This window comes from Pseudomonas sp. 382 (assembly GCF_002759075.1).
Classification (GTDB): domain Bacteria; phylum Pseudomonadota; class Gammaproteobacteria; order Pseudomonadales; family Pseudomonadaceae; genus Aquipseudomonas; species Aquipseudomonas vlassakiae.
Genome location: NZ_PEMX01000020.1, coordinates 1 through 88,047 on the forward strand (window position 1 = coordinate 1; position 88,047 = coordinate 88,047).

At 62.4% G+C, this 88,047-nt stretch carries 88 protein-coding genes and 1 pseudogene; 44 read left to right on the forward strand and 45 right to left on the reverse strand.

Features of this window, described 5'->3' with window-relative positions; genetic code table 11:
* Nucleotides 1-285: 285 nt before the first annotated feature.
* Nucleotides 286-1,263, reverse strand: coding sequence for an NADPH:quinone reductase (locus tag CQW31_RS20330; RefSeq protein ID WP_054884412.1), 978 nt, complete (start codon nt 1,261-1,263; stop codon nt 286-288).
* A 135-nt stretch (nt 1,264-1,398) separates the two neighbouring features.
* Here CQW31_RS20330 and hemF point away from each other — a divergent pair, with 135 nt between their 5' ends.
* Complete coding sequence (gene hemF / locus CQW31_RS20335; protein ID WP_054884411.1) at nt 1,399-2,310, forward strand: oxygen-dependent coproporphyrinogen oxidase; 912 nt, start codon at nt 1,399-1,401, stop codon at nt 2,308-2,310.
* A 25-nt stretch (nt 2,311-2,335) separates the two neighbouring features.
* Entirely contained in the window at nt 2,336-3,160 is an 825-nt protein-coding gene (gene aroE, locus CQW31_RS20340; protein ID WP_054884410.1) for a shikimate dehydrogenase, read from the forward strand.
* Between the two features lie 125 nt (nt 3,161-3,285).
* Here aroE and choX read toward each other — a convergent pair whose 3' ends face one another.
* Both choX and betC read right to left on the reverse strand, forming a co-directional pair.
* Nucleotides 3,286-4,221, reverse strand: coding sequence for a choline ABC transporter substrate-binding protein (gene choX / locus CQW31_RS20350; RefSeq protein ID WP_099815252.1), 936 nt, complete (start codon nt 4,219-4,221; stop codon nt 3,286-3,288).
* 14 nt (nt 4,222-4,235) lie between these two features.
* Nucleotides 4,236-5,753: a choline-sulfatase gene (gene betC, locus CQW31_RS20355; RefSeq protein WP_099815253.1), complete on the reverse strand. Its 1,518-nt coding sequence runs from the start codon at nt 5,751-5,753 to the stop codon at nt 4,236-4,238.
* A 108-nt stretch (nt 5,754-5,861) separates the two neighbouring features.
* On the opposite strand from betC, the gene CQW31_RS20360 reads away from it, so the two are divergent.
* Together CQW31_RS20360 and CQW31_RS20365 are read left to right on the forward strand one after the other, a co-directional pair.
* The gene (locus CQW31_RS20360) at nt 5,862-6,761 is read left to right on the forward strand and encodes a LysR family transcriptional regulator (protein WP_099815254.1); all 900 of its coding nucleotides are present in this window, start codon (nt 5,862-5,864) and stop codon (nt 6,759-6,761) included.
* A 97-nt stretch (nt 6,762-6,858) separates the two neighbouring features.
* Nucleotides 6,859-7,191 carry a DOPA 4,5-dioxygenase family protein gene (locus CQW31_RS20365; RefSeq protein ID WP_054884406.1) on the forward strand — a complete coding sequence of 111 codons (333 nt, stop codon included), beginning with the start codon at nt 6,859-6,861 and terminating at the stop codon, nt 7,189-7,191.
* A gap of 120 nt (nt 7,192-7,311) precedes the next feature.
* Here CQW31_RS20365 and trpA read toward each other — a convergent pair whose 3' ends face one another.
* Nucleotides 7,312-8,121, reverse strand: a complete 810-nt coding sequence (gene trpA / locus CQW31_RS20370) for a tryptophan synthase subunit alpha (protein ID WP_099815255.1) — start codon at nt 8,119-8,121, stop codon at nt 7,312-7,314.
* Nucleotides 8,118-9,335 carry a tryptophan synthase subunit beta gene (gene trpB / locus CQW31_RS20375; RefSeq protein ID WP_054884404.1) on the reverse strand — a complete coding sequence of 406 codons (1,218 nt, stop codon included), beginning with the start codon at nt 9,333-9,335 and terminating at the stop codon, nt 8,118-8,120. Before trpB ends, trpA begins: the two co-directional genes overlap by 4 nt.
* A 110-nt stretch (nt 9,336-9,445) precedes the next feature.
* Between trpB and CQW31_RS20380 the strand changes: the two genes are divergently transcribed.
* Nucleotides 9,446-10,342 carry a LysR family transcriptional regulator gene (locus tag CQW31_RS20380; protein ID WP_054884403.1) on the forward strand — a complete coding sequence of 299 codons (897 nt, stop codon included), beginning with the start codon at nt 9,446-9,448 and terminating at the stop codon, nt 10,340-10,342.
* Here CQW31_RS20380 and CQW31_RS20385 read toward each other — a convergent pair.
* A complete protein-coding gene (locus tag CQW31_RS20385) occupies nt 10,339-10,662 on the reverse strand; it encodes a YqjD family protein (protein ID WP_054884402.1) in 324 nt (107 codons plus the stop codon). The two genes, CQW31_RS20380 and CQW31_RS20385, sit on opposite strands and share 4 nt — an antisense overlap.
* A 149-nt stretch (nt 10,663-10,811) precedes the next feature.
* On the opposite strand from CQW31_RS20385, the gene CQW31_RS20390 reads away from it, so the two are divergent.
* Together CQW31_RS20390 and CQW31_RS20395 are read left to right on the forward strand one after the other, a co-directional pair.
* Nucleotides 10,812-11,027 carry a dodecin gene (locus tag CQW31_RS20390; protein ID WP_003253076.1) on the forward strand — a complete coding sequence of 72 codons (216 nt, stop codon included), beginning with the start codon at nt 10,812-10,814 and terminating at the stop codon, nt 11,025-11,027.
* 104 nt (nt 11,028-11,131) lie between these two features.
* Nucleotides 11,132-11,353, forward strand: coding sequence for a DUF1161 domain-containing protein (locus CQW31_RS20395; protein ID WP_054884401.1), 222 nt, complete (start codon nt 11,132-11,134; stop codon nt 11,351-11,353).
* A gap of 97 nt (nt 11,354-11,450) precedes the next feature.
* On the opposite strand, the gene CQW31_RS20400 is transcribed toward CQW31_RS20395, so the two are convergent.
* Nucleotides 11,451-12,455: an LLM class flavin-dependent oxidoreductase gene (locus tag CQW31_RS20400; RefSeq protein ID WP_054884400.1), complete on the reverse strand. Its 1,005-nt coding sequence runs from the start codon at nt 12,453-12,455 to the stop codon at nt 11,451-11,453.
* A 153-nt stretch (nt 12,456-12,608) separates the two neighbouring features.
* Here CQW31_RS20400 and CQW31_RS20405 point away from each other — a divergent pair, with 153 nt between their 5' ends.
* Together CQW31_RS20405 and CQW31_RS20410 are read left to right on the forward strand one after the other, a co-directional pair.
* Nucleotides 12,609-13,034: an OsmC family protein gene (locus CQW31_RS20405; RefSeq protein ID WP_054884399.1), complete on the forward strand. Its 426-nt coding sequence runs from the start codon at nt 12,609-12,611 to the stop codon at nt 13,032-13,034.
* A 73-nt stretch (nt 13,035-13,107) separates the two neighbouring features.
* Nucleotides 13,108-13,341: a DUF1161 domain-containing protein gene (locus tag CQW31_RS20410; protein WP_099815256.1), complete on the forward strand. Its 234-nt coding sequence runs from the start codon at nt 13,108-13,110 to the stop codon at nt 13,339-13,341.
* A gap of 30 nt (nt 13,342-13,371) precedes the next feature.
* On the opposite strand, the gene CQW31_RS20415 is transcribed toward CQW31_RS20410, so the two are convergent.
* Both CQW31_RS20415 and CQW31_RS20420 read right to left on the reverse strand, forming a co-directional pair.
* A complete protein-coding gene (locus tag CQW31_RS20415; RefSeq protein ID WP_054884397.1) occupies nt 13,372-13,785 on the reverse strand; it encodes a hypothetical protein in 414 nt (137 codons plus the stop codon).
* A 55-nt stretch (nt 13,786-13,840) separates the two neighbouring features.
* Complete coding sequence (locus tag CQW31_RS20420; RefSeq protein WP_099815257.1) at nt 13,841-14,254, reverse strand: hypothetical protein; 414 nt, start codon at nt 14,252-14,254, stop codon at nt 13,841-13,843.
* A gap of 67 nt (nt 14,255-14,321) precedes the next feature.
* On the opposite strand from CQW31_RS20420, the gene CQW31_RS20425 reads away from it, so the two are divergent.
* On the forward strand, nt 14,322-15,404 hold the full coding sequence (locus tag CQW31_RS20425; RefSeq protein WP_054884395.1) for an aminopeptidase: 1,083 nt from the start codon (nt 14,322-14,324) through the stop codon (nt 15,402-15,404).
* 127 nt (nt 15,405-15,531) lie between these two features.
* Here the strand turns inward: CQW31_RS20425 and CQW31_RS20430 are convergent, their stop codons facing one another.
* A complete protein-coding gene (locus tag CQW31_RS20430) occupies nt 15,532-16,182 on the reverse strand; it encodes an HAD family hydrolase (RefSeq protein WP_099815258.1) in 651 nt (216 codons plus the stop codon).
* Between the two features lie 58 nt (nt 16,183-16,240).
* On the reverse strand, nt 16,241-16,789 hold the full coding sequence (locus CQW31_RS20435; protein ID WP_054884393.1) for a gamma carbonic anhydrase family protein: 549 nt from the start codon (nt 16,787-16,789) through the stop codon (nt 16,241-16,243).
* 66 nt (nt 16,790-16,855) lie between these two features.
* Here CQW31_RS20435 and prlC point away from each other — a divergent pair, with 66 nt between their 5' ends.
* The 6 genes and pseudogenes from prlC to CQW31_RS20465 all read left to right on the forward strand — a co-directional run bounded on the left by prlC (nt 16,856) and on the right by CQW31_RS20465 (nt 23,379).
* On the forward strand, nt 16,856-18,943 hold the full coding sequence (gene prlC, locus CQW31_RS20440) for an oligopeptidase A (RefSeq protein ID WP_099815259.1): 2,088 nt from the start codon (nt 16,856-16,858) through the stop codon (nt 18,941-18,943).
* Nucleotides 18,940-19,221, forward strand: coding sequence for a YheV family putative zinc ribbon protein (locus CQW31_RS20445; RefSeq protein ID WP_054884391.1), 282 nt, complete (start codon nt 18,940-18,942; stop codon nt 19,219-19,221). Before prlC ends, CQW31_RS20445 begins: the two co-directional genes overlap by 4 nt.
* Nucleotides 19,222-19,345: 124 nt before the next feature.
* Nucleotides 19,346-19,528, forward strand: a pseudogene (locus tag CQW31_RS20450) (hypothetical protein); the annotation flags it as partial.
* Nucleotides 19,529-19,604: 76 nt separating this feature from the next.
* A complete protein-coding gene (locus tag CQW31_RS20455; protein ID WP_099815260.1) occupies nt 19,605-20,663 on the forward strand; it encodes a PA0069 family radical SAM protein in 1,059 nt (352 codons plus the stop codon).
* Nucleotides 20,664-20,946: 283 nt separating this feature from the next.
* Nucleotides 20,947-21,666 carry a carbonic anhydrase gene (locus CQW31_RS20460; protein WP_054884388.1) on the forward strand — a complete coding sequence of 240 codons (720 nt, stop codon included), beginning with the start codon at nt 20,947-20,949 and terminating at the stop codon, nt 21,664-21,666.
* A 192-nt stretch (nt 21,667-21,858) separates the two neighbouring features.
* Entirely contained in the window at nt 21,859-23,379 is a 1,521-nt protein-coding gene (locus CQW31_RS20465) for a SulP family inorganic anion transporter (RefSeq protein WP_249342225.1), read from the forward strand.
* A gap of 2 nt (nt 23,380-23,381) precedes the next feature.
* Here CQW31_RS20465 and CQW31_RS20470 read toward each other — a convergent pair whose 3' ends face one another.
* Both CQW31_RS20470 and CQW31_RS20475 read right to left on the reverse strand, forming a co-directional pair.
* The gene (locus tag CQW31_RS20470) at nt 23,382-24,548 is read right to left on the reverse strand and encodes a hypothetical protein (protein ID WP_249342226.1); all 1,167 of its coding nucleotides are present in this window, start codon (nt 24,546-24,548) and stop codon (nt 23,382-23,384) included.
* A gap of 17 nt (nt 24,549-24,565) precedes the next feature.
* The gene (locus CQW31_RS20475) at nt 24,566-25,210 is read right to left on the reverse strand and encodes a hypothetical protein (RefSeq protein ID WP_054884386.1); all 645 of its coding nucleotides are present in this window, start codon (nt 25,208-25,210) and stop codon (nt 24,566-24,568) included.
* Between the two features lie 370 nt (nt 25,211-25,580).
* Between CQW31_RS20475 and coxB the strand changes: the two genes are divergently transcribed.
* Genes coxB through CQW31_RS20495 form a run of 4 tightly spaced genes read left to right on the forward strand, consistent with a single transcriptional unit; the run spans nt 25,581 to nt 29,822 of the window.
* The gene (coxB, locus tag CQW31_RS20480; protein ID WP_054884385.1) at nt 25,581-26,708 is read left to right on the forward strand and encodes a cytochrome c oxidase subunit II; all 1,128 of its coding nucleotides are present in this window, start codon (nt 25,581-25,583) and stop codon (nt 26,706-26,708) included.
* Between the two features lie 43 nt (nt 26,709-26,751).
* Nucleotides 26,752-28,341, forward strand: a complete 1,590-nt coding sequence (ctaD, locus tag CQW31_RS20485) for a cytochrome c oxidase subunit I (RefSeq protein WP_054884384.1) — start codon at nt 26,752-26,754, stop codon at nt 28,339-28,341.
* A 10-nt stretch (nt 28,342-28,351) separates the two neighbouring features.
* A complete protein-coding gene (locus tag CQW31_RS20490; protein WP_099815262.1) occupies nt 28,352-28,918 on the forward strand; it encodes a cytochrome c oxidase assembly protein in 567 nt (188 codons plus the stop codon).
* A 16-nt stretch (nt 28,919-28,934) separates the two neighbouring features.
* Nucleotides 28,935-29,822, forward strand: coding sequence for a cytochrome c oxidase subunit 3 (locus CQW31_RS20495; RefSeq protein WP_054884382.1), 888 nt, complete (start codon nt 28,935-28,937; stop codon nt 29,820-29,822).
* 99 nt (nt 29,823-29,921) lie between these two features.
* Here CQW31_RS20495 and CQW31_RS20500 read toward each other — a convergent pair whose 3' ends face one another.
* Nucleotides 29,922-30,125: a twin transmembrane helix small protein gene (locus tag CQW31_RS20500; RefSeq protein ID WP_054884381.1), complete on the reverse strand. Its 204-nt coding sequence runs from the start codon at nt 30,123-30,125 to the stop codon at nt 29,922-29,924.
* A 63-nt stretch (nt 30,126-30,188) separates the two neighbouring features.
* Here CQW31_RS20500 and CQW31_RS20505 point away from each other — a divergent pair, with 63 nt between their 5' ends.
* From CQW31_RS20505 to CQW31_RS20525, 5 genes are read left to right on the forward strand one after another with little or no spacing between them, the layout of a single operon-like run.
* Entirely contained in the window at nt 30,189-30,926 is a 738-nt protein-coding gene (locus tag CQW31_RS20505) for an SURF1 family protein (RefSeq protein ID WP_099815263.1), read from the forward strand.
* Complete coding sequence (locus CQW31_RS20510) at nt 30,895-31,476, forward strand: hypothetical protein (RefSeq protein ID WP_099815264.1); 582 nt, start codon at nt 30,895-30,897, stop codon at nt 31,474-31,476. The genes CQW31_RS20505 and CQW31_RS20510 overlap by 32 nt, the downstream gene beginning before the upstream one ends.
* Nucleotides 31,477-31,485: 9 nt before the next feature.
* Nucleotides 31,486-32,565 carry a heme A synthase gene (locus CQW31_RS20515; RefSeq protein ID WP_099815265.1) on the forward strand — a complete coding sequence of 360 codons (1,080 nt, stop codon included), beginning with the start codon at nt 31,486-31,488 and terminating at the stop codon, nt 32,563-32,565.
* A complete protein-coding gene (cyoE, locus tag CQW31_RS20520) occupies nt 32,550-33,443 on the forward strand; it encodes a heme o synthase (RefSeq protein WP_054884377.1) in 894 nt (297 codons plus the stop codon). The genes CQW31_RS20515 and cyoE overlap by 16 nt, the downstream gene beginning before the upstream one ends.
* Complete coding sequence (locus CQW31_RS20525) at nt 33,440-34,072, forward strand: SCO family protein (protein ID WP_099815266.1); 633 nt, start codon at nt 33,440-33,442, stop codon at nt 34,070-34,072. Before cyoE ends, CQW31_RS20525 begins: the two co-directional genes overlap by 4 nt.
* A 129-nt stretch (nt 34,073-34,201) precedes the next feature.
* Here CQW31_RS20525 and CQW31_RS20530 read toward each other — a convergent pair whose 3' ends face one another.
* The 3 genes from CQW31_RS20530 to CQW31_RS20540 form a co-directional block, all read right to left on the reverse strand.
* A complete protein-coding gene (locus tag CQW31_RS20530; protein WP_054884375.1) occupies nt 34,202-34,975 on the reverse strand; it encodes a MetQ/NlpA family ABC transporter substrate-binding protein in 774 nt (257 codons plus the stop codon).
* Between the two features lie 64 nt (nt 34,976-35,039).
* Nucleotides 35,040-35,711: a methionine ABC transporter permease gene (locus CQW31_RS20535; protein WP_054884374.1), complete on the reverse strand. Its 672-nt coding sequence runs from the start codon at nt 35,709-35,711 to the stop codon at nt 35,040-35,042.
* Nucleotides 35,711-36,718 carry a methionine ABC transporter ATP-binding protein gene (locus CQW31_RS20540; protein ID WP_054884373.1) on the reverse strand — a complete coding sequence of 336 codons (1,008 nt, stop codon included), beginning with the start codon at nt 36,716-36,718 and terminating at the stop codon, nt 35,711-35,713. Before CQW31_RS20540 ends, CQW31_RS20535 begins: the two co-directional genes overlap by 1 nt.
* A 224-nt stretch (nt 36,719-36,942) precedes the next feature.
* Here CQW31_RS20540 and katE point away from each other — a divergent pair, with 224 nt between their 5' ends.
* Complete coding sequence (gene katE, locus CQW31_RS20545) at nt 36,943-39,072, forward strand: catalase HPII (RefSeq protein WP_099815267.1); 2,130 nt, start codon at nt 36,943-36,945, stop codon at nt 39,070-39,072.
* Nucleotides 39,073-39,120: 48 nt separating this feature from the next.
* Here katE and CQW31_RS20550 read toward each other — a convergent pair whose 3' ends face one another.
* The 4 genes from CQW31_RS20550 to zur all read right to left on the reverse strand — a co-directional run bounded on the left by CQW31_RS20550 (nt 39,121) and on the right by zur (nt 41,986).
* Nucleotides 39,121-39,828 carry a PA5502 family lipoprotein gene (locus tag CQW31_RS20550; RefSeq protein WP_099815268.1) on the reverse strand — a complete coding sequence of 236 codons (708 nt, stop codon included), beginning with the start codon at nt 39,826-39,828 and terminating at the stop codon, nt 39,121-39,123.
* A gap of 127 nt (nt 39,829-39,955) precedes the next feature.
* Nucleotides 39,956-40,738, reverse strand: a complete 783-nt coding sequence (znuB, locus tag CQW31_RS20555; protein WP_054884370.1) for a zinc ABC transporter permease subunit ZnuB — start codon at nt 40,736-40,738, stop codon at nt 39,956-39,958.
* On the reverse strand, nt 40,731-41,504 hold the full coding sequence (gene znuC, locus CQW31_RS20560; protein WP_054884369.1) for a zinc ABC transporter ATP-binding protein ZnuC: 774 nt from the start codon (nt 41,502-41,504) through the stop codon (nt 40,731-40,733). The genes znuB and znuC overlap by 8 nt, the downstream gene beginning before the upstream one ends.
* A complete protein-coding gene (gene zur / locus CQW31_RS20565; protein WP_099815269.1) occupies nt 41,501-41,986 on the reverse strand; it encodes a zinc uptake transcriptional repressor Zur in 486 nt (161 codons plus the stop codon). Before zur ends, znuC begins: the two co-directional genes overlap by 4 nt.
* 18 nt (nt 41,987-42,004) lie before the next feature.
* Here zur and CQW31_RS20570 point away from each other — a divergent pair, with 18 nt between their 5' ends.
* A complete protein-coding gene (locus CQW31_RS20570; RefSeq protein ID WP_082433464.1) occupies nt 42,005-42,961 on the forward strand; it encodes a zinc ABC transporter substrate-binding protein in 957 nt (318 codons plus the stop codon).
* A gap of 112 nt (nt 42,962-43,073) precedes the next feature.
* On the opposite strand, the gene CQW31_RS20575 is transcribed toward CQW31_RS20570, so the two are convergent.
* Together CQW31_RS20575 and CQW31_RS20580 are read right to left on the reverse strand one after the other, a co-directional pair.
* Nucleotides 43,074-44,024: a homoserine kinase gene (locus tag CQW31_RS20575; protein ID WP_054884366.1), complete on the reverse strand. Its 951-nt coding sequence runs from the start codon at nt 44,022-44,024 to the stop codon at nt 43,074-43,076.
* Between the two features lie 71 nt (nt 44,025-44,095).
* Nucleotides 44,096-44,383, reverse strand: coding sequence for a DUF2782 domain-containing protein (locus tag CQW31_RS20580; protein WP_027917186.1), 288 nt, complete (start codon nt 44,381-44,383; stop codon nt 44,096-44,098).
* 74 nt (nt 44,384-44,457) lie between these two features.
* Between CQW31_RS20580 and polA the strand changes: the two genes are divergently transcribed.
* Complete coding sequence (polA, locus tag CQW31_RS20585; protein WP_099815270.1) at nt 44,458-47,205, forward strand: DNA polymerase I; 2,748 nt, start codon at nt 44,458-44,460, stop codon at nt 47,203-47,205.
* A 415-nt stretch (nt 47,206-47,620) separates the two neighbouring features.
* On the opposite strand, the gene yihA is transcribed toward polA, so the two are convergent.
* Nucleotides 47,621-48,253, reverse strand: a complete 633-nt coding sequence (yihA, locus tag CQW31_RS20595) for a ribosome biogenesis GTP-binding protein YihA/YsxC (protein WP_054884364.1) — start codon at nt 48,251-48,253, stop codon at nt 47,621-47,623.
* Between the two features lie 220 nt (nt 48,254-48,473).
* Between yihA and CQW31_RS20600 the strand changes: the two genes are divergently transcribed.
* The 7 genes from CQW31_RS20600 to CQW31_RS20630 all read left to right on the forward strand — a co-directional run bounded on the left by CQW31_RS20600 (nt 48,474) and on the right by CQW31_RS20630 (nt 55,634).
* Nucleotides 48,474-48,749, forward strand: coding sequence for a cytochrome c5 family protein (locus CQW31_RS20600; RefSeq protein WP_054884363.1), 276 nt, complete (start codon nt 48,474-48,476; stop codon nt 48,747-48,749).
* Between the two features lie 31 nt (nt 48,750-48,780).
* Nucleotides 48,781-49,398 (forward strand): cytochrome c, encoded by a 618-nt coding sequence (locus CQW31_RS20605; RefSeq protein ID WP_054884362.1) that lies wholly within the window; start codon nt 48,781-48,783, stop codon nt 49,396-49,398.
* A gap of 153 nt (nt 49,399-49,551) precedes the next feature.
* Complete coding sequence (gene dsbA, locus CQW31_RS20610; RefSeq protein WP_054884361.1) at nt 49,552-50,187, forward strand: thiol:disulfide interchange protein DsbA; 636 nt, start codon at nt 49,552-49,554, stop codon at nt 50,185-50,187.
* Between the two features lie 12 nt (nt 50,188-50,199).
* Nucleotides 50,200-51,054: an endonuclease/exonuclease/phosphatase family protein gene (locus CQW31_RS20615; RefSeq protein WP_054884360.1), complete on the forward strand. Its 855-nt coding sequence runs from the start codon at nt 50,200-50,202 to the stop codon at nt 51,052-51,054.
* A gap of 98 nt (nt 51,055-51,152) precedes the next feature.
* Complete coding sequence (locus CQW31_RS20620) at nt 51,153-53,090, forward strand: GGDEF domain-containing protein (protein WP_099815271.1); 1,938 nt, start codon at nt 51,153-51,155, stop codon at nt 53,088-53,090.
* 65 nt (nt 53,091-53,155) lie between these two features.
* The gene (locus CQW31_RS20625; RefSeq protein WP_212632758.1) at nt 53,156-53,932 is read left to right on the forward strand and encodes an N-acetylmuramoyl-L-alanine amidase; all 777 of its coding nucleotides are present in this window, start codon (nt 53,156-53,158) and stop codon (nt 53,930-53,932) included.
* Nucleotides 53,933-54,014: 82 nt separating this feature from the next.
* Nucleotides 54,015-55,634: an EAL domain-containing protein gene (locus tag CQW31_RS20630; RefSeq protein ID WP_054884358.1), complete on the forward strand. Its 1,620-nt coding sequence runs from the start codon at nt 54,015-54,017 to the stop codon at nt 55,632-55,634.
* A gap of 12 nt (nt 55,635-55,646) precedes the next feature.
* Here CQW31_RS20630 and CQW31_RS20635 read toward each other — a convergent pair whose 3' ends face one another.
* Nucleotides 55,647-57,413 (reverse strand): KinB sensor domain-containing domain, encoded by a 1,767-nt coding sequence (locus CQW31_RS20635; RefSeq protein ID WP_249342227.1) that lies wholly within the window; start codon nt 57,411-57,413, stop codon nt 55,647-55,649.
* Between the two features lie 8 nt (nt 57,414-57,421).
* The gene (gene algB / locus CQW31_RS20640) at nt 57,422-58,768 is read right to left on the reverse strand and encodes a sigma-54-dependent response regulator transcription factor AlgB (RefSeq protein ID WP_054884356.1); all 1,347 of its coding nucleotides are present in this window, start codon (nt 58,766-58,768) and stop codon (nt 57,422-57,424) included.
* A 228-nt stretch (nt 58,769-58,996) separates the two neighbouring features.
* Here algB and CQW31_RS20645 point away from each other — a divergent pair, with 228 nt between their 5' ends.
* From CQW31_RS20645 to CQW31_RS20675, 6 genes are all read left to right on the forward strand, one after another.
* Nucleotides 58,997-59,800: a BON domain-containing protein gene (locus CQW31_RS20645; protein ID WP_371858388.1), complete on the forward strand. Its 804-nt coding sequence runs from the start codon at nt 58,997-58,999 to the stop codon at nt 59,798-59,800.
* A gap of 177 nt (nt 59,801-59,977) precedes the next feature.
* Nucleotides 59,978-60,271, forward strand: a complete 294-nt coding sequence (locus tag CQW31_RS20650) for a hypothetical protein (RefSeq protein ID WP_054884354.1) — start codon at nt 59,978-59,980, stop codon at nt 60,269-60,271.
* A 42-nt stretch (nt 60,272-60,313) separates the two neighbouring features.
* A complete protein-coding gene (locus CQW31_RS20655) occupies nt 60,314-60,475 on the forward strand; it encodes a DUF1328 domain-containing protein (protein ID WP_003252966.1) in 162 nt (53 codons plus the stop codon).
* A gap of 2 nt (nt 60,476-60,477) precedes the next feature.
* Nucleotides 60,478-60,951, forward strand: coding sequence for an inhibitor of vertebrate lysozyme family protein (locus CQW31_RS20660; protein WP_099815274.1), 474 nt, complete (start codon nt 60,478-60,480; stop codon nt 60,949-60,951).
* Between the two features lie 726 nt (nt 60,952-61,677).
* A complete protein-coding gene (gltP, locus tag CQW31_RS20665; RefSeq protein WP_099815275.1) occupies nt 61,678-63,006 on the forward strand; it encodes a glutamate/aspartate:proton symporter GltP in 1,329 nt (442 codons plus the stop codon).
* Nucleotides 63,007-63,254: 248 nt separating this feature from the next.
* The gene (locus tag CQW31_RS20675) at nt 63,255-64,484 is read left to right on the forward strand and encodes a nucleoside recognition domain-containing protein (protein ID WP_054884351.1); all 1,230 of its coding nucleotides are present in this window, start codon (nt 63,255-63,257) and stop codon (nt 64,482-64,484) included.
* Here the strand turns inward: CQW31_RS20675 and CQW31_RS20680 are convergent.
* The 9 genes from CQW31_RS20680 to CQW31_RS20720 all read right to left on the reverse strand — a co-directional run bounded on the left by CQW31_RS20680 (nt 64,466) and on the right by CQW31_RS20720 (nt 74,690).
* A complete protein-coding gene (locus tag CQW31_RS20680) occupies nt 64,466-65,101 on the reverse strand; it encodes an ABC-type transport auxiliary lipoprotein family protein (protein ID WP_054884350.1) in 636 nt (211 codons plus the stop codon). The genes CQW31_RS20675 and CQW31_RS20680 overlap by 19 nt on opposite strands.
* A complete protein-coding gene (locus tag CQW31_RS20685; protein ID WP_099815277.1) occupies nt 65,098-66,036 on the reverse strand; it encodes an MlaD family protein in 939 nt (312 codons plus the stop codon). Before CQW31_RS20685 ends, CQW31_RS20680 begins: the two co-directional genes overlap by 4 nt.
* A 3-nt stretch (nt 66,037-66,039) precedes the next feature.
* Entirely contained in the window at nt 66,040-66,831 is a 792-nt protein-coding gene (locus CQW31_RS20690) for an ABC transporter ATP-binding protein (RefSeq protein WP_099815278.1), read from the reverse strand.
* Complete coding sequence (locus tag CQW31_RS20695; RefSeq protein WP_099815279.1) at nt 66,828-67,961, reverse strand: ABC transporter permease; 1,134 nt, start codon at nt 67,959-67,961, stop codon at nt 66,828-66,830. Before CQW31_RS20695 ends, CQW31_RS20690 begins: the two co-directional genes overlap by 4 nt.
* 81 nt (nt 67,962-68,042) lie before the next feature.
* Nucleotides 68,043-69,065 (reverse strand): DUF5924 family protein, encoded by a 1,023-nt coding sequence (locus CQW31_RS20700; protein ID WP_099815280.1) that lies wholly within the window; start codon nt 69,063-69,065, stop codon nt 68,043-68,045.
* A gap of 153 nt (nt 69,066-69,218) precedes the next feature.
* The gene (locus CQW31_RS20705; protein WP_054884345.1) at nt 69,219-70,625 is read right to left on the reverse strand and encodes a pitrilysin family protein; all 1,407 of its coding nucleotides are present in this window, start codon (nt 70,623-70,625) and stop codon (nt 69,219-69,221) included.
* 30 nt (nt 70,626-70,655) lie between these two features.
* The gene (locus CQW31_RS20710; protein ID WP_054884344.1) at nt 70,656-72,314 is read right to left on the reverse strand and encodes a Na/Pi cotransporter family protein; all 1,659 of its coding nucleotides are present in this window, start codon (nt 72,312-72,314) and stop codon (nt 70,656-70,658) included.
* A gap of 229 nt (nt 72,315-72,543) precedes the next feature.
* Complete coding sequence (locus tag CQW31_RS20715; RefSeq protein ID WP_099815281.1) at nt 72,544-73,314, reverse strand: TerC family protein; 771 nt, start codon at nt 73,312-73,314, stop codon at nt 72,544-72,546.
* A gap of 68 nt (nt 73,315-73,382) precedes the next feature.
* A complete protein-coding gene (locus tag CQW31_RS20720) occupies nt 73,383-74,690 on the reverse strand; it encodes a CitMHS family transporter (protein WP_099815282.1) in 1,308 nt (435 codons plus the stop codon).
* Nucleotides 74,691-74,956: 266 nt separating this feature from the next.
* On the opposite strand from CQW31_RS20720, the gene CQW31_RS20725 reads away from it, so the two are divergent.
* On the forward strand, nt 74,957-75,358 hold the full coding sequence (locus CQW31_RS20725; RefSeq protein ID WP_054884341.1) for a GFA family protein: 402 nt from the start codon (nt 74,957-74,959) through the stop codon (nt 75,356-75,358).
* Nucleotides 75,359-75,463: 105 nt separating this feature from the next.
* Here the strand turns inward: CQW31_RS20725 and CQW31_RS20730 are convergent, their stop codons facing one another.
* The 10 genes from CQW31_RS20730 to CQW31_RS20775 form a co-directional block, all read right to left on the reverse strand.
* Complete coding sequence (locus CQW31_RS20730; protein ID WP_099815283.1) at nt 75,464-77,422, reverse strand: DUF4105 domain-containing protein; 1,959 nt, start codon at nt 77,420-77,422, stop codon at nt 75,464-75,466.
* Nucleotides 77,419-77,739: a DUF2388 domain-containing protein gene (locus CQW31_RS20735; RefSeq protein WP_054884339.1), complete on the reverse strand. Its 321-nt coding sequence runs from the start codon at nt 77,737-77,739 to the stop codon at nt 77,419-77,421. Before CQW31_RS20735 ends, CQW31_RS20730 begins: the two co-directional genes overlap by 4 nt.
* A gap of 36 nt (nt 77,740-77,775) precedes the next feature.
* Nucleotides 77,776-78,069, reverse strand: a complete 294-nt coding sequence (locus CQW31_RS20740; protein ID WP_054884338.1) for a DUF2388 domain-containing protein — start codon at nt 78,067-78,069, stop codon at nt 77,776-77,778.
* A gap of 89 nt (nt 78,070-78,158) precedes the next feature.
* Nucleotides 78,159-78,476: a DUF2388 domain-containing protein gene (locus CQW31_RS20745; RefSeq protein WP_099815284.1), complete on the reverse strand. Its 318-nt coding sequence runs from the start codon at nt 78,474-78,476 to the stop codon at nt 78,159-78,161.
* A 300-nt stretch (nt 78,477-78,776) separates the two neighbouring features.
* Nucleotides 78,777-78,992: a DUF1127 domain-containing protein gene (locus tag CQW31_RS20750; protein WP_054884336.1), complete on the reverse strand. Its 216-nt coding sequence runs from the start codon at nt 78,990-78,992 to the stop codon at nt 78,777-78,779.
* A gap of 353 nt (nt 78,993-79,345) precedes the next feature.
* Nucleotides 79,346-80,839 (reverse strand): acetyl-CoA hydrolase/transferase family protein, encoded by a 1,494-nt coding sequence (locus tag CQW31_RS20755; RefSeq protein ID WP_099815285.1) that lies wholly within the window; start codon nt 80,837-80,839, stop codon nt 79,346-79,348.
* Between the two features lie 186 nt (nt 80,840-81,025).
* On the reverse strand, nt 81,026-82,462 hold the full coding sequence (locus CQW31_RS20760) for an NAD(P)(+) transhydrogenase (Re/Si-specific) subunit beta (RefSeq protein WP_054884334.1): 1,437 nt from the start codon (nt 82,460-82,462) through the stop codon (nt 81,026-81,028).
* A 2-nt stretch (nt 82,463-82,464) separates the two neighbouring features.
* Nucleotides 82,465-82,779 (reverse strand): NAD(P) transhydrogenase subunit alpha, encoded by a 315-nt coding sequence (locus tag CQW31_RS20765; protein ID WP_003256966.1) that lies wholly within the window; start codon nt 82,777-82,779, stop codon nt 82,465-82,467.
* Between the two features lie 11 nt (nt 82,780-82,790).
* On the reverse strand, nt 82,791-83,912 hold the full coding sequence (locus tag CQW31_RS20770) for a Re/Si-specific NAD(P)(+) transhydrogenase subunit alpha (protein ID WP_099815286.1): 1,122 nt from the start codon (nt 83,910-83,912) through the stop codon (nt 82,791-82,793).
* 424 nt (nt 83,913-84,336) lie between these two features.
* Nucleotides 84,337-85,251, reverse strand: coding sequence for a LysR family transcriptional regulator (locus CQW31_RS20775; RefSeq protein WP_099815287.1), 915 nt, complete (start codon nt 85,249-85,251; stop codon nt 84,337-84,339).
* A 162-nt stretch (nt 85,252-85,413) separates the two neighbouring features.
* On the opposite strand from CQW31_RS20775, the gene CQW31_RS20780 reads away from it, so the two are divergent.
* Entirely contained in the window at nt 85,414-86,595 is a 1,182-nt protein-coding gene (locus CQW31_RS20780; RefSeq protein WP_099815288.1) for an acyl-CoA dehydrogenase, read from the forward strand.
* A 14-nt stretch (nt 86,596-86,609) separates the two neighbouring features.
* A complete protein-coding gene (locus CQW31_RS20785) occupies nt 86,610-87,830 on the forward strand; it encodes a CaiB/BaiF CoA-transferase family protein (protein WP_099815289.1) in 1,221 nt (406 codons plus the stop codon).
* Nucleotides 87,831-88,047: the final 217 nt, after the last annotated feature.

Sequence of the window (88,047 nt, forward strand, 5' to 3'; positions counted from 1 at the left end):
TTTCGGCTTGAAGGGGTTTCACCAAGAGGCGCTGGCTTGCTTCTATCGTCGCTTGCAAACGATGCATTCTTTATCGGCGCTTTGGTGGAAGGGGTGGGGCGATGTCTCCCACGGTCTGTACTGCTGCTAACAGTCAGAATCGGGCATTTAGTCCCACCACCCCTTCAAGTCTAACCATACAAGCGGGCTTGCCCGCGATGCGCCGCGCGGGCGGCGCTCGATCTCACAGGCGCTGCAAATCTCAAGGCAGGCACCTGTCCGCCATGACGCGATCTCCAGCCAGGCTCAAGGCAACAAAACCGTAGACCCCACCGTCCTGCGTGCCGACAACTCTTCTTGCGCCTTCGCCGCCTCACTCAGCGGGTACCGCTGCTGGATATCCACAACCAGCTTCCCACTGCCAATCATCGCAAACAGGTCATCCGCCATGGCCTGGGTGTTCTCGGCATTGTTGGCATAGGTCGCCAATGTCGGCCGGGTCACATACAGCGAGCCCTTCTGCGACAAAATCCCCAGGTTCACCCCGCTCACCGCCCCCGAGGCATTGCCGAAGCTCACCATCAACCCACGCGGCTGCAGGCAGTCCAGCGAGGTCAGCCAGGTGTCGGCACCGACGCCGTCATACACCACCGGGCACTTCTTGCCATCGGTCAGCTCCAGCACCCGCTTGGCCACGTCCTCGCGGCTGTAGTCGATGGTCGCCCACGCCCCCAGCGCCTTGGCCCGCTCGGCCTTCTCGGCGGAGCTGACGGTGCCGATCAGCTTGGCGCCCAGGGCCTTGGCCCACTGGCAAGCCAGCGAACCGACACCACCCGCTGCGGCATGGAACAGGATCACATCGCCCGGTTTCACCTCATAGGTCTGCTTCAACAGGTACTGCACGGTCAGCCCCTTGAGCATCACCGCTGCCGCCTGCTCGAAGCTGATGTTGTCCGGCAGCTTGACCAGGTTGGCCTCCGGCAGTGTATGCACTTCGCTGTAGGCGCCCAGGGGTCCGCCGGCATGGGCCACGCGGTCACCGACCTTCAGCCGGGTCACGCCCTCGCCCACCGCCTCGACCACGCCCGCCGCCTCGGTACCCAGGCCAGAGGGCAAGGACGGCGGTGCGTACAGCCCGCTGCGGAAGTACGTGTCGATGAAGTTCAGGCCGATCGCATGGTTGCGCACGCGCACCTGCTGCGGCCCCGGTGGGGCAGGGTCGAATTCCACAAGCTGCAGCACTTCCGGGCCGCCATGCTGGCTGAACTGGATACGCTTGGCCATCTCGCACTCCTGTTGTCGGGATCGGGAAAAGGCCTTCTATCGGACGCCTTTGCCTGATCGCCGTCAACTGCGGCGCGCGCGCCGGCGGTGGTATGCTACGCGGCGAATTCTTCCCTGCCCGTTCCTGGTGACCCGATGACTAGCCGCACCGAGGCCGTGAAAGCCTACCTGCTCGACCTGCAAGACCGCATCTGCTCTGCCCTCGAAGCTGAAGACGGCGGCGCCCGCTTCGTCGAGGACGCCTGGGTGCGCGAAGCCGGTGGCGGGGGCCGCACGCGGGTGATCGGGGATGGCAAGCTGATCGAGAAAGGCGGGGTCAACTTCTCCCACGTGTTCGGCGCCGGCCTGCCGCCATCGGCCAGCGCCCACCGTCCCGAACTGGCAGGCCGCGGCTTCGAGGCCCTGGGCGTGTCGCTGGTGATCCACCCGCACAACCCGCATGTGCCGACGTCCCATGCCAACGTGCGTTTCTTCATCGCCGAAAAGGAAGGTGAAGAGGCAGTCTGGTGGTTCGGCGGTGGCTTCGACCTGACCCCCTATTACGGCAACGAAGAAGATTGCATCCATTGGCACCGCGTGGCCGAGCAGGCCTGCGCGCCGTTCGGCGCTGATGTGTACCCGCGCTACAAGGCCTGGTGCGACCGCTACTTCCACATCAAACACCGCGGCGAGCCGCGTGGCATTGGCGGGCTGTTCTTCGACGACCTGAACGAGTGGGACTTCGACACCTGCTTTGCCTTCCTGCGTGCCATCGGCGATGCCTATGTCGAGGCCTACCTGCCGATCGTCCAGCGCCGCAAGCACACCCCTTTCACCTCGCAGCAGCGCGAATTCCAGGAATACCGCCGCGGCCGCTACGTGGAGTTCAACCTGGTCTATGACCGTGGCACCCTGTTCGGCCTGCAGTCCGGTGGCCGCACCGAGTCGATCCTCATGTCGCTGCCGCCACAAGTGCGCTGGGGCTACGACTGGAAGGCCGCGCCCGGCAGCGAGGAAGCTCGCCTGACCGAATACTTCCTGCAGGACCGCGACTGGCTCGGCCAGTAAGCCTGTGGATAAACAAGGAATCGCCATGGACCAGTACGTTGTTTTTGGTAACCCCATCGGCCACAGCAAATCGCCGCTGATTCATCGCCTGTTCGCCGAGCAGACCGGCCAGGACCTGGAGTATGCCACCTTGCTGGCGCCGCTGGACGAGTTCAGCGATTGCGCACGCGGCTTCTTCAAGCAAGGCAGCGGCGGCAACGTCACCGTGCCGTTCAAGGAAGAGGCCTACCGCCTGTGCGACAGCCTGACTCCGCGGGCCCAACGTGCAGGTGCGGTGAATACGCTGAGCAAGCTGGCCGACGGCACGCTGCTGGGCGACAACACCGACGGCGCTGGCCTGGTGCGCGACCTGACGGTGAACGCCGGGGTCGAACTGGGCGGCAAGCGCATTCTCATCCTTGGGGCTGGCGGTGCCGTGCGCGGGGTGCTCGAGCCGATCCTGGCGCATCAGCCGCAGTCGCTGGTGATTGCCAACCGTACCGTGGAGAAGGCCGAGCAGCTGGCGCGGGAGTTCGATGAACTGGGGCCGGTGGTGGCCAGTGGGTTTGCCTGGTTGCAGGAGCCGGTAGATGTGATCATCAACGCCACCTCGGCAAGCCTGGCCGGTGAGCTGCCACCGATTGCCGACAGCTTGGTCGAGGCGGGGCGCACGGTGTGCTACGACATGATGTATGGCAAGGAGCCTACACCGTTCTGTCAGTGGGCTGCCAAGCTGGGGGCGGCCAAGGTGCTGGATGGGCTGGGGATGCTGGCTGAGCAGGCAGCCGAAGCCTTCTTTATCTGGCGTGGGGTACGGCCTGATACGGCGCCGGTTTTGGCTGAATTGCGCCGGCAACTCGCTCGGGGCTGATCCTTCAGGATTACCCATCTCCTTTGTGGGAGCGGGCTTGCCCGCGAAGAATTCACCGCGGTGCCTGGCACCGGCTTTGCCGGTGTTCGCGGGCAAGCCCACAGAGTATTCGGATAAGCCGGGAATCAGAGCTTGGCTTTGACGGCCTCCAGGGCATTGCCATCAGCCTTGGTGGTCACCCCCGCCAACCACCCTTCCAGCCGCTCTGGATGTTGCTTCACCCACGCCTTGGCTGCCTCATCGAAGCTGATCTTCTTATCCACAACCTGTGCCATGATCGAGTTTTCCATGTCCAGGGTGAAACTCAGGTTGCTCAGCAGCTTCGCCGCATTCGGGCAAGCTTGTGGATAACCATTGCGTGTCAGGGTGAACACCTCGCCCTGGCTGCCGAACCACTTTTCGCCGCCCGTCAGGTAACGCATCTTCAGCTTCACGTTCATCGGATGCGGCGTCCAGCCGAGGAAAGTGATGAACTGTTGCTTCTTCACCGCCCGGTCGACCTGCGCCAGCATTGCCTGCTCACTGGACTCCACCAGTTTCCACTGGCCAAGGTTGAATTCGTTCTTGTCGATGATCTCCTTCAGCGACAAGTTCGCAGGCGCGCCCGAGCCGATGCCGTACAGCTTCTTGTCGAACTGGTCAGCGTGCTTCTGCAGGTCGGCAAAATCCTTGACGCCGGCATTCCACACATAATCCGGTACGGCCAGGGTGAACTCGGTGCCTTCAAGGTTGCGCGACAGCTGCTGTACCTCGCCATTGGCGATGAACTTGTCATGGAAGCCTTGCTGCGCCGGCATCCAGTTGCCAAGGAACGCATCGACCCGGCCATCCTTGAGGCCGCCGTAGATGATCGGCACCGTCAGGCTGTCGATCTTCACCTGGTAGCCCAGGCTTTCCAGGAGCAGCCGGGCGATGGCGTTGGTCGAGGCGATGTCGCTCCAGCCGGGGTCGGCCATCCTCACGGTGCTGCATTGTGCGTCGCTGTCGGCGGCGTGGGCCATGGCGGGGGCCAAGCCCAGCGGCAGAGCCAGGGCGAATACGACGGTGGAGAACTTGTGCATGTCGGACTCTCTTCTCAATCCAGGGGTGCGGGCTGTGGATAACGTGCCTTGCGCTCGAGGTCGTCGAGATCGATATGGTTGCGCATGTACTGTTGGCTGGCGTCCACCCAAGGTTGGTGGTCCCAGCTGTTCAGCTTGCCGATGGCCAGCGCCTCGGCCACCAGGCGACGGCGGCGTTGGCTGGCCAGCACTTGCTGGCGTAGGCCGGGGATATCCCAGCGCTGGCGTGCTTCATCGACAAATGCCTGCAGCAGCGCCTGGTGGTCCGGGCTGCCGGTGAGGTTCTCCCGCTCGTGCGGGTCGCGGCTCAGGTCATAGAGTAGGCAGGGGTCATCTTCGCTGTACACGAATTTGTGCGGCCCACGGCGGATCATCATCAGTGGGCCGACGGTGCCTTCGGCCATGTACTCGCCGATCACCTCGTCGTGGCCGCCCTGCCCTTGCAGGTGACCAAGCAACGAACGGCCATCCAGCTCAAGACGGTTATCCACAGCGCCACCGGCCAGTTCCACCAGGGTTGGCAGCAGGTCGCAGGTCGATACCGAGGCAGCGACCCGGTGCGGTGCAAAGCATTTGGGGGCGTGAACCAGTAGCGGGACACGCGCCGACATCTCGAACCAGTGCATCTTGTACCAGAGCCCGCGCTCGCCGAGCATGTCACCATGGTCGCCGGAGAACACGATCAGGGTGTTGTCGCTCAGGTTGCACTCCTCCAAGGTCTGCAACAGCTGGCCGATGTTGTCATCGATGTAGCTGCAGGCGCCGAAATAGGCGCGGCGGGCGTCGCGGATCTTGTCCACAGGCAACGGCTTGTTCCACAGGTCATAGACCTTGAGCAGGCGTTGTGAGTGCGGGTCAAGTTCGGCCTGACTGAATTCAGCGTGGGGCATGGGGATATCCACAGCCTCGTAGCGATCCCAGTAGCGTTTGGGGATGCTGTACGGGTCGTGCGGGTGGGTCATGGACACGGTCAGGCAGAACGGCCGGCCATCGTTCTCGCGCACATGGTCGTAGAGGTACTGGCGCGCCTTGAACAGCACTTCTTCGTCGAAATCCAGCTGATTGGTGCGCACGCACGGCCCCGCCTGCAGCACCGAGGACATGTTGTGGTACCAGCTCGGGCGCACGTCGGGTTCATCCCAGTTCACCGCCCAGCCGTAGTCGGCCGGGTAGATGTCACTGGTCAGGCGCTCCTCGTAGCCGTGCAGCTGGTCCGGGCCGCAGAAGTGCATCTTGCCCGACAGCGCGGTGCGGTAGCCCAGGCGGCGCAGGTAATGTGCATAAGTCGGCACGTCGGCGGGGAAATCGGCTGCGTTGTCGTAGGCGCCGATACGACTCGGCAATTGGCCGCTGACCAGGGTGAAGCGCGACGGTGCGCACAGCGGGCTGTTGCAGTAGGCCGAGTCGAACACGACTGCCTGCTCGGCAAGGCGGCTGAGGTGCGGCATCTTGATCGGCGAAGGGCCATAGATCGGCAGCAGGGGCGCGGCCATCTGGTCGGCCATGATGAACAGGATATTCGGGCGCGTCATGGTGGCTTCCATCGTTTGGGGTTATGCGGACCGCTTGCCTACCAAGATGCGACTGTGGATAACATGGGTAAAGCCCATGCGGGGCAATGTCTGGGATTAGCCGAGCTTATGTTTGAGTACCTTGCCGAGTTGTCGCTGGATGCCCTGCGCGTTTTCGAGGCCGCGGCGCGCTTGCGTGGCTTTACCGCAGCGGCGCTGGAACTGGGCACTACGCAACCTGCGGTGAGCCAGCAGGTAAAGCGCCTGGAAGCGCGGCTGGGCACACGCCTGTTCGATCGGATCTACCGTGGCATCGAGCTGACCGAGGCGGGCCAGCTGCTGTTCGAGCAGGTGCATCAAGGTTTGCAGGCGATGGATGACGGCATTGCCCTGGCCAGTGGGCGCGGCCAGCGGGAGGTGCTGCAAGTCGCCACCGACTTCGCCTTTGCTGCATTTTGGCTCATGCCACGGCTGCAGCGGTTTCACGAAGCGTATCCACAGGTCGACGTGAGCCTGGTGACCGGTGAGCGCAGCCAGGGGATGCTGCGCCCGGATATCGATGTGGCGGTGCTGTTTGGTGATGGGCGCTTCCATCAGGGCGAGAGCCGCTGGTTGTTCGATGAAGAGGTTTTTCCGGTCTGCAGCCCGCGGCTGATTCATGGCAAACCCTTGTCAGCCGTGGCTTTGCAACAATTGCCGTTGCTCCATTTGCGGGGTGAGCAGGCCAGCCGCTGGTTTGACTGGGCAGGGGTGTTTCGCGGCTTTGGCGTGGCCAGCCCGCCGCCGCCTGGGCAGTTGCGGTTTGATAACTACACCTTGCTGATCCAGGCGGCGATAGCTGGGCAAGGGGTAGCAATTGGCTGGAGGCACCTGGTGGACGGGCTGGTAGAGCAAGGGTTGCTGTGCCAGCCGTTGCAAGGGAGCTTGCGGTCTTCGCGGGGCTATTATGCCGTGCTGCCACCCCGTAAACGGCGGGGTGCATTGATCGAGCGATTTGTGGATTGGCTGGAGCACGAGCGCAGCCTGTGACATCCTCGGGGGCGCCCAGCACAGCGAATCGCCCACCCGCAACCCGATCACCAGGGCGTTGCCCAGGCTACTTTCAGCCCGAACAGCAGGAGTCATCGTGCAGAGGATCAAGGGTTACCACGCCCACGTTTACTACGACGCATCCACCCTCGAGCAGGCCCGTGAGCTGTGCGAAGAGGCGGCGCGGCTGTTTCCCGTGACCGTGGGGCGCATGCACCAGAAACCGGTTGGCCCGCACCCTGACTGGAGCTGCCAGCTGGCTTTCGAGCCGGAGTTCGTGGGGGTGGTGTTGCCGTGGTTGGCGCTGTATCGGAAGGGCCTGGTGGTGTTTCTGCATCCGCTGACGGGGGATGAGTTGGCGGATCACCGGGATCATGCGATCTGGATGGGGGCCGTGCGGCCGCTGGATCTGTCGATTTTTGGTGGCTAGGACTCTATCGCCTGTAAGGGCCTCTTCGCGGGCACGCCCGCTGCCACAAGGACGGCGTAGCCCTGGAGAGCGGCGCTGTACCTGTGGGAGCGGGCGTGCCCGCGAAGAAGGCGACGCGGTTTAGCGACGGGCGCCGCGCACGCCTTCAGCCAGTGCCGAGCACAGGCTCAATACATCATTCACTGCCTGAGCGGGCTCCTTGGCCTGGGCAATCTTGTCGACCAATGCCGAACCCACCACCACACCATCGGCCAGGCGTGCGATCGCAGCGGCCTGTTCCGGTGTACGAATACCGAAACCAACGCTGATCGGCAGGTCGGTATGCCGACGCAGGCGGGCAATCGCCTCGGTCACGTGTTCGGTAGTCGCCGAGCCTGCACCGGTCACACCTGCCACCGACACGTAATAGACGAACCCGGAGCTGCGCTCCAGCACACGCGGCAGGCGTGCATCGTCAGTGGTCGGGGTGGTCAGGCGGATGAAGTCGATACCTGCGGCTTGGGCCGGGGTGGCCAGTTCGGCGTCGTGCTCAGGTGGCAGGTCGACGATGATCAGGCCATCTACCCCGGCTTCCTTGGCTTCGGCGACGAACTTGTCCACACCGAAGCGGTGGATCGGGTTGTAGTAACCCATCAGCACGATCGGCGTGGTGTGGTTATCCACACGGAATTCGCGAACCATCTGCAGGGTCTTGGCCAGGGTCTGGCCGGCTTCCAGGGCCCGCAGGGTAGCAAGCTGGATGGCCACGCCGTCGGCCATCGGGTCGGTGAACGGCATGCCCAGTTCGATTACATCGGCACCCGCTGCCGGCAGGCCCTTGAGGATCTGCAGCGAAGCCTCATAGCCGGGGTCGCCAGCCGTGACGAAGGTGACCAGCGCGGAGCGGCCTTCGGCCTTCAGTTCGGCGAAGCGTTGTTCAAGACGGCTCATGCCTGTTTCTCCTGGGCTGCCATGTGGTTCATCACGGTTTGCATGTCTTTGTCGCCGCGGCCGGACAGGCAGATCACCATCAGGTGATCCTTGGGCAGTTTCGGTGCGCGCTTGATCGCTTCGGCCAAGGCATGGGAGCTTTCCAGGGCCGGAATGATGCCTTCCAGGCGGCAGGTGGCATGGAACGCATCCAGTGCTTCGTCGTCGGTGATGCTGACGTACTCGACGCGCTTCACTTCGTGCAGGTAGGCGTGCTCAGGGCCGATGCCCGGGTAGTCGAGGCCAGCGGAAATCGAGTGGGCGTCGGTGATCTGGCCGTCTTCGTCCTGCAGCAGGTAGGTGCGGTTGCCGTGCAGCACACCCGGTACGCCGCCGTTCAGGCTGGCAGCGTGCTTGTCGGTGTGCACGCCGTGGCCGCCGGCTTCGACGCCAATTATCTGCACGCTCGGTTCTTCAAGGAATTCATGGAACAGGCCCATGGCGTTGGAGCCACCGCCGACGCAGGCGATCAGGCTGTCTGGCAGGCGGCCTTCCTTCTCTTGCAGCTGGGCGCGGGTTTCCTTGCCGATGATCGATTGGAAGTCGCGGACCATCGCCGGGTACGGATGCGGGCCGGCCACGGTGCCGATCAGGTAGAAGGTGTCTTCGACGTTGGTGACCCAGTCGCGCAGGGCTTCGTTCATGGCGTCTTTCAAGGTGCCGGTGCCAGCGGTGACCGGGACGATCTCGGCGCCCAGCAGCTTCATGCGGAACACGTTGGCCTGCTGGCGCTCGATGTCGGTGGCGCCCATGTAGATCACGCAAGGCAGGCCGAAGCGCGCCGCCACGGTGGCGGTGGCCACGCCGTGCATGCCAGCGCCGGTTTCGGCGATCAGGCGCTTCTTGCCCATGCGCTTGGCCAGCAACACTTGGCCAATGCAGTTGTTCACCTTGTGCGCGCCGGTGTGGTTGAGTTCTTCACGCTTGAAGAAGATCTTCGCGCCACCACAGTGCTCGGTCAGGCGTTCGGCGAAATACAGCGGGTTCGGTCGGCCGATGTAGTCGCGTTGGAAGTAGGCCAGTTCCTCGAGGAACTTCGGGTCGGCCTTGGCTGCTTCGTATTCACGGGCCAGGTCGAGCACCAGCGGCATGAGCGTTTCAGCCACATAGCGGCCACCGAACGAGCCGAACAGGCCGTTGGCATCCGGGCCGGGGCGGTATTGGGACTGGGTCATGGGTCGCTCCAGGGCGTGATCAATGAGTGATGGGCTTTACTGTAACCACGGCAAGCCCGGCTGAAAACCGATAAGATTGCGCAAACTTGTCAGAAAAACTCACAGGTAAAATGGCCCACGACCTCCCTCCCCTCAACGCCCTGCGCGCCTTTGAGGCCACTGCCAGGCTCAACAGCGTCAGCCAGGCGGCCGAAGCGCTGCACGTTACCCATGGCGCTGTCAGCCGGCAGATCAAGGTGCTTGAAGGACACCTGGGCGTGGCCCTGTTCGTCAAGGACGGGCGTGGCATCAAACTCACAGATGCCGGCATGCGCCTGCGCGACGCCAGCGGCGAGGCATTCGACCGCTTGCGCAGCGTATGCGCCGAGGTGAGCCGGGATGTCAGCGAGGCACCGTTCGTGCTGGGCTGCTCCGGTAGCCTGCTGGCGCGCTGGTTCATCCCCCGCCTGGGGCGGTTGAAGGCTGACCTGCCCGAGCTGCGCCTGCATCTGTCAGCGGGTGAAGGTGACCTCGATCCACGCCGCCCCGGGCTGGATGCGTTGCTGGTATATGCCGAACCGCCTTGGCCAGCGGATATGCAGGTCCACGTGCTGGCACAGGAGCGTATCGGCCCGGTGCTGAGCCCGCACTTCGCCGGCTTCGACCGCTTGCAAGCGGCACCTGCCAGAGCCTTGCTGGACGAAGCCCTGCTGCATACCACCTCGCGCCCGCAGGCCTGGCCCACCTGGGCTTCTGAGCAGGGCATCGAGGCTGGCGCTTTGAAGTATGGTCAGGCGTTCGAACACCTGTATTACTTGCTGGAGGCGGCTGTCGCCGGCTTGGGGGTGGCGATCGCCCCACAACCCTTGGTTGCCGACGATCTGCGAGCCGGGCGTTTGAGTGCACCCTGGGGCTTTTCGCCGACGCCGGCCGCGTTGGCGTTGTGGGTGCCTCGGCGCGCCGCGGATGGGCGCGCCGAGCAACTGGCGCAGTGGCTACGTGCCGAGCTGGCCAGGCAGAGCGCTTAGTTGCGCTTGCACAGCAGGTACGCTGCCAACAGGCCAAGTGCACCGATGGCAACGCCTGCGGTGGTGTACGGGTGCTCCTGGGCGTAGTCGCGGGTGGCGATTCCGGTCTGGCGGGTGCGCTCCTTCACTTCCTCATAGGCATCGCTGATCAGGCTGCGCGAATGGCGCAGCGCGCTTTCGGCATTGCTGCGCATCGCCTTCACTGACTTCTGGGTTTCCTCGGACGCATCGTGCTTCAGGTTCTCCAGGCTTTTCAGCAGGCTTTCAATCTCCGCTTCCATGCTCTCCAGGGACGTTTTACGCAGCGAGTTGCGGGGCATGTTGACTCTCCTTTGCAGTATGGACTGTAAGGTTTGCGACTCCTGAGCGGCTGGAAAGTGCGATCGAACTTTACCGAACGGCAGCAGCTCGCAGGTAAACCGGGCTTGCACTGCTAGGCTCATTATCACTGTCACCAAGGAGAGCGTTCATGACCGATCATCACACTTACAAGAAGATCGAGCTGGTGGGTTCGTCGCCCACCAGCATCGAAGAAGCGATCAACAATGCATTGGCCGAAGCCGGCAAGAGCATCAAGCATCTGGAATGGTTCGAAGTGGTCGATACCCGTGGCCACATCCGCGACAACAAGGCGGCGCACTTCCAGGTCACGCTGAAGGTTGGCTTCCGCATCGCCAACAGCTGAAACATTACTGGGCTGGAATAGCCCGGCGTGGTGGCGTTATAACACCGAAGGGCGCCTTGGCGGCGCCCTTCTGGTCTTTCTCATCTGTACAAGGAACGCGATCGATGAAGAAACTGATGCTGGCGGTGGGTTTGATGGTACTGGCCGGTGGGGCAATGGCCGCTGGCAAACCCTGTGAGGAGCTCAAGGCCGAGATCGCCTCGAAGCTCGATGCCAAGGGTGTAAAGAATTACGAGCTGGAAATTGTCGACAAGGAAAAGGTGGCAGGGAAAGACGTTGGCACTTGCGAGGCGGGCAAGAAGAAAATTGTCTACAACCGCAAGTAAGGTGTTGGCTTCTTCGTGGCTAAAGCCGCTCCCACAGGTACTGCGCAGACCTTGAAGACAATGCTGCCCTGCAGAGCGGCTTTAGCCGCGAAGAAGTTCACTCGCCCTTGAGGGCCTGCGCCAGGAGCTCATAGGACCGAATCCGGTCGGCATGCTCGTACAAATCACAGGTAAAGATCAGCTCATCCGCCCCGGTCTGCTCCAGCAGCACTTCCACCTTGGCCCGCACCTTCTGCGGGCTGCCGATCATCGCCAGGCCGAGGAAACTTGCCACGGCATCGCGCTCATGGGGGAGCCATAGCCCGTCCATGCTCGGTACAGGCGGTTTCTGCATCAGGCTCTGGCCACGGATCAGCGCCAGGATGCGCTGATACACCGAGGTAGCCAGGTATTCGGCCTTTTCGTCGGTTTCCGCCACCACCATCGGAATCCCCAGCATCACATAGGGCTTGTCCAGCGTGGTCGACGGCTTGAAGTGGTCGCGATAGATGCGGATCGCCTCGTGCATGTAGCGCGGCGCGAAATGCGAGGCAAAGGCGTACGGCATGCCGCGCATGCCGGCCAGTTGGGCGCTGAACAGGCTCGAACCGAGCAACCACAGTGGCACGTCGGTGTCATGGCCGGGCACAGCGATCACTTTTTGATCATCGGTGCGCGGGCCAAGGTAGCGCGAAAGTTCCTCGACATCATCCGGGAAGTCATCGGCGCTGCCGGCGCGGTCACGGCGCAGGGCGTAGGCGGTCATCTGGTCGGAACCTGGCGCCCGGCCCAGGCCCAGGTCGATTCGCCCCGGATACAGGCTGGCCAAGGTGCCGAACTGCTCGGCGATCACCAGCGGCGCATGGTTGGGCAGCATGATGCCGCCGGAGCCGACGCGAATGGTCGACGTGCCGCCGGCAAGGTAGCCGATCAGCACCGAGGTGGCGGAGCTGGCGATGCCGTCCATGTTGTGGTGTTCGGCCACCCAGAAGCGGTTGTAGCCGAACCGCTCGACATGCCGGGCCAGGTCCAGCGAGTTGTGCAACGATTGCGCCGGGCCTTGGTCGGCGCGCACCGGCACCAGGTCGAGGGTGGATATCTTCAGGTCACGCAGTTGCGTCATTGGAGCCTCCGCAAGAGTGGTTGGCCCGGAGGCCTTTCAGACTCTGTATGGGCACATTCCCCGGATTCAATGCTCACGGTGCGATTGCACTGAACTTGGTGTAGGACGCTGGCCTCGAAAACCTAGGTAAATCACCCTAGACCCGGAGGCATCATGAAAAAGACAGCATCGGCGATCTGGCAAGGCGGCCTGAAGGATGGCAAAGGCCTGCTTTCCACCGAAAGCGGCGCCCTCAAGCAGAACCCTTATGGTTTCAACACCCGTTTCGAGGGGGCGCCGGGGACCAATCCGGAAGAGCTGATCGGCGCAGCCCATGCCGGTTGCTTCTCGATGGCGCTGTCGATGATGCTCGGCGAGGCAGGGTTCACCGCCGAACGCATCGACACCACCGCCGAAGTCACGCTGGACAAACAACCCGACGGCTTTGCCATCACCGCCGTGCACCTGATCCTCAAAGCCAAGGTGCCTGGTGCCGATGAGGCGCAGTTCCTCGAAATCGCCAACAAGGCCAAGGCGGGTTGCCCGGTGTCGAAGGTGCTCAACGCGAAGATCAGCCTGGACGCTGCATTGGTGGGCTAGGCGGCGCAACGCTGGCGGTTTGCTGTAGTCTAAACAGCGTCGGCAGCGCTGCTGCCATACCAGGAGCCGTTCCATGATCCGCGTAGCAATCGCCATGCTGGCTTCGCTTGTGGCCACTTCTGCATTGGCGGCGGTAAAACCGTGCGAAGAACTCAAAGCGGAGATCGAAGCCAAGATCCAGGCCCAGGGTGTGACGTCCTACGCGCTGGAAATCGTGCCCAACAGTGAGGTCAAGGATCAGAACATGATCGTCGGCACCTGTGATGGCGGCACGAAGAAGATCATTTACCAGAAGAATGATCGATAAATGATTGGGGCCGCGCTGCGGCCCCAATGCTTACGGGATGCAGAACACGTCGCTCGGCTCGTTCACCACCACCTTGCGGCTGGCGTCGTAGAGCAGCACCTGCGGGTCCATCACCGGAGCCCGCGCCTCCAGGCGATAACGCTCACCGGCCTTGAAGTCGTCGAAGCGCACCGTCAGGTAGCATGTCCGTTCCTTGGGGCTGGTCAGCATGCCGCCGGCATAGATTTCATAGTCGAACCGCACCACCAGTTCATGCTTGCCTGGGGTCAGCTGGAAGTAGCGGCCGTCGTCCAGGCGCTGGCCGTCAAGGCGGTCGGCCATGAGTATGCGGCCGGGGGTCACGGTGTAGAGGTCGACCCAGGCCTTGGCGGGGTCGACGGGCGGCAAGGGGCTGGCGCAGGCCCCCAGGGCACTGAGAGCGATCAGCATCATGGGCTGGCGCATGGCAAAACTCCCACTCGCGATACACGAGTTACAAGCATAGCGCCGTTTGTGCGTTTCAGGTGCGTTGGCAACCCGCTGGCAGGCCCTGCCCGAGCAGTTTCTGCTGGTGGTCGTACAGCTTGATCCAAGGGCGGAAGCCAATGCTGCCGGCTTGCAGCTGGTAGCGCTGCCCGGCGCTGAAGTCCTTGAAGGTCAGCTTGACCTGGCAATCACGCCACAATGGCGCGTCGACCGGGCCGATATTGCTCGGCGCGACCGGGAACTGATAGCGCACGGTCAGCTCATGGCTGCCGGGCGGCACCTCGAAATAGCGAGTGTCAGCCCAGTCGCGCTCGTCCACCTGCTTGGCGTCCAGCGAGGCTTCGTCATAGGGGGTCAGGTCGACCCAGGCCAGATTCGGGTCTGGGTCCGGCAGGGTTGAACAGGCAGAAAGCAGCAGTAGTGAGCCGGTGACCAACAGTGCACGCATGGCGAAACTCCCCCTCGGCGAGATAGTCTTGGAGCGCATTGGCCATGAGCAGGTTGGATAGCCCCGGATGGATCTCTTTGTTCTTCTCAAGCGCTCAGGCCCTGGGCCACTCGACTGCGTTTTCAGGCGTTTGGTTCCCCTGCTGTGTGCCTTTCTGCTGAACGGTTGCAGCACCGTGGGGTATTACGGCCAACTGGCCGAAGGCCAATTGCAGCTGCTGCGGGCGCGCCAGCCTGTGGACCAAGTGATCGCCGACCCGGCCAGCAGCCCGCAATTGCGGGCTCGCCTCGCCCATGCCGAAGCAGCGCGGGTTTTTGCCAGCGATCAGCTGAAACTGCCTGATAACCGAAGCTATCGGCTCTACGCTGATCTGCACCGCCCCTACGTAGTGTGGAATGTGTTCGCCACACCTGAGCTGTCGCTGCAGCCAGTGACGCACTGTTTCCCCATTGCCGGCTGCGTCGCTTACCGCGGCTACTACCGCCAGGGTGCGGCCCGTGGTGCGGCGGCGTTGATGCGCCAGCAAGGCCTGGACGTCTACGTGAGCGGTGTCGAAGCCTATTCGACGCTGGGCTGGTTCGATGACCCGATTCTGTCTTCGATGGTCGGCTGGGGGGATGAGCGGCTGGCCACGCTGATTTTCCATGAGTTGGCTCATCAGCAGTTTTACGTGCAGGACGACACCGAATTCAACGAGTCGTTTGCCACCTTCGTCGAGCAGGAGGGCACGCGGCAATGGCGCGCAGCCCGTGGGCTTGCGCTGGTCGGCGAGTATCAGTCGCAGCAGAGCGAACAGTTCACCCGGTTGGTGCTGGCCAGCCGCGAGCGGTTGCAGGCGATTTATGCAGGGCCCTTGGACGATGCGCACAAACGGGCGGCCAAGCAGGCTGAATTCGAGCGCTTGCGCAGTGAGTACAAGCAGCTGAGGGACAGCCAGTGGAACGGGGACAAGCGCTATGACGCCTGGATCTATGCGCCCTTGAGCAATGCCAAGCTGCTGCCGTTCGGGCTTTATGACCAATGGGTGCCGGCGTTTGCGGCCCTGTTCCGGGAGGTGGGTGGGGATTGGGCGCGATTTTATGAGCGGGTCGAGCAGCTTGGGCGGTTGCAGGTTGCGCAGAGGAAGGCGCAGCTGCAGCGGTTGATGTGAGCCTGTGAGATTTTGGGGCCGCTTTGCGGCCCTTTCGCGACACAAGGCCGCTCCTACAGGAAGCATGCGATCCCTTGTAGGAGCGGCCTTGTGTCGCGAAAGGGCTGCGCAGCAGCCCCCATGGCCCTCAAACCTTGCAGAAGGCTTGATGCAACTCGGCCACCGTAGCGAAATGGAAGGCCGGCGCCTCGGCCACCAGCTCTTCCTGGCTACCAAACCCATACCCCACCGCCACCGCCTGCAAGCCATTGCTGCGCGCCCCGATCAGGTCATGCTTGCGGTCGCCGATCATCAGCGTCTGCGCGGGATCCAGCCCTTCCTCATCCAGCAGGTGGCGGATCAGCTCGACCTTGTTGGTCCGCGTGCCATCCAGTTCGCTGCCATAGATCACCTTGAAATGGTGATCGAACGCGAAATGCCGGGCAATTTCCCGTGCGAATTCCCAGGGTTTGGAAGTGCAGATATACAGCGTCCGGCCTTGGCCATTCAGGGCTTCGAGCAGCTCAGGCACGCCTTCGAACACCAGGTTCTCGTACAAGCCAGTGACGCGGAAACGCTCCCGGTAGAAGTTCACCGCTTCCCACGCCTTGGCTTCATCGAAGCTGTAGAACTGCATGAAGGCCTGTAGCAGTGGCGGGCCGATGAAGTGTTCCAGGCGGGTCAGGTCAGGCTCGTCGATGCCCAGCTTGGCCAAGGCGTACTGGATCGAGCGGGTGATGCCCAGGCGCGGGTCGGTCAAGGTGCCGTCGAGGTCGAAGAGGATATTCTGCTGGTGCATGTAATGGGTCCACTTGAAATCGTGCGTGGCCGTGTTCGCGGGTCTACCGCGAAGACGGTCATTCAGGTTGGTCGTAGCCTTCGGCCAGGTGCTGGTCCTTGAGCTTGACGTAGTTGCCGGCACTGTAGGGGAAGAAGGCATGCTCCTGATCGTTCAACGGGCGCACCTGCTTCACCGGGCTGCCCATGTACAGGTAGCCGCTGACCAGGCGCTTGCCTGGCGGCACCAGGCTGCCGGCACCGATGATCACTTCGTCTTCGACGATGGCGCCATCCATGATCGTGCTGCCCATGCCGACCAGGATGCGGTTGCCCAGGGTGCAGCCATGCAGCATGACCTTGTGACCAATGGTCACCTCGTCGCCGATGATCAGCGGGAAGCCGTCGGGGTTGAACGGGCCTGCGTGGGTGATGTGCAGCACGCTGCCGTCCTGCACGCTGGTGCGCGCGCCGATGCGGATGCGGTGCATGTCGCCGCGGATCACCGTCAGCGGCCAGACAGAGCTGTCCTCGCCGATCTCGACGTCGCCGAGGACCACCGCCGAACGGTCGACAAACGCCCTGGGTCCCACTTTCGGAGTGTGTTGCTGGAAGCTGCGGATGGCCATGATAGCGTCTCTCATCTGTACCGATAGGCAGGCTGCCTGCTGCGGTCGGCGTCGATTGTAATTAAGATGGGGCAGTGTTTCTTCTGCCAAGGTATCCAAACCGTGAGTGCGAACAACCCACTTCTGCAGTCCTACGATCTGCCGCCCTTCTCGCAAATCCGTGCCGAACACGTGTTGCCGGCGATCGAAGCGATCCTGGCCGACAACCGTAAAGCCATTGCCGAGATCCTCGAACAGCAGGGCGACAAACCGACCTGGGCCGGCCTGGTGCTGGCCATGGACGAACTGAACGACCGCCTGGCTGCCGCCTGGAGCCCGGTCAGTCACCTCAATGCGGTGTGCAACAGCCAGGAGCTGCGCGAGGCCTATGAGGCCTGCCTGCCAGCGCTGAGCGCCTACTCTACCGAACTGGGCCAGAACCGTGCGTTGTTCGAAGCCTATCAGGCACTGGCCAACAGCCCGGAGGCCGCTGGCTTCGACGTGGCGCAGAAGACTATCCTCGACCACGCTCTGCGTGACTTCCGCTTGTCGGGTATCGATCTGCCGGCTGACCAGCAACAGCGTTATGCCGAGGTGCAGAGCAAGCTGAGCGAGCTGGGCAGCCGCTTCTCCAACCAGCTGCTTGACGCCACCCAGGCCTGGACCAAGCACGTCACCGATGAAGCCGCACTGGCCGGTCTGACTGACTCTGCCAAGGCGCAGATGGCCGCTGCCGCCCAGGCCAAGGGCCTCGACGGCTGGCTGATCACCCTGGAGTTCCCCAGCTACTACGCGGTGATGACCTACGCCAGCGACCGCGCCCTGCGTGAAGAACTGTACGCGGCCTACTGCACCCGTGCCTCCGACCAAGGCCCGAACGCCGGCCAGTTCGACAACGGCCCGGTGATGCAGCAGATCCTCGACCTGCGCCAGGAACTGGCTGGGCTGCTGGGCTACAAGAATTACGCCGAGCTGAGCCTGGCGACCAAGATGGCCGAGTCCAGCGACCAGGTGCTGAGTTTCCTGCGCGACCTGGCCAAGCGTTCCAAGCCGTTTGCCGCCCAGGACCTGGAGCAGCTCAAGGCCTACGCCGCCGAGCAGGGCTGCCCTGAACTGGCCAGCTGGGACGCCGGTTATTTCGGCGAGAAGCTGCGCGAGCAGCGTTACAGCGTGTCGCAGGAGACCCTGCGTGCCTACTTCCCGATCGACAAGGTGCTCAGCGGCCTCTTCAGCATCGTCCAGCGCCTGTACGGCATTGAAATCGCCGAACTCAAAGGCTTCGACAGCTGGCACCCGGACGTGCGCCTGTTCGAGATCAAGGAAAACGGCCAGCACGTCGGCCGCTTCTTCTTCGACCTCTATGCCCGCGCCAACAAGCGTGGCGGTGCCTGGATGGACGGCGCCCGTGACCGTCGCCGTACAGCAGGCGGCGAGCTGCAGAGCCCGGTAGCCAACCTGGTGTGCAACTTCACCCCGGCCGCGCCTGGCAAGCCTGCGCTGCTGACCCATGATGAGGTCACCACGCTGTTCCACGAGTTCGGTCACGGCCTGCACCATATGCTGACCCGCATCGAGCATGCCGGTGTGTCCGGCATCAATGGCGTGGCCTGGGACGCGGTCGAGCTACCGAGCCAGTTCATGGAGAACTGGTGCTGGGAGCCTGAAGGCCTGGCGTTGATCTCCAGCCACTACGAAACCGGCGCGGCCCTGCCTCAGGACCTGCTGGACAAGATGCTCGCCGCGAAAAACTTCCAATCGGGCATGATGATGGTGCGCCAGCTGGAGTTCTCGCTGTTCGATTTCGAGCTGCACGCCAGCCACGGTGACGGCCGCAGCGTGCTGCAGGTACTTGAAGGCGTACGCGACGAGGTTTCGGTGATGCGCCCACCGGCCTACAACCGTTTCCCCAATAGCTTCGCGCACATCTTCGCTGGCGGTTATGCGGCGGGCTACTACAGCTACAAGTGGGCTGAAGTGCTGTCGGCCGATGCCTTCTCGCGCTTCGAGGAAGAAGGCGTGCTGAATGCCGAGACCGGCCGGGCGTTCCGTGAAGCGATCCTGGCCCGCGGCGGTTCGCGCGAACCCATGGAGCTGTTCGTGGACTTCCGTGGGCGTGAACCTTCCATCGATGCATTGCTGCGCCACAGCGGCCTTACCGAGGCTGCGGCGGCATGAGCGAGGTAGCTGTGAACAAGACCAAGAAGCGCTTCATCGCCGGGGCGGTATGCCCGGCTTGCAGTGAGCCCGACAAGCTGATGATGTGGAGCGAAGATGACGTGCCGCATCGCGAGTGCGTGGCCTGTGGCTTCACCGACACCCTCAACGAGCAGGGCCTGTCGGTGCCCAAGGAACTCGGTACGCGGGTCAACCAGCTGGCGCCCAAGGCGGCGCCAGCCAAGGTTCAGACCGTGCAGTTCTTTCCTAACCCGAAGCTGAAGAAACCTGCTGAGTGAAGCCGCCGTGCTGCCCGGGCCTTTGTGGCTCGGGCAGATGCTTGGGTGGTGGATAGTCAGGCCACTCGTCTGCCGCTGGCCATGCAAGCTCGCCTGCTCCTCAATTCGAGCAAGGCGGTGCTTCATGGACAATCCTTTGCTGCAAGACAGCGCAACTCCAATCGATTACCCATCGATCACGCTGCAGAACATGCACGAAGCCTTTGACCATGTGTTGCAGGCTCACGCGCAAGGGATCGAGCCGATAATCGCCGACCAGCAGCTCTTGCCCACCTGGGATGACCTGGTACTGGCCGTGGATGGGGTGTGAGGCACTGACCAGAGGTGCTGGAAAGATCGCTGCACACAATATACTGTATATGGATACAGTATCGGGGTGAGCAATGATTCCTCCAGCAGCGCAGAAGGGCCGTGGCACGGCGCATAATCCGCACAACCGGTTCGCGCCGAGCCATTCGGTGGCCGAGGATGACGGTTGGTATCAGGAAGTACCGCAGACGCAGGGTACCGAGGTACGGTTTGAAACAGCAAAGTCGGTCATCAGCCGCAACACCTCACCGGACCTGCCCTTCGACCGTTCCATCAATCCCTACCGAGGTTGCGAGCATGGCTGCATCTACTGCTATGCCCGCCCTTCGCATGCCTACTGGGATCTCTCCCCTGGCCTGGATTTCGAGACCAAGCTGATAGCCAAGACCAATGCCGCCGAGGTGCTTGCACAGCAGTTGAGCAAACCGGGCTACGTCTGTGCGCCGATCAACCTGGGCTCCAACACCGACCCCTATCAGCCCATCGAGCGTGAGCAACAGCTGACACGAAGGGTGCTGGAAGTGCTGTTGCGTTTTCGCCATCCGGTGACCATCGTCACCAAGGGCGCGCTGGTTTTGCGCGACCTCGACCTGCTGGCGGACATGGCCAGGCAACGCCTGGCACGGGTGATGATCAGCCTCACTACCCTGGACGACGACCTCAAGCGGGTACTTGAGCCCCGCGCAGCTTCACCCAAGGCCAGGTTGCGCGCCATCCGCGTCTTGCGCGAAGCCGGTGTGCCGGTAGGTGTCTTGTGCTCGCCGATAATTCCGATGATCAACGACAGCGAACTGGAGCACTTGCTGGAGGCTGCCAAGAAGGCGGGTGCACAGAGCGCCGCCTACATGATGCTGCGCCTGCCGCTGGAAGTGGCGCCATTGTTCGAGCAGTGGCTGCAGGACCATTACCCGCAACGCGCGGCCCATGTGCTGAGCCTGATACGCCAGAGCCGAGGTGGCGAATTGTATGACAGCCGCTTCGGTGCACGGATGCGTGGCGAAGGAGTCTTTGCCGAATTGCTCGCACAACGTTTTGCCAAGGCGATGAAGCGCCTGGACTTTGCCGGGCGCGAGGCACAGGCCCTTGACTGCTCGGCGTTCTGCCCGCCGGGCGGGCAAATGGCGCTGTTCTGATGCCAAGGGCCATCCCCAGCTCAGCTAATCCGAGATAATAATTGTGCTAATGGCGCTTGGCAGTTGATGCTTTTTTGCTATTATTCAGATCCCGCCTTTTCGATCTGGAACACCCGTTCTAGAGCCTCCGAATTAAGTTTCAGTTAAGTTTTCCCCGCTAGCGTAGGAATCCAGTCAACGAAGACTGTGATCTATCGCTCGTGCGTGTCATCTAAATCTGCGCATAGCCAGAATCTTTCACCGGTAAAATGGATTTACCTACACACCGTCAAGAGGATGAATCATGCCCGTAAAGGACCCATCCAAGGTCGTTCCGCAAGCTCCAGCGGAGAGCGCCGATGCCGCCCTGAAGCACATCGTCGACGGCTTCCTGCGCTTTCACCATGACGTCTTCCCTGAGCAGCAGGAGCTGTTCAAGAAGCTCGCCACCGCGCAAACCCCGCGCGCCATGTTCATCACCTGTGCCGACTCGCGTATCGTTCCCGAGCTGATTACCCAGAGCTCGCCGGGCGACCTGTTCGTGACCCGTAACGTCGGTAACGTAGTGCCGCCTTACGGCCAGATGAACGGCGGCGTTTCCAGCGCGATCGAGTACGCCGTGCTGGCGCTGAAAGTGCACCACATCATCGTCTGCGGCCACTCCGACTGCGGCGCCATGCGAGCCGTGCTGAACCCGCAGTCGCTGACCAAGATGCCAACGGTTTCCGCCTGGTTGCGTCACGCCGAAGTGGCCCGCACTGTGGTCGAGAACAACTGCTCGTGCGGTAGCGAGCACGAAACCATGCAGGTGTTGACCAAGGAAAACGTCATCGCCCAGCTGCATCACCTGCGTACCCATCCGTCGGTGGCTTCGCGCCTGGCAGCGGGTGAGTTGTTCATCCATGGCTGGGTGTACGACATCGAGACCAGCAAGATCGAGGCCTACGACGCAGCCAGTGACAGCTTCATGCCACTGACCGCAGGCGAGCCCGTGCCCTGCGCTACTCCGAGAGGCCGCTACTAAGCGACCCGTCCACAGCTGAACCTTGAATAGCCGGCTGCACCCATCGCGGGTGTGGCGCGGCCTTCGGCTGCCTTGAAAATGCCCTGACTGCCCTGCCGGCGAACGCGCTGGCGGCTCGCGCCTGCGCGCTCGTCAGGGACCACAATGTGCCCACGGCCAGGGGAATGGCCGTGCGACAGAGAAAGGAGAACGATGGTGAACATGACACAGTTGAAAGCGGCCCTGCCGCGCGAGTTGCTGGCGTCGGTGGTGGTCTTCCTGGTCGCCCTGCCTTTATGCATGGGTATTGCGATTGCCTCAGGCATGCCGCCGGCCAAGGGGCTGATCACCGGTATCATCGGCGGCGTTGTGGTCGGCTTCCTGGCGGGTTCGCCGCTGCAAGTCAGCGGCCCGGCAGCCGGCCTGGCGGTGCTGGTGTTCGAGCTGGTGCGTCAACATGGCATGGCGATGCTCGGGCCTATCCTGCTGCTCGCCGGGATTCTGCAATTGCTGGCTGGGCGCTTGCGCCTGGGGTGCTGGTTCCGTGTCACGGCGCCCGCCGTGGTGTACGGCATGCTCGCCGGTATTGGAGTATTGATCGTATTGTCGCAGGTGCACGTGATGTTCGACACGGCGCCACAGCCGTCGGGCCTGCAGAACCTCCTGGAGTTCCCATCCACCGTGGCTGCGGCCCTGCCCGAGGAAAGCGCCGGCTCCGGCTGGATGGCTGGCGCGCTGGGGTTGGGCACGATTGCCATCATGTGGGGGTGGGAGCGCCTGCGACCGCAGAAGTTGCGCTTCGTGCCGGGTGCCTTGCTGGGCGTGACGGCGATGACCGCGATTGCCATGTGGCTGGCGCTGCCGGTGAATCGGGTGCAAGTACCGGCAGACCTGTCCGAAGCCATCGACTGGATACGTCCGGACGACCTGCTGAAGCTTGCTGATCCGACTTTGCTGGTGGCGGCATTCGCCTTGGCCTTCATCGCCAGTGCCGAGACGCTGCTGTCGGCAGCCGCTGTGGACCGCATGCACAGCGGCCAACGCTCGGACTTCGACCGTGAACTGTCGGCGCAGGGTATCGGCAACATGCTCTGTGGTGTACTCGGCGCCCTGCCGATGACCGGCGTGATCGTGCGTAGTTCGGCCAACGTCCAGGCAGGCGCGCAAACCCGTGCCTCGGCGATCCTGCATGGCCTGTGGTTGCTGGCGTTCGTGGTGGTGCTGAGCAGCGTGCTGCAGCAGATTCCGGTGGCGAGCCTGGCGGGTGTGCTGGTGTACACCGGCATCAAACTGGTCGATTTCAAGGCACTGCGAGGCCTGAGCCGCTATGGTCGGATGCCGATGTTCACCTACGTGGCGACTGCCATGGCGATCATCTTCACCGACCTGTTGACGGGGGTGCTGCTGGGCTTCGCCCTGACACTGCTGAAGCTGGCGTTCAAGGCCGCGCGCCTGAAAATCTGCCTCGTCCAGCTCGAGCCCCGCGGCCATATGGAGTTGCGCCTGAGCGGGTCGGCTACGTTCCTCAAGGTACCGGCGCTGACCCAGGTACTTGATAGCGTGCCTGCCGGCTCCACCCTGCATGTTCCGCTGGCCAACCTGACCTACATCGACCATTCATGCCTGGAACTGCTGGAGGATTGGAGCAAGACCAGCGGTTCTACCCTGCGTATCGAGCAGCGAGGCCTCAAGCGCAGGGTGGAGGGCCGCTTGCGCAGCGTTGCTGGCACCTGAGGTCAGCGCTTGACCTCGACCATCTCCGGCGCACCCGGCCATGTACCTGTCAGGTTCACGGTGCGGGTGCCGCCCAGCCACTCGCTGGCGGGCGTGTTCCACTTCATCGACTTGCGGGTGTTGGAGCCGATGTTGATGAACTCCGCCGTCAATACCATCTGGGTGGCGGTCAGGGGAATTTCCCCGAAGCTGGCCGAGCTTCCGCCGATCACCGTCCTGGACTCTTCGATCGGGCCTTCGGGGGTCTGGTAGGACAGTGTGAGCTTGGTGGTGTAGGTGGTAAAGGATGACGCCTTGCTATCCACCAGCAAGTTCAGCACACCGACCTTGCCGATCCAGCTGGGGATCAATACTCGGCTGCCTGCGAACGAGGCAAAGGTATAGGCGACAGGCATTGGTTCGGTTGCCACCTCACCGCTTTTTGCCGGCAAGGTATGCATCTCGACTTCACTGGAGTTGCTGGTGAACACATAGCTCGCCTTGCCACTGCCGTTGATGCCGTCTTCACCAAGCAGGCGGTTGAGCCCGCTTGCGCTACCGGAGACGGTGAAGCTGGCTTTGCCCTTCTTTGCCACCGCATTCAGGCCACTGCTGGCGTAGATGACCGAGGTCACCACGCCGAAACCTTCGGAGATGCCAGTGCTGGTCGCCATGTTCAACTTGCGCGCCTGGCTGAGCAGCCAATCGTACTGATCGGCTAGGATGGCAAGGTTGCTGATGGTGTGCTCGCCACTGATCGCGAATTCCGAGGTAATGGAATTCTCCTTGTCGAACGTCCATTCCAGCGCGGCCTCGGGTTTGACTTCGGTACCTGTGCTCGGGTCCAGGATCATCCCGCTGACATTGGCGTTGATGCGGTTGCACGTCACGCCAGACGATTTGAAATCCCACTTGCGGCTTTGCTGGCTCTTGCTGAGCTCGACGCCGGGGAGGCAATCGACGGCCAGCTTGAAGTCGCCGGTGTCAGCGTCGATGATGCCGACCGCGCCTGGCTTGATGGACGGATTGAGGCCCCAGTTGCCCCATATCGTTGGATAGGTTCCGCGCAGCAGGTCCGTAAAAATCCTGTTTCTTCTGATCGTCATTGTCATCACCTGTATGGAAAAGGGCCGCCCTGAGGCGGCCCGATGACAGTAATGATCGAAGGCGGGGCGCAGCAGCGGGAGCATTTTCCTCGCGCTGCAGATCAGGCGCTGGCCTGACCGAACTCCACGTTCAGCTGGCGCGACAGGCAAGGCCAGCGTTTCCAGGCTTCACCGGTTTGTGGGCTGCTCAGCGTTTCACGGTAGGCTTCCACCGACTCTGCGGCGAAGCTTTCGTCGTCCAGCATCTCCTCCACCGAATGATGCACCACCTCATCCAGCTGGTTGGCGAAGGTTTCGCCGATCAGTTGGTGGGCAATGAGGTTGGCCACCGTGGTATCGACCGGGATCAGGGGTTGCTGGAAGTGGCGGATGTACAGGTCGTTGACCTCCTCTACCAGACGGTGCGCCAGATAGGCTTCATCCAGCAGACAGTCGAGGCCGACCTGCCCCTGCATCACGCTTGGCGGCTGCAGGAAATAGGCTTCGGCAATTTTCAGCACAGGTTTGATCTGCGACTCGATCCCGGCTTCGCGCGCCACAGTGTGGGCGGCTTCCAGCAGTTCCGGGACCTGATCGATGTACGCGCTGACGAAGCGCGCCAAAGTACCCTGGGCGTCCTGCTCAGGCAGTTGGATCGAGGGGTGCAGGTGAGGCAGTTGCAGCTCGAGACGCTTTTTCAGTTGGCCGGTGCGGCTTTCATGATCGTGGGCTTGGCTAATCTGCTCGCGTACAGCAGCGATGTTCATGACAACTCCAGGGACAAGACGTTTCAAACGGAAGACACTAAGTTAGCTCGGTATACAGAATACCTAAGACGCATTTGTTATAAATTCCGCAAACGTGTGCGCAGTTCGGCATATGCAATAGCCACTATTTTGCCATAGCCGCTCAAGCCCGGGCTTTTGCTCGGGTTTCAGTGTTTCTTGAGGTTGATTTCACCCGCGTCGTTGCGTGCCATTGGTCGCTGTCTATACTCCGGTTGAAAGTGATTCGTTGATGAGGCCCGACTGCTTTTTTGCAGGGGCTCGGTCGTCGAAGCCAGGCAGTCTTGACCGCCGTTCCCTCTTGCCGCAGGCCATGCCTCCGGGACTACAAGAACGAGAAGGGGAACCCGCAATGATGCGACATCCACCTGTCTGGATGGGCCTGCTGTTGTGGTCGGTTCTTGGTCAGGCCAACGCCGCCTGGACCGTGAACATGCACCCGGGGGCGACGGAAGTCTCCAACGCCGTGTTCGACCTGCACATGACGATCTTCTGGATCTGCGTGATCATCGGCATCGTGGTATTCGGCGCGATGTTCTGGTCGATGGTCATCCACCGCCGCTCCACCGGCCAGCAGCCAGCGCATTTCCACGAGCACACCTGGGTAGAGATCCTCTGGACCATCGTCCCCTTCCTGATTCTGGTAGCCATGGCCATTCCGGCCACCAAGACCCTGATCGACATTTACGACGCCAGCGAGTCGGACATCGACATCCAGGTCACCGGCTACCAGTGGAAGTGGCATTACAAATATCTGGGCCAGGACGTGGAATTCTTCAGCAACCTGGCCACGCCTGCTGATCAGATCCACAACACGGCACCCAAAGACGAGCACTACCTGCTCGAAGTCGACCAGCCGCTGGTACTGCCGGTGGGGGCCAAGGTGCGCTTCCTGGTGACCGCCGCCGACGTCATCCACTCCTGGTGGGTGCCGGCCTTCGCGGTCAAGCGCGACGCCATCCCTGGCTTCGTCAACGAAGCCTGGACCCGTATCGAGAAGCCCGGCATCTATCGCGGCCAGTGCACCGAGCTGTGCGGCAAGGACCACGGCTTCATGCCGGTGGTTGTCGAGGTCAAGTCCAAGGCCGACTACGACACCTGGCTCGGCGAGCGCAAGGCCGAGGCGGCCAAGCTCAAGGAGCTGACCAGCAAGGACTGGACCCTCGAAGAACTGGTCGAGCGTGGCGACAAGGTCTACCACACTACCTGCGTGGCCTGTCACCAGGCCGAGGGCCAGGGCCTTCCACCGATGTTCCCGGCGCTCAAGGGATCGAAAGTGGCCACCGGGCCGAAGGAAGACCATCTGGGCGTGGTGTTCCATGGCCGCCCCGGCACCGCAATGGCCGCGTTCGGCAAGCAGCTCTCGGAAGTCGACATCGCCGCCGTGGTCACCTACGAGCGCAACGCCTGGGGCAACAACAAGGGCGACATGGTCACGCCGAAGGACGTGCTGACGCTCAAGCAGGCAGAAGCCAAGTGAACCGGGTTTTGCGCGGCAATCAGTGGATTGCAGGAGACAGGACATGAGTGCAGTGATCGACGACCACGCCCACGGCCATGACCACGCCCACGGCCCGGCCAAGGGCCTGATGCGCTGGGTGCTGACCACCAACCACAAAGACATCGGCACGATGTACCTGTGGTTCGCCTTCATGATGTTCCTGCTCGGCGGCTCGTTCGCCATGGTGATTCGCGCCGAGCTGTTCCAGCCCGGGTTGCAGATCGTCGAGCCGGCGTTCTTCAACCAGATGACTACCATGCATGGCCTGATCATGGTCTTCGGCGCGGTGATGCCGGCGTTTGTCGGCCTGGCCAACTGGATGATCCCGCTGATGATCGGCGCGCCAGACATGGCCCTGCCGCGCATGAATAACTTCAGCTTCTGGCTGTTGCCAGCGGCCTTCTTGTTGCTGGTCTCGACCCTGTTCAGCCCGGGCGGCGGGCCGAACTTCGGCTGGACCTTCTACGCCCCACTGTCGACCACTTATGCGCCGGCCAGCGTCACCTTCTTCATCTTTGCCATCCACCTGATGGGTATCAGCTCGATCATGGGCGCGATCAACGTGATCGCCACCATCCTCAACCTGCGTGCCCCGGGCATGACCCTGATGAAAATGCCGCTATTCGTCTGGACCTGGCTGATCACCGCATTCCTGCTGATCGCGGTGATGCCGGTGCTGGCCGGTGTAGTGACCATGATGCTGATGGACATCCATTTCGGCACCAGCTTCTTCAGCGCCGCCGGTGGCGGTGACCCGGTGCTGTTCCAGCATGTGTTCTGGTTCTTCGGCCACCCCGAGGTGTACATCATGATCCTCCCGGCGTTCGGTGCGGTCAGCTCGATCATCCCGGCGTTCTCGCGCAAGCCACTGTTCGGCTACACCTCGATGGTCTATGCCACCGGCGCGATTGCCTTCCTGTCGTTCATCGTCTGGGCCCACCACATGTTCGTGGTCGGCATCCCGGTGGTCGGCGAGCTGTTTTTCATGTACGCCACCATGCTCATCGCCGTGCCCACCGGGGTGAAGGTGTTCAACTGGGTCAGCACCATGTGGGAGGGCTCGCTCAGCTTCGAGACACCGATGCTGTTCGCCATCGCGTTCGTCATCCTGTTCACCATCGGCGGCTTCTCCGGGTTGATGCTGGCCATCGCCCCGGCGGACTTCCAGTACCACGACACCTATTTCGTGGTGGCGCACTTCCACTATGTGCTGGTGCCCGGGGCGATTTTCGGCATCTTTGCCTCGGCTTACTACTGGCTGCCGAAATGGACTGGCCACATGTATGACGAAACCCTTGGCAAGCTGCACTTCTGGCTCTCGTTCGTCGGCATGAACATGGCCTTCTTCCCCATGCACTTCGTGGGGTTGGCCGGCATGCCGCGGCGTATCCCCGACTACAACCTGCAGTTCGCCGACTTCAACATGGTGTCGTCGATCGGCGCCTTCCTGTTCGGTACCACGCAGCTGTTGTTCCTGTTCATCGTCATCAAGTGCATCCGTGGCGGCGCACCCGCCCCGGCCAAGCCCTGGGATGGCGCCGAGGGCCTGGAATGGTCGATCCCCTCGCCAGCGCCATACCACACCTTCCAGACCCCGCCAGACGTGAAGTAGGAGCGCCGCCATGAAGGGCTCGTCGCTCAAGCGCCTGGTCACCCGCCTGCTGCTGCTGACGGTGGTGATGTTCGGCTTCGGCTTTGCCCTGGTGCCGATGTATGACGTGATGTGCAAGGCCTTCGGCATCAACGGCAAGACGGGCGGGCAGTACGAGGGCAGCCAGGTCAGCGACCCGACGCGTTCGGTGCGGGTGCAGTTCATATCGACCAACGCCAGCGACATGGTCTGGGACTTCTACTCCACCGCTGACGAGCTCGAGGTGAACCCGGGAGCGGTGAACCAGATGATCTTCATCGCGCACAACCCGACCAACCGGCCGATGAGTGCGCAAGCGATACCCAGCATCACCCCGGCCGAGGCCGCGGCGTATTTCCACAAGACCGAGTGCTTCTGCTTCACCCAGCAGGTGCTGCAGCCTGGCGAACGCATCGAGATGCCGGTGCGCTTCATCGTCGACCGCGACCTGCCGGCCAGCGTGAAACACCTGACACTGGCCTACACCTTGTTCGACATCACTGCACGTCATCCGCCGGTCGCCCATGCCGCGGTACAGGACGTCCAGGGCGCCCGCTGAGGGAAGGAGAACAGCAATGGCAAGTCATGAGCACTACTACGTTCCGGCGCAGAGCAAATGGCCGATCATCGCCACCATTGGCATGTTCATCACGGTGTTCGGGCTTGGCACCTGGTTCAACGACATGAAGGCCGGCCATCCCTCGTCGCACGGGCCGCTGATCTTCTTCGTCGGTGCGCTGTTCCTGGCCTACATGCTGTTCGGCTGGTTCGGCTCGGTGGTCCGCGAGAGCCGGGCCGGGCTGTACAGCCCGCAGCTGGACCGCTCGTTCCGCTGGGGCATGAGCTGGTTCATCTTCTCGGAAGTGATGTTCTTCCTGGCCTTCTTCGGCGCGCTGTTCTACGTGCGTGTACTGGCCGGGCCCTGGTTGGGCGGTGAGGGGCACAAGGGCATCGCCCACATGCTGTGGCCGAGCTTCGAGTTCGCCTGGCCGTTGCTGCACACACCGGACCCGAAACTGTTCCCGCCGCCCAAGGAAGTGATCGACCCCTGGCACCTGCCGCTGATCAATACCATCCTGCTGGTCAGCTCCAGCGTGACCATTACCCTCGCTCACCACGCACTGCGCCGTGACCATCGTGGGCCGCTGAAATTCTGGATGGGGCTGACCATCCTGCTGGGTGTCAGCTTCATCACGCTGCAGGCCTACGAGTATCACGAGGCTTACACCAAGCTGGGGCTGACCCTGGGCTCGGGCATCTATGGCGCGACGTTCTTCATGCTCACGGGTTTCCACGGGGCCCACGTGACCTTGGGCACGATCATCCTGATCGTGATGTTCGTGCGCATTCTGCGCGGGCACTTCAACCCCGAGAAACACTTCGGTTTCGAGGCGGCGAGTTGGTACTGGCACTTCGTCGATGTGGTGTGGGTGGGGCTATTTATCTTCGTATACGTGCTGTGAATACAGAACCCTGTGGGAGCGGGCATGCCCGCGAATGCGTCGGCACATTCAACATTGCATTCGCGGGCATGCCCGCTCCCACTGGGTCAGATGAAAATTTCAGAAAGGGGCGTGGGAAACCAGCTGACCACTGATGAAACCCCAGGCGACCAGGCCGACGGTCAGCGCCGCCAGGGTGACACGCACGGTCAGGGCTTTCAGCAGGCGGGTCGAGTTTTCATCGTCCTTGACCAGAAACACCAGGCCACTGAACAGGCTGGCGACCGTGGCCAACAGCATCAGGACAATCGCGGCCTTGAGCATGGCGATACTCCGGGGGGATGCGGTGATGTGGATAAGTATAGCGATTGGCCCGGCGAGGCTGCGATGAGGCGGTTCCGCCCAGGCTGGATACCGACCTTGGTAGTGCTCGCGCTGCTGCCGGGGTTGATCGCGCTTGGCTGCTGGCAGCTTGGCCGGGCGGAAGAGAAGCGCGTCCTGCTGGAGGTCTATGCCCAGCGTGAGGTCGATGCCCCGCTGGCCACCACCCAGTTGTTGCAGACGCTTGATCCAGCCTACCGCCGGGTCCACCTCTACGGCCGTTTTGACGCCGGGCACAGCGTGCTGCTGGACAACCGCATGCGTGACGGCCAGGCCGGCGTCGAGCTGTTGCAACCTTTCCATGACCAGGCCAGTGGTCTGTGGCTGCTGGTCAACCGTGGCTGGTTGCCATGGCCGGACCGTCGCGTGCCGGTGCATTTCGACACCCCCGAGCAGACCTTGGCGCTGAACGCGTCGGTGTATGTGGCGCCAGGCAGCAGTTTCCAGCTCCACCCCGACCCCGTCGGGGGGCAATGGCCGCACCTGCTCAATGCAATCGACGCGGCTCAAGTGTGGCAGCAGCTCGATCGCGAAGGCTTTGCCCATGAGTTACGCCTGGAACCCGGCCCGGCTGCGTATCGGCTGGACTGGCCGATTGTCGCCATGGGCCCGGAAAAACACCTCGGTTACGCCGTGCAGTGGTTCGCACTGGCCATTGCTCTGGTGCTCCTCTACCTCTATTTCGGCTGGCACAACAACAAGGAGAAACAGCATGGCCACCGCCACTCCACTGGACCTGCCTGAACGTAGCAAGCCCAGAGCCCGCGGGCGTTTACAGCTGATCTTGATCCTGCTGGTGGTGCTCGGGCCAATGATCCTGGCCACCTGCATGTACAAACTCCGGTTCTGGGTGCCGGAAGGCCGCAGCTACCACGGCGCGATGATCGGCAATGGCGAGAGCCGCGCCGATATCGGCATTGCAGGTGAGGACCCGCGTTGGCAACTGCTGGTGACTGCGCCCGATGCTTGCGCTGAAGATTGCCAACGCCTGGTGTACCTGGTGCGGCAGATCCAGGTCGGCCTGGGCCGCGACGCCGGCCGGGCCAGCCATGCCTTGGCCGCCGCCCAGCCATTGCCCAGCGACTATCAGGCGCTGCTGGGGCGTGAATATCCACAGCTGCAACGCTATCCACTGGATGCCCCGCGCTATCTGCAAAAGGTCGGTGAAAGCGGCCCGCAACTGTGGATTGTCGACCCGCACGGCAACCTGGTGCTGCGCTACGACGGCACGGTCAACGGCAAGCACGTGCTCGACGACCTGCGTCACCTGCTCAAGCTGTCCAATATCGGCTAGGAGCTTGCCATGGCCAGACCCGGATTCCGCCTCGCTGTGTTCGCCACCCTGCTGGCACTGTTGGTCGTGCTGCTCGGTGCCTACACCCGTCTGACCCACGCCGGCCTCGGCTGCCCCGACTGGCCTGGCTGCTATGGCTTCATCAGCGTGCCCAACAGTGAAGCGCAGCTGGCTCATGCCGAACTGCACTTTCCCGACCACCCCGTGGAAGAGGCCAAGGGCTGGGCCGAGATGGTCCATCGCTACTTTGCCGGCACGCTCGCCGTGGTGATCGCGCTGCTTGCCCTGCAAGCGCTGCGCCGGCATGCCCGCGATGGCCAGCCTCATCGCCTGCCATTGTTGTTGCTGGGCGTGGTGCTGGCGCAGGCGGCGTTCGGCATGTGGACCGTCACCCTCAAGTTGTGGCCGCAAGTGGTCACCGCGCACCTGCTGGGCGGCTTTACCACCCTGAGCCTGCTGTTCCTGCTATCGCTGCGTCTATCTCGGGCCTTTGCGCCCTTGCCGAAATTGCCACTCAGTCTTCGACGGATAGCCGCGTTGGCCCTGCTGGTGGTGATAGGCCAGATCGCCCTGGGCGGCTGGGTCAGCTCCAATTACGCGGCGGTCGCCTGCATTGACCTGCCGACTTGCCATGGCCAGTGGTGGCCGGCAGCGGACTTCAGCAATGGTTTCCACCTCACCCAGCATGTCGGCCCCAATTACCTCGGCGGGCAACTGGATAGCGATGCGCGCACGGCCATTCACATCAGCCACCGCCTGGGTGCACTGCTGGTGACCTGCGTGCTGCTGGTGCTCAGCTGGAAGCTGTACCGTTGTGGCCTGACCGGCCTGGCCCGATGGATATTGCTGGTGCTCGCGCTGCAGGTCGGCCTGGGCATCAGCAACGTGCTGTTCCACCTGCCGCTGGCCGTGGCCGTCGCGCATAACGCTGGCGGCGCGCTGCTGCTGTTGAGCATGGTGCTGGTGAACTACCGCATCCGCGTGGTCGACAAGGTCCGCGTCGGCGTCAAACAAGGTTGGCGCCTGCGGCCTGCGGCCGGGGTCAGCCTCACCCACCCCATGAGGAGCGATACGTGGCGACGCTTCTGAGCGGACGTTGTGCCAGTTGGCGCGATTACCTGGAGCTGACCAAGCCCAAGGTGGTGGTGCTGATGCTGATCACTTCGCTGGCGGGCATGTTCCTGGCGACCCGCGCCGGGGTCAGTTGGAGCGTGTTGCTGTTCGGCAACCTCGGTATCGCCCTGTGCGCGGGCAGCGCGGCAGTGGTCAACCACGTGGTGGACCGGCGCATCGATGCGCTGATGGCCCGGACCCACAAGCGCCCACTGGCCCAGGGCCGGGTCGAGCCGTTGCCGGCGTTGCTGTTCGCCCTGGCCCTGGCCCTGCTCGGCCTGGCCCTGCTGCTGGTGTTCACCAATGCCCTCGCCGCCTGGCTGACCCTGGCTTCGCTGCTAGGCTATGCGGTGCTCTACACCGGCTTTCTCAAGCGTGCCACACCGCAGAATATCGTCATTGGCGGCCTGGCCGGTGCGGCGCCGCCGCTGTTGGGCTGGGTCGCAGTGAGCGGCCATATCAGCGCCGAGCCGCTGCTGCTGGTGCTGATCATCTTCGCCTGGACGCCACCGCATTTCTGGGCACTGGCCATTCACCGCAAGGAAGAGTACGCCAAGGCCGATATCCCGATGCTGCCGGTCACTCACGGCGAGCGATACACCAAGCTGCATATCCTGCTGTACAGCCTGATTTTGCTGGCGGTGAGCCTGCTGCCGTTTGCCATCCACATGAGCGGCCCGTTGTACCTGGCCTGTGCCTTGGCGTTGGGCCTGCGCTTCCTGCATTGGGCCTGGGTGTTGTACCGTGGCAGCCGGCCGCACGCGGCGATCGGTACCTTCAAGTACTCTATCGGCTACCTGTTCGCGCTGTTCATCGCGTTGCTCGTTGACCACTACCTGTTGCTGAATCTATGACCCGAACCCAGAAAACCGTCTTCATCCTCGTTGCCTTGGTCGCCCTGATCATGGGCCTGACCGTCAACAAGGTGCTCAGTGAACGGGGCCAGCTCAACCCGACCGAGCTGATCGACGCCGGCATCATTCTGTTGCCGCAGAGCCGCGCGGTGGCCGAAGTGACCATGACCAACCAGGATGGCCAGCCGGTGCAGCTGGACGACCTGAAGGGCAAATGGTCGCTGCTGTTCTTCGGCTACACCTACTGCCCGGACATCTGCCCGACCACCCTGGCCCAGCTGCGCCAGGTGAAGAGCGAGCTGCCCAAGGAGGCCGTGGACCGGCTGCAGGTGGTATTGGTGAGCGTGGACCCGAACCGCGATACGCCGAACCAGCTGAAGCAGTACCTGGGCTATTTCGACAAGGATTTCGTCGGCGTGGCGGGATCGATCGAAGATACCCAGAAACTGGCCAATGCCTTGAGCATTCCGTTCATCCCGGCCGATACCAGCAAGCCGGGGTATACCGTGGATCACAGCGGCAACCTGGCGGTTGTTGGTCCGGATGGACGTCAGCGTGGGTTCATTCGTGCGCCATTCAACAACCAGAAGCTGGTGGCGCAGTTGCCTGGCCTGGTCAAGCGGGATTGAGATTGCTGGGCCTGCTGCGCAGGCCTTTCGCGACACAAGGCCGCTCCCACATGGATCGGCGTACACCGTACATTGTGGGAGCGGCCTTGTGTCGCGAAAGGGCCGCAAAGCGGCCCCAAGGATGCGAGATCAGAACGCCGGAACGACAGCGCCTTTGTACTTCTCGTTGATGAACTGCTTCACCTCAGGCGAGTGCAGTGCAGCAGCCAGCTTCTTCATCGCGTCCGAGTCCTTGTTGTCCGGGCGGGCAACCAGGATGTTCACGTACGGCGAGTCCTTGCCTTCGATGGCCAGGGCGTCTTTCTCCGGGTTCAGCTTGGCTTCCAGCGCATAGTTGGTGTTGATCAGGGCGATATCGACCTGGGTCAGCACGCGCGGGATGGTGGCCGCTTCCAGCTCACGGAATTTTACGCTTTTCGGGTTTTCGGCAACGTCCTTCACGGTCGACAGGATGTTGCTGTTGTCCTTCAGCTTGATCACCCCAGCCTTGTCCAGCAGCAGCAGGGCGCGGCCGCCGTTGGTGGCATCGTTGGGGATGACCACGGTGGCGCCGGAGGACAGCTCGTCGAGCTTCTTGATTTTGGCCGAGTACACGCCCAGCGGCTCGATGTGCACACCGGCAACGCTGACCAGGTGGGTGCCCTTGGCCTTGTTGAACTCATCCAGGTACGGCTGGTGCTGGAAGAAGTTGGCGTCCAGGCGCTTTTCAGCGACCTGCACGTTTGGCTGGATGTAGTCGGTGAATTCCTTGACCTTCAGCTCCACGCCCTCTTTCGCCAGCTGAGGTTTGACGAAGTTGAGGATCTCGGCGTGTGGCACCGGGGTGGCGGCGACGGTGAGGGTTTCCGCGGCGTTGGCCGAGAAGGCCGCGACCGCGGCGACAACAGCAAGCAGCTTCTTCATGAATCACTCCTTGTGAGGGCCGCGACGGCCCCCGAACGGGTCGGCCGTGCCGACCCCATTGGGGTTACTTACGGGAAAAATGCACGACCAGTTTGTCGCCGATCATTTGTAGCGCCTGGACCAGGATCACCAGCAGCACGACGGTTACGATCATCACGTCGGTCTGGAAGCGTTGGTAGCCGAAGCGGATCGACAGGTCGCCCAGGCCACCGGCACCGACCACGCCAGCCATGGCGGTGTAGGAAACCAGGGTGATGGCAGTCACGGTGATGGCGGCGATGATGCCCGGCATGGCCTCTGGCAGCATGGCCTTGAAGATGATCTGGCGGGTGGTGGCGCCCATCGACTGGGTGGCCTCGATGATACCGCGGTCCACTTCACGCAGGGCGGTTTCCACCAGGCGCGCGAAGAACGGCGTGGTACCCACCACCAACGGCGGTATGGCGCCTGCGACACCCAGCGAGGTGCCGGTGACCAGCACCGTCAGCGGGATCATCACGATCAGCAGAATGATGAATGGCACCGAGCGCACGATGTTCACGAGAGTTGCCAGCACCGCATAGAACTTGGTGTGCTCGAACATCTGCCGCGGGCTGAACAGGAACAGTACCACGCCCAGGGGCAGCCCCAGCAGCACGATGAACAGCAGCGAGGTGAACATCATGACCAGAGTGTCGTTGGTCGCCTGCCAGATCTCGACCCAGTCGACATTGGCGAAGTAGTTCAGGATATCCATCAACGCAGTACCTCCATATGTACGTCAGCTGCGGTGAAGCGGGCGAACGCCGCCTCCATGTCGCCACCCATCAGGGCTAAGGTCAGCTGGCCATAGGGAATGTCCTTGATGCGGTCGATACGCCCGGCAAGGATGCTGTAGTCCACACCGGTCTCGCGGGCCACGGTGCCCAGCAGCGGCGCATAAGTGGCGTCGCCTTGGAAGGTCAGGCGCACGATGCGCCCCGGCACGTGGGCGAAGTCGTCGCGTTGCTCGTTCTCATCGACCTGTTCGTCTTCCTGGACAAAGCGCTTGGTGGTCGGGTGCTGCGGGTGCAGGAACACCTCGGCTACCGGGCCTTGCTCGACGATCTGGCCGGCGTCCATCACTGCCACGCGGTCGCAGACCCGGCGAATCACGTCCATTTCGTGGGTGATCAGCACGATGGTCAGCTTCAGCTCACGGTTGATCTCGGCCAGTAGTTGCAGCACCGAAGCGGTAGTCTGAGGGTCGAGGGCGCTGGTGGCTTCGTCGCACAGCAGGATCTTCGGGTTGGTCGACAGGGCCCGGGCGATACCGACGCGCTGCTTCTGGCCGCCAGACAGCTGGGCGGGGTATTTCTTCGCGTGGTCCGCAAGGCCTACACGGGCCAGCAGCTCGGTGACACGCTTGTCGATCTCGCTGCGCGACAGCTCGCCGGCCAGAGTCAGCGGCAGCGCGACGTTGTCGGCGACTGTCTTGGACGCCAGCAAGTTGAAGTGCTGGAAAATCATCCCGACCTGCTGGCGGAAGCCGCGCAGCTGGCTGGCGTTGAACGCGGTGACGTCTTCGCCGTCGACGATGATCGTGCCGCCGGAAGGCTCTTCGAGGCGGTTGATCAGGCGCAGCATGGTGCTCTTGCCTGCGCCGGAATGGCCGATCAGGCCGAACACCTGGCCGTCTTCGATGGTCAGGCTGGTCGGATTCAGTGCGGGGATTTCCCTACCGGCGACGCGGTAGGTCTTGTGTACCTGTTGGAACTCGATCACGTAGCGAACCTTGTGGGGCGCATGGAATTTGGGTCAGCGGTTAGCTGGGGTCGCGCATTTTAGCCTTTTCCCATAGCTGTTCTTAGCATTTATTTCGTAATGCACCAATCCTTCGGGCATATCGCGACAACCGGTAATTCTGATTGAACGCTCGGCAAAGCCCTCCGGTCACTACTTGCACAAGCCCGACAGGGCGCGCCTGATGACCGATATGGAGAGCCGTGATGCCTAGCAAGAAACCGGATTCGCCCAAACACAGCCAGCTCGCCGGAACCGACACCCCTGATCGTGCCAATACCAACCGCAAGTTGCAGGCCTTGGAAGAGCATCGCAGCGATGCGACCGGCCAGGCACTGCGCACCAACCAGGGCGTGCGCATCGCCGATAACCAGAACACGCTCAAGGCCGGGCCGCGTGGCCCCTCGCTGCTTGAAGACTTCATCATGCGCGAGAAGATCACCCATTTCGACCACGAGCGCATTCCGGAGCGTATCGTGCACGCCCGGGGCACGGGCGCCCATGGCTATTTCCAGAGCTATGGCAACCATGCCGAGCTGACCAAGGCGGGTTTCCTGCAGGACCCTGAGAAAATCACTCCGGTGTTCGTGCGTTTCTCCACGGTGCAAGGCCCACGCGGTTCCGGCGACACGGTGCGCGACGTACGCGGTTTCGCCGTGAAGTTCTATACGGATGAAGGCAACTTCGACCTGGTGGGTAACAACATGCCGGTCTTCTTCATCCAGGACGCCATCAAGTTCCCGGACTTCGTCCACGCGGTGAAGCCGGAGCCGCATAACGAAATCCCCACCGGTGGCTCGGCCCACGACACCTTCTGGGACTTCGTTTCGCTGGTGCCCGAATCCGCCCACATGGTCATCTGGGCCATGTCCGATCGCGCCATCCCGCGCAGCCTGCGGATGATGGAAGGCTTTGGCGTGCATACCTTCCGCCTGATCAACGCCGAAGGTGTGGCGAGTTTCGTCAAGTTCCACTGGAAACCACGCCAGGGCGTGCACTCCCTCTTGTGGGACGAGGCTCAGAAACTCGCAGGCAAAGACACCGACTTCCAGCGCCGGGACCTGTGGGAAGCCATCGAGACGGGCGATTATCCGGAATGGGAACTGGGCGTGCAGATCGTGCCGGAGGCCGATGAACACAAGTTCGACTTCGACCTGCTCGACCCGACCAAGATCATTCCCGAAGAACTGGTGCCGGTCACGCCACTGGGCAAGATGGTGCTCAACCGCAATCCGGACAACTTCTTCGCCGAGGTGGAGCAGGTCGCTTTCTGCCCTGGGCATATCGTGCCGGGGATCGACTTCACCAATGATCCATTGCTGCAGGGCCGGCTATTTTCCTATACCGATACCCAGATCAGCCGTCTTGGCGGACCGAATTTCCACCAGATCCCGATCAACCAGCCCATTGCGCCGAACCACAACAACCAGCGCGATGCGCTGCATCAGCATGTGGTGCACAAAGGCAGGGCTTCCTATGAGCCTAATTCGATCGACGGCGGCTGGCCGAAAGAGACGCCTCCGGCGGCTCAGGATGGAGGTTTCGAGAGTTATCATGAGCGCATCGACGCGCACAAGATCCGCCAGCGCAGCGAGTCGTTCGGCGACCACTTCTCCCAGGCACGGTTGTTCTTCCAGAGCATGAGCCCGACCGAGCAACAGCACATCATCAAGGCCTACAGCTTTGAGCTGGGCAAGGTCGAGCGGGAGCACATTCGTGCGCGCCAGGTGAATGAGATCCTGGCCAACATCGACCTCAAGCTGGCCGCCGCCGTCGCTGCCAACCTTGGCTTGCCGGCGCCTAAAGCCGGTACGGTACAGGTCAAGGCTAGCCAACTGGCGAAGTCGCCAGCCTTGAGCCAGATGAACCATCCAGGTGTAGTCGGCATCAAGGGGCGCAAGATCGCGGTGCTGGTCGCCGACGGCGTGGACGGCTCAAGCGTCGACAAGCTGGTCAAGGCGCTGGAAGCCAAGAGTGCCAGGCCAATGCTTCTGGGGCCGACTTCGGCGCCCGTGAAGGCGGCGGATGGCAAGGCACTGGCTGTAGGGGCATCGATGGAGGGGATGCCGTCGATCATGTTCGACGGTGTTGTCGTACCCAAGGGGGTAGACAAGGCCCTGGCTTCAAGCGGGCTGGCGAAGCACTTCTTGCTGGAAGGCTACAAGCATCTGAAGGCGATGGTGTTGACCAAGGACTTGGCGCACAGCCTGGAGCTCAAGGAAGACAGGGGGCTGCTGCTGGGGGATGAGCAGAGCGCCGTGGATGCCTTTGTAAAAGCGGTTGAGGGGCATCGGGTGTGGGAGCGGGAAGCAGCTGCCGAGGCGGTGCCGGCCTAACGGTTGCCTTGTACCCTGTCGCCTTGCCGGCGACAGGGTGCTGGAGGTTTAGCGCTGATGCGGGACCAGTACCACCTGCGCTGGCATGGACCGCTGAATCTCATGCTTCTGTTTCAGCTTGAACGCGCTGTCGATCTTGTGAACGCGCTTCTCAAGCAGATTCTTGAGCCAGGGCGCATCTTGGGTGCGCGGCACCTGGAACACCACTTCGCACTGGTAATTGACCACGTCCTTGGCAATTTCGTCGAGCTGGCGGCGCATCGCATTGATGTCGGTAGTCTTCAGCGCGATCACGGTGCTCGGCGCCGTCGGGTCGATCACCCGCGCCTGAGGCTTGGCCTCGGCAGCCTTCAAGGCGGCTTCGGCTTTCTCCAGCTCGGCCTTGCGGGCCTGGGCCACGGCATCGCCACCGGTCAAGGCCGGTGCCTGCGGCATCAGCGCCCTGGCGCGAGCCAGTGCGGTGGCAGCGGCATTGACGTCGCCCTTTTGCAGGACGATCTGGCTGCGTTTCAGGTAGGCCTCGGCCAGCTGGCGCTGGTTCTGCTCCAGGCGAGCGTCATCCGGTGACTGCGCCTGCAGGGCAGCCAGCTGGTCTTCGGCGGTGGCCAGCTCGTTGCTGGTGATGCTCTGTTGCAGCTGCTGCCAGGCATCGGCTTGGGCAGGTGCGTTGGCTTGCTCCACCGGTGTGCTGGAGCAAGCGGCCAACAACAGGGAAAACGCGGCGACAAGCAGATAACGGGATGCGAACGGCTTCATTCCTGCGGCTCTCTATTTGCGCAAAAAGCGAGCAAGTCTACACCCAGGTGCGCACGCTCGAAAATAACTCTTACAGACCCTTTACCCGCGAAAAGGTTGCAGGGCGCACCGGCGTGCACCCTGTTTTTCAGCGTTTTGGCAGTGCCAGGCTCAGCAAGAATAGCACCGCCGCGCAGACCACGATCGATGGCCCGGCCGGGGTGTCCTTGAACCAGGACATGGCCAGGCCACCGCACACCGAGGTAATGCCGATCAATGTTGCGGCCAGCGCCATCTGTTCTGGCGAGCGGGCGTGACGCTGTGCCGCAGCGGCGGGAATGATCAGCAGCGAGGTGATCAGTAGTACGCCGACAATCTTCATCGCCACGGCAATGACCACGGCGATCAGCAGCATCAGGGCCATGCGCAGGCCGGCCACTGGCAGGCCTTCGACCATGGCCAGTTCTTCGTGGACAGTGATCGCCAGCAACGGCCGCCACAGCGCGGCAAGCAGCAGCAGGACCAACGCGCTACCGCCGAGGATCCAGGCGAGGTCGGTGGTGCTGATGGCCAGCAGGTCACCGAACAGGTAGGCCATCAGGTCGATGCGCACGTCGTGCATGAAACTCAGCACCACCAGGCCCAGCGACAGGGTGCTGGGGGCGAGGATGCCGAGCAGAGTGTCGGAGGCCAGCGGCTGGCGTTGCTGCAGGGTCACCAGCAGGATCGCCAGCAACAGGCATCCCACGGTCACCGCCAGGGCCGGACTGATATCCAGCACGAAGCCCATGGCCACGCCCAGCAGCGCGGCATGCGACAGGGTGTCGCCGAAGTAGGCCATGCGCCGCCACACCACGAACGAGCCAAGCGGGCCCGCTACCACTGCCAGGGCAAGACCCGCAAGCAAGGCGTAAAGAAGAAAATCAGCCATGCTTGCAGTGCTCTCCGTGAACATGGGTGCCAGGGGTGACGACCGAACCGTGCAGGTCGTGGCTGTGGTCGTGATGGTGGTGGTAGACAGCCAGGCTCGGGGCGTTCTGGCCGAACAGTTCGACAAAGGCGGGATCGTTGCTGACCTGCTCGGGGTGGCCCGAGCAGCACACGTGGCGGTTCAGGCAGACCACCTGGTCGGTGGCGCTCATGACCAGGTGCAGGTCATGGGAGACCATCAATACGCCGCAGCCGTGGCGGTCGCGCAGGCGGGTGATCAGGTTGTACAACTCGGTCTGGCCGACCACATCCACCCCCTGCACGGGCTCATCGAGCACCAGCAGTTGCGGCTCGCGCAGCAGCGCCCGGGCCAGCAGCACGCGCTGCATCTCACCGCCGGAAATCGTCTGGATCGGGCTGTCGATGACGTGCTCGGCGCCCACTTCCTGCAGGGCCGACAAGGCAGCCGCACGGTCAACCCCAGGCACCAGGCGCAAGAAACGCAGCACCGACAGCGGCAGCGTGGCGTCTACCTGGATCTTTTGCGGCATGTAGCCAATGCGCAGTTTCGGCTTGCGCCAGACCTTGCCACGGTGCGGCTTGAGCAGGCCGAGGACGGCGCGCACCAGGGTGGTCTTGCCGGCGCCGTTAGGGCCGATCAGGGTGACGATCTGGCCGGGCGCCACCGAGAGGTCGATGCTGTCGAGCACGGCCTCGCCGGCAAAGCTGACACCGACCTGCTCGAGGCGGATCAGGGCGTCGCTCATGCTGAGCTCCGGCAGTTGGCGCACAAGCCGACGATTTCCACCGTCTGGGTTTCGACGCTGAAGCCCACGGCCTTCGCGCTGTGGATGATGGCGTCGCTGATGCTGTCCTGCTCCAGCTCGATGGCCACGTGGCACGCACGGCAGATCAGGAACTGGCCCTGGTGAGCGTGCTCCGGGTGGCTGCAGCCGATGAAGGCGTTGAGCGAGGCGATGCGGTGTACCAGGCCATTTTCCAGCAAAAAGTCCAGCGCGCGGTACACGGTGGGTGGTGCGGCGCGGCGGCCGTCCTGTTCGCTGAGCACGGCGAGGATGTCGTAGGCGCCCAGCGGCTTGTGGCTCTGCCACACCAGCTCAAGCACACGCCGACGCAGTGCGGTCAGGCGCAGGCCTTGGCGGGTGCACAAGGCATCGGCTTCGGACAAGGCGCTGTGCACGCAATGGGAATGATCGTGAGGACGGTGAGCCAGCGGCGTGATGGACATGGGCAGCGACGGTTCTGGATGGAGACGTTATTATGTTACCTGTTTCTGACGAGTCGAGTATTCATCGTGTCCCGATTCCTTGTGCTTTTTGTCGCTTTCATCGCCTGTTCGGCGCAAGCCGACGTGCGAGTGCTGACCAGTATCAAACCCCTGCAGCAGATCGCCGCCGCCGTGCAGGATGGTCTGGGCTCCCCGGACGTGCTGCTGCCGCCGGGCGCTTCGCCGCACCACTACGCCTTGCGCCCGTCTGACGTGCGCAAGGTGGGCGACGCCGACCTGCTGTACTGGATCGGGCCTGACATGGAGAACTTCCTGCCGCGGGTGCTGGGTAGCCGCAGCAAGCCGGCAGTGGCCGTGCAGTCGCTTGCAGGCATGAAGCTGCGCCACTTTGGCGAAGACAGCCATTCCCACGAAGAGGCGGACCAGGACGATCACGACCACGATCACCGCCCGGGTACCCTGGATGCGCACCTGTGGCTCTCTTCAGTCAACGCCCGGGTGATCGCGGCGAAGATGGCGGCTGACCTGGCTGCGGCCGATCCGGCCAATGCGGCGCGCTACCAGAGCAACCTGAAAGCCTTCAACGAGCGCCTGGATGCACTGGATGCGCGGATCAAGGCGCGAGTAGCCGGGATCGCCAGCAAGCCCTATTTCGTGTTCCACGAAGCGTTCGACTACTTCGAGTCCGCTTACGGCCTGCAGCACACCGGGGTGTTCAGTGTGGCGTCGGAGGTGCAGCCCGGGGCGCAGCATGTAGCCGCGATGCGCAAGCGATTGCAACAAGTGGGCAAGACCTGTGTGTTCAGTGAGCCACCGCTGCGGCCGCGTCTGGCCGAGACGTTGACTGCTGGGCTGCCGGTGCGCCTGGCGGAGCTGGATGCATTGGGTGGCAATGACCCGGTTGATGCCCAGGGCTACGAGCGACTGCTCGAAAAGCTGGGCGCAGACCTGGCTGGGTGTCTGGAACAGTTGTAAGCCTGTTATGGCCTCTTCGCGGGCACGCCCGCTCCCACAGAGACGGCACAGGTTTCAAGCCTGTGCACCAAACCTGTGGGAGCGGGTTTACCCGCGAAGAAGCAGATGCGGTCTAGAGGGCGAACGGCAGGTGCAAAGCCACTTGCTGGCGCTGTGCCAGGCGCACCTCGAACTCGCTCGGGTCGTGGATCATCACATCCATCCCGGCAAACGATTCCGCCGCAATCAGGCGCGACAGCCAGAAGCGCACGCAGCCTACCCGCAACATTTCTGGCCACAGTTCGGCTTCGGCAGCGGTAAACGGCCGCAACGTCGCATAGGCCGCCAGCAGTGCCTGGGCGCGCGGCACATCGATTGCCCCGTGTTCATCCAGGCACCAGTCGTTCACGGTGATGGCGATGTCATACAGCATCGGCCCGGAACAGGCGTTGTAGAAGTCGATCACACCGGTCAGGTGGGTGCCTTCGAACATCACGTTGTCGCGGAACAGGTCAGCATGCAGGTTGGCCCGTGGCAAGGCCAGGATCTGCGCCTTGTGCGCGGTGATCTCATCCAGTGCAGGCTGCAACAGTGCCGCCTGTTCGGCGCTCAGGCGCGGCAGCAGCTCGGCACCGGACGCCAGCATCCAGTCCAGGCCGCGGTCGGTGCGGCGCTCGATGATGCGTTCGCGGGTGGCCAGGTGAATGTGCGCGAGCAATTCACCCACCTGGGCGCAGTGCTGGGCGTTCGGTGCCTTGATGTGTTTGCCCGAAAGCCGCGGTTGCAGCAAGGCCGGCTTGCCGCACAGTTCACGCAGGGCATTGCCGTCATGGTCACGCAGGGCGTAGGGCACCGGCATGTCGGCACCGTGCAGCACGTCCAGCAGTTCAATGAAGAACGGCATGTCCTCGACCGGGCCGCGCTCGACCAGCGTCAGGACGAACTCACCCTGTTCGAGGCTGACGAAGAAGTTGCTGTTCTCGGTACCGGCGGCAATGCCCTGGAAGTCGAGCAGACGGCCCAGCGCGTACGGTGCCAGAAAGGTTTCCAGCTCAGGCCGGGTCACGGGGGTGAAGACTGACATGATGAAAAAAAGCCCATACGGGCACTTCCGCCGGGAAGTGCCGGGTTGATGTGAACGGTGCGCGCGTCAGATTACCACTCGAAGATCTTCCAGGACGGGATCAGCATGTCCGGCTGGTCGGAACGAATGAAATTGGCATCGGTGCCATCGGCGCGTACCAGGAAATACGGCTTGCCGTTTTTCGGCGTGATCTTGATTGCATACAGGAAGCCGTTTTGCCGGTATTCCTGGATGGTTTTATCGCCTTCCGTGCGAATGGTCACCTCGGGATCGGCCGAGGGGGCGTCTTCCGCCGCCAGGGTGACGACCGGCATGGTTGCCAACAGGCCGAGCAGTAACAGGCGATTGAGTGTACGCATGATAACCTAGTCCCTTTGTCGTCATTGATCCGGCTATTCTAGCTCCGGACCCGCCGAAAAGGTTGATTCTGCTCATGAGCCAAGCGCCCCTCGTCCTGGTGGACGGTTCCTCCTACCTGTACCGCGCCTTCCATGCGCTGCCGCCGCTGACCACGTCCAAGGGCATGCCGACCGGCGCGGTCAAGGGTGTGCTTAACATGCTCAAGAGCCTGCGCAAGCAATACCCTGACAGCCTGTTTGCCGTGGTTTTCGACGCCAAAGGTGGGACCTTCCGCGATGCCATGTTCGCCGAGTACAAGGCCAACCGCCCGAGCATGCCCGACGACCTGCGGGTGCAGGTCGAGCCGCTGCACGCCAGCGTCCGGGCACTGGGCTACCCCTTGCTGTGCGTCGAAGGCGTCGAGGCCGATGACGTGATCGGCACACTCGCCCGCAGCAGCGCGACCCAGGGCCGTCCGGTCATCATCTCGACCGGCGACAAGGACATGGCGCAACTGGTGGACGGCCACGTGACCCTGGTCAACACCATGACCGGCAGTGTGCTTGACGTGGCCGGCGTGCACGAAAAGTTCGGCGTTGGCCCGGAGCACATCATCGACTTTCTTGCCCTGATGGGTGACAAGGTCGACAACATCCCTGGCGTGCCAGGCGTGGGTGAAAAGACCGCCGTCGGCCTGTTGACCGGTATCGGCGGTGGCCTCAGCGACCTGTATGCCAACCTCGACAAGGTCCCGACGCTGGCCATCCGCGGCGCCAAGACCTTGCCCGCCAAGCTCGAGGAGCATCGCGACGCGGCATTCCTGTCCTATGAGCTGGCCACCATCAAGTGCGATGTGCCGCTGGAGGTGGAGGTCGAGGCGCTGGTCTGTGGCGAGCCTGACCGCGAGGCCCTGCTGGCGCTCTACACCGAGATGGAGTTCAAGAGCTGGATTGCCGAGGTCCAGCGCGATGCGGTCAGGACCGGCGAACCCGTGGCCGTGATCGAAGCGCCGGCTGCCACGGTCGAGCCCAAGTACGAGACTATTCTCGATCAAGCGCGCTTCGACGTCTGGCTGGAGAAGCTGCGCCAGGCACCGTTGTTCGCCTTCGATACCGAAACCACCAGCCTGGACGCCCAGCAGGCCCAGCTGGTTGGTGTGTCGTTCGCGGTCGAGCCTCATGAAGCGGCCTATGTGCCGCTGGCCCATGACTATGAAGGCGCTCCGGCCCAGCTGGACCGCGAGGCTGTGCTGCTGGCGTTGAAACCCCTGCTGGAAGACCCGGCCAAGGCCAAGGTCGGGCAGAACGCGAAGTACGACATCAACATCCTCGCCAACAGCTCGCCAGCCATCGAGATGCGCGGTGTGGCCTACGACACCATGCTCGAGTCATACGTGCTCAACTCCACCGCCACCCGCCATGACATGGACAGCCTGGCACTGAAGTATCTCGACCACACCACCATTGCCTTCGAAGACATCGCCGGCAAAGGCGCCAAGCAACTGACTTTCAACCAGATCAACCTGGACAAGGCCGGCCCCTACGCGGCCGAAGATGCCGATATCACCCTGCGCCTGCACCATGCACTGCAGGCGCGCCTGGCGCAGACGCCGAGCGTGCAGCCGGTGCTGATGGACATCGAGATGCCGCTGGTGCCGGTGCTGGCCAAGATCGAGCGCCAGGGCGCGCTGGTCGATGCCGCGCTGTTGCAGGTTCAGAGCGGCGAGCTGGGCGTGAAGATGGCTGAGCTGGAGCAGCGCGCCTACGCCCTGGCCGGCGAGGAATTCAACCTTGGCTCGCCCAAGCAGCTGGGCGCGATCCTCTACGACAAACTGGGCATGCCGGTACTGAGCAAGACCGCCAAGGGCCAGCCCTCCACCGCCGAAGCGGTGCTCGACGAACTGGCCGAACAAGGCTACCCGCTGCCTGAAGTGCTGATGCAGTACCGCAGCCTGAGCAAGCTCAAGAGCACCTATACCGACAAGCTGCCGGGGCAGATCAACCCGCGCACGGGGCGTATCCACACCTCCTACCAGCAGGCCGTTGCCGCCACCGGACGCTTGTCATCCAGCGACCCGAACCTGCAGAACATCCCGATCCGCACCGCCGAGGGCCGGCGCATTCGTCAGGCCTTCGTTGCCAGCCCCGGCTACAAGCTGCTGGCGGCGGACTATTCGCAGATCGAACTGCGCATCATGGCTCACCTGGCCAAGGACGAAGGCTTGCTGCATGCCTTCCGCAACGATCTGGACGTGCACCGCGCAACGGCGGCGGAAGTGTTCGGCGTGGCGCTGGAAGACGTCACCACCGACCAGCGGCGCAGTGCCAAGGCCATCAACTTCGGCTTGATCTACGGCATGAGCGCGTTTGGCCTGGCCAAGCAGATTGGTGTCGACCGCAAGCAGTCGCAGGACTATATCGACCGCTACTTCGCCCGCTACCCGGGCGTGCTGGCCTACATGGAGCGCACCCGCGCCCAGGCCGCAGAACAAGGTTTCGTTGAAACCCTGTTTGGCCGACGCCTGTACCTCCCAGACATCAACGCCAAGAACCCGGCCCTGCGCAAGGGCGCCGAGCGCACGGCGATCAACGCGCCGATGCAGGGCACTGCCGCCGACATCATCAAGCGTGCGATGGTCAACGTCGACAACTGGCTGAGCGAGAGCGGCCTGGACGCACGGGTGATCCTGCAGGTGCACGACGAACTGATGCTGGAGGTGCGTGAGGACCTGGTCGAGCAGGTGAAGGATGAAATTCGCACGCACATGAGCAGTGCCGCGCAGCTGGATGTCCCGCTGGTGGTCGAGGCAGGTGTTGGTTCGAATTGGGACGAAGCTCACTGATTGAGGCGGGAAAGGTGTGTAGGATCTGCGACGTAGCGACGCGGATCCTGGCATGGCTCGATGCCATTAGTTCGGCAGTTTCATGAAACTATCGCAAATAGTTTTGAGCGCTCCGGAACTAAACCAGTGAAGCGGAACTCAGAGTAACTGAATGGCTGGTGAAGCCTTTCGATGCTCCTATGTTGTGTTAAGTGTTGGCAGATACCTGGACCCCGCCCTAGCGGTCCAGACTTGAACCCCGAACTTCCCCCTCCCCATACGAAGTCCGGGGTTTTTTTTGCCCGGAATTTGACTTGCAGCTGGCGGATAACACTGTGGGAGCGGGCGTGCCCGCGAAAAATCCAGCGCGCTGTCTGGCCTGGGCTTCGCCCAGGTTCGCGGGCTCGCCCGCTCCCACAGGATCAGTGAACTGCCATCAAACAGCTGGCTTGTCTTCCAGTTCCATCCAGTCGGCCAGCACCCGGTAAGCCTCCTCCAGGCCCAGGCGCTTGGGCGCCGAGAACAGCTGGATGGTGGCCGTGTCGCCCCAGCCTTTGCGGATTTCCGACTGCACCTTGAGCAAGGTGTTCTTGCCTGCGCCGTGGGTGAGTTTGTCGGCTTTGGTCAGCAGGATATGCATCGGCATGCCGCTGGCTCTGGCCCAGTCGAGCATCATCTTGTCGAAGTCGGTCATCGGGTGACGCACATCCATCATCAAGATGATGCCCTTCAGGCAATCACGGCTGCCCAGATAGGCCTCCAGGTGCTTTTGCCAGTGCTGCTTGAGCGGAATCGGGACTTTTGCATATCCGTAGCCCGGCAGGTCGACCAAACGCCGTTCATCGTCCAGACTGAAGAAATTCAACAGCTGGGTGCGCCCTGGAGTCTTCGAGGTACGCGCCAGGCTGGCATGAGTCAGGGTATTGAGGGCGCTGGATTTGCCGGCGTTGGAACGGCCGGCGAAAGCCACCTCGTAACCCTGGTCGTCCGGGCATTGTTCGACCTTGGCAGCGCTGAGTGCGAATTTGGCTTTCTGGCAGAGGCCGAGGATGGGGTTCTTGACTTGCATGGGATATCCGATGTGGGTGTTGCCAAAGCCTAGGCCGGCAAGCGGTGTCGTTTCCGTTTGGATGGCGGAAGTATATAATGCCCCAGTTTTTGTGTGCTCATTCTCCCAGCGAAGGGGAATGGGCATGGGGTGTCGAACAATAGCTCGCGCATCAGAACGCAGCGCGTCCCCCAACCCTGTCAGGTCGTTTCGCTCGGCGAAATGGCTGCTAGCTGTCGGTATGTTCCTGCCGTTTTTCAGCGCACAGGCTACACAGGATCCCGAGGCGTTGTACAACCGCACGTGTGCGGCCTGTCACGCCGGGCAGTTGCCACAGGCACCCAGGAAGGGTGACCCGGCAGCTTGGGAGCCAAGGCTGGCGCAAGGCATGGAGCAACTGGTGGTGCATGTTACCCAGGGTTTCAAGGCTATGCCGCCGCGTGGATTGTGCATGGACTGCAGTGCCGAGGACTACCGTTTGGTCATCCTTTGGATGAGCGGCAGTCCCGATACATAACATTTCACCCTTAGCCGTGTTGGATTAGCTGATGAACAAACTAGTCGTGAGTCTGCTGTTGACCCTGGGTGTGGCAGGTGCGGCCACTGCTGCGGAACCCATCAAAGGCGATGCCGCCGCCGGCCAGGCCAAGACAGCCGTCTGTGGTGCCTGCCACAACCCTGACGGCAACAGCCTGGCGCCGAACTTCCCGAAACTGGCTGGCCAGGGCCAGCGCTATCTGGAAAAACAACTGCACGACATCAAGTCGGGCAAGCGTACCGTGCTGGAAATGACCGGCATGCTGGCCAACTTCAGTGACCAGGACCTGGCCGACATCGCTGCCTGGTTCTCCAGCCAGAAGGGCAGCGTCGGTGCCGCCGATCCCGCGCTGGTCGAACGTGGGCGCGCGCTGTTCAATGGCGGCAATCTTGAGAAAGGCATGCCTGCCTGTACCGGTTGCCACTCGCCGAACGGCGCAGGAATCGCCCTCGCCGGCTTCCCGCACCTGGGCGGCCAGCATTCGCAGTACGTGGCCAAGCAGCTCACCGACTTCCGTGAAGGCAACCGCACCAACGACGGCGACGCGATGACCATGCGCACCATCGCTGGCAAGCTGAGCAATCATGAGATCGAAGCCTTGGCCAGCTACATCCAGGGCCTGCATTAACATTCGGTTAATGCTGTAACGCTAAAGATGAAAGGGCGGCGCGGACCGCCCTTTTTTCTGTCCGCAGCCGTTACACTACAGAACTCGGGCCCTTCGCCACCGGTCACAGCACAGGTCGCGTCGAGGCGACCAATGAATGCTCAGGAGTAAAGCATGCGTAAACTGATTCTCAGCGCCGCGCTGGTCGCTGCCAGCGTCTTCGGTATGACTGCCGTCCAGGCCGCAGAGCCTGCCACTGCCGGCAAGGAATACATCGAGCTGAGCAACCCTGTTCCGGTATCCCAGCCAGGCAAGATCGAAGTGGTCGAGCTGTTCTGGTATGGCTGCCCTCACTGCTACCACTTCGAGCCAACCATCAACCCATGGGTCGAGAAGCTGCCCAAGGACGTCAACTTCAAGCGCGTACCTGCCATGTTCGGCGGCCCGTGGGACGCCCACGGCCAGATGTTCCTGACCCTCGAAGCCATGGGCGTCGAGCACAAGGTTCATGCAGCCGTCTTCGACGCCATCCAGAACCAGCGCAAGCGCCTGACCGACCCGAACGACATGGCCGACTTCCTCGCCACCCAAGGCGTGGACAAGGACAAGTTCCTCGCCACCTTCAACTCGTTCGCCATCAAGGGCCAGGTCAACCAGGCCAAGGAACTGGCGAAGAAGTACGAGATTACCGGCGTACCGAGCATGGTGGTCAACGGCAAGTACCGCTTCGACCTGGGTACCGCTGGCGGGCCGGAAGGCGTGCTGAATGTTGCTGACCAACTGATCGCCAAGGAGCGCGCCGCTAAGTAAGCGGCGAACCCCATGCGCCGCTTCAGGACCGCGCGTGGCATTGGCCTGCACCAGCCGCAGGTCAACGAGCATCACCTGCAGGCCCCGGGCCTGCCCGAGGATGGTCGCCTGCGGCTGCTCAGCTTCAACATCCAGGTCGGTATCAGCACCGAGCGCTACCGGCACTACCTGACCCGCAGCTGGCAGCACCTGCTGCCGCATACCGGGCGGGCCGGCAACCTGCAGAAAATCGGTCAGTTGCTCAGCGACTTCGACCTGGTGGCCCTGCAGGAAGCCGATGGCGGTAGCCTGCGCTCAGGCTACGTCAACCAGGTGGAGCATCTGGCCCAGCTAGGTTCCTTCCCTTACTGGTACCAGCAGCTCAACCGCAACCTCGGGCGTTTTGCCCAGCACAGCAATGGCGTGCTCAGCCGCCTCAAGCCGCAACGCCTCGAAGATCACCCGCTGCCCGGCCCGGCCGGTCGTGGTGCGATCCTGGTGCGTTTTGGCGAGGGTGAGGATGCGCTGATCGTGGTCATGATGCACCTGGCCCTGGGCGCCAAGACTCGCGCCCTGCAATTGGGCTACATCCGTGAGCTGATTGGCGGTTACCGCCACCAGGTGCTGATGGGGGACATGAATACCCACGCCACCGACCTGCTCGAGCATTCGCCCCTGCGCGATCTCGGCCTGATTGCACCCCAGGTCGAAGCCACTTTTCCCAGCTGGCGTCCGCAGCGCTGCCTGGACCACATACTGCTCAGTTCGAGCCTGACCCTGGAGCGGGTCGAGGTGCTGGCGCAGCCGATTTCCGATCACCTTCCCGTTGCGGTAGAGATCCGATTGCCTGATGCACTGACTGTGGATACGCTGCCGGTCTTGAGCTAGATCAGCAAAAGCGCGGCAAGCCCTCAAGTGTTTGCCGGGCGCGCCGACAGTGTGTAATTACACAGCCCACAGATGCATTACCCGTCGCGGATCCAGGCATGACCGAAGAAGCCGAGCGCTGGAAAGAAAAATACCTCAAAAGCATCGAAAAGCAGGAAAAGCTCGAACGCCGCTGGGAAGCGCGCCTCGACCTGCTGCGCCGTGGCCTGGTTCGCAGCACCCTGGCGGCCGAAGGCAGCGACAAGGTCGTCGACCAGTGCATGAAGGAGATGCGTGAGGTTATTCGCAGCGACAACATGGACGCCGGCCTTGCCGGGTTGATTCCGCGTCTGGAAAAGGCGGTGCTGGACTCCGAGCAGCGCCGTGAAACCCGCATGAATCAGGTCAGCGATGCCCTGAACGCGCTGGTTACTCAACTTCAGGGCTTGCCGTTGCCGGGTGAAGTTGCCCGGCCCTTGAAAAAGCTGGCGAAGAAACTCGATGGTGGGGTCGCCCAGTCACGCGAGTTACCGCCATTGCTGGGTGAACTCAGTGGCTTGCAAGGGCGTGCCCTCTCGTCGCTGAGCAAACCGGATGACGAGGCCCGGCCGGGCTTCCTGCAACGCCTGTTCGGCAACCGCGACCAGGAGCCTCAGCATGAGGCCGCTCAGCCTGCGCAACCAGCGCCTGCAATTGCCCCACCTGAAGCCCAACCACAGCCGGATGGGCCCGTGCTGGTGGACTTGCCGCCGCGTGATGCAGACGAGCTGCAACCTCTGACGGCTGCTGCGCCTGACCCAGCGCCTGAGGAAACTGCGCATGTTGCCCAGCCGCAAGTGCCTGCAGAGGCACACCGCGCTGAACAACCGCGGGTGGTCCAGCCTGAAGCTGAGCCGCAGGCCGCAGAGGCTCCCGAAATGCCGGAGCAGCCGGCGGACCCGGTGCCGGCGACACTTGAAGAAGTGTTCGCAGGAGACGGCCCCTACGCCCTTCCCGATGCGCTGGAGCCGCCGTACAGCCAGGTTGCCGCACACATCGAACAAACGCTGATCGGCCTGCTGGACGACCTCAGCCTGCCGGAGCGCCACAAGGCTCAGGCCCAGGAAATGCGCGAGCGGGTAGCACGCGGGCTGAACTGGTATGAATTGATCCCGGTTCTCGACGACCTGGCCGTGCTCATGTTGGCGATAACCGACAGCGGCCAGCACGAATTCGAGACTTACCTGCAGCAGCTCAACGAGCGCCTCGACAGCTTCCAGAGCCACCTGCACGAAGCCAGCGCCGGGCATGCCGACAACAGTTCTGCTGCGCGCGAGCTGGACAACCAGCTGCGCGAACAGGTCGGCGGCCTGCAAAGCAGCGTTCAGGGCGCGGTGGATGTGGACAGCCTCAAGCACATCCTGGAAAACCGCCTGGAGACATTGCTTGGCACCATGGACGAGCACCAGCACGAGCGCGATCGCCGCGAGCAGGAACTTGCCGGGCGCCTGCAGGGCCTGGCCGAGCGGGTCGCCAGCATGGAACAGGAAGCCCTTGGCTATCGCGAACACCTGGAAGAACAACGGCAGAAGGCATTGATCGACCCGCTGACAGGGCTCCCCAATCGGGCGGCCTGGAGCGAACAGGTCGAGCGCGAAATGCTCGACTGGCAGGAAAGTGGTGGTCACTTGGCCATGGCGATCCTAGATCTGGATCACTTCAAGCGTATCAATGACAGTTACGGCCACCTCGCCGGCGACAAGGTACTTAAGATCGTCGCCGATCAGTTGCGCAAACGCCTGCGCGTCCGCGATTTCATTGCCCGCTTCGGCGGTGAAGAGTTCGTGCTGTTGTTGCCGCAGACTTCCCCGGCAGCCGCAGCCCAGGTTGCCGAAACGCTGCGCGCGGCGATCGAGGCCTGCCCGTTCCATTTCAAGGGCGAACGCGTGGTCATCACCACATCCATCGGCTTGAGCGCTTTCCGTTCTGGCGAACGTGGCGACCAGGTGCTCAAGCGCGCCGACGCTGCGTTGTATCGGGCCAAGGATCAAGGACGTAATCGCGTGGAACAAAGCTGAACGGGTAGCCTGTGCGCGCTTACGTTATCCTATTGCGTTACTGCCCGATTAGCTTGGCTTCCCACATGAAAACATTGATTTGTGCGTTACTGATGCTGGTACTGGCCGGTTGCTCGACCGGCTTGCGCATCGACCGCAGCCACCCTTCCGCCAACCAGGACAACCGTATCCAGTTCGTTGTCCTGCACTACACCAACGCCTCGCTGGAGCGTTCGCTGGCATTGCTGACACATGGCGAAGTCAGCGCGCATTACCTGATCGGCGACGGCCCGGGGACGGTCTACCAGCTGGTCGACGAGAACCGTCGCGCCTGGCATGCCGGTGACAGCCAGTGGCAAGGGCGCACCTGGTTGAATTCAAGCTCCATCGGCATCGAGATCGTCAACCCCGGGTTCGACGATACTGCCAATGGCCGCGTCTGGTACCCCTACAGCGAGGCGCAGATCCAGTCGCTGATCGCTTTGCTCAAGGATATCGTCAAGCGCAACAACATCGAGCCGCGGCACATCATCGGCCACAGCGACATTGCGCCATCGCGTAAGCTCGACCCTGGCCCGTTGTTCCCTTGGAAGCGCCTGGCGGATGCGGGCCTTGGCGTCTGGCCCGAGCCCAATGCCGTGGCCCGCCAGCAGGCGTACTTCAACGTCAATCCTCCAACCATCGGCTGGTACCAGCAGGAACTGGCGCGCTTCGGCTATGCCATCGAGCAGACCGGGCAGCTGGATGTCGCTACGCGGCATGTGATCGCCGCCTTCCAGATGCATTTCCGCCCGCAGCGTTTCGACGGCATGCCGGACGCTCAGACCGCTGCCATGCTTTCGGTACTGAATCGCATGCGCTAAGGCGAATCGTATTCGGGCGCCAAACGGCAGAGCCGATTCTCATTCCAGTTGCTATACCTTGTTAATCAACTGGATGCTGCCCATGTCTGCCCTGATTTCTGTGTTGCGCCAATTTTTTTACCGCCCCTGGATGCTGGCCTCCCTGGCAGCGTTGGCCAGCGCCGCCGTATTGCTGACCGCCAGCATCGGTATTGCGCTGCAGCAGATGAAGGAAAGCGAGAGCGCGCAGATGAACGCCCAGGGCGAGCGCTTTCTTGACCGCCTGGAGCAGGTGTTCGGCCAACTGCGCGAGGGCGTTGACGAACTGCAGGCGCAGTCGCTGCGCGGCTGTAGCCCGGCGATGGTTTCGGTGTTGCAGCAAGTAGGTCTGGGTTCGCGCTTCATTTATGAAGCCGCTTATGTGGATGCCAATGTCGCTTGCTCAAACCGGGGCGGGGCCAGGGCCTTCGTGCCAACGCGTGCGCCGGATATCCAGGGGCCGACCTACAGCTACTGGCTCAACACCACCACTGAGCCCAACGAAAACCTCGCTGCCTTGATGCTGGCGCGGGGTAATTTCCTGGTTTCCACCTCGCGTGGGCACCTGACCGACGTGGTTGACCTGCCACCGGGCGGCAGCCTGCTGGTGGTGCTGGATAACGGCACCCGTGCAATCCCGGTGCTGGGCCCGCCCCAGGCGTGGCCGCCCACCAGTGGCTGGCCACCCCCCAGCCAGAAGTCTTTGTTCGAACTGCGCGATCGGCTGGTCTATCGCATGCCGACCAAGTCGCCGGACTACCAGCTGGTGCTGATCGCGCCGCGGGCCAGCCTGCCTTTACGCATGAACGGCATGCTCTGGCTGCTGTTCCCTGGCAGTGTGCTGGCGGCCTGCTGTATCGGCTGGCTGGTGCTGCAGTTGATTCTGCAGCGGCGTTCGATGAGTTCCGAACTGCAGAATGCCCTGCGCCGGGGCGAGTTGCAGGTGCTCTATCAACCCATCATCGAGCTCGACAGCCGTCGCTGTGTCGGTGCCGAGGCCCTGGTGCGCTGGCGCCGCCCGGACGGCTCGCTGACCAGCCCGGATTTGTTCATTCCGCTGGCGGAAAACACCGGGCAGATACGGCAGATCACCGATTTCGTGCTGCAGCGTGTGCTGGAGCAGTTGGGCCAGTTGCTGCGTTCGCATCGCAATCTTTATATTTCGGTGAACCTGGCAGCCTGCGATGTGATGGTGCCTCGCATAGGCCGGGTGGCGGCGCGGCTGCTGGCGTTGCATCGCGTCGCGGCCAGCCAGATTGCCTTTGAAGTCACCGAGCGCGGGCTGATCGACGTGGTGGTGGCGCGTGATAACCTCCAGGCCCTGCGTGCGGTCGGGCATCAAGTGTTGATCGACGACTTTGGCACGGGTTATTGCAGCCTGGCCTACCTGCAGACCTTGCCGGTGGACTGCCTCAAGATCGACAAGGCGTTCATCGATGCCTTGGGGCACGATGCTGCCAGCAGCGGCGTGGCGCCGCACATCATTCGCATGGCCCATGACCTGCACCTGCGGGTGATTGCCGAGGGCATCGAATGCGAGGCGCAGGCCGTGCTGCTCAACAGCGAGGGGGTGAATTACGGGCAGGGCTGGTTGTTTGCCCATCCGCTCAATGCCCGGCAATTCGCCGAACTGGTGACCCGTGGCCGGCAACCAAGGCGGGCGCGGATCGATGATGAGCCTTGAGCGTGTGCCAGGTCAGACTGGCAAGGCCATATAGAACTGGGTGCCCTGCCCGGGCCGGGAAAACACACCCATGCGCCCGCCGTGCAGTTGCACGATCTCCTTGCACAGCGCCAGTCCCAACCCGGCGCCACCTTTCTTGCGCCCAACCTGTACGAACGGTTCGAAGATGCGCCCCTGCTGGCCATAGGCGATGCCCTCGCCATTGTCCTCGACGCTGATGATCATGCGCTCTGCGTGCCGCCGTGCATGCAGGCGGATGCGCCCACCGCTGGCGGTATGGCGGATGGCATTGTGCAGGAGGTTATCCAGCACCCGGTCGAGTTGCGCCACGTCTGCCTGGATGCGTGGCAGCGGTGGCTCCAGGGCTTTGATCAGCTCGATCTGCTTGGCGGCGGCCTGTTCACTGAAGCGTGCCTGCGCCCTGTCGAGCAGGTCGTCGATGGCGCATGGGGCAAGTTCGAGCTTCTGCAAGCCGCTCTGGTAGCGCGAGAAGTTGAGCAGGTCGTTGATCAACTGGGTCAGGCGCTGCATCTCTTCGCCAATGGTCTCCAGCAGATCGCTCTCGCGCGCCTCGGGCGGGAACTTCAAGCGCTCACGCAAAAGGCCGAATGCCATGTGCATGCCCGTGACCGGGGTGCGCAGTTCATGCGAGGCACGCAGCACGAACTCGCTGCGCACACGTTCGAAGGCGCGTTGCTCGGTGACATCGTGCAAGACCATCACTGCACCCAGGATCGGCCCTTGCGGATGGCTGACCGGGGTCAGGCTGTAGGTCAGCAGGCGTGATTCTTCATCGACCTCGATGCTCAGGTCCTCCGGTGGCCGATCCAGGCTGCCGCCGCGCAGGACCTGGCGCAGCTGTTGCTCCAGTTCCGGGCGCTGCAGGGCGTCGGCCAGGCCACTGCCGACCCGGCTGCTGTTCCAGCCCAGCTGCCGCTGAGCGACGGGGTTGAGGTGCTCCAGATGCCCCTGACGATCGATGATCAGCAAACCATCATCGATGCTGTCGAGCACGGCCTGCAGGCGCTGCTGGCCCGCCAACAGCTCATCGACATTGGTTGCCTGGTGCTTGCGCAAGGCGTCGGCCATCAGCCCGAAGCGGCGGGTCAGCTGGTTGAGTTCGACGGCCTGGGTGACCGGCAAGGTGATTTCGAAATCCCCTTGACCGAGCTGGTCGGCGGCCTTGGCCAGCGCCTCGATCGGCTGGCCGAAGCGTCGGGCGATGTTGTGCGCGGTGACGAAGCCTAGCACCAGCACCACCAGCCCCATCAGGCCAAGTATCCCGCAGACCAGCAAGGCGCCGTCACGGGTGCGCTCTTCGCTGCGGGTGATGTAGTCGAGGGCCTGCTTGTGCGAATCGATCAGGTCGGTACGCACCTGGTTGAATGCTGCGCCCAAGGGTTGATCCACGCCCATGCTGCGCGCCGGTGCCGGGCTGTCGCGGTAAGCCTGGAGGAAGGCCTGGTAGTTGCTGCTGGCCTTGCTGAAACCGGTGCGTTCACCCCCTTCGGCCAAGCCATGGTTGAGCAGCTCCTGGAAGGTGTCCTGCAGGGGGCGAAGGCTGTCCGGTGCGGTGTCCTCGTCCAGCAGCAGCATCAGTTGCTCGCCGAGGTTCTGCCGCAGCTTCAGGCCCACTTCCAGCACATGGGTGGTTTCGCGCACCGACTGTTGCTGCACCGTGGCCATCTGCAGCACGCTCACCAACCCTAGCAACAGGCCCAGCAACGCCACGGTCACCAAGGCCGAAATGCTGAGGAAGAGCCGCGTGCGCAGCTTCATTGGCAGCTTCACAGGTTGTACTGCTTGCGCTTGCGGTAGAGCGTGGAGGCGTCGATGCCAAGGGTCTTGGCGGCCTGGTCGAGGGTGTCGCTGGCGGCCAGCACGGCACCGATGTGCGCGCGTTCCAGCTCATCCAGGCTCATGGCCGCACCTACCCGGGGCGCATTGCCTGCCGGTTGTTCGCCCATCCCCAAGTGAATGACTTCCACCCGCTCCTGGGGACAGATGATGCTGGCGCGTTCGATCACATTGCGCAGTTCGCGGATGTTGCCCGGCCAGCGGTAGTTGAGCAGCGCGCTTCGCGCTTCGTCGCTGAAACCACGGGCCGGACGGGAGTATTCCTTGACGAAGCGGGCCAGGAAGCGGTCGGCCAGGGTCAGGACATCCTCGCTGCGTTCGCGCAGCGGCGGCAGGTGCAGGGTGATGACATTGAGGCGATAGAGCAGATCTTCGCGGAAGCGGTTCTCGCGCACCATGTCGTCAAGGTTGAGGTTGGTCGCCGCAAGGATGCGCACGTCGGCGCGGCGGGTGACCGGGTCGCCCACGCGCTCATATTCCTTGTCCTGGATGAAACGCAACAGCTTGGGCTGCAAGGTCAGGGGGAAATCACCGATTTCATCGAGGAACAGTGTGCCGCCATCCGCCTGGTTGACGCGACCCAGGGTGCTCTCGCTGGCACCGGTAAACGCACCACGGGTATGGCCGAACAGTTCGCTTTCCATCAGTTCGGCATTCAGCGATGGGCAGTTGATGGTCACGCAAGCCTTGCGTGCTCGCTTGCTCCAGCCGTGAATGGCGCGAGCCAGCTCGCCCTTGCCGGTGCCCGACTCGCCGAGAATGAGGATATTGGCATCGGTGGTGGCCACCTGGCGGGCGGTCTCCAGCACAGCCATCATTGCCGGGCTGTGCGAGTCGAGGCCGTCCTTGGGTTTGCGGACTTCGCCTTCGAGGGCCTCCAGGCGGGCCGAGAGTTGACGGACCTCCAGCTGCTTGGCGGTAGCCAGGCGCAACTGATCAGGGCTGCAGGGTTTGACCAGGTAATCGGCGGCGCCGGCCTGGATGGCATCGACTGCGGTGTCGATCGCTGAATGCGCGGTGACGATCACCACCCTCATCCAAGGTGCCTGAATACGCATCTGCGCCAGCACATCGAGGCCGTTGTCCTCGCCAAGGCGCAGGTCGAGGAAGCACAGGTCGAACACCTGGCGCTGCAGCAACGCATCAGCCTGTGCGGCGCTGTTGGCCGTGGCCACGCTGTAGCCTTCGTCTTCCAGGCAGTAGCGGAAGGTGCGCAGGATCGCGGACTCGTCATCCACCAGCAGAATGCGGCCTTGGTTGTCCTGGGCTGATTCCATTTACTGCGCTCCTTCGGATATATCTTCAATTAGTGTGGGAAAAATCGGGCAAGTTGCACGGTCAATTGTGAAGGAATCTGTCCTTTGCATGCTAGCCAATGGCCGAGTCTTACCGTGACGCCAGATATCCCGGTGATTTTCTTAGAGCAGCACGCTGGCACATTGGTTGCGATGATTTTCTGCTTTTGCCAACTAAAAGGAGGTCCAACCGTGTCCCCTAGCATCCGAATGGCCGTGCTGGCGGCCGCCATGCTGTCCATTTGCACACCTGCGTCGGCCGATCCTGTCCAGGACGCTCGCCTGGAGGGTTCGCTGCAAACCGCGTTGGCCCTCAACAGGGTGCTCAACCCGTTCCGCATCAAGGTCGAGGTCGATGGCCAGCTGGCCCGCCTTTCTGGCGAAGTCGAGAACAGCGTCGAGCGCGAGCTGGCCGAACATGTGGCCCTGGCCACACGGGGCATCGAGCAGGTCGACAACCAGTTGCGAGTCAACGCCGAACTGGTCGAGCGCCCGCTGGAGCTGCGTGCCTACGCCCAGCGGCTTGAAGATGTGACCTTGGCGGCGGTGATCCGGGCGCGCTTGCTGTGGAGCCGGATCACGGAAAAAGCGCCTATCGAAGTGCAAAGCAGCGATGGCGTGGTGACCCTGCGTGGCAAGGTCGACAGTGCCGAGGCCAAGGATCTGGCGGGCGTGGTGGCGCGTACCACTGACGGTGTGCACCTGGTCAACAACCTGGTAAGCCTTGATAGCGCGGCCATGGCCAAGGCAAGGGAGAACCCGGCAGGGGCTCAGAACGGGCCGCAGCCAAGCGACAGTTGGGTGGTCGACAAGATTCAGACCAGCTTGCGTTTCAGCCGCAATCTGGACGGTTTGAATATCAAGGTGGCCAGCGAGCAAGGCATGGTGCGGCTGACCGGTGAGGTGGTCAGCAGTGAGCAGAAGACCATTGCCGTGGAGATTGCCCGGCAGATCATCGGTGTGCGGGGTGTCGACGCCGATCTGCTCAAGGTGGCGACCAAGGTCGAGGGTTGAATCGTGCAATTCGCACGACCTCAGCAGGGTCATCGTGCAGGATACGTCCTAAGCGGGGTTTCCCATCTATTTTAAGTTATTGATTTTAAAGGATTTTATTTGATTGGGCGGACTGGCATGCAGGCTGCAATTACTTGTTCAGGTTTGAACAGAAAAATTACAGTAGGAGAAGCTGGCATGAACCGCCCATCCGTCAAACGCTCGCTGAATGCCGCACTCCCCGTGCGCCAGTTCCTGTTCCTTGGGATGGCATTGCTGCTGACCTTGGCCGCCGGCCTCTTCTATTACAGCTGGCAGACCGCGCGCCTGGCCGACCAGGTGGCAGCGCAAACCGCGCTGCTGACGCAGATTCAGGCAAGTCGCGCCAACACCTTGGTAAAAGCCGCCGAACCTGTCGGGCAGCGGCCTGCCGCCAACACCTCACCGGCCACCGTCGACAACATTGTGCCCCAGCAGCGCTGGGTGTTCTGAAACGCTGGCCACACCGTTTTCAAAAAAGAAAGGAGAAGCATCATGCTGAGTTGGGCTATCACTTTCCTCATCATCGCCATTGTCGCCGCAGTGCTTGGCTTCGGTGGTATCGCTGGCGCCGCTACGGGTATCGCGAAGATCCTGTTCATTGTCTTCCTGGTCCTGTTCGTCGCCTCCTTCTTCTTTGGACGTGGTCGAGGTTGAAGATGAGCAGGAAGCTATGCGCAGCCCTGGCTGTCGCCGCCCTGATGACAGGCGGTAGTACAGCCGTGCTGGCGGCCAATGATGGCCAGATCCGGGTCGAGCAGTTGCTCGGCTCGGACCCTGAATACCGGGAAACCTGGCAAGACACGATCAAGGGCGAGGAACGCCTGCCCGATTGGGTGATCAACCTGAGCGGCAGCGGCCAGGAGCAGATGTCTGCGGTGACCGAAGACGGGGACAAGTACCTGGTCGGGCCGTTGTGCGAGTCGCCGCAGAACTGCACCTACAAGCGCTTGATCGTAGCGTTCAGCTGGGACAAGGACGACGCCTACGGGATGCTTGTCGAGGTGCCCGAAGGCTTGCCTGGTGATAAGTCGCCGACCCGCCATGCGCAGTATCGTTGGCTGGGCAAGCCGGACGACGGCATGAAGGCCTTGTTGCAAGAGCAACTCAAGCGTGACCCGAACTGGTACTGACCAGCGGTCGCGCGCTGTCATGCAATAGAAGCGGAACCTTTTTATCTTTCCTGCTTCTATGATGCGCCGCCCCGAGGAGGGGCCGCGCATGACCAGGGGGCCGGGCTGTTCTGATTGTTGCAGGATCGGAGTGGCCTAGGGGTACAGGGAGTACCTCCAGCTTTGGGCCGGGTCAGGAAAAGGCAGAATCGGAAGCATCAGGTCGGGGGTGTCTGACAACATCGTAACCTGGCCTGGCTTCCGAGGCGCCATGCCCCGTTGTGCGGATTCCTTTCAGGTTGCTGGCTCCAGGACACATTTTGTGTTGACCGTACATCAACTTTTTTTCGTTCGCTGAAGGGCCGCGCAAGTGGCATTTCGGCCATTCGGATTGTCGAACAGGTCGTTTTCATCTCCCCTCATATCCCGCCAAAACTGCCTAAATATGGCGGTTCGGTCTTGTTCGGATTCCCGAACGTTATAAATCAATGACTTACGTGCGACGCATTTTGACTTGGTGGCATATGCTGTTTCGGCATGGGGTATGCGTTTCCGGCATTAGATTTCAGCCTGTCCCATCGCAATAGTTGCCGCCTTTTCGCTGGCCCGAGCGCCCTGTCGCTCGCTCGCGGTGTCCTTACACGAGGTCCCCGGACGGAAGCCCAAAGCTGCCCGTGACGTTGCCAACGGCTCTGTTACGCGCTTTTCCGGTCGGTACCCGTGACCACTAGAACAAAGGGTAAAGACATGAAGAAGGCAAAACTGAGCCTCGCCTGGCAGATCGTCATCGGTCTGCTCCTGGGTGTTGCAGTCGGCGCGCTGCTGAACCACTTCAGCGCGGAAAAGGCCTGGTGGATCAGCAACGTCCTCCAGCCCGCCGGTGACATCTTCATTCGCCTGATCAAGATGATCGTTGTCCCGATCGTGATTTCGTCGCTGATCGTGGGTATCGCCGGGGTTGGCGATGCGAAGAAACTGGGCAGCATCGGCCTGAAGACCATCCTCTACTTCGAGGTGGTGACCACCATCGCCATCGTTGTCGGCCTGGTATTGGCCAACCTGTTCCACCCGGGCGCCGGCATCGACATGAGCACCCTGGGTACCGTCGACATCTCCAAGTACCAGGCCACTGCAGCCGAGGTGCAGCATGAGCACGCGTTCATCGAGACCCTGCTCAACCTGATCCCGTCGAACATCTTCGCAGCGCTGATGCGTGGCGAAATGCTGCCGATCATCTTCTTCTCGGTGATGTTCGGCCTCGGCCTGTCGAGCCTGCAGGCCGACCTGCGTGAGCCGCTGGTGCGCACCTTCCAGGCTGTGTCGGAGACCATGTTCAAGGTCACCCACATGATCATGAACTACGCCCCGATCGGTGTGTTCGCCCTGATCGCCGTGACTGTTGCCAACTTTGGCTTCAGCTCGCTGCTGCCGTTGGCCAAGCTGGTACTGCTGGTGTACTTCGCCATCGCCTTCTTCGCCTTCATGGTGCTGGGCCTGGTAGCGCGCCTGTTCGGCTTCTCGGTGATCAAGATCATGCGCATCATGAAAGATGAACTGATCCTCGCCTATTCCACTTCCAGCTCCGAGACCGTGCTGCCGCGTGTGATCGAGAAAATGGAGAAGTACGGCGCGCCGAAGTCGATCTGCTCGTTCGTGGTGCCGACCGGCTACTCGTTCAACCTCGACGGTTCGACCCTGTATCAGAGCATCGCGGCCATCTTCATTGCCCAGCTGTACGGCATCGACCTGTCCTGGAGCCAGCAGCTGCTGCTGGTGCTGACGCTCATGGTCACCTCCAAAGGCATCGCCGGCGTGCCGGGCGTTTCCTTCGTGGTGCTGCTGGCAACACTCGGCAGCGTTGGTATCCCGTTGGAAGGCCTGGCCTTCATCGCCGGCGTCGACCGCATCATGGACATGGCACGTACCGCCCTGAACGTGATCGGCAACGCCCTGGCAGCGCTGGTAATTGCGCGCTGGGAAGGCATGTACGACGCCGCCAAGGGCGAGCAGTACTACGCCTCGCTGATGGCAGACAAGCAGGAAGCTGCCGTGGTTGGCGCAGCCGTCAAGCGCTGAGCCTGACCTGCTGAACCAGAAAGCCCCGACTTGTCGGGGCTTTTTGCTGTCTGTGGGTTTGTACAGGCTGGTTGCTAACCATTATGGGAGCGGGCGTGCCCGCGAACACCGGCGAAGCCGGTGCCATCCACCGCGGTGCCTGCTTCGCGGGGACGCCCGCTCCCACAAGGCTGTCCATCAGGCCTGAGGGCTCCAGCCAGGGGCGCCGATACGCTATCATTCGGGCATTTTTCAGGGGGAACACACGGATGCTCAACGGCCTTTGGCTCGGCTTTTTCCTGGTGGCGGCCGTCTCCGCCCTGGCCCAATGGCTGGTCGGTGGCAATGCCGGCATCTTCGCCGCGATGGTCGAGAGCATCTTCGCCATGGCCAAGCTGTCGGTGGAGGTCATGGTCCTGTTGTTCGGCACCCTGACCCTGTGGCTGGGCTTCCTCAAGATCGCTGAAAAGGCCGGCATCGTCGAATGGCTGGCGAAGGTGCTCGGGCCGCTGTTTGCCCGCTTGATGCCGGAAGTGCCGCCCGGCCACCCGGCCCTGGGCCTGATCACCATGAACTTCGCTGCCAACGGCCTGGGCCTGGACAACGCCGCCACGCCGATCGGCCTCAAGGCCATGCGCGCACTGCAGGAACTCAACCCCAGCAGTACGACGGCGAGCAACGCGCAGATTCTGTTCCTGGTACTCAACGCCTCGTCGCTGACCCTGCTGCCGGTGACCATCTTCATGTATCGCGCCCAGCAAGGCGCCACCGACCCTACCCTGGTGTTTCTGCCGATCCTGCTGGCCACCAGTGCCTCGACCCTGGTCGGCCTGCTGTCGGTGGCGGTGATGCAGCGCTTGCGCCTGTGGGATCCGGTGGTGCTCGCCTACCTGATCCCCGGTGCGCTGCTGCTGGGCGGCTTCATGGCTTTCCTGGGCACCCTGTCGGCGGCCGCGCTGGCCAGCCTGTCGTCGATCCTCGGCAACCTGACCTTGTTCGGCGTGATCATTCTGTTTCTGCTGATCGGCGCGCTGAAGCGGGTGCAGGTGTACGAAACCTTCGTCGAGGGCGCCAAGGAAGGTTTCGACGTGGCAAAGAGCCTGCTGCCTTACCTCGTGGCCATGCTGGTCGCGGTGGGCGTGCTGCGGGCATCGGGCGCACTCGAGCTGGCCCTGGATGGCATCCGCCAGGCTGTCAACTGGGCGGGCCTGGATACCCGCTTTGTCGAGGGCCTGCCCACGGCGCTGGTCAAGCCGTTTTCCGGTAGCGCGGCGCGGGCCATGCTGATCGAGACCATGCAGACCCACGGCGTCGACAGCTTCCCGGCCTTGGTGGCAGCGACGATTCAAGGCAGCACCGAAACCACGTTCTACGTGGTGGCAGTATATTTCGGCGCAGTCGGCATCCAGCGTGTGCGCCACGCCGTGGGTTGTGCCCTGCTGGCCGAGCTGGCCGGTGTGATTGCAGCCATCTGCGTCTGCTACTGGTTCTTTGCCTGAACCTGATGCTGAGCCTGGCTGCTTTGCGCTACGGTCCAGTTCACCACCAGCCTGGCCAGCTGATCGCTGGCTGCGCCAAAGCCGGCGACCACGGCTGACACCTGGGTATCCGCCAGCGGCTGGCGTACTTCGAAGCGTTTGCTGCTGAGGATACGCTGGCTGCGGCCTTGCACCAGGCGTGCGTCGTAGCGGATCACCACGTCCACCTTGCCCCCCGGCTGGTACTCGCTCTGGAACGCTTGCAGTTCGCCGCTCAGCTCGTAATCGGCCTGCAGGTTGCTGTCGTCGGCGCTCAGCCGCTGCACCCGGCCGTCGCGCTGGAAGCCATCGAGCAAGCGGTTGCGCACCAGCAACGGGACCGGGTCGCTCCAGCGGGCGCCCTTGTAGTTGCTGATCACATCGCCTTGGGGGATCACTGCGATGCGTGGCCCGGCCAGCACTTCGCTGGCCAGTGGCTTGTTCAGGCGCAGAGACCAGGCCACCGGGGTGCTGCTGTGGCTAGCCTGGTTGACCGGCAGGCGGTAGACATCCACCGGTTCGCTCTGCGGCAGGATCGAGCAGGCGCTGGCCAGGCTCAAGGCGGCTGTCAGGGCCAGCAGGCGCAGCGATGGGGTCATGGCTGGAACTCCTTGTTGTTGTCACGGCCCAGCAGGTAGCCGCTCGGGTCAGCTTCCAGGCGCCGGGAAATACCCTTGAGCGAATTGAGGGTTTCGCGCAGCTCGCGGATGGCCGGGGTCAGCTGGTTGAGCCCTTGCGCGCCGTCGTCGATGGACTGGCGATTGTCTTGCAGCAGGCTGTTGAGGGTCGCGGCGCTGTCGGCCAGCGACTGCATGGCCTGCTCGGCGCTGCCGATGGCTTGCTTGCCCTGGGTGCCGAGCAGGCCGTTGGCATTGCGCATCAGCGCCTGGGTTTCGGCCAGGGTGGCATTGGCCTGCTTGCCGACCTGGGCCAGCTGGGCGATTGCCTCGCTGATACCGCCGTTCTGGTTGGCGAAGGCACCGGTGGTCTGGTCGAGGTTGGCCAGGGTGTTGCTCAGGTGCTCGATGTTGCTGTCCGAGAACATCTGCGTGGCGTTGTGCAGCAGCATGTTGATGTTGGTCACCAGGTCACTGCTGTCATTGAGCAGGCGTGAGATCGGCGAAGGTGAGGCGACGATCACCGGCAGCTTGCCGTCCTTGCCCTTGAGTTCCGGGCTTTGCGGCGTGCCGCCGCTGAGCTGGATGAACGAGTTGCCGGTGACCCCGGCCAGGGTCAGCTTGGCCTGGGTGTCTTCCTTGACCGGGGTGTCACCGCTCAGGCGCACGCGGGCCAGCACCCGGCGTGGGTCTTTCGGGTCCAGGCGCAGGCTGGTGACATCGCCGACCTTGATACCGTTGTACTGCACCGGGCTGCCGCGGGACAGCCCGGAGACGGCTTCGTTGAAGATCACCTCGTAGTCCTTGAAGGCGTCGTCGACGCTGGACTTGGTCAGCCACAGGCCGAACAGCATGGCGCCAGCTACCACCAGCACCGTGACCAGGCCAATCAGGACGTGATGAGCTCGGGTTTCCATTGTTCAGTGCTCCTGCCTGGCGCTGGCGGCAGCGTGTTCCGCTGCGCGCCCGCGTGGGCCGTGAAAGTACTCGTGGATCCAGGGGTCGTTGGTCTGCTCGACTTCGGCCAGGGGGCCGGCGACCAGCACCTTCTTCTGTGACAACACGGCGATGCGATCGGTAATGGTGTAGAGGGTGTCGAGATCATGGGTGATCAGGAATACGCTCAGGCCCAAGGCATCGCGCAGGGTCAGGATCAACTGATCGAAGGCGGCAGCACCGATCGGGTCGAGGCCGGCGGTGGGCTCGTCGAGGAACAGGATGTCCGGGTCCAGCGCCAGCGCGCGCGCCAGGGCAGCGCGCTTGATCATGCCGCCAGAGAGCGACGCAGGGTATTTGTCGGCAGCGGAGATGGGCAGGCCAGCCAAGGCCAGCTTGACCCCGGCCAGGTGTTCGGCATCGGCGCGCGACAGGCCAGCGTGCTCGATCAGCGGCAGGGCGACGTTTTCGGTCACGGTCAACGACGAGAACAGCGCACCTTTCTGGAACAGCACACCGAAGCGGCGTTCGACCAGTGAACGCTGTTGCTCGCGCAACCCGGCCAGGTCTTCGCCGAATACCTTGATCTGCCCTTCGTCAGGGCGGCGCAGGCCGATGATGCTGCGCAGCAGCACCGACTTGCCGCTCCCCGACCCACCGACCACCGCGAGGATTTCGCCGCGGTACAGGTCGAGGTCGAGATCCTTGTGTACCACCTGGCTACCGAAGCGATTGCAGATGCCCCGTGCCTCGATCACCGCTTCCCGGCCACTCACCAGCCCATCTCCATGCAGAACAGCGCTGCCACCGCATCCAGCACGATGACCACGAAAATCGATTGCACCACGCTGGAAGTGGTGTGGGCACCGACCGATTCGGCGCTGCCGCTGACCTTGAAGCCCTCGAGGCAACCGATGGCGGCGATCAGGAAGGCGAAAATCGGCGCCTTGGCCAGGCCGACCAGGAAGTGCTGCACGCCGATGTCGGATTGCAGCAGCGACAGGAACATGGCCGGCGATATCCCCAATGACAGGGCACAGACCACCGCTCCCCCGACGATGCCGCAGATCATCGCGACGAAGGTCAGCAAGGGCAGCGAGATCAGCAGCGCCAGTACCCGCGGCACCACCAGCAGTTCGATGGGGTTAAGGCCCAGGGTGCGGATGGCATCGATCTCTTCATTGGCCTTCATCGAGCCGATCTGTGCGGTGAAGGCACTGGCGGTGCGCCCGGCCATGAGTATGGCGGTCAGCAGTACGGCGAATTCGCGAAGAAACGAGAAGGCCACCAAGTCGACGGTGAACACGGTTGCACCGAAGTCGGCCAGCACCGTAGCGCCAAGAAAGGCCACCACGGCGCCGACCAGAAAGGTCAGCAAGGCCACGATGGGGGCTGCATCCAGCCCGGTCTGCTCGATGTGCGCGATCACCGGGGTGACACGCCAGCGGTGTGGCTGCAGCAGGCGGCGCAGCAGGGTTTCGATGATCAGGCCGAGGAAGCCGAGCAGCTGCAGGGTGTCCTGCCACAGCGTGCCGACCGCGCAACCGATACGCTCCAGCAGCACCAGCACCACGTTGCGCTCGGGCTGCTTGACCGGGATACAGTAGTCCTGCACCGAGCAGTACACATTCTTGAGCAGGGCACGACTGGCTTCGGGCAGGCCGTGGGTGCACTGCGAGAGGCGCTCGGAGCCAAGCAGTTCGGCCAGCAGCGAGGCCCCGGCGGTGTCCAGGCGGCCCAGCTGGCTGAGGTCGGCGATGGTGTCGGCACCATACTGCGTGCGCAGGCGCTCGCTGTCGCGCTTGAGGTTGGCGTAGTGAGCCAAGGTCCAGTCACCGGCGATCCGCAGGCAGGCCGGTTGGCAACGGGTGTCCAGGGTGGCGCTGGGGGTGGTCATAGGCTCCATGCATCCGGCTGGGCTAGAGGCTGATCATAGCGCAGCGGGCATGGAGCGGTTTGTTGAAAATGTGCTGTCGTGCGCCCAGCGTCACGGCGCAGGCGCGTCGTCCACCACCTTGAAGCGCAGCACGCCGATCATCTGGCCGTCTTCGGTCAGCACTCGGACCTGCCACTTGCCCACCGGGTTGGGCGGGAAGTTCTGCTTGTGGGTCCAGGCACGGTAGCCTTCCTTGCGCCCGCCGTGGATATCCAGGGCAATGCGATCGACTTCCTGGCCGTCCTTCTGCCACACATGGTAGATGCGTTCGTCCAGGCCGCGCGGCGCGTTGATTGCGGTATAGGCGTACAGGCCATTGCTGCGGATGCGGCTGGCGGCCACCTCTTCCAGCGATTCGCCCGGTTGACGATTGAGTACTTCGGTGCTGACCGCCACGTCCGTCATCCACAGTGTTGCGGGCGGCACCCACGAACGCAGCAACCAGCCACTGCCGCCCACCGCCAGGGTCACCAGTACCAGTGCCACGCCGCGGCGCCAGGTATTGACCGGGAAGCTGCTGATCAGGCTTGGGAACGACAGCGCCATGGCGGCGATCAATGACAGCTTGAAACTCTGTGCAGTGGTCAGGTGAAGGATGATCGGTAGCGCGGTCAGCAGTGCGGCGAACAGGGTCAGGGTGTGCAGTGCAAGGAACAGCCAGCGCCGGGGTGCCAGCCACTTGTAGTAGAGCGGGTCGATGATCGAAATGAGCCCGGCGGCCCCAAGCAGGCCGGTAAACACCAACTGGCCGCTGTTCCAGGTGGTGGTGATGAAGAAGAACGGCAGAACGAAGAACAGGCTTTCCTGGTGAATCATCTGCGTTGCGTAGCGCAGCAACGGCTGCGGGATCTCGCGCTTGAAGGTGCGCGCGAACAGGCCGGTCAGGGTGTTTTCCAGCATCAACCAGACCCAGCTGACCAGCATGAGGATGGCGATCCAGCTGGCCAGGCTGGCCTGGCGATCGACAAGGATGAAGCTGCCGATACCGGAAAGGAAGCCACCGAGCGCGATGACGCCTGGGTAGCGTTTGAGCAGCTCGATGACGCGCTGGACGAAGTGGGGTATTGGGGGCATGGGTCTGCAACACGAATATGAAGTGGCTGTACCGGCCCTTTCGCGGGTAAACCCGCTCCCACAGGGGTCGCACGGCATTCAACAGCTGTGCACTACCTGTGGGAGCGGGTTTACCCGCGAAGAGGCCGGTACTGGCAAAAGGATACCGCTGATTCACTGCTGCCGTGTAGCACCACTCGGTCGTTCCGGCTTGTGCCGACGCCAGCGCAGCAGCCCCAGCGCCAGTATCAGCCCCAACAGCAAGGCAACCAGGCCATAAAGCTCGTCGTACCCCAGGAACGGCTTTTCGATCCGCAAGTAGCCCTGCTCCTTGAGCAATTCCTTCAGGGCCGCATTGGCCTCTTCCAGCGTCACCTGGCGCAGCTTGCGTGCCGGGTCGGCAAAGCGGCCGTTGTTGTAATCGTTCAGCGCCCCCCAGTAATAATCGGCCAGCGCACTGTTGCCCTGAGTGCTCCAGCTTTCCTTGGCCACGGCGGCATCCTTGATGCGGGCAAAGGTGTCCGGGTCGAGGCCTTCCTTGCGCAAATGATCGAACAGTTGCTGCATGACCTTCACGGCGTGGTCGATATCCTCGCGCTCAAGGTCGGCATTGAGGCTCAGCATACCGCTGTCGCCAAAGCTCTCACGTTGTACCGACGGCCCATACGACAGGCCGTTGCGCAGGCGCAGCTGGTCGTACAAGGCCCAGTCGAGGTAGCGCGACAGCAGGTCTAGGGTCTGTTGATGGTCATTGTCCAGAACCGGCTCGATGAACAGCCAATGCAGCTTGACGCTATCGCCCAACAGGCCATGGGTCAGGTCGCGGCGCTGCTCGGCCTGTTCGCTGATGCTTTCAAGGTTGCGCCGCTCTTCCGGCTCGGTGGCAGGCAGTTCGCCGAAGGTGCGCTCCAGATAGGCCGGCAGCAGCCGATCCAGGCCGCCGACGACGATCAAGGTCATGTTATTGGCGGCGTACCAGCGGTCACGCAGGGTTTTCACCTGCTCCAGGGTCATGTCCGCGACGTTGGAGCGCTCGGGGCATTTCAGGCCTAGTTCGGTGGCCAATTGATCGCTGGCGGGGTGGCCGATGTCCTGACGGTCGAGCCAGCGCTGCAGGTGGCCATAGTGGCCGCCATCCTCGCGCTCGATGATGCGCTTGGCCGTGGCCAAGGCTTTGGCGTCGATACGCGTGTCGCGGATGATCGCCAGCAACAGGTCGAGCACCTTGCGCTGGTTGCGTGCCGGCGCCTCGATGACAAACGTCGTGTCGGCGCTGCTGGTGTAGGCGTTCCACTCGCCCCCCAGGCTTTGCAATCGTTCTTCCAGTCCGCCTTCACCAGTTGCGTCGATGCCGGTGAACAGCAGGTGTTCGAGCAGGTGCGGCAACTCTTTCTGCTCGCAGTCGAAGTCATCCAGGCCAACCCCTACCACCAGGCGGATCGCCACATGGTCGCGCTCGTAACCGGACTTCAGGATCACCTGCAGGCCGTTGGGCAACAGGTAACCCTCGACCCGCGAGCGATCGAGGGCAAATGAGGGCAGGCTGCAGATCAGCAGGCAAACGAACATCAGGCAACGCATGGGCGAGCGACGGTCTCCAGGTGTGCGAGATCAGGACAGGTGGGCATCTTCCGGGACGCTGTCGAGCAGCAGCCCGCCAGTGTCCGAGCCACCCAGTACCACATAGGCACTGCTGCAGAACAAAGAGTTCAACCGCTTCATGTCGGCGATCAGCTCCAAGTGTAGCGAACTCGTCTCGATACTTTGCACCACCTTACGTTGCAAACGGCTGACATGGGCATGCGCCAGGCGCCGTTCCTGGGCGCGAAAACGGCGCTTTTCGCGCAGCAGCAGGCGTGCGCTTTCCGGGTCGGCACTGAGAAACACCGACAGCCCCAGGCGCAGGTTGGCCAGCAATTGTTCCTGCAGCCCGGTGAGTTCCTCCAGGCCGACCTGGGAGAACTCCCGGCGCTGGCTGGTTTTCTGCTGTTGCACCTTGCGCAGCATGCGTTCGATCAGGTCGCAGGCTAGCTTCAGGTTAATCGCCAGCTCGATGATTTCGGCCCAGCGCCGGTTGTCCTGGTCGCTGAGGTCTTCCCGCGGCATCTGCGCCAGGTACAGCTTGATCGCGCTGTACAGCGCTTCGGCATCTTCGCTCAAGGCCCGCACCTGCTGGGGCATGGCGGTATGGGTACCGCGCAAGGCGCCGAGCATGGCCTCCAGCAGGCTGTCGACAATGTCCCCCAGACGCAGGGTTTCACGCGCGGCATTGGCCAAGGCCAGGCTAGGCGTGGCCAGCGCCGAGGCATCGAGATGGCGCGGGCGTATCTGGCCGTTGCCAGCCTCGCGTTCGGGTAGCAGTGCGTTGCACAGGCGGCCCATGGGTTTGACCGTCGGCAGCATGATCAGGCAGCGCAGGGTGTTGTAGAGCAGGTGGAAGCCGATTACCAACTCCTGTGGGCTGAAGCTCAGGCTGTCCATCCACTCCACCAGCGGATGCAGCACGGGGATGATCAGCACCAGGCCGATCAGCTTGTACAACAGGCTGCCCAAGGCCACGCGGCGCCCTGCGGCGTTCTGCATGCTGGTGCTGATGAAGGCCAGCAGGCCGCTGCCGATGTTGGCGCCAACGACCAGGCCGATGGCCACCGGGAGGCTGATGACTTCGGCCCCGGCCAGGGTCGCGGTAAGCAGCACGGCAGCCAGGCTGGAATACGACACCATGGCGAACAGCGCACCTACCAGGGCGTCGAGCATGATGTCGCCGGTCAACGATGCGAACAGCACCTTCACCCCTTGTGCGTGGGTGATCGGCGTCGCCGCCTGCACGATCAGCTGCAGGGCCAGGATGATCAGGCCCAGGCCGATCCCCACGCGGCCCAGCTGGCCTGCACGGGTCTGTTTGCGCGAGAGGAAGAAGATCACCCCGAGGAACACCAGCAGCGGCGATAGCCACGACAAGTCCAGGGTCAGTACCCGTGCCATCAGCGCGGTACCCACGTCGGCACCGAGCATGATCGCCAGCGCTGGGGTCATGGCCATCAGGCCCTGACCGACGAAGGAGGTAACCAGCATGGCGGTGGCATTGCTGCTCTGCACCACGGCAGTGACCACGATGCCGGCGATGAACGCCAGTGGCCGCCGGTTCATGTTCTGGCCGAGCACGCGGCGCAGGTTGGAGCCGAACACCCTGAGGATGCCGGTACGAACGATATGCGTGCCCCATACCAGCAAGGCTACGGCAGAGAGCAGGTTGAGCAGGGTCAGCATGGTCGAGCCCCCCTTTTGTTCTCGGGCTCCGGCGCTGGAGCCAAAATGTGTGAAGCCGTAAGCCTGGCCCGGGGGTGGGTGTTTTGATCCAGTACTTACTCAAGCTTTAGTTGTTTTGCGGACCTCGCGCCAGCTTGGCACGCTCTGCAAGCATTTGAAATATTTGTGTCATGAAAGGCTGTACATGAAAAAGGGCCCCGGAGGGCCCTTTACGCTGCGTGTCCTGATCTTATTGACCCGGAATGTCCTTGCGCAGTTTCACCGGGTCGTGCTCCTTGCCTTGCTTGCGCGCCATGGCGGTGCGCATGCGGATGTTGATCGCCTCGACGGCCAGCGAGAAGGCCATGGCGAAGTAGACGTAACCCTTCGGCACGTGCACGTCGAAAGATTCGGCGATCAGCACGGTACCAACGACGATCAGGAAGGAAAGGGCAAGCATCTTCAGCGACGGGTGCTTGTCGATGAAGTCGCTGATGGCGCCGGCGCAGGCCATCATCACCAGGACGGCGACAACGATGGCGGCGATCATCACCGGCACGTGCGAAACCATGCCGACGGCAGTGATCACCGAGTCCAGGGAAAACACGATGTCGATGATGGCTATCTGAATGATGGTGTACAGGAACTTGCCGCCAGCGCCCTTGGGTTCGTCGGCGCTCTCTTCCTCGCCTTCCAGGCCGTGGTAGATCTCCTGCGAGCTTTTCCACAGCAGGAACAGGCCGCCGCAGAACAGGATCAGGTCGCGACCGGAAATGCCTTGGCCGAACACCTCGAACAGGTCGGCAGTCAGGCGCATCACCCAGGTGATCGACAGCAGCAGCATGATCCGGGTGACCATGGCCAGGGCCAGGCCGAAGATCCGGGTGCGCGGCTGCATGTGCTTGGGCATGCGGCTGACCAGGATCGAGATCATGATGATGTTGTCGATCCCGAGGACAATCTCAAGCGCCGTGAGGGTAAAAAAGGCAACCCAGATTTCCGGGCTGGTCAGCCATTCCATGTGTATTCCTTCAAACGATAAAGGCGATGCACCCTTTCAGGGCGCATCGCATGGGTAATGCGTGTTAATTAAAGACTACTGAACAGCGGGAAAATGCCCATCAGCAGCGCGGCGAGCATTATGCATAGGCATACCAGCACTGCCCACTTCAGCGTGAAACGCTGGTGATCGCCGAACTCGATGCCGGCCAGGGCCACCAGCAGGTAGGTCGAAGGTACCAGCGGGCTGAGCAGGTGAACCGGCTGCCCGACGATCGAGGCGCGGGCCATTTCCACCGGGCTGATGCCGTAATGGCTGGCCGCTTCCGACAGCACTGGCAGCACACCGTAGTAGAAGGCGTCATTGGACATGAAGAAGGTGAACGGCATGCTCACGATCGCGGTGATCACCGCCAAATACGGGCCCAGGGCCTCAGGGATGACTGCCAGCAGGCTCTTGGACATTGCCTCGACCATGCCGGTACCGGACAGGATGCCGGTGAAGATGCCTGCGGCGAAGATCAACCCGGTCACGGCCAGCACACTGCCAGCGTGGGCGGCGATGCGGTCTTTCTGCTGCTGCAGGCACGGGTAGTTGACGATCATGGCAATGCTGAAGGCGATCATGAACAGCACCGGCAGCGGCAGCACGCCTGCGATCAGTGCGACCATCAGGCCGGCGGTCAGGGCACCGTTGAAGTAGATCAGTTTGGGGCGGCGCGCTTCAGGGAACTGCGACACGCTGATTTCGCTGTGATCGATGTCATCGGTCGGAAGGTGCAGTTCACCCAGGCGGGCACGTTCGCGTTTGCCGTACATGTAGGCGATGGCAAGGATCGCCAGCACGCCGAAGGCCATGGCCGGGATCATCGGCACGAAGATGTCCGACGGGTCTACGTGCAGGGCGCTTGCTGCGCGGGCGGTCGGGCCGCCCCAGGGGGTCATGTTCATCACCCCGCCGGCGAGGATGATCAGGCCGGCCATGATCCGTGGGCTCATGCCCAGGCGGCTGTACAGCGGCAGCATGGCGGCGCAGCAGATCATGTAAGTGGTGGCGCCGTCACCATCGAGCGACACCACCAGGGCCAGCACTGCAGTACCGACCGAGACTTTCAGCGGGTCACCCTTGACCAGCTTGAGGATCTTGCGCACGGCCGGGTCGAACAGGCCGGAGTCGATCATCAGGGCGAAGTAGAGAATGGCGAACATCAGCATCACGCCGGTGGGCGCAAGCTTACTGATGCCCTCGAGCATCATCGGGCCGATCTTGGCGGAAAAGCCGCCGAACAGGGCGAACAGGATGGGTACCAGAATCAGCGCGATCAAGGCCGACAGGCGCTTGGTCATGATCAGGTACATGAAGGTGATGACCATGGCAAAGCCGAGGAAGGTCAGCATGGCAATACTCCAGGCGTGGCGCGGCGAAAGGGATGGCTATTCGGGCGGATCAGCGCGTTTGGCGCTGCACGGGGAGCATGGGTCGGGGGGCTACATGAAGGCGGGCGCAGGAATACATCAGAATCACCATTGTTGTTGTTGATGGGCCGGGCGCGGAAATTTCCGGGTGCCCTGGCTGACCGGTCTGATGCCGGTAGTGGCGGCTATCCTAGGGGGGGAAGCTTTCAGCCAGCTTTCGCCGGAAAAACGGCGACGGGAGGTAGGTGATGCAGGATGTAACCGAGGGTGGCTGCCATTGCGGCGCCTTGCGCTATCGGCTGCAGGGTGACCTGACGGATGTCGCCCATTGCCATTGTTCGATCTGCCGGCGGGTCAGCGGCGGGCTGGTGGTGACCTGGCTCACCCTGCCCCGTTCGGGTTTCCGCTGGATGGCAGGAAGGCCTCAGTGCTATGTGGCACCGGCCAGTTGCAAGCGGTATTTCTGTGGGGAATGTGGGGCGCATGTGGCACTGGTGACCGAGCATAGCCCGGGAACCATCGATGTGACCGTGGCGACGCTGGACCACCCGGAGCAGGTGCCGGCCAGGCGGCATATCTGGACTACAAGCCGATTGCCCTGGATGCACCTGGATGAAGGGCTGCCAGAAGAATTAGAGGAAAAACTCTAAGCCTTGTGCTGGTTTTACCGGCCCCTTCGCGGCTAAAGCCGCTCCCCCAGGAGCAGGCGATCCCTGTGGGAGCGGCTTTAGCCGCGAAGAGGCCAGTGCAGGTCATCAAGGCAATTGCAGGCCACCAGCCGCCTTGTGCAGGGCGCGCAAATGTTCGCCAATGTGCTTCACATTGGCCTCGACCGCAGCAATTTCCTTCGCCCGCGACGGCTCCAGCAGTGCCCTCACCTCTTTGTCCAGGTCGGTACTCAGGCGCAGCAGCTTGGCCTGTCGCTCGGCACTGACCTGCTCCAGGTGCGCGCGCTCGTCCGGCTGCGGCAAGCCATAGCCTTTGGCATCCAGCAACTCGGCCGGGCGGCTGAGGAAGCCGCTGTTGGCGAGCATCTGCTTCAGGGTCTCGTCGGCTTTGTTGATGCTGCCGTCCTTCAGCGCTGCAGCGTTCAGGTAACGCTGTTTCACTTCGTCCTGAGCCAGCAGCAACTGCCGGCGCAGGCTGGCCTGTTCGAGCAACAGCAAGGCCGCGCTGGTGCGCAGGTCGGCCTTGTCGAACCACGGGCGCCTCTGCTCTGCATCCAGGGCCAGCCAGTCCTCGACTTCGGTCTGCCTGATCGGCAACTGCTTGCGCAGCACATCGAACATGGCCTGGTAGCGCTCGCGGTAGGAGTCGAAGCGGTATCCCAGGCGCAGGGCTTCTCGCGGGTCGTCGAGCACACGGGTATCGGCCAGCCCCCTGCCCTTGAGCACGGCCAGCAACCCATTGGGCATGATGCTGTCGAGATCATTCAGGCGTGGGTTGGCGGTGCCGCTGCGCAACAGCTTCAAGGATTCCACCGCGCAGTTGTTGGACAGGAACCAATAGTTGCCGTCGTAGCTCCAGTGCATCTCGGCCGCCTGGCGCACCAGGTTCTCGATTTCGTCGCGGTTGAGCTTCAGCGGTACCGAGGCCAGGCTGCGCAGTTCGGTCTTGGTGTATTCATCGATCACCTGGCCCAGCGGCAACACGAACAGCCGTGAGGGATAGGCACCTACCAGCCCGTCCCAGCTGGACAGTTGCACATCGTTGACGAAAGCGCGGTAAGACAGCACCAGGCTCTGGTCGAGGTCCAGGCGGCAATCCGGCCCGCGGGGGCGGCCGGGTTTGCAGATCACCAGGCGCAGCATGCTGTGGCCCCAGCGGCTCACCAGGTTCTGGTTGGCTTCAGCCAGCAGGAAGTCGACCTCGTAAACCCGTTCTGGGTCGATTTCGCCCAGTGGCTGCCGGGCGAAGTCGCTGCCAGCGTTGATGAACGGCAGACCCTTGGCGCAAGTGTTCTGTGGCGGTGCCCAGCCGAAGTGGTCACGCAGGTACTGGTTGAGCGCCGGGCGACGGCAGCCGTAGCTCGGGTCGAGGAGGAAATACTCCATGTTGACCGCGATGTATTCCTTGGGACTGCTCAGCTCATAACTGTCGGGGCTGCGCATGAACTGCGCGTTGTGCTGCTCACGTTCGCCACGACGGCCGACGTATTGCGGCCAGCCGGCCAGGTCGAGAAAGCGTGGGTCGTCGCTGAGGGTAAAACGGCGTTCGGCCTGACTACGGCACTCTGCCAGCTGACCGATCTTGCCCAGCGCGGCTCGCTGGCGCGCGCAGCGGGCGATCAGCGAGCGCTCGCTGCCAGGCCACAGGCGGGCACGGTCGTAAATATGGGTCAGCTCATGCAGGACGGTGGCCAGCAACTCTTCTCGGACCGTGCCGTGGGGGCGGTTGGTACGCTCGCTGGCGGCACTGCCGTCAGTCAGGCTGGGGAGCAGGCGGCGATTGAGTTCGAGAGTCGATACCAGCGAAGCTTGGCCGTAGGCATCGGCTGGCATGTTGTCGCTCCAGCTGACCGATACCCGCCGGTCCAGCCGTTGCTTGAACAGGGGCGGCAGCTTGGCCATGGCTTCGTCGAGCAGGGCCTGGCTGGCTTGGGTCTGTTGCGGGTCGAGGCTGGTCGCCTGCAGCTCAAGCTGCAGGTCAGCCAAGGCGGGCGTGCCCAGCAGCGTCAGGGCGCAGCCGAGCAGCCAGGCACGCACGTGGTTCACAGCGCGAGGATGGCTTCGGCCAGTACTTGGTCGCTGGCGTCGCGCGCTTCAGGTACGCGCTCGCGCAGGGTGCTGAGTGCGGCCTCAAGCTGGGCACCGCGGATATCGCCATTACTGGCGACAAAGCTGGCGGCATCGTCGTGGGCTTCGCGCACGACCTTGGCGTCGCGGATCGAAGTGGTGGTGTCAGAGGTGAAATCGATCGAGCGGCCAAAGGCGCGCACGATGATGTTGCTGGTGGCCACCAGGGTCTGTGCATGGGCCAGGTCGGCCAGCAGCAACATGCCGAGGGTAGCGGCAATCAGCGGTTTACGCATGGAGCATCTCCGAAAAATACAGGGAGTCAGGTGTGGTTATTGGACGAGAATTGCTTCTGCCAGTTCAAGGTCGCCGACGGAGTGCCGGGTGCAGTTGTGGCGCAGCGAGTCGAGTGCCGCTTCCAGGCGTGCACCCCGGATCATGCCATCGCTGGCTACGAATGCCGCGGCATCGTCGCGAGCCTGCCTGACCAGTTTGCGGTCGAAGGGGGCAGTGGTGACCTGGCTGGTAACGTAGCCCGTAATGACCAGGCCTTGTGTGGTGGTGTCCATGGCGTGGGCACTGGCCATGGCAGTGGCACTGAACAGCAACGGCAACAGATAACGCATGAGCTTTCTTGACGGCAGGGGAAGTGAAAGACGAAGGCTACCTCAGGTGCGCGGCCGCTAGCCAACGCACCTGCTTTGCAGAGCCCTGATCAGATCGCGAGGATGGCCTGAGCCAGCTGGGCATCACTGGCTTGCAGCTGCGGCATGCTCGAACGGATGTGCAGCAAGGCACTTTCCAGCCGCGAACCACGAATGGCGCCCAGAGTACCGACGAAGCTGGCGGCGTCATCACGGGCGGCCTGCACGATCTTGTCATCGCGGAACGATGAGGTCAGGTCGGAGGTGGCGTCAGTCGAGGCGGCAACAGCACGTACCACGGCATCGGTGGTGACTACGAAACTACTGGCTTGGGCGGTGCTGGCCAGGCCGAGCAGCATGGCGGCACCAATCAGGTATTTACGGGACATGTTCGTGGACTCCTGGACAGGGTTCTGCTTCATCGGACGCTTGCACTGCTGGTCGCGTTACGTGTTCGACAACGGGTTCTAACAGACTGCTGAGCGAAGCGTATCACGCGGTGCTGTTTCTGGATGTTAATGCGAGCGAACGCGGATAACTGTTTCGCTCGATTCTTAAAACATTACAACTGTACTGGTCGCGCACGAAATGGCTCTGGGCAGAGCCTTGCGGACAATAAAAAACCCGCTGCAGTCGCCTGCAACGGGTCGGGTAATTCGCGGTGCCGGCCGCAGCCGGCGGACCGGAGCTTAGCGCCAGAATGGCTTGCTCAGCTCTTCGTAACGCTGCGACTCGCTGATACCGGCGTCGGCCAGCAGGCGGGCATCCAGGCGAGCCAGTTGACGGCGGCTTGCCATGCGACGCTGCCACAGCAGCAGGGTGGAGATAGCGCGCAGTGGCAGGGAAGCCTGGGACTGCTGGGCGTTGCTTTCAAAAACCAGACCGGAACTGAGGGTACGTTCCATGATGTTTCATCCTTCCGCTTATGGCGGGATTAGGTAGTGATTTAACTGATGCCAATGATCCTCCTCTGCTGTCCATAACAGTAGATACAGTTCACCAGTAATGCGATGGGCCAGTTAACTGTTTAAGCCAACTGTTGCACTTGAAACAGGCGCAACTGTACCGGTGCGCACTGATCTGGTGCGTATTCGCTTTGCATACACGCTTAAGTGGGCGAAATGGCCCCAAGTTAACGGTACAGTTGTACAGTTTTGAATGAATGAAATGAACGAAGTGTTCGGGTGCTGAGGTTTGACTGTACTGGCCCTGACGCCGGCGTAGCGACGACAGGGCTCGAACAGTGGCGCAGGCTGTATCAGCTGGCGAGCATGCGCCCGGTTTCTTCCAGATTCTCGTGCCAGCTCAGCGCTTCTCGCAGGATGTGTGGGGTGTGGCCGCCACGCTGGCAAGCGCGTTCGAAATAGTCGTTCAGCGCTGCGCGGTAGTCCGGGTGCACACAGTTGTCGATGATCGCTCTCGCCCGCTCCCGTGGAGCGAGGCCGCGCAGGTCAGCCAAACCTTGCTCGGTGACCAGGATGTCGACGTCGTGTTCGGTATGGTCGACGTGGCTGACCATTGGCACAACGCTGGAAATGGCACCGCCTTTGGCGATCGACTTGGTGACGAACACCGCCAGGTGGGCGTTGCGGGCGAAGTCGCCCGAACCGCCGATGCCGTTCATCATCCGGGTGCCGCAGACGTGGGTCGAATTGACGTTACCGTAGATATCGAACTCCAGCGCCGTGTTGATGCCGATGATGCCCAGGCGGCGAACCACTTCGGGGTGGTTGGAGATTTCCTGCGGGCGCAGGACCAGTTTGTCCTTGTAACGCTCCAGGTTGCCGAACACGTCGGCATTGCGACGGGTCGACAGGGTGATCGAGCTGCCCGAGGCAAAGCTCAGCTTGCCAGCGTCGATCAGGTCGAATGTCGAGTCCTGCAGTACTTCGGAGTACATGGTCAGGTCTTCGAATGGCGACTCGATCAGGCCGCACATCACCGCGTTGGCAATGCTGCCGATACCGGCCTGCAGCGGGCCGAGCTTGTTGGTCATGCGGCCAGCGTCCACTTCCTGCTTCAGGAAATTGATCAGGTGGTTGGCGATGCCCTGGGTTTCGTCGTCCGGTGGCAGCACGGTGGATGGCGAATCTGGCTGGTCGCTGATGACGATGCCGACGATCTTTGCCGGGTCGATCGGGATCGCGGTGCTGCCAATGCGGTCATCGACCTTGACCAGCGGGATGGGCGTACGGGTCGGGCGATAGGTCGGGATATAGATGTCGTGCAAGCCTTCGAGGTTGGCGTTATGCGACAGGTTGATCTCGACGATCACTTGTTTGGCGAAGATCGCGAAGCTGGCCGAGTTACCCACTGAGGTGGTCGGCACGATGTGGCCTTGCTCGGTGATGGCCACGGCTTCGATGACCGCGATGTCTGGCAGCTTGAGTTGCTGGTTGCGCAGTTGCTCGACGGTTTCCGACAGGTGCTGGTCGATGAACATCACCTTGCCGTCGTTGATGGCCTTGCGCAGGGTACTGTCGACCTGGAATGGCATGCGACGCGCCAGCACGCCGGCTTCGGTCAGCTGCTTGTCGAGGTCGTTGCCCAGGCTGGCACCGGTCATCAGGCTGATTTTCAGTGGCGACTGCTTGGCGCGTTCGGCCAAGGCATGCGGCACAGCCTTGGCTTCGCCAGCGCGGGTGAAACCGCTCATGCCGACGGTCATGCCGTCCTCGATCAGGCCAGCGGCATCGGCCGCACTCATTACCTTGCTGTGCAGGGAGGACAAGCGGATACGATCACGGTACATGGATTGTTATCTCGGGCTACTGAATCTACTGAGGCGCAGTCTAGAGATTTCGCCCTCTGGCGTCCCACGACCATGGTCGTATGAGAGGCCTCGTAATAGAGCCGTTGATCCGGATCAATAAAGCAAAAGCCCCGGCAGATTCTGACCGGGGCTTCCTTTATAGCAGCTGGTTTGCAGCGGCCGTTGTCACTCCACCGCTTTCACCATGTCTTCGATGACTTTCTTCGCGTCACCGAACACCATCATGGTCTTGTCCAGGTAGAACAGTTCGTTGTCCAGGCCGGCATAGCCGCTGGCCATCGAGCGCTTGTTGACGATGATGGTCTTGGCCTTGAAGGCCTCAAGGATCGGCATGCCGGCGATTGGCGACTTCGGATCGTTCTTCGCCGCGGGGTTGACCACGTCATTGGCGCCCAGCACCAGCACCACGTCGGCCTGGCCGAACTCGGCGTTGATGTCTTCCATCTCGAAGACCTGGTCGTAGGGCACTTCGGCTTCGGCCAGCAGTACGTTCATGTGCCCAGGCATGCGCCCTGCCACCGGGTGGATCGCGTACTTCACGGTCACCCCGTTGTGGCTCAGCTTCTCGGTCAGTTCCTTCAATGCGTGCTGGGCACGGGCCACCGCCAGGCCGTAGCCCGGGACGATGATCACGCTGTCAGCGTTGCTCAGCAGGAAGGTGGCGTCGTCGGCAGAGCCGGACTTCACCGGGCGCTGTTCCTTCGAGCCTTGCGCCGCGCCGGCATCGGTATCGCCACCAAAGCCGCCGAGGATGACGTTGAAGAACGAACGGTTCATCGCCTTGCACATGATGTACGAGAGGATGGCACCGGACGAACCGACCAGGGAGCCGGCGATGATCAGCATCGAGTTGTTCAGCGAGAAGCCGATACCGGCCGCGGCCCAACCCGAATAGCTGTTGAGCATCGACACCACCACCGGCATGTCGGCGCCCCCGATCGGAATAATGATCAGCACGCCCATGATGAAGGCCAGGACCAGCATCAGGGTGAAGGCGCTGTAGTGGCCGGTGAAGGTGAACAGCAGGCCCAGGGCGATGGTGGTCAGGCCAAGGATCAGGTTCAGCTTGTGCTGGCCAGCGAACTGTACCGGTGCGCCTTGGAACAGGCGGAACTTGTACTTGCCCGACAGCTTACCGAAGGCGATCACCGAACCGGAGAAGGTGATGGCGCCGATGGCTGCACCCAGGAACAGCTCCAGGCGGTTGCCGGTGGGGATCGGGTCGCTGATGGCGGCAACGATGCCCATCGACTGCGGCTCAAGCACGGCAGCAATGGCGATGAATACCGCGGCCAGGCCGATCATGCTGTGCATGAAAGCGACCAGTTCCGGCATCTTGGTCATCTCGACGCGCTTGGCCATGATCGAACCGGCGGTACCGCCGATCAGCAGGCCGACGATCACGTAGCCGATACCGGCGGTTGCAAGCTCAGCCCCGAGCTTATAGATGAGGCCAACCGTGGTGAGGATGGCGATCCCCATGCCGATCATGCCGAACAGGTTGCCGCGCCGCGAAGTGGTCGGGTGCGACAGGCCCTTGAGCGCCTGGATGAAGCACACCGAGGCGACGAGGTAGAGGAGCGTTACCAGATTCATGCTCATGCTTACTTCTGCGCCTCGTTCTTGGTTTTCTTCTTGAACATCTCAAGCATGCGACGGGTGACCAGGAAGCCACCGAACACGTTGACCGCAGCCAGGGCCACCGCCAGGGTGCCCATCAGCTTGCCGGCCGGGGTCACGGTCAGCGCCGCCGCCAGCATGGCGCCGACGATGACGATCGCCGAAATGGCGTTGGTAACCGCCATCAGCGGTGTGTGCAGCGCCGGGGTGACATTCCACACCACGTGGTAGCCCACATAAATGGCCAGCACGAAGATGATCAGGTTGTAGATGCCATGGGAAATCAGCATGTCTTCCATTGTCGTGCTCCTTAGCCGTTCTTGCGGACGACCTGGCCGTCGCGGCACATCAGGCAGGCCGCGACGATGTCGTCTTCGAGGTTGATGACCAGCGCGCCGTCTTTGTCGAACAGCAGCTTCATGAAGTCCAGCAGGTTGCGGGCATACAGCGCCGAGGCATCTGCGCCCACCTGGGCTGGCAGGTTGGTCGGGCCGACGATGGTCACACCGTTTGCCTGCACCACCTGGTCCGCGACGGTCAGCGGGCAGTTGCCGCCTTGGGCGGCGGCCAGGTCGATGACCACCGAACCGGGTTTCATCTGTGCCACGGTTTCGGCGCTGAGCAGGGTCGGTGCCTTGCGGCCGGGGATCAAAGCGGTGGTGATGACGATGTCTGCCTGCTTGGCACGTTCGTGTACTGCCTGGGCCTGACGTTGCATCCAGCTGGCTGGCATCGGCCGGGCATAACCGCCGACGCCTTCGGCGCATTCACGCTCCTCGTCGGTCTCGTATGGCACGTCGATGAACTTGGCGCCGAGCGACTCGATCTGCTCCTTCACCGCGGGGCGTACGTCGGACGCCTCGATCACCGCGCCCAGGCGCTTGGCCGTGGCGATGGCCTGCAGGCCAGCAACACCTGCCCCCAGAATCAGTACGCGCGCGGCTTTGACGGTGCCGGCGGCAGTCATCAGCATGGGCATGAAGCGAGGATAGTGGTGGGCTGCCAGCAACACGGCCTTGTAACCGGCGATGTTGGCCTGCGAAGACAGCACATCAAGGCTCTGTGCCCGTGATGTACGTGGCGCGGCTTCCAGCGCGAAAGCGGTGATACCGCGTTCAGCCATCTTGCCGATCAGCTCACTGTTGAAGGGGTTGAGCATGCCTACCAGGAGGCTGCCACTGTTGATCAGGGCCAGTTCCTGGTCGTTGGGGGCGACCACTTTGAGTATCAATTGGGCGCCGTAGGCATCGGCTGCGCTTCCCAGGGAAGCCCCCGCGGCCTCATAGGCACTGTCCGGAATGCTGGCGTTGAGCCCTGCCCCCCGTTGGACGGTGACCTGATGGCCCTGGCCAATCAGTTTCTTGAGGGTTTCCGGGGTCGCAGCGACCCTTGTCTCACCGGTCTGCGTCTCGAGAGGAACACCAATGTGCACGACTATTTCTCCTGCGGTGACCTTTTTGTCTTTGTAAGAGCCAGCACACTACGGATGGTGCGCTGGGGCGGCTGTTGAGCGCCGAGCCCGCCGAATCCAAGGCGGGCGAAGCATTTTGCAGACGAACCCAGGGGCCTTCAACCGGTTCTGAAGCGAAACGAAGTTAAAACTACAAGTCACCCTGTGACCGTATGTCGCAAGCAATAGGCTGTAGCCCGTCAAACATGGGCTATTGGCAGATTAGGGGAAAATTTGAAATTTTTTGCGATGATTTCGCAGATGGGCTTGTGAATGTCGTAAAACCCTCTGAAAGCCGCGTGTTTAGCGGCTTCGACTGGGTTTTTCGATTCACCTGAACAGTTTTCTTCTATGCGACAAAAACGTACATCTGTAGGTGTTTAAAATAATTGACTACAGAGGTAGGTCAGGCGTTTTCGTCATTGTGCGAGGCGGTATAGAGTTGCGCCTGGCCCATCAGCCAGTCACGGAAGGCCCGGAGCGACGCGGATTCCACCTTGCGGTCGGGAATCATCAGATAGTAGGCCTTGTTGCTGGACAGTGCGTACCTGTTCGCGACCACCAGCCTGCCCTCCTCCAGCTCGCGCTGGATCAGGAACGGCGGGATCAGTGCGATGCCCATCTCGTGCATGGCAGCCTGGGCGAGCATGGAGAATAGTTCATAGCGCGGGCCTGTCATGTCACCCGCGATATTCAGGCCCAGGCCATTGAACCACTGGCGCCAGGCATAAGGTCGGGTGGTCTGCTGCAGCAGTGGCAGGCTGGCGATGCGCTGGGCGTCCAGCGTGCCTTGCCCGCCCAGCAATGACGGGCTGCACACCGGCACGGGGTTCTCGCCCATCAGGCGATGAGACTGAGTGCCGGACCAGTCGGCATCGCCGAAGTAGATGGCAGCATCGAACGGGGTGTCGGCGAACAGGAACGGGCGGGTGCGGTTGGTCAGGTTGACGGTGACCTCGGGGTGGCGTTGCTGGAAATCCTTTAGGCGTGGCAACAACCATTGGGTGCCGAAGGTAGGCACCACGGCCAGTTCGATCACGTTGGCGCCCTGCTGGCGCATCACCGACAAGGTGTCGCGCTCCACCGCATCCAGCTGTGCGGCGACCTGCCGGCTATAGGACAGCCCTGCCTCGGTCAGCTTCACGCCGCGACGTGAGCGCCTGAACAGCTCGACGTTGAGAAACGCCTCCAGTCCACCGATCTGGCGACAGACGGCGCCTTGGGTCAGGGCCAGTTCCTGGGCCGCCTTGGTAAAGCTTTCGTGGCGTGCGGCCGCTTCGAAGCAGACCAGTGCGGTGGTGCTGGGGATCTTGCGGCGCATGTACGTCAACCTCACTCATGGAGCCATGAACATGGCGATATGCAGTATCACGGAGTGACAAAATATCACTTATGCGTGCGCAATCCTCGTTTGTCGTGCTCCCGGATCAAGCCTAGGATCAATGGCACAAGACACCGCTCCCCTATTTCGAGGATTTCGCTCATGGCCGGTAAAGCAAGCTTCAACTGGATCGACCCGCTGCTGCTGGATCAGCAGCTCACTGAAGAAGAGCGCATGGTGCGTGACAGCGCTTATCAGTTCGCCCAGGACAAGCTGGCTCCGCGTGTGCTGGAGGCGTTCCGTCATGAGCAGACCGACCCGGCGATCTTTCGCGAGATGGGTGAAGTCGGCTTGCTCGGTGCGACCATCCCCGAGCAGTACGGTGGCAGCGGCCTGAACTATGTGTGTTATGGCCTGATTGCCCGCGAAGTGGAACGCATCGACTCCGGTTACCGTTCCATGATGAGCGTGCAGTCTTCGCTGGTGATGGTGCCGATCAATGCGTTCGGCACCGAAGCGCAGAAGCAGAAATACCTGCCCAAGCTGGCCACAGGCGAATGGATTGGCTGCTTTGGTCTGACCGAGCCTAACCATGGCTCCGACCCAGGCTCGATGATTACCCGTGCCAGGAAGGTCGATGGCGGCTATCGCCTGAGCGGCAGCAAGATGTGGATCACCAACAGCCCGATCGCCGATGTGTTCGTGGTCTGGGCCAAGGATGATGCCGGCGATATCCGTGGCTTTGTCCTGGAAAAAGGCTGGCAAGGCCTCAGTGCTCCGGCGATCCACGGTAAGGTTGGCCTGCGTGCTTCGATCACCGGTGAGATCGTCATGGACAACGTGTTCGTGCCCGAGGAGAACATCTTCCCGGATGTGCGCGGCCTCAAGGGGCCGTTCACCTGCCTGAACTCGGCGCGTTATGGCATTTCCTGGGGGGCGCTGGGTGCAGCCGAAGCCTGCTGGCACACCGCTCGCCAGTACACCCTCGATCGTCAGCAGTTTGGACGCCCGCTGGCGGCCAACCAGCTGATCCAGAAGAAGCTGGCCGATATGCAGACCGAGATCACCCTGGCCCTGCAAGGCTGCCTGCGCCTGGGGCGGATGAAGGACGAAGGTACTGCGGCGGTGGAAATCACCTCGATCATGAAGCGCAACTCCTGCGGCAAGGCCCTGGACATCGCCCGCATGGCCCGCGACATGCTGGGTGGCAACGGCATCTCCGACGAGTTCGGCGTCGCGCGCCATCTGGTCAATCTTGAGGTGGTCAACACCTATGAGGGTACCCATGACGTGCATGCGCTTATCCTCGGGCGTGCACAGACCGGCATCCAGGCTTTCTACTGATAAGGAGCCAGTCCATGGGCGCGCTATCTCATCTGCGGGTGCTGGACCTCTCCCGTGTGCTGGCGGGGCCGTGGTCTGGCCAGATTCTGGCGGACCTCGGTGCAGACGTGATCAAGGTCGAACGCCCTGGCAGCGGCGATGACACTCGCTCCTGGGGGCCGCCCTTCCTTAAGGATGCTGAAGGCGAGAACACCAGCGAGGCAGCCTATTACCTGGCGGCAAACCGCAACAAGCGCTCGGTCACCATCGACTTCACCCAGCCGGAAGGCCAACGCCTGGTGCGCGAGCTGGCGGCCAAGTCAGATATCGTCATCGAGAACTTCAAGGTCGGTGGGCTGGCAGCTTATGGGCTGGACTACCTTAGCCTGAAGGCGATGAACCCCAAGCTCATCTATTGCTCGATCACTGGCTTCGGCCAGACGGGGCCATATGCCAAGCGTGCCGGGTATGACTTCATGATCCAGGGTTTGGGAGGGCTGATGAGTCTTACCGGGCGCCCGGATGGAGAAGAGGGTGCTGGGCCAGTAAAGGTAGGTGTTGCGCTGACCGACATTCTCACCGGGCTCTACTCGACCGTGGCGATTCTGGCCGCCCTCGCCTACCGCGATCAGCATGGCGTTGGGCAGCATATCGATATGGCGCTGCTGGATGTACAGGTGGCGTGCCTGGCCAACCAGGCGATGAACTACCTGACCACAGGTAATTCGCCGCGGCGGTTGGGTAATGCGCACCCCAACATCGTTCCTTACCAGGACTTCCCGACAGCGGATGGCGATTTCATCCTCACGGTGGGAAACGATGGCCAGTTTCGCAAGTTTGCCGAAGTGGCTGGGCAGCCGCAGTGGGCGGATGACCCGCGCTTCACCACCAATAAGCAGCGGGTGGCGAACCGGGCCGAGCTGATTCCGCTGATTCGCCAGGCAACGGTATTCAAGACCACTGCCGAATGGGTAAGCCAGCTGGAGGCTGCCGGGGTGCCGTGCGGGCCAATCAACGATCTCGCGCAGATGTTCCAGGACCCACAGGTACTGGCGCGCGGACTGGCAGTATCCATGCCCCATGTATTGGCGGGAAGCGTACCGCAAGTAGCCAGCCCGATTCGGCTGTCCGAGACGCCTGTAGAGTATCGCCAGGCGCCGCCGCTGTTGGGTGAGCATACCGAGGCGGTGCTGGGCGATGTGCTGGGGTTGGATGCCGATGCTGTAGGGCGGTTGCGCAGTGCTGGCGTACTTTGAGGCTATATATAGAGCAGTTGAAATGCGGGGAGGCCGTCAGGCCTCCCCGCTTTGCTTTTCAGCGATATTAAAGTTTCTTGAAATTAAAGGTTGACGGGGTTTCGAATCCCCTTATAATGCGCCCCACTTCCAGCGACATCGGAACGACAAACTCCTTGAAATTCAACGAGTTAGGTAGTTAAGGTGAGGTTGGAGGCGCTTCGGTCGAATGATCGAT

Coding starts and splice junctions, on each gene's coding strand:
- CQW31_RS20330 (WP_054884412.1), bottom strand. CDS start 1,263: ATGGCCAAGCGTATCCAGTTCAGCCAGCATGGCGGCCCGGAAGTGCTG.
- CQW31_RS20415 (WP_054884397.1), bottom strand. CDS start 13,785: ATGCGCCAGCCCATGATGCTGATCGCTCTCAGTGCCCTGGGGGCCTGC.
- trpB (WP_054884404.1), bottom strand. CDS start 9,335: ATGACCCAGTCCCAATACCGCCCCGGCCCGGATGCCAACGGCCTGTTC.
- CQW31_RS20495 (WP_054884382.1), top strand. CDS start 28,935: ATGGCAAGTCATGAGCACTACTACGTTCCGGCGCAGAGCAAATGGCCG.
- CQW31_RS20760 (WP_054884334.1), bottom strand. CDS start 82,462: ATGAGCATGAATCTGGTAACGCTCCTCTACCTCGTCGCCTCGGTGTGC.
- CQW31_RS20535 (WP_054884374.1), bottom strand. CDS start 35,711: ATGGATATCCTGAACTACTTCGCCAATGTCGACTGGGTCGAGATCTGG.
- CQW31_RS20430 (WP_099815258.1), bottom strand. CDS start 16,182: ATGCACCAGCAGAATATCCTCTTCGACCTCGACGGCACCTTGACCGAC.
- CQW31_RS20705 (WP_054884345.1), bottom strand. CDS start 70,625: ATGCGTTGCCTGATGTTCGTTTGCCTGCTGATCTGCAGCCTGCCCTCA.
- CQW31_RS20500 (WP_054884381.1), bottom strand. CDS start 30,125: ATGCTCAAGGCCGCGATTGTCCTGATGCTGTTGGCCACGGTCGCCAGC.
- CQW31_RS20505 (WP_099815263.1), top strand. CDS start 30,189: ATGAGGCGGTTCCGCCCAGGCTGGATACCGACCTTGGTAGTGCTCGCG.
- CQW31_RS20625 (WP_212632758.1), top strand. CDS start 53,156: ATGAAAACATTGATTTGTGCGTTACTGATGCTGGTACTGGCCGGTTGC.
- CQW31_RS20425 (WP_054884395.1), top strand. CDS start 14,322: ATGGATCTCTTTGTTCTTCTCAAGCGCTCAGGCCCTGGGCCACTCGAC.
- CQW31_RS20510 (WP_099815264.1), top strand. CDS start 30,895: ATGGCCACCGCCACTCCACTGGACCTGCCTGAACGTAGCAAGCCCAGA.
- CQW31_RS20745 (WP_099815284.1), bottom strand. CDS start 78,476: ATGTCCCGTAAATACCTGATTGGTGCCGCCATGCTGCTCGGCCTGGCC.
- CQW31_RS20385 (WP_054884402.1), bottom strand. CDS start 10,662: ATGCCCCGCAACTCGCTGCGTAAAACGTCCCTGGAGAGCATGGAAGCG.
- CQW31_RS20785 (WP_099815289.1), top strand. CDS start 86,610: ATGGGCGCGCTATCTCATCTGCGGGTGCTGGACCTCTCCCGTGTGCTG.
- CQW31_RS20635 (WP_249342227.1), bottom strand. CDS start 57,413: ATGAAGCTGCGCACGCGGCTCTTCCTCAGCATTTCGGCCTTGGTGACC.
- CQW31_RS20405 (WP_054884399.1), top strand. CDS start 12,609: ATGAAAAAGACAGCATCGGCGATCTGGCAAGGCGGCCTGAAGGATGGC.
- CQW31_RS20615 (WP_054884360.1), top strand. CDS start 50,200: ATGCGCCGCTTCAGGACCGCGCGTGGCATTGGCCTGCACCAGCCGCAG.
- CQW31_RS20650 (WP_054884354.1), top strand. CDS start 59,978: ATGAACCGCCCATCCGTCAAACGCTCGCTGAATGCCGCACTCCCCGTG.
- CQW31_RS20360 (WP_099815254.1), top strand. CDS start 5,862: ATGTTTGAGTACCTTGCCGAGTTGTCGCTGGATGCCCTGCGCGTTTTC.
- CQW31_RS20445 (WP_054884391.1), top strand. CDS start 18,940: ATGAGCGAGGTAGCTGTGAACAAGACCAAGAAGCGCTTCATCGCCGGG.
- betC (WP_099815253.1), bottom strand. CDS start 5,753: ATGACGCGCCCGAATATCCTGTTCATCATGGCCGACCAGATGGCCGCG.
- yihA (WP_054884364.1), bottom strand. CDS start 48,253: ATGCAAGTCAAGAACCCCATCCTCGGCCTCTGCCAGAAAGCCAAATTC.
- CQW31_RS20780 (WP_099815288.1), top strand. CDS start 85,414: ATGGCCGGTAAAGCAAGCTTCAACTGGATCGACCCGCTGCTGCTGGAT.
- dsbA (WP_054884361.1), top strand. CDS start 49,552: ATGCGTAAACTGATTCTCAGCGCCGCGCTGGTCGCTGCCAGCGTCTTC.
- CQW31_RS20525 (WP_099815266.1), top strand. CDS start 33,440: ATGACCCGAACCCAGAAAACCGTCTTCATCCTCGTTGCCTTGGTCGCC.
- coxB (WP_054884385.1), top strand. CDS start 25,581: ATGATGCGACATCCACCTGTCTGGATGGGCCTGCTGTTGTGGTCGGTT.
- CQW31_RS20490 (WP_099815262.1), top strand. CDS start 28,352: ATGAAGGGCTCGTCGCTCAAGCGCCTGGTCACCCGCCTGCTGCTGCTG.
- zur (WP_099815269.1), bottom strand. CDS start 41,986: ATGTCCATCACGCCGCTGGCTCACCGTCCTCACGATCATTCCCATTGC.
- CQW31_RS20470 (WP_249342226.1), bottom strand. CDS start 24,548: ATGCTCCCGCTGCTGCGCCCCGCCTTCGATCATTACTGTCATCGGGCC.
- CQW31_RS20740 (WP_054884338.1), bottom strand. CDS start 78,069: ATGCGTTATCTGTTGCCGTTGCTGTTCAGTGCCACTGCCATGGCCAGT.
- CQW31_RS20380 (WP_054884403.1), top strand. CDS start 9,446: ATGGCCCACGACCTCCCTCCCCTCAACGCCCTGCGCGCCTTTGAGGCC.
- znuC (WP_054884369.1), bottom strand. CDS start 41,504: ATGAGCGACGCCCTGATCCGCCTCGAGCAGGTCGGTGTCAGCTTTGCC.
- CQW31_RS20420 (WP_099815257.1), bottom strand. CDS start 14,254: ATGCGTGCACTGTTGGTCACCGGCTCACTACTGCTGCTTTCTGCCTGT.
- CQW31_RS20410 (WP_099815256.1), top strand. CDS start 13,108: ATGATCCGCGTAGCAATCGCCATGCTGGCTTCGCTTGTGGCCACTTCT.
- CQW31_RS20660 (WP_099815274.1), top strand. CDS start 60,478: ATGAGCAGGAAGCTATGCGCAGCCCTGGCTGTCGCCGCCCTGATGACA.
- CQW31_RS20465 (WP_249342225.1), top strand. CDS start 21,859: ATGGTGAACATGACACAGTTGAAAGCGGCCCTGCCGCGCGAGTTGCTG.
- CQW31_RS20605 (WP_054884362.1), top strand. CDS start 48,781: ATGAACAAACTAGTCGTGAGTCTGCTGTTGACCCTGGGTGTGGCAGGT.
- CQW31_RS20715 (WP_099815281.1), bottom strand. CDS start 73,314: ATGGAATGGCTGACCAGCCCGGAAATCTGGGTTGCCTTTTTTACCCTC.
- polA (WP_099815270.1), top strand. CDS start 44,458: ATGAGCCAAGCGCCCCTCGTCCTGGTGGACGGTTCCTCCTACCTGTAC.
- CQW31_RS20655 (WP_003252966.1), top strand. CDS start 60,314: ATGCTGAGTTGGGCTATCACTTTCCTCATCATCGCCATTGTCGCCGCA.
- CQW31_RS20570 (WP_082433464.1), top strand. CDS start 42,005: ATGGAGACGTTATTATGTTACCTGTTTCTGACGAGTCGAGTATTCATC.
- CQW31_RS20400 (WP_054884400.1), bottom strand. CDS start 12,455: ATGACGCAACTGCGTGACCTGAAGATATCCACCCTCGACCTGGTGCCG.
- CQW31_RS20455 (WP_099815260.1), top strand. CDS start 19,605: ATGATTCCTCCAGCAGCGCAGAAGGGCCGTGGCACGGCGCATAATCCG.
- CQW31_RS20685 (WP_099815277.1), bottom strand. CDS start 66,036: ATGGAAACCCGAGCTCATCACGTCCTGATTGGCCTGGTCACGGTGCTG.
- CQW31_RS20750 (WP_054884336.1), bottom strand. CDS start 78,992: ATGGAACGTACCCTCAGTTCCGGTCTGGTTTTTGAAAGCAACGCCCAG.
- prlC (WP_099815259.1), top strand. CDS start 16,856: ATGGGGCAGTGTTTCTTCTGCCAAGGTATCCAAACCGTGAGTGCGAAC.
- CQW31_RS20515 (WP_099815265.1), top strand. CDS start 31,486: ATGGCCAGACCCGGATTCCGCCTCGCTGTGTTCGCCACCCTGCTGGCA.
- CQW31_RS20580 (WP_027917186.1), bottom strand. CDS start 44,383: ATGCGTACACTCAATCGCCTGTTACTGCTCGGCCTGTTGGCAACCATG.
- CQW31_RS20695 (WP_099815279.1), bottom strand. CDS start 67,961: ATGGAGCCTATGACCACCCCCAGCGCCACCCTGGACACCCGTTGCCAA.
- CQW31_RS20550 (WP_099815268.1), bottom strand. CDS start 39,828: ATGAAGCCGTTCGCATCCCGTTATCTGCTTGTCGCCGCGTTTTCCCTG.
- katE (WP_099815267.1), top strand. CDS start 36,943: ATGCCTAGCAAGAAACCGGATTCGCCCAAACACAGCCAGCTCGCCGGA.
- hemF (WP_054884411.1), top strand. CDS start 1,399: ATGACTAGCCGCACCGAGGCCGTGAAAGCCTACCTGCTCGACCTGCAA.
- CQW31_RS20620 (WP_099815271.1), top strand. CDS start 51,153: ATGACCGAAGAAGCCGAGCGCTGGAAAGAAAAATACCTCAAAAGCATC.
- CQW31_RS20575 (WP_054884366.1), bottom strand. CDS start 44,024: ATGTCAGTCTTCACCCCCGTGACCCGGCCTGAGCTGGAAACCTTTCTG.
- CQW31_RS20755 (WP_099815285.1), bottom strand. CDS start 80,839: ATGTACCGTGATCGTATCCGCTTGTCCTCCCTGCACAGCAAGGTAATG.
- algB (WP_054884356.1), bottom strand. CDS start 58,768: ATGGAATCAGCCCAGGACAACCAAGGCCGCATTCTGCTGGTGGATGAC.
- CQW31_RS20600 (WP_054884363.1), top strand. CDS start 48,474: ATGTTCCTGCCGTTTTTCAGCGCACAGGCTACACAGGATCCCGAGGCG.
- CQW31_RS20460 (WP_054884388.1), top strand. CDS start 20,947: ATGCCCGTAAAGGACCCATCCAAGGTCGTTCCGCAAGCTCCAGCGGAG.
- CQW31_RS20645 (WP_371858388.1), top strand. CDS start 58,997: ATGGCCGTGCTGGCGGCCGCCATGCTGTCCATTTGCACACCTGCGTCG.
- CQW31_RS20725 (WP_054884341.1), top strand. CDS start 74,957: ATGCAGGATGTAACCGAGGGTGGCTGCCATTGCGGCGCCTTGCGCTAT.
- CQW31_RS20675 (WP_054884351.1), top strand. CDS start 63,255: ATGCTCAACGGCCTTTGGCTCGGCTTTTTCCTGGTGGCGGCCGTCTCC.
- gltP (WP_099815275.1), top strand. CDS start 61,678: ATGAAGAAGGCAAAACTGAGCCTCGCCTGGCAGATCGTCATCGGTCTG.
- CQW31_RS20630 (WP_054884358.1), top strand. CDS start 54,015: ATGTCTGCCCTGATTTCTGTGTTGCGCCAATTTTTTTACCGCCCCTGG.
- CQW31_RS20765 (WP_003256966.1), bottom strand. CDS start 82,779: ATGGAAGACATGCTGATTTCCCATGGCATCTACAACCTGATCATCTTC.
- CQW31_RS20395 (WP_054884401.1), top strand. CDS start 11,132: ATGAAGAAACTGATGCTGGCGGTGGGTTTGATGGTACTGGCCGGTGGG.
- CQW31_RS20390 (WP_003253076.1), top strand. CDS start 10,812: ATGACCGATCATCACACTTACAAGAAGATCGAGCTGGTGGGTTCGTCG.
- aroE (WP_054884410.1), top strand. CDS start 2,336: ATGGACCAGTACGTTGTTTTTGGTAACCCCATCGGCCACAGCAAATCG.
- choX (WP_099815252.1), bottom strand. CDS start 4,221: ATGCACAAGTTCTCCACCGTCGTATTCGCCCTGGCTCTGCCGCTGGGC.
- CQW31_RS20735 (WP_054884339.1), bottom strand. CDS start 77,739: ATGCGTAAACCGCTGATTGCCGCTACCCTCGGCATGTTGCTGCTGGCC.
- CQW31_RS20475 (WP_054884386.1), bottom strand. CDS start 25,210: ATGAACATCGCTGCTGTACGCGAGCAGATTAGCCAAGCCCACGATCAT.
- trpA (WP_099815255.1), bottom strand. CDS start 8,121: ATGAGCCGTCTTGAACAACGCTTCGCCGAACTGAAGGCCGAAGGCCGC.
- CQW31_RS20720 (WP_099815282.1), bottom strand. CDS start 74,690: ATGCTGACCTTCCTCGGCTTTGCCATGGTCATCACCTTCATGTACCTG.
- CQW31_RS20680 (WP_054884350.1), bottom strand. CDS start 65,101: ATGACCCCATCGCTGCGCCTGCTGGCCCTGACAGCCGCCTTGAGCCTG.
- ctaD (WP_054884384.1), top strand. CDS start 26,752: ATGAGTGCAGTGATCGACGACCACGCCCACGGCCATGACCACGCCCAC.
- CQW31_RS20435 (WP_054884393.1), bottom strand. CDS start 16,789: ATGGCCATCCGCAGCTTCCAGCAACACACTCCGAAAGTGGGACCCAGG.
- CQW31_RS20775 (WP_099815287.1), bottom strand. CDS start 85,251: ATGCGCCGCAAGATCCCCAGCACCACCGCACTGGTCTGCTTCGAAGCG.
- znuB (WP_054884370.1), bottom strand. CDS start 40,738: ATGGCTGATTTTCTTCTTTACGCCTTGCTTGCGGGTCTTGCCCTGGCA.
- CQW31_RS20530 (WP_054884375.1), bottom strand. CDS start 34,975: ATGAAGAAGCTGCTTGCTGTTGTCGCCGCGGTCGCGGCCTTCTCGGCC.
- CQW31_RS20710 (WP_054884344.1), bottom strand. CDS start 72,314: ATGCTGACCCTGCTCAACCTGCTCTCTGCCGTAGCCTTGCTGGTATGG.
- CQW31_RS20700 (WP_099815280.1), bottom strand. CDS start 69,065: ATGCCCCCAATACCCCACTTCGTCCAGCGCGTCATCGAGCTGCTCAAA.